The 115343-nt window shown below is 40.2% G+C and carries 121 protein-coding genes, 1 pseudogene and 2 riboswitches (1 of these 124 cut by a window edge); of the genes and pseudogenes, 14 read left to right on the forward strand and 108 right to left on the reverse strand.

All coding sequences use genetic code 11. The features are described from left to right. The 16 genes from BUQ87_RS02260 to BUQ87_RS02335 form a co-directional block, all read right to left on the reverse strand. Nucleotides 1-72, reverse strand: the start of a protein-coding gene (locus tag BUQ87_RS02260) for a flagellar hook-length control protein FliK (protein WP_038265194.1). The gene continues 1278 nt to the left of window position 1, outside the view; only the first 72 of its 1350 coding nucleotides appear in the window; its start codon is at nt 70-72; its stop codon lies beyond the left edge, outside the window. Between the two features lie 2 nt (nt 73-74). Continuing rightward, entirely contained in the window at nt 75-1346 is a 1272-nt protein-coding gene (locus tag BUQ87_RS02265) for a magnesium and cobalt transport protein CorA (RefSeq protein ID WP_038265192.1), read from the reverse strand. A 9-nt stretch (nt 1347-1355) separates the two neighbouring features. Next, nucleotides 1356-1796, reverse strand: coding sequence for a flagellar export protein FliJ (fliJ, locus tag BUQ87_RS02270; RefSeq protein ID WP_038265190.1), 441 nt, complete (start codon nt 1794-1796; stop codon nt 1356-1358). A gap of 16 nt (nt 1797-1812) precedes the next feature. After that, on the reverse strand, nt 1813-3126 hold the full coding sequence (gene fliI, locus BUQ87_RS02275) for a flagellar protein export ATPase FliI (RefSeq protein WP_038265187.1): 1314 nt from the start codon (nt 3124-3126) through the stop codon (nt 1813-1815). 2 nt (nt 3127-3128) lie between these two features. Next, nucleotides 3129-3941, reverse strand: coding sequence for a FliH/SctL family protein (locus BUQ87_RS02280; protein WP_242943766.1), 813 nt, complete (start codon nt 3939-3941; stop codon nt 3129-3131). A 1-nt stretch (nt 3942) separates the two neighbouring features. Further along, entirely contained in the window at nt 3943-4965 is a 1023-nt protein-coding gene (fliG, locus tag BUQ87_RS02285; RefSeq protein ID WP_038265182.1) for a flagellar motor switch protein FliG, read from the reverse strand. A gap of 11 nt (nt 4966-4976) precedes the next feature. Then, nucleotides 4977-6533 carry a flagellar basal-body MS-ring/collar protein FliF gene (gene fliF / locus BUQ87_RS02290; protein ID WP_077216561.1) on the reverse strand — a complete coding sequence of 519 codons (1557 nt, stop codon included), beginning with the start codon at nt 6531-6533 and terminating at the stop codon, nt 4977-4979. A gap of 6 nt (nt 6534-6539) precedes the next feature. After that, entirely contained in the window at nt 6540-6827 is a 288-nt protein-coding gene (gene fliE / locus BUQ87_RS02295) for a flagellar hook-basal body complex protein FliE (protein ID WP_038265172.1), read from the reverse strand. Between the two features lie 14 nt (nt 6828-6841). After that, a complete protein-coding gene (flgC, locus tag BUQ87_RS02300; RefSeq protein WP_038265166.1) occupies nt 6842-7291 on the reverse strand; it encodes a flagellar basal body rod protein FlgC in 450 nt (149 codons plus the stop codon). 2 nt (nt 7292-7293) lie between these two features. Continuing rightward, nucleotides 7294-7689 carry a flagellar basal body rod protein FlgB gene (gene flgB / locus BUQ87_RS02305; RefSeq protein ID WP_038265165.1) on the reverse strand — a complete coding sequence of 132 codons (396 nt, stop codon included), beginning with the start codon at nt 7687-7689 and terminating at the stop codon, nt 7294-7296. Nucleotides 7690-7920: 231 nt separating this feature from the next. After that, nucleotides 7921-8181: a stage V sporulation protein S gene (locus BUQ87_RS02310; RefSeq protein WP_038265164.1), complete on the reverse strand. Its 261-nt coding sequence runs from the start codon at nt 8179-8181 to the stop codon at nt 7921-7923. 112 nt (nt 8182-8293) lie between these two features. Beyond that, a complete protein-coding gene (locus tag BUQ87_RS02315) occupies nt 8294-9067 on the reverse strand; it encodes a CheR family methyltransferase (RefSeq protein WP_038265162.1) in 774 nt (257 codons plus the stop codon). A 17-nt stretch (nt 9068-9084) separates the two neighbouring features. Next, a complete protein-coding gene (gene ispH, locus BUQ87_RS02320; RefSeq protein WP_038265159.1) occupies nt 9085-9924 on the reverse strand; it encodes a 4-hydroxy-3-methylbut-2-enyl diphosphate reductase in 840 nt (279 codons plus the stop codon). Then, nucleotides 9914-10582 (reverse strand): (d)CMP kinase, encoded by a 669-nt coding sequence (cmk, locus tag BUQ87_RS02325; RefSeq protein WP_038265554.1) that lies wholly within the window; start codon nt 10580-10582, stop codon nt 9914-9916. Before cmk ends, ispH begins: the two co-directional genes overlap by 11 nt. A 19-nt stretch (nt 10583-10601) precedes the next feature. After that, on the reverse strand, nt 10602-11813 hold the full coding sequence (locus BUQ87_RS02330; RefSeq protein ID WP_038265156.1) for a BaiN/RdsA family NAD(P)/FAD-dependent oxidoreductase: 1212 nt from the start codon (nt 11811-11813) through the stop codon (nt 10602-10604). Next, on the reverse strand, nt 11814-12425 hold the full coding sequence (locus BUQ87_RS02335; RefSeq protein WP_038265154.1) for a histidine phosphatase family protein: 612 nt from the start codon (nt 12423-12425) through the stop codon (nt 11814-11816). A gap of 255 nt (nt 12426-12680) precedes the next feature. Here BUQ87_RS02335 and BUQ87_RS02340 point away from each other — a divergent pair, with 255 nt between their 5' ends. Next, a complete protein-coding gene (locus tag BUQ87_RS02340; RefSeq protein ID WP_038265152.1) occupies nt 12681-13076 on the forward strand; it encodes a universal stress protein in 396 nt (131 codons plus the stop codon). A gap of 29 nt (nt 13077-13105) precedes the next feature. On the opposite strand, the gene BUQ87_RS02345 is transcribed toward BUQ87_RS02340, so the two are convergent. From BUQ87_RS02345 to BUQ87_RS02380, 8 genes are all read right to left on the reverse strand, one after another. Beyond that, nucleotides 13106-13312 carry a hypothetical protein gene (locus tag BUQ87_RS02345; RefSeq protein ID WP_038265150.1) on the reverse strand — a complete coding sequence of 69 codons (207 nt, stop codon included), beginning with the start codon at nt 13310-13312 and terminating at the stop codon, nt 13106-13108. Between the two features lie 33 nt (nt 13313-13345). Next, nucleotides 13346-14446: a Nif3-like dinuclear metal center hexameric protein gene (locus BUQ87_RS02350; protein ID WP_038265149.1), complete on the reverse strand. Its 1101-nt coding sequence runs from the start codon at nt 14444-14446 to the stop codon at nt 13346-13348. After that, nucleotides 14436-15146, reverse strand: coding sequence for a tRNA (adenine(22)-N(1))-methyltransferase (locus BUQ87_RS02355; RefSeq protein ID WP_038265146.1), 711 nt, complete (start codon nt 15144-15146; stop codon nt 14436-14438). Before BUQ87_RS02355 ends, BUQ87_RS02350 begins: the two co-directional genes overlap by 11 nt. 81 nt (nt 15147-15227) lie before the next feature. Beyond that, nucleotides 15228-16343, reverse strand: coding sequence for an RNA polymerase sigma factor RpoD (gene rpoD / locus BUQ87_RS02360; RefSeq protein ID WP_038265550.1), 1116 nt, complete (start codon nt 16341-16343; stop codon nt 15228-15230). A 26-nt stretch (nt 16344-16369) separates the two neighbouring features. Next, on the reverse strand, nt 16370-18115 hold the full coding sequence (gene dnaG / locus BUQ87_RS02365) for a DNA primase (protein ID WP_038265143.1): 1746 nt from the start codon (nt 18113-18115) through the stop codon (nt 16370-16372). A gap of 114 nt (nt 18116-18229) precedes the next feature. Beyond that, nucleotides 18230-19003, reverse strand: a complete 774-nt coding sequence (gene aroF / locus BUQ87_RS02370; RefSeq protein ID WP_052636133.1) for a 3-deoxy-7-phosphoheptulonate synthase — start codon at nt 19001-19003, stop codon at nt 18230-18232. A gap of 133 nt (nt 19004-19136) precedes the next feature. Next, on the reverse strand, nt 19137-20555 hold the full coding sequence (locus BUQ87_RS02375) for a phospholipase D-like domain-containing protein (protein ID WP_038265139.1): 1419 nt from the start codon (nt 20553-20555) through the stop codon (nt 19137-19139). Nucleotides 20556-20558: 3 nt separating this feature from the next. After that, nucleotides 20559-21500: a DnaJ C-terminal domain-containing protein gene (locus BUQ87_RS02380; RefSeq protein ID WP_242943763.1), complete on the reverse strand. Its 942-nt coding sequence runs from the start codon at nt 21498-21500 to the stop codon at nt 20559-20561. A gap of 572 nt (nt 21501-22072) precedes the next feature. On the opposite strand from BUQ87_RS02380, the gene BUQ87_RS02385 reads away from it, so the two are divergent. Beyond that, nucleotides 22073-23413, forward strand: a complete 1341-nt coding sequence (locus BUQ87_RS02385; protein ID WP_207647163.1) for an ATP-dependent metallopeptidase FtsH/Yme1/Tma family protein — start codon at nt 22073-22075, stop codon at nt 23411-23413. Here BUQ87_RS02385 and BUQ87_RS02390 read toward each other — a convergent pair whose 3' ends face one another. The 7 genes from BUQ87_RS02390 to BUQ87_RS02425 form a co-directional block, all read right to left on the reverse strand. Then, nucleotides 23414-23842: an acyl-CoA thioesterase gene (locus BUQ87_RS02390; RefSeq protein ID WP_038265137.1), complete on the reverse strand. Its 429-nt coding sequence runs from the start codon at nt 23840-23842 to the stop codon at nt 23414-23416. 94 nt (nt 23843-23936) lie between these two features. After that, nucleotides 23937-24764: a response regulator gene (locus BUQ87_RS02395; protein WP_038265135.1), complete on the reverse strand. Its 828-nt coding sequence runs from the start codon at nt 24762-24764 to the stop codon at nt 23937-23939. Between the two features lies 1 nt (nt 24765). Then, nucleotides 24766-26034 (reverse strand): ATP-binding protein, encoded by a 1269-nt coding sequence (locus tag BUQ87_RS02400; protein WP_038265132.1) that lies wholly within the window; start codon nt 26032-26034, stop codon nt 24766-24768. 104 nt (nt 26035-26138) lie between these two features. Beyond that, nucleotides 26139-26360 (reverse strand): hypothetical protein, encoded by a 222-nt coding sequence (locus BUQ87_RS02405; RefSeq protein ID WP_038265130.1) that lies wholly within the window; start codon nt 26358-26360, stop codon nt 26139-26141. A gap of 144 nt (nt 26361-26504) precedes the next feature. Next, nucleotides 26505-26599, reverse strand: a riboswitch (glycine riboswitch). Nucleotides 26600-26754: 155 nt separating this feature from the next. After that, nucleotides 26755-27795 (reverse strand): PTS sugar transporter subunit IIC, encoded by a 1041-nt coding sequence (locus BUQ87_RS02410; protein ID WP_038265127.1) that lies wholly within the window; start codon nt 27793-27795, stop codon nt 26755-26757. 549 nt (nt 27796-28344) lie between these two features. Further along, entirely contained in the window at nt 28345-29370 is a 1026-nt protein-coding gene (locus tag BUQ87_RS14930) for a flavin reductase (protein WP_077216556.1), read from the reverse strand. A 25-nt stretch (nt 29371-29395) separates the two neighbouring features. Continuing rightward, nucleotides 29396-29980 (reverse strand): DUF4230 domain-containing protein, encoded by a 585-nt coding sequence (locus tag BUQ87_RS02425; protein ID WP_052636131.1) that lies wholly within the window; start codon nt 29978-29980, stop codon nt 29396-29398. Between the two features lie 358 nt (nt 29981-30338). On the opposite strand from BUQ87_RS02425, the gene BUQ87_RS02430 reads away from it, so the two are divergent. Genes BUQ87_RS02430 through BUQ87_RS02440 form a run of 3 tightly spaced genes read left to right on the forward strand, consistent with a single transcriptional unit; the run spans nt 30339 to nt 32799 of the window. After that, nucleotides 30339-31199, forward strand: a complete 861-nt coding sequence (locus BUQ87_RS02430) for a transporter substrate-binding domain-containing protein (protein ID WP_038265124.1) — start codon at nt 30339-30341, stop codon at nt 31197-31199. Nucleotides 31200-31211: 12 nt separating this feature from the next. Next, on the forward strand, nt 31212-32075 hold the full coding sequence (locus BUQ87_RS02435; protein ID WP_242943764.1) for an amino acid ABC transporter permease: 864 nt from the start codon (nt 31212-31214) through the stop codon (nt 32073-32075). Next, nucleotides 32065-32799 (forward strand): amino acid ABC transporter ATP-binding protein, encoded by a 735-nt coding sequence (locus tag BUQ87_RS02440; RefSeq protein ID WP_038265121.1) that lies wholly within the window; start codon nt 32065-32067, stop codon nt 32797-32799. Before BUQ87_RS02435 ends, BUQ87_RS02440 begins: the two co-directional genes overlap by 11 nt. Nucleotides 32800-33020: 221 nt before the next feature. On the opposite strand, the gene BUQ87_RS02445 is transcribed toward BUQ87_RS02440, so the two are convergent. From BUQ87_RS02445 to BUQ87_RS02495, 11 genes are all read right to left on the reverse strand, one after another. Beyond that, nucleotides 33021-34370, reverse strand: a complete 1350-nt coding sequence (locus BUQ87_RS02445; protein WP_038265119.1) for an MATE family efflux transporter — start codon at nt 34368-34370, stop codon at nt 33021-33023. A gap of 112 nt (nt 34371-34482) precedes the next feature. Beyond that, nucleotides 34483-35388 (reverse strand): ribose ABC transporter substrate-binding protein RbsB, encoded by a 906-nt coding sequence (gene rbsB, locus BUQ87_RS02450; protein WP_038265115.1) that lies wholly within the window; start codon nt 35386-35388, stop codon nt 34483-34485. A gap of 59 nt (nt 35389-35447) precedes the next feature. Next, nucleotides 35448-36380, reverse strand: a complete 933-nt coding sequence (gene rbsC, locus BUQ87_RS02455; RefSeq protein WP_038265112.1) for a ribose ABC transporter permease — start codon at nt 36378-36380, stop codon at nt 35448-35450. Then, nucleotides 36380-37879, reverse strand: coding sequence for a ribose ABC transporter ATP-binding protein RbsA (gene rbsA, locus BUQ87_RS02460; protein WP_038265110.1), 1500 nt, complete (start codon nt 37877-37879; stop codon nt 36380-36382). The genes rbsC and rbsA overlap by 1 nt, the downstream gene beginning before the upstream one ends. A gap of 13 nt (nt 37880-37892) precedes the next feature. Then, a complete protein-coding gene (rbsD, locus tag BUQ87_RS02465) occupies nt 37893-38300 on the reverse strand; it encodes a D-ribose pyranase (RefSeq protein WP_038265105.1) in 408 nt (135 codons plus the stop codon). A 22-nt stretch (nt 38301-38322) separates the two neighbouring features. After that, nucleotides 38323-39225, reverse strand: coding sequence for a ribokinase (rbsK, locus tag BUQ87_RS02470; protein WP_038265104.1), 903 nt, complete (start codon nt 39223-39225; stop codon nt 38323-38325). 15 nt (nt 39226-39240) lie between these two features. Further along, the gene (locus tag BUQ87_RS02475; RefSeq protein ID WP_038265102.1) at nt 39241-40254 is read right to left on the reverse strand and encodes a LacI family DNA-binding transcriptional regulator; all 1014 of its coding nucleotides are present in this window, start codon (nt 40252-40254) and stop codon (nt 39241-39243) included. Between the two features lie 392 nt (nt 40255-40646). Next, a complete protein-coding gene (locus BUQ87_RS02480) occupies nt 40647-41084 on the reverse strand; it encodes a YaiI/YqxD family protein (protein ID WP_038265100.1) in 438 nt (145 codons plus the stop codon). Nucleotides 41085-41162: 78 nt separating this feature from the next. After that, nucleotides 41163-41900 (reverse strand): class I SAM-dependent methyltransferase, encoded by a 738-nt coding sequence (locus BUQ87_RS02485; RefSeq protein WP_038265097.1) that lies wholly within the window; start codon nt 41898-41900, stop codon nt 41163-41165. A gap of 42 nt (nt 41901-41942) precedes the next feature. Next, nucleotides 41943-42563: a class I SAM-dependent methyltransferase gene (locus BUQ87_RS02490; protein ID WP_052636130.1), complete on the reverse strand. Its 621-nt coding sequence runs from the start codon at nt 42561-42563 to the stop codon at nt 41943-41945. A gap of 315 nt (nt 42564-42878) precedes the next feature. After that, nucleotides 42879-44999, reverse strand: a complete 2121-nt coding sequence (locus tag BUQ87_RS02495) for an Ig-like domain-containing protein (RefSeq protein WP_207647164.1) — start codon at nt 44997-44999, stop codon at nt 42879-42881. 124 nt (nt 45000-45123) lie between these two features. Further along, nucleotides 45124-45211, reverse strand: a riboswitch (cyclic di-GMP riboswitch). A 309-nt stretch (nt 45212-45520) separates the two neighbouring features. On the opposite strand from BUQ87_RS02495, the gene BUQ87_RS02500 reads away from it, so the two are divergent. Both BUQ87_RS02500 and BUQ87_RS02505 read left to right on the forward strand, forming a co-directional pair. After that, on the forward strand, nt 45521-46207 hold the full coding sequence (locus BUQ87_RS02500) for a response regulator transcription factor (protein ID WP_038265091.1): 687 nt from the start codon (nt 45521-45523) through the stop codon (nt 46205-46207). After that, complete coding sequence (locus BUQ87_RS02505) at nt 46182-48212, forward strand: sensor histidine kinase (protein WP_052636129.1); 2031 nt, start codon at nt 46182-46184, stop codon at nt 48210-48212. The genes BUQ87_RS02500 and BUQ87_RS02505 overlap by 26 nt, the downstream gene beginning before the upstream one ends. A gap of 134 nt (nt 48213-48346) precedes the next feature. Here the strand turns inward: BUQ87_RS02505 and BUQ87_RS02510 are convergent, their stop codons facing one another. Next, the gene (locus BUQ87_RS02510) at nt 48347-48877 is read right to left on the reverse strand and encodes a flavodoxin domain-containing protein (protein ID WP_038265088.1); all 531 of its coding nucleotides are present in this window, start codon (nt 48875-48877) and stop codon (nt 48347-48349) included. A gap of 194 nt (nt 48878-49071) precedes the next feature. Further along, nucleotides 49072-49329, reverse strand: coding sequence for a ribosomal maturation YjgA family protein (locus BUQ87_RS02515; protein ID WP_330391210.1), 258 nt, complete (start codon nt 49327-49329; stop codon nt 49072-49074). On the opposite strand from BUQ87_RS02515, the gene BUQ87_RS15710 reads away from it, so the two are divergent. Continuing rightward, nucleotides 49298-49441, forward strand: coding sequence for a hypothetical protein (locus BUQ87_RS15710; RefSeq protein ID WP_330391212.1), 144 nt, complete (start codon nt 49298-49300; stop codon nt 49439-49441). The two genes, BUQ87_RS02515 and BUQ87_RS15710, sit on opposite strands and share 32 nt — an antisense overlap. A 72-nt stretch (nt 49442-49513) precedes the next feature. Here the strand turns inward: BUQ87_RS15710 and BUQ87_RS02520 are convergent, their stop codons facing one another. From BUQ87_RS02520 to BUQ87_RS02615, 21 genes and pseudogenes are all read right to left on the reverse strand, one after another. Continuing rightward, entirely contained in the window at nt 49514-50245 is a 732-nt protein-coding gene (locus tag BUQ87_RS02520) for a DUF4184 family protein (protein WP_038265082.1), read from the reverse strand. Nucleotides 50246-50346: 101 nt separating this feature from the next. Further along, nucleotides 50347-51546, reverse strand: coding sequence for an MATE family efflux transporter (locus tag BUQ87_RS02525; RefSeq protein ID WP_038265072.1), 1200 nt, complete (start codon nt 51544-51546; stop codon nt 50347-50349). A 261-nt stretch (nt 51547-51807) separates the two neighbouring features. Continuing rightward, a complete protein-coding gene (locus BUQ87_RS02530; RefSeq protein ID WP_038265069.1) occupies nt 51808-52374 on the reverse strand; it encodes a GNAT family N-acetyltransferase in 567 nt (188 codons plus the stop codon). Between the two features lie 57 nt (nt 52375-52431). Next, nucleotides 52432-52722, reverse strand: a complete 291-nt coding sequence (locus BUQ87_RS02535; RefSeq protein ID WP_038265066.1) for a YciI family protein — start codon at nt 52720-52722, stop codon at nt 52432-52434. A 42-nt stretch (nt 52723-52764) separates the two neighbouring features. Continuing rightward, on the reverse strand, nt 52765-53259 hold the full coding sequence (locus BUQ87_RS02540) for a DNA-deoxyinosine glycosylase (RefSeq protein WP_038265522.1): 495 nt from the start codon (nt 53257-53259) through the stop codon (nt 52765-52767). Nucleotides 53260-53507: 248 nt separating this feature from the next. Beyond that, nucleotides 53508-53960 (reverse strand): TVP38/TMEM64 family protein, encoded by a 453-nt coding sequence (locus BUQ87_RS02545; RefSeq protein WP_052636128.1) that lies wholly within the window; start codon nt 53958-53960, stop codon nt 53508-53510. A 45-nt stretch (nt 53961-54005) separates the two neighbouring features. Next, entirely contained in the window at nt 54006-54173 is a 168-nt protein-coding gene (locus BUQ87_RS15470) for a hypothetical protein (RefSeq protein ID WP_207647165.1), read from the reverse strand. A gap of 18 nt (nt 54174-54191) precedes the next feature. Further along, a pseudogene (locus tag BUQ87_RS02550) lies at nt 54192-54431 on the reverse strand (GNAT family N-acetyltransferase); the annotation flags it as partial. Between the two features lie 123 nt (nt 54432-54554). Further along, nucleotides 54555-54773, reverse strand: coding sequence for a zinc ribbon domain-containing protein (locus BUQ87_RS02555; RefSeq protein ID WP_038265063.1), 219 nt, complete (start codon nt 54771-54773; stop codon nt 54555-54557). A 298-nt stretch (nt 54774-55071) separates the two neighbouring features. Then, nucleotides 55072-55749: a bifunctional phosphoribosyl-AMP cyclohydrolase/phosphoribosyl-ATP diphosphatase HisIE gene (gene hisIE / locus BUQ87_RS02560; RefSeq protein WP_330391196.1), complete on the reverse strand. Its 678-nt coding sequence runs from the start codon at nt 55747-55749 to the stop codon at nt 55072-55074. A 2-nt stretch (nt 55750-55751) separates the two neighbouring features. Next, nucleotides 55752-56519 carry an imidazole glycerol phosphate synthase subunit HisF gene (gene hisF / locus BUQ87_RS02565; RefSeq protein ID WP_038265060.1) on the reverse strand — a complete coding sequence of 256 codons (768 nt, stop codon included), beginning with the start codon at nt 56517-56519 and terminating at the stop codon, nt 55752-55754. Continuing rightward, the gene (gene hisA, locus BUQ87_RS02570; RefSeq protein ID WP_038265055.1) at nt 56519-57241 is read right to left on the reverse strand and encodes a 1-(5-phosphoribosyl)-5-[(5-phosphoribosylamino)methylideneamino]imidazole-4-carboxamide isomerase; all 723 of its coding nucleotides are present in this window, start codon (nt 57239-57241) and stop codon (nt 56519-56521) included. The genes hisF and hisA overlap by 1 nt, the downstream gene beginning before the upstream one ends. After that, on the reverse strand, nt 57238-57843 hold the full coding sequence (gene hisH / locus BUQ87_RS02575; protein ID WP_038265053.1) for an imidazole glycerol phosphate synthase subunit HisH: 606 nt from the start codon (nt 57841-57843) through the stop codon (nt 57238-57240). Before hisH ends, hisA begins: the two co-directional genes overlap by 4 nt. Then, nucleotides 57844-58431, reverse strand: coding sequence for an imidazoleglycerol-phosphate dehydratase HisB (gene hisB, locus BUQ87_RS02580; RefSeq protein ID WP_038265052.1), 588 nt, complete (start codon nt 58429-58431; stop codon nt 57844-57846). A 2-nt stretch (nt 58432-58433) separates the two neighbouring features. Then, a complete protein-coding gene (hisC, locus tag BUQ87_RS02585) occupies nt 58434-59495 on the reverse strand; it encodes a histidinol-phosphate transaminase (protein WP_038265044.1) in 1062 nt (353 codons plus the stop codon). Between the two features lie 12 nt (nt 59496-59507). Next, nucleotides 59508-60794 (reverse strand): histidinol dehydrogenase, encoded by a 1287-nt coding sequence (hisD, locus tag BUQ87_RS02590; RefSeq protein WP_038265043.1) that lies wholly within the window; start codon nt 60792-60794, stop codon nt 59508-59510. Beyond that, entirely contained in the window at nt 60787-61434 is a 648-nt protein-coding gene (hisG, locus tag BUQ87_RS02595; RefSeq protein WP_038265040.1) for an ATP phosphoribosyltransferase, read from the reverse strand. Before hisG ends, hisD begins: the two co-directional genes overlap by 8 nt. Nucleotides 61435-61461: 27 nt before the next feature. Next, nucleotides 61462-62727, reverse strand: a complete 1266-nt coding sequence (gene hisZ / locus BUQ87_RS02600; RefSeq protein WP_038265039.1) for an ATP phosphoribosyltransferase regulatory subunit — start codon at nt 62725-62727, stop codon at nt 61462-61464. A 223-nt stretch (nt 62728-62950) separates the two neighbouring features. After that, entirely contained in the window at nt 62951-63259 is a 309-nt protein-coding gene (locus tag BUQ87_RS02605) for a YerC/YecD family TrpR-related protein (protein WP_038265036.1), read from the reverse strand. A gap of 156 nt (nt 63260-63415) precedes the next feature. Then, nucleotides 63416-65512 carry an RNA degradosome polyphosphate kinase gene (locus tag BUQ87_RS02610; RefSeq protein ID WP_038265033.1) on the reverse strand — a complete coding sequence of 699 codons (2097 nt, stop codon included), beginning with the start codon at nt 65510-65512 and terminating at the stop codon, nt 63416-63418. Between the two features lie 29 nt (nt 65513-65541). Continuing rightward, a complete protein-coding gene (locus BUQ87_RS02615; protein WP_038265030.1) occupies nt 65542-67080 on the reverse strand; it encodes a Ppx/GppA phosphatase family protein in 1539 nt (512 codons plus the stop codon). Nucleotides 67081-67281: 201 nt separating this feature from the next. Here BUQ87_RS02615 and ppx point away from each other — a divergent pair, with 201 nt between their 5' ends. After that, nucleotides 67282-68781, forward strand: a complete 1500-nt coding sequence (gene ppx / locus BUQ87_RS02620; RefSeq protein ID WP_038265027.1) for an exopolyphosphatase — start codon at nt 67282-67284, stop codon at nt 68779-68781. A gap of 71 nt (nt 68782-68852) precedes the next feature. On the opposite strand, the gene tkt is transcribed toward ppx, so the two are convergent. The 13 genes from tkt to BUQ87_RS02685 all read right to left on the reverse strand — a co-directional run bounded on the left by tkt (nt 68853) and on the right by BUQ87_RS02685 (nt 81785). Further along, on the reverse strand, nt 68853-70853 hold the full coding sequence (gene tkt / locus BUQ87_RS02625) for a transketolase (protein WP_038265025.1): 2001 nt from the start codon (nt 70851-70853) through the stop codon (nt 68853-68855). A gap of 183 nt (nt 70854-71036) precedes the next feature. After that, nucleotides 71037-71861, reverse strand: coding sequence for a pyruvate, water dikinase regulatory protein (locus BUQ87_RS02630; RefSeq protein WP_038265023.1), 825 nt, complete (start codon nt 71859-71861; stop codon nt 71037-71039). Between the two features lie 19 nt (nt 71862-71880). Further along, nucleotides 71881-72522, reverse strand: a complete 642-nt coding sequence (locus BUQ87_RS02635; RefSeq protein ID WP_038265021.1) for a transcriptional regulator CcpN — start codon at nt 72520-72522, stop codon at nt 71881-71883. A 326-nt stretch (nt 72523-72848) separates the two neighbouring features. Continuing rightward, nucleotides 72849-73388: a DUF4342 domain-containing protein gene (locus BUQ87_RS02640; RefSeq protein ID WP_038265018.1), complete on the reverse strand. Its 540-nt coding sequence runs from the start codon at nt 73386-73388 to the stop codon at nt 72849-72851. Between the two features lie 27 nt (nt 73389-73415). Further along, complete coding sequence (recO, locus tag BUQ87_RS02645) at nt 73416-74162, reverse strand: DNA repair protein RecO (RefSeq protein ID WP_077216552.1); 747 nt, start codon at nt 74160-74162, stop codon at nt 73416-73418. A gap of 37 nt (nt 74163-74199) precedes the next feature. Continuing rightward, a complete protein-coding gene (mgtE, locus tag BUQ87_RS02650) occupies nt 74200-75573 on the reverse strand; it encodes a magnesium transporter (protein WP_077216551.1) in 1374 nt (457 codons plus the stop codon). 33 nt (nt 75574-75606) lie between these two features. After that, entirely contained in the window at nt 75607-76500 is an 894-nt protein-coding gene (gene era, locus BUQ87_RS02655) for a GTPase Era (RefSeq protein WP_038265016.1), read from the reverse strand. Further along, nucleotides 76500-76907 carry a cytidine deaminase gene (locus BUQ87_RS02660; protein ID WP_038265014.1) on the reverse strand — a complete coding sequence of 136 codons (408 nt, stop codon included), beginning with the start codon at nt 76905-76907 and terminating at the stop codon, nt 76500-76502. Before BUQ87_RS02660 ends, era begins: the two co-directional genes overlap by 1 nt. A 12-nt stretch (nt 76908-76919) precedes the next feature. After that, the gene (locus tag BUQ87_RS02665) at nt 76920-77537 is read right to left on the reverse strand and encodes a DUF502 domain-containing protein (RefSeq protein WP_038265511.1); all 618 of its coding nucleotides are present in this window, start codon (nt 77535-77537) and stop codon (nt 76920-76922) included. A gap of 27 nt (nt 77538-77564) precedes the next feature. After that, nucleotides 77565-78284 (reverse strand): diacylglycerol kinase, encoded by a 720-nt coding sequence (locus tag BUQ87_RS02670; RefSeq protein ID WP_052636125.1) that lies wholly within the window; start codon nt 78282-78284, stop codon nt 77565-77567. Nucleotide 78285: 1 nt separating this feature from the next. Beyond that, nucleotides 78286-78741 (reverse strand): rRNA maturation RNase YbeY, encoded by a 456-nt coding sequence (ybeY, locus tag BUQ87_RS02675; protein ID WP_038265011.1) that lies wholly within the window; start codon nt 78739-78741, stop codon nt 78286-78288. A gap of 20 nt (nt 78742-78761) precedes the next feature. Then, nucleotides 78762-80735, reverse strand: a complete 1974-nt coding sequence (locus tag BUQ87_RS02680) for an HD family phosphohydrolase (protein ID WP_207647166.1) — start codon at nt 80733-80735, stop codon at nt 78762-78764. A 60-nt stretch (nt 80736-80795) separates the two neighbouring features. Next, nucleotides 80796-81785 carry a PhoH family protein gene (locus BUQ87_RS02685; RefSeq protein WP_038265008.1) on the reverse strand — a complete coding sequence of 330 codons (990 nt, stop codon included), beginning with the start codon at nt 81783-81785 and terminating at the stop codon, nt 80796-80798. A gap of 159 nt (nt 81786-81944) precedes the next feature. On the opposite strand from BUQ87_RS02685, the gene ndk reads away from it, so the two are divergent. Beyond that, nucleotides 81945-82343 (forward strand): nucleoside-diphosphate kinase, encoded by a 399-nt coding sequence (gene ndk / locus BUQ87_RS02690; RefSeq protein WP_038265005.1) that lies wholly within the window; start codon nt 81945-81947, stop codon nt 82341-82343. A gap of 51 nt (nt 82344-82394) precedes the next feature. Here the strand turns inward: ndk and BUQ87_RS02695 are convergent, their stop codons facing one another. The 16 genes from BUQ87_RS02695 to BUQ87_RS15110 all read right to left on the reverse strand — a co-directional run bounded on the left by BUQ87_RS02695 (nt 82395) and on the right by BUQ87_RS15110 (nt 97761). After that, the gene (locus tag BUQ87_RS02695) at nt 82395-82934 is read right to left on the reverse strand and encodes a hypothetical protein (protein WP_038265002.1); all 540 of its coding nucleotides are present in this window, start codon (nt 82932-82934) and stop codon (nt 82395-82397) included. A gap of 84 nt (nt 82935-83018) precedes the next feature. Beyond that, on the reverse strand, nt 83019-84011 hold the full coding sequence (floA, locus tag BUQ87_RS02700; protein WP_038264999.1) for a flotillin-like protein FloA: 993 nt from the start codon (nt 84009-84011) through the stop codon (nt 83019-83021). A gap of 1 nt (nt 84012) precedes the next feature. Beyond that, complete coding sequence (locus BUQ87_RS02705) at nt 84013-85314, reverse strand: NfeD family protein (protein ID WP_038264997.1); 1302 nt, start codon at nt 85312-85314, stop codon at nt 84013-84015. 113 nt (nt 85315-85427) lie between these two features. After that, complete coding sequence (locus BUQ87_RS02710) at nt 85428-85868, reverse strand: GatB/YqeY domain-containing protein (RefSeq protein WP_038264995.1); 441 nt, start codon at nt 85866-85868, stop codon at nt 85428-85430. Between the two features lie 21 nt (nt 85869-85889). Next, the gene (rpsU, locus tag BUQ87_RS02715; protein WP_038264993.1) at nt 85890-86066 is read right to left on the reverse strand and encodes a 30S ribosomal protein S21; all 177 of its coding nucleotides are present in this window, start codon (nt 86064-86066) and stop codon (nt 85890-85892) included. A 134-nt stretch (nt 86067-86200) separates the two neighbouring features. Then, a complete protein-coding gene (locus BUQ87_RS02720) occupies nt 86201-86545 on the reverse strand; it encodes a histidine triad nucleotide-binding protein (protein WP_038264990.1) in 345 nt (114 codons plus the stop codon). A 69-nt stretch (nt 86546-86614) separates the two neighbouring features. Next, on the reverse strand, nt 86615-87892 hold the full coding sequence (mtaB, locus tag BUQ87_RS02725; protein ID WP_038265502.1) for a tRNA (N(6)-L-threonylcarbamoyladenosine(37)-C(2))-methylthiotransferase MtaB: 1278 nt from the start codon (nt 87890-87892) through the stop codon (nt 86615-86617). A gap of 217 nt (nt 87893-88109) precedes the next feature. Next, complete coding sequence (locus BUQ87_RS02730; protein WP_038264988.1) at nt 88110-89348, reverse strand: S8 family peptidase; 1239 nt, start codon at nt 89346-89348, stop codon at nt 88110-88112. 222 nt (nt 89349-89570) lie between these two features. Further along, nucleotides 89571-90371 carry a DUF817 domain-containing protein gene (locus BUQ87_RS02735; RefSeq protein WP_038264985.1) on the reverse strand — a complete coding sequence of 267 codons (801 nt, stop codon included), beginning with the start codon at nt 90369-90371 and terminating at the stop codon, nt 89571-89573. Between the two features lie 63 nt (nt 90372-90434). Next, on the reverse strand, nt 90435-92003 hold the full coding sequence (locus BUQ87_RS02740) for a DUF5050 domain-containing protein (protein ID WP_038264982.1): 1569 nt from the start codon (nt 92001-92003) through the stop codon (nt 90435-90437). Nucleotides 92004-92020: 17 nt separating this feature from the next. After that, nucleotides 92021-93985 carry a DUF2075 domain-containing protein gene (locus BUQ87_RS02745; RefSeq protein WP_038264980.1) on the reverse strand — a complete coding sequence of 655 codons (1965 nt, stop codon included), beginning with the start codon at nt 93983-93985 and terminating at the stop codon, nt 92021-92023. A gap of 242 nt (nt 93986-94227) precedes the next feature. After that, entirely contained in the window at nt 94228-94977 is a 750-nt protein-coding gene (locus BUQ87_RS02750; protein WP_077216548.1) for a peptidylprolyl isomerase, read from the reverse strand. 106 nt (nt 94978-95083) lie between these two features. Continuing rightward, the gene (locus tag BUQ87_RS02760; RefSeq protein WP_038264979.1) at nt 95084-95974 is read right to left on the reverse strand and encodes a 5'-nucleotidase; all 891 of its coding nucleotides are present in this window, start codon (nt 95972-95974) and stop codon (nt 95084-95086) included. Between the two features lie 359 nt (nt 95975-96333). Continuing rightward, nucleotides 96334-96543 (reverse strand): PF20097 family protein, encoded by a 210-nt coding sequence (locus tag BUQ87_RS02765; protein WP_038264977.1) that lies wholly within the window; start codon nt 96541-96543, stop codon nt 96334-96336. A 399-nt stretch (nt 96544-96942) separates the two neighbouring features. Then, entirely contained in the window at nt 96943-97395 is a 453-nt protein-coding gene (locus BUQ87_RS02770) for a flavodoxin family protein (protein WP_038264976.1), read from the reverse strand. Between the two features lie 207 nt (nt 97396-97602). Beyond that, nucleotides 97603-97761 carry a hypothetical protein gene (locus BUQ87_RS15110; RefSeq protein WP_159434255.1) on the reverse strand — a complete coding sequence of 53 codons (159 nt, stop codon included), beginning with the start codon at nt 97759-97761 and terminating at the stop codon, nt 97603-97605. A gap of 340 nt (nt 97762-98101) precedes the next feature. Here BUQ87_RS15110 and BUQ87_RS02780 point away from each other — a divergent pair, with 340 nt between their 5' ends. Both BUQ87_RS02780 and BUQ87_RS02785 read left to right on the forward strand, forming a co-directional pair. Continuing rightward, nucleotides 98102-98377, forward strand: coding sequence for an IS3 family transposase (locus BUQ87_RS02780; RefSeq protein ID WP_038264970.1), 276 nt, complete (start codon nt 98102-98104; stop codon nt 98375-98377). Then, nucleotides 98368-98850, forward strand: coding sequence for an IS3 family transposase (locus tag BUQ87_RS02785; RefSeq protein WP_052636123.1), 483 nt, complete (start codon nt 98368-98370; stop codon nt 98848-98850). The genes BUQ87_RS02780 and BUQ87_RS02785 overlap by 10 nt, the downstream gene beginning before the upstream one ends. Here the strand turns inward: BUQ87_RS02785 and BUQ87_RS02790 are convergent. The 9 genes from BUQ87_RS02790 to lepA all read right to left on the reverse strand — a co-directional run bounded on the left by BUQ87_RS02790 (nt 98823) and on the right by lepA (nt 109797). After that, nucleotides 98823-99332: a YobI family P-loop NTPase gene (locus tag BUQ87_RS02790; protein WP_038264967.1), complete on the reverse strand. Its 510-nt coding sequence runs from the start codon at nt 99330-99332 to the stop codon at nt 98823-98825. The genes BUQ87_RS02785 and BUQ87_RS02790 overlap by 28 nt on opposite strands. A 652-nt stretch (nt 99333-99984) precedes the next feature. Then, complete coding sequence (locus BUQ87_RS02795; RefSeq protein ID WP_038264963.1) at nt 99985-100737, reverse strand: 16S rRNA (uracil(1498)-N(3))-methyltransferase; 753 nt, start codon at nt 100735-100737, stop codon at nt 99985-99987. A gap of 2 nt (nt 100738-100739) precedes the next feature. Then, the gene (gene prmA / locus BUQ87_RS02800) at nt 100740-101681 is read right to left on the reverse strand and encodes a 50S ribosomal protein L11 methyltransferase (protein ID WP_038264960.1); all 942 of its coding nucleotides are present in this window, start codon (nt 101679-101681) and stop codon (nt 100740-100742) included. Between the two features lie 237 nt (nt 101682-101918). Next, nucleotides 101919-103067 (reverse strand): molecular chaperone DnaJ, encoded by a 1149-nt coding sequence (dnaJ, locus tag BUQ87_RS02805; RefSeq protein WP_038264957.1) that lies wholly within the window; start codon nt 103065-103067, stop codon nt 101919-101921. A 66-nt stretch (nt 103068-103133) separates the two neighbouring features. Continuing rightward, nucleotides 103134-104975, reverse strand: a complete 1842-nt coding sequence (gene dnaK / locus BUQ87_RS02810) for a molecular chaperone DnaK (protein ID WP_038264954.1) — start codon at nt 104973-104975, stop codon at nt 103134-103136. Nucleotides 104976-105042: 67 nt separating this feature from the next. Next, nucleotides 105043-105600 (reverse strand): nucleotide exchange factor GrpE, encoded by a 558-nt coding sequence (gene grpE, locus BUQ87_RS15010; RefSeq protein ID WP_038264951.1) that lies wholly within the window; start codon nt 105598-105600, stop codon nt 105043-105045. Between the two features lie 3 nt (nt 105601-105603). Then, entirely contained in the window at nt 105604-106635 is a 1032-nt protein-coding gene (hrcA, locus tag BUQ87_RS15015) for a heat-inducible transcriptional repressor HrcA (RefSeq protein ID WP_038264948.1), read from the reverse strand. 126 nt (nt 106636-106761) lie between these two features. Then, complete coding sequence (gene hemW / locus BUQ87_RS02825) at nt 106762-107916, reverse strand: radical SAM family heme chaperone HemW (RefSeq protein ID WP_038264945.1); 1155 nt, start codon at nt 107914-107916, stop codon at nt 106762-106764. A 78-nt stretch (nt 107917-107994) separates the two neighbouring features. Beyond that, nucleotides 107995-109797, reverse strand: coding sequence for a translation elongation factor 4 (lepA, locus tag BUQ87_RS02830; RefSeq protein ID WP_038264941.1), 1803 nt, complete (start codon nt 109795-109797; stop codon nt 107995-107997). A 184-nt stretch (nt 109798-109981) separates the two neighbouring features. Here lepA and rpsT point away from each other — a divergent pair, with 184 nt between their 5' ends. Further along, nucleotides 109982-110248 (forward strand): 30S ribosomal protein S20, encoded by a 267-nt coding sequence (gene rpsT / locus BUQ87_RS02835; RefSeq protein ID WP_038264938.1) that lies wholly within the window; start codon nt 109982-109984, stop codon nt 110246-110248. 90 nt (nt 110249-110338) lie between these two features. On the opposite strand, the gene holA is transcribed toward rpsT, so the two are convergent. The 3 genes from holA to BUQ87_RS02850 are packed head-to-tail and all read right to left on the reverse strand — an operon-like array spanning nt 110339 to nt 113280. Then, nucleotides 110339-111376 carry a DNA polymerase III subunit delta gene (gene holA / locus BUQ87_RS02840; protein ID WP_038264936.1) on the reverse strand — a complete coding sequence of 346 codons (1038 nt, stop codon included), beginning with the start codon at nt 111374-111376 and terminating at the stop codon, nt 110339-110341. Next, nucleotides 111357-112643 carry a ComEC/Rec2 family competence protein gene (locus tag BUQ87_RS02845; RefSeq protein ID WP_038264933.1) on the reverse strand — a complete coding sequence of 429 codons (1287 nt, stop codon included), beginning with the start codon at nt 112641-112643 and terminating at the stop codon, nt 111357-111359. The genes holA and BUQ87_RS02845 overlap by 20 nt, the downstream gene beginning before the upstream one ends. Nucleotide 112644: 1 nt before the next feature. Further along, nucleotides 112645-113280: a hypothetical protein gene (locus BUQ87_RS02850; protein ID WP_038264930.1), complete on the reverse strand. Its 636-nt coding sequence runs from the start codon at nt 113278-113280 to the stop codon at nt 112645-112647. 153 nt (nt 113281-113433) lie between these two features. On the opposite strand from BUQ87_RS02850, the gene BUQ87_RS02855 reads away from it, so the two are divergent. Further along, complete coding sequence (locus tag BUQ87_RS02855; protein ID WP_038264927.1) at nt 113434-114147, forward strand: tRNA threonylcarbamoyladenosine dehydratase; 714 nt, start codon at nt 113434-113436, stop codon at nt 114145-114147. Here BUQ87_RS02855 and BUQ87_RS02860 read toward each other — a convergent pair whose 3' ends face one another. Both BUQ87_RS02860 and BUQ87_RS02865 read right to left on the reverse strand, forming a co-directional pair. Then, a complete protein-coding gene (locus BUQ87_RS02860) occupies nt 114148-114363 on the reverse strand; it encodes a DUF3006 domain-containing protein (RefSeq protein WP_038264924.1) in 216 nt (71 codons plus the stop codon). Next, nucleotides 114363-115253, reverse strand: a complete 891-nt coding sequence (locus BUQ87_RS02865; protein WP_052636121.1) for a ComEC/Rec2 family competence protein — start codon at nt 115251-115253, stop codon at nt 114363-114365. The genes BUQ87_RS02860 and BUQ87_RS02865 overlap by 1 nt, the downstream gene beginning before the upstream one ends. Nucleotides 115254-115343: the final 90 nt, after the last annotated feature.

The following is a 115343-nucleotide window of genomic DNA, read 5'->3' on the forward strand; positions in this document are numbered from 1 at the left end:
TTCATTTGTCTTTTTGTTTGGACTGTTTTTATTTGAAACCCTTAACAGGTTTTCAACAGGCATCATATTCATATCTATACCTCCTGATTGGGCAAACCCATTTTTCTTGTGAGTTCTGCTGATTTTGAAATTCCAAGTTCCACGAACATTTTTGATAAAAACTTAGGCTCCAGATTGTCAAGTATGTCTATAAGAAGTTCTTCTTCTGTTATTTTCACCTTTTCAGTTCCTACAATGTATTCCTTGTATATTTGGTTTGAACTCGTCATTTGATTTGCTATATCCGCCACCTGTTTCGGCTTCATAGTCTTGTATGTTTTCGTGAGTTCCAAGACTCTGTCCCTATATTCGCTCATTATATTAATCATAACATATATGTCCTGCATATTGTCCTGCTCATTTAGCTTTTTTAATTCCGCAAGTTCTTTAATTACTTCATTTTTATAATCTTCATCTTCAAATTCAGATAGTATTTTCCCTGCCTGCATAGGATCTAAGAAAAGCATTATGTTTGCAACTTCCTCCCTTGAATAAGCTTCTTCATTCGAAAGCTGCTTTTGTGCTTCTTTATAGTCCTTTCCGTCGTATTCACTTGCCTTGCCTTTCATTTTATTTAAAAAGTTTTGATATGAAAGCATTTCCCTTTCAACATCTTTTAAAAAATCCTGATTTAAATGTGACTTTATCGCATCCGCAATTTCAAAATCCATATAGTAAAGCACTCTTGCACAATATGCTGACTTTAAGAGTTCTAGCACTCCAGCAGCATATTCACTGTCAATTTCTAAAGCCATGATCTTGTCTTCCATATTTTTAACCGTTTCATAAATTCCAAGTTTCGAGTAATTTTTTGCGAGTTCACTCTTTTCCTCTATCTTCTCCATGTTCATGTTTTCTATTTCACTTTTGAATGTATCTTTTTTCATCTCTTTCATGCCTATTTCCTGGATTATTCCCTGAGTATAATTGCTGTCTACCTCTCTCATTAGCTGGATCATTTCCCTGTAAAAATTTTTGTCCTGATTTTTCAAAAGCATCAATTTGTCGACAGTCCTGTCCATATCCAAAGAAACATAGTATTTTGCCAAAGTCCTCTTTTGCTCTTCCACTTCCTGCTGGGTCTGACCTTGCGATTCTTTTTTATCTTTGTTTTTTTCCATGAGTCCCGATACCACAGGAACCTTTTTAAAGAGCTCATTTGCATAATTTTTTATCTTTGGATTGAATGTATACAGTATGAAAAACGTAACCAACACAACCATTAAAAGTGCTGCTGGAATCGCTATAAAAATTAATTTTCTTTTTTTATTTTTTTCATCTTTGGAAGTGTCAACTACTTCATTCATTTTAGCCTCCTATGTAATCCTTCTGCTTCTATATGAATTCATTTGGTCTACAAACTTGTCCTCTTGCTGTTTCTGATAATTCTTGAGTTCAATCATGTGCTTTTCCTTTAAAGATTCAAATGACTTTCTTTCCTTCATAATATCCATGTATTCAGTCTTTTTTTGATCGAATTTAATTTCACACTCTATAAAAGCTTTTTTAAGGTATTTTATCTTGTCATCTATGTTATCGATAAAGCCATTCATATTCTTTATATTTAATATCGAAGACCCTTGTGAAAGCATAGTCTCAAGCTCAATCTGCTTTTTCGCCTTGAAGCTTTCCATGCTTGAGAGTTCATTTTCTATGCTTCTCAAGTCTTTCGACGCAATGGCAACTTCATTCTTTTTATTGTCCTCAAGCTTTTCTTTTATATCCAGTATCTTTTGAAATTTAAATTTTTGAATCATCTCAAAACACCCCCTATCAACTAAATATGCCAACCAGTAAGTTCAGGGCTTCTTCATATTCAAAATGTTCTCCCGTTCCCTGACGTAAGAACGAATTTATGTCATCTATCTTGTCTATTGCATAGTCTATTTTGCTGTTTGTTCCCTTTGAATAGACTCCTATATTTATGAGATCTTCAGCTTCTTTGTATGTAGCAAGTACATCTCTAAGTCTTTTTGCCGCAGTCTTGTGATTATCGTCAGTTATCGCCGGCATAACCCTGCTGACACTTGAGAGTATATCGATGGCAGGATAATGGTTCTTATTTGCTATGCTTCTCGAGAGAACTATGTGACCGTCAAGGATACCTCTTACAGCATCTGCTATCGGCTCATTCATATCGTCTCCATCAACCAATACGGTATAAAGGCCCGTTATAGAACCCTTGTCAGAATTGCCTGCTCGTTCCAAAAGCTTTGGAAGAACGGCAAACACAGAAGGCGTATAACCTTTCGTCACGGGTGGCTCTCCCACCGCAAGTCCTACTTCTCTTTGAGCCATCGAAAAACGCGTTAGAGAATCCATCATGAGCATTACATCCATTCCCTTGTCCCTGAAGTATTCAGCTATGGATGTGGCCAAAAGGGCTCCCTTCATACGTATAAGCGGCGGCTGGTCAGAAGTTGCAACTACAAGTATAGATCTTTCAAGACCTTCCTTTTTCAAGTCGTTTTCTATAAATTCCCTGACCTCCCTGCCTCTTTCTCCAATCAGCGCTATGACATTTATATCTGCTTTTGTATTTCTTGCTACCATTCCAAGCATGGTTGACTTTCCCACTCCGGAACCCGCAAATATACCTATACGCTGCCCTTTTCCGCAGCTGAGTATTCCATCTATGGCTTTAACTCCAAGAGGAAGCGCTGTTTCAATTTTTTTCCTCTTAAGAGGGTTTGGGGGGGGGTTCATTACAGGATAATTGCTTAGCTCTTCATCTGATATATATTCTCCATCAATTACGTTTCCCAATCCATCTAAAACCCTTCCCAGCAGCGCTTCTCCCACTTTCACTTCCATGCTTTTCCCGCTGGCGACAACAATGCTTCCCGGTCCTATTCCGTCCATTTCCCCAAGAGGCATAAGTATTACATTTCCATCTTTAAATCCAACAACTTCTGAAAGTATTGGATCTTTAGAATCTATAGGATATATATAGCATATTTCCCCAAGTTTGCCGGCTGGCCCTTTCGACTCTATTGTAAGTCCCACTATCTTGCAGACCCTTCCGGAATATCTTACTGTATCAAGTTTTCTGAGTGCATATGTATATTTTTTAATATCTATAGACAATTTTATCCTCCACTTTCAAGCAAATCCATAAATTTCCTCTTTATTATTCCGATTTGCGTTCCTACACTTGAATCCACCGTCCCAGAAGATGTTTCAACTATAACTTCTCCCTTTCCAAGTGAATCATCCTGCCTCACTTTTATATCTTTTATACCGTTTGAATAGAGCATTATCTTGTCCTTGTTGCTCCTAAAAAGCTCTGCATATTCGCCCTTAGCTCTGACTACTATGTCTTCTGCATATGAAAGCCTCTCCAGGCCCTTTTTCAGAATATTCAATATCATCTCATCATTTTCGCTAAGTTTTTTATCAATTATTTTTTCAATGCTTTCAATTACAATTCCAACTATCTCGACTTCAAGAGATTCTATTTCACTCTTTTTTTGTTGCTCTATGTTTTTCTTTAAACTGATTGCCTCATCTATTAAAGCCTCATATGTTTTTTTGCCTTCGTCATATCCGTTTTGAAACCCTTCGCCATACCCTTTTTGTTTTTCAATTTCATATATTCTATTTGCCTCTGCTTTTTTTGTATCTGCAGCTCTTTTTTCTTCTTCTAATCTTTCTTTTTCAAGCTGCATGATCTCCTTTTCTCTTTGCATTATTTTCAAAAAACTTTCTTTTTCTCGAAGAAGTTCATAGAACTTCTCCGAAACTTCATCTCTTACCGCACTCTCACTTGGCTTTGCCGTAGCTTCTATATTTCCTTGCACAATATCTGCATCGCAATTTGCTGCGGCATCTATCTTTGATGAACCTCTTTGTATGGAAATGACCTTGGGCTTGCTGAGATTGACAAAATCAGACTTTATCACTCTATACAATCAGCTCATCTCCTCCACCTCTAGATATGATTATCTCGCCTTGATCTTCAAGCTTTCTTATTATATTGACAATTTTCTGCTGTGCCTCTTCTACATCCCTAAGCCTAACAGGTCCCATAAAGTCCATGTCCTCTTTTATCATCTCAGACATACGCTTTGACATGTTTGTAAATATGACTTCTCCGACTTCCTGCGTAGCTCCTTTAAGCGCCACTGCAAGCTCGTTATTGTCAACTTCACGTATAAACCTTTGTATCGCTGTACTGTCTAGGTTTATTATATCTTCAAACAGGAACATTCTTCTCTTTATCTCATCTGCCAATTCTGGATCTGACATCTCAAGATTTTCCATAATTCTCTTTTCTGTTCCTCGGTCGACAGAGTTTAGTATGTCGACTACATCTTGAACTCCGCCAGCTTTTGTATAATCCTGAGTCACTATGTTCGACAGCTTGTCCTCAAGCACAGACTCAATTTCTTTTATCATCTCAGGATAAGTCCTATCCATCGTAGCAATTCTCTTTGCGACTTCCGACTGCTTTTCCTGAGAAAGTCCCGATATTATTTGCGCCGCCTTGTCATTGTCAATATGCGACAGTATTAGCGCAATCGTCTGAGGATGCTCATTTTGTATAAAGTTCATAAGCTGTGATGGATCAGCCTTTCTGGCAAAATCAAACGGTCTAACTTGAAGTGATGCCGTAAGTCTTCCTATCACTTCTATAGCCTTGTCATTTCCAAGTGCCTTTTCAAGCACTTCCTGTGCGTAATTTATGCCACCTTCAGATATATATTCTTGGGCCAGACATATTTCATAAAATTCCTCAAGCACCTGGTCCTTGAGCTCTGGCTCCACTTTTTTTATGTTGGCAATTTCAAGAGTGAGTTCCTCTATTTCATCTTCAGATAAGTTTCTGAATATCCTCGCCGAATACTCCGGACCAAGCGTTATCAAAAGTATCGCCGCCTTTTGTTTCCCTGTGATATCCATTTGTTTTTTGTTGGACTTTCCCATTAATACTCCCCCTACTCTTCATTAAGCCAACTTTTCAAAAGTTGTGAAGCGATTTCAGGATTTCTATCTATAAGTGATTCTATGCTCTTTTTGTATCCCGAATCTTTTATATCCACTTCCAGTTCCTTTATTTCTTCTTCTGGAATATCAATCATTGCAAACGGTTCATTTTCTATTTCATTACGCTTTTCATTTCTTCTTCTTATAAATACTGCCAGCATTACAACAAGCGGTATTATAATCAAAGCTCCCACAAGAACAATCATCCATACCGGCATGCCTTCATCAGCATTTTCCGAACGGGCTTCAAACATTTTTTCTATGCTGTTATCGAACGGTCTCGCATATATTTCTACGGCTTTTGCATTAAGCCCTACTGCTGTAGAAACTATCTTTTGTATCTGTTTTCTCTGTTCATCGTCAAGCTCGTTGCCTTCTAGTATGTCACTGTTTATTATTATTCCTACTGTTACTTCCTCTATCTGGCCTTTGGCCTTTTCTATCTTTTGTATAGTCTCATTGAGCTCATAATTTACAATTTTTTCATTTTCAAAGAATGAATTTGACGCCTGCTCTCCTTCCACATACTGCTCTATGTCATCAGTATTAGTCGGAGTACCTGCCGCTCCTCCAGTTCCATCCTGAGAGGAATTTGACGACTTTTCCTGGCTGCTTCTTACAAGTCCGTTCTCTTCTCCTTCTATAGGGGTGTTAAAAGTCTTAGACTCAATTACATTTGAGTCAAAGCCCAGTCTTATGCTTGCCATTATGGATACATTGGAATACCCGTATGCCGGTCCTAAAAATTCCATAAGGCTAGATTGCAGTTTGTTTTTAACCTCCTCTTGAAGCTCTATTTGATTGTTCGAAAGAGAATCCTCCTCTTTCTCGCTCCCATTTAGAACTTTTCCGCTGGAGTCGTGTATTGTTACGTTTTCTTCTTCCAAGCCCTCTACCGAATTAGCTATAAACGTAGCTATACCGTTTATCCTGTCAATTCCAAACTCTTCCTTCGGGTCTGTTTTTATCCAAACTGCAGCTTTGACCTTTTCCTTGTTTTCAGAAAGTATGAAATCACTTTTTTGAGGAATGCTAAGATTTACAATTGCACTTTCAATTCCAGGCATGGATTCTATGTCCTGTACCAGGCTATTTTGAAGAGCCATGTTAAACGCCTGTTCTTTTTCTTCTTTGCTTAGAAAAATATTATTCCTATTCAACATGTCTTCATATGAAAATTTCGGAGAAGGTATTCCTTTCATGGAAAGGTCTATTCTCGCCCTGCTTACATCTTCCTGCGATACAAGTATTGTACTCTCATCCTGTATCTTGTATTTGACACCCAGTTCGTCAAGGTTTTTGGTCATATTCCCTGTTTCTTCGGGTTTTAAATCTTTGTATAAAACAACGTACTCAGGTCTTGTAACGTAAAATATCGAGAGTGTCAGTATCAGCACAATAAAAAAAGATCCTGCTATAAATACTGTTTTTTGTTTTTTGCTGTATTTATTAATAAAATTTGTTGTACTATCCTTTATTTTCGAGAAAAATTCCCCCAATTTATACACCTCATGTTATATTTGCATTCTCATTATTTCTTTATATGCATCAATTACTTTGTTCCTAACTTCCGCTACAGTCTGTATAGCTATATCAGCCTTTTGCGTTGCTATTGTGAGATCATGCATGTTTTCAAGTTCTCCATTTACAAAATCCACTCTTAGACTTTCCTGTTTCTGTTCAAGCTCGCTTGCGGAATACAGAGCATTAATAAATGCCTCTTTAAAATTACCGCCCAAATCATTTTTTTTATTCTGGATTGCCGTCGCATTTGCAAAACTGTCAAACCCTCTTATCTGCAAATTCTACACTCCTTTTATTTTGAAATTTCCAAGGCCTTTAACATCATCGATTTCGTATTGTTAAGTGAAGTGACATTGGCCTCATATGCCCTCATTGCAGTTATCATGTCAACCATCTCTTTCACTACATTTACATTTGATGTGAGTACGTACCCTTCACTGTCCGCATCCGGATGCCCTGGATTATATTTTTTTTCAAAAGGTGACTTGTCTTCTATTATCTTGTCTACTTCAACCCTTGAAGAGTCAGCATCTGTTTTACCATTTCCCGTATGTACATCCATATAGTCACTAAACTTTTTTCCAGTTGCAGATTTAACCACAACGACCTGCCTTCTATATGGCATTCCATTTTCAGTCTTTGTAGTATTTGCATTCGCTATGTTTTTCGATATTACATCCATCCTAAGTCTTTCAGAAGAGAGTGCAGAACCACTCGTATTTATGCCATTGAAAAGACCCATACTTACCTCCTCCCTTCACCTATTACGCTTTTCATCCTTCTAAAGTGATTTGTTATTTGGTCTACAGTAGTGTTGTATCCTATAGTGTTTTTTGCAAGTTCCGCATTTTCTATATCCAAGTCTACATTATTCCCATCCATTCTTGTTTTTACTGAATCCGAGCTGTTATTTTCATAAATTTTGGAAGGCTCTACATCATTAATTCTAATATGTTTTTTATCGGTAACATATCCCTCAATAGTCCCATTATCTGTTTTTTCGAGGACTTTCGCAAATGAAACATCTTTTCTTTTATAGTTTGGGGTGTTTACATTTGCTATGTTTGAATTTATCAATTTATTTCTATTCCAATAATAATCCAGTGCATTAGATAATATGCTTAAACTTTTACCATTCATATACCGATACCACCTATCCATTTAATCTATACCTTAAACGCCTTATTTATATTATATATTTAATAAGACAAATTGAAAACCTAATTTAAGTAAATTAAATTTCGACACCCCAAAAGCATATTTTAAATGTTCTTGTCACAAAAGCGCAAATTGTAGATAATTTCAGCACAATAAAAAAGGAAACATATTTTTGAAATATGTTTCCTTTAAGTGCATAATTGTTTATGAACTTTATCTTGGCTCTATTATGAGCTTTATTGCAGTCCTTTCCTCGCCATCAATTTCTACATCCGTAAAAGCCGGTATACATATAAGATCCATTCCGCTTGGTGCAACGAATCCTCTTGCTATCGCAACAGCTTTTACAGCCTGATTCAAGGCTCCTGCACCTATTGCCTGAATTTCAGCTGAACCCCTTTCCCTTAAAACCCCTGCTAAAGCCCCTGCTACAGAATTTGGATTGGATTTTGATGAAACTTTTAATACTTCCATTTTTCTGATCCCCCTTTTATTTGATTATTATAATTTTTACTGCATATGCGAAAATGACTAATCCCTTCCCTAATTAAAATAGTTCTACATAGAATTCAAAGTTCCTCTATTTTCACTGTGTTTTCCCATAGAAAAAAGTTTTAAGAGATTTCAAGTTGTACTTGTTTGGCATTATTATCTGCTCTGTGCTTCCAACAAACAAATATCCCTCATCATTTAGCGAACTGCTGAAGTTTTTATATATTTCAGCTTTCGCCTCTTCTGTGAAGTATATAAGTACATTTCTGCACACTATGAGATCGCAGCCATCAAAATACTTGTCTTTTAAGAGGTTATGTTTTTTGAATTCAACTCTTTGTTTGATTTCATCCTTCACCTGATATATACCATCTTTTCCTATAAAATAATCGTCAATAAAATTTTTAGGGAGATTTTTTAAACTTTTTTCTTGATATACTCCATTTTTAGCCTTGTTTATTGCCTCTTGATCGATATCAGTAGCTATTATCTTTATCTTGTTTAGCGGCATGAATTTGCTCAATAGCATAACCATAGAATATGGCTCCTCTCCTGTCGAGCAGGCGGCACTCCATATCTTTAGGCTTTTTTTGTTTTTCAGCAGTTGTGGGAGTATTTCACTTTCAACTACTTTCCACTGGTCCGGATTCCTGTAAAATTCAGATACATTTATGGTAAGATAGTTTATAAATTCATTGAATAGTTCCTTGTCAGTATCTATCGCCTTGAAATAGCTTCCGAAATCGTCATATCCGTTTCTATTCGCAAGTGACGAAAGCCTTCTTTTCATCTGTTTTTCTTTGTATAATGACAGGTTTATTCCAGTCTTATGATGCACCTTATCCTTAAAAAGTTCATAGTCCCGCATATTATTACCCCCTAGATTTATTTTGAATTTTCCTGTATATATTCAACTACTTCTGTTATTATCCAATCAGGAGTGGATGCCCCTGCTGTTATTCCCAAATGCGAATAGCTGCTTATCAAGCTCATATCCAGTTCCTCTTTTGTCTCCACATGGAATGTCGGGCAGTTCTGACTGCATATTTCAGTCAGCTTTTGAGTATTAGAGCTATGATATCCTCCTATGACTATCATCGCCTGGGCCTTTTTTGAAAGGATTTTTGATGCATCCTGTCTTTCCTTCGTCGCAAGACATATTGTGTTGTGAAATTCGATATGATCCACCGTTGCAGTAAGCTTTTTCTTTATGTGTTCATATTGGTCTATATTCATTGTAGTTTGAGCCACTACAGAGTATTCACTATCATCCCAGCTGTAACTTTCAATATCATCTATTGTCTTTACTATTTTAGCGCTATTTTTACACCATCCATTTATACCTATGACTTCCGGGTGTTTAGGGTTTCCCACTATGACTATTGCTTTCCCTTCAGAAAAACTTTTGTATACTATATCCTGTATTTTTTTTACAAACGGACAAGTGGCATCTACTATGCTGACGTTCTGTTCTTTTAATGCATTATATACATCCAGCGACACTCCATGCGACCTGATTATTATACTCCCCGATATTTTTCCTTCTACCGCGTCTATCACCTTGAGGCCTTTTTCCTTGTACTTGCCCACCGCCTGGGTATTGTGTATAAGCTGTCCCAATGAATATATATTTTCTTTTGCATTTTCAAGCTCTTTCCAGGCCATGTCCATAGCTCTTTTGACTCCAAAACAAAATCCCGCAAATTCAGCCACTTCAATTTTCATTTTTGTCACCTCGCCTGATATAGTGTAATATGTCCTGAGTAACCTGCTCTATGTTTTTCGTTGTCGTGTCTATAGCTATAGCATCTTCAGCCTTAACCAAAGGTGCAAACTCCCTGGTTCTGTCCTGCCTGTCTCTTTCACTCAAGTCCTCTATGACACTTGAAAGCTTGATTTCATATCCTTTCTCCACCATTTCAAGGTGCCTTCTTTTAGCCCTTTCAACAATGTCCGCCTCCACATAAAACTTGTACTTTGCATCTGGAAATACATGAGTACCTATATCCCTTCCGTCCATAACCACATTGTGTTTTCCAGCTATCTTTCTTTGAAGGTCTACCATCATAAGCCTGACATCCTTTATGCTTGCAATTTTAGAAACCCTTTCATTTACTACGGGCATTCTAATCTGCTCGCTTATGTCTTCGCCATCGAGCAGAATCTTACCGTCTGAAAAATCTATATCAGAAGACCGTACTATATCAACTATTCCATTTTCGTCATCTGGATCCACATCCATTTTTACTGCCTTATATGTGATTGCCCTATACATGGCGCCAGTATCTATATATATATATCCCAGCATGTTTGCTATTATTTTAGCTATGGTGCTCTTTCCTGATCCAGCCGGCCCATCTATTGCTATAACTGTATTTTTCAATTGTAATTCCACTCCTTTGTTAAGCGTTAATTCCTGCAACATATCCTGTTGAAAAAGCTATTTGAAGATTATACCCTCCAGTCAAAGCATCCACATCTATTACCTCTCCTGCAAATAAAACATTTTCCACAAGTTTGGATCTCATTGTATGGGGATCGATTTCAGAAGTCTTTACACCTCCAGAAGTGACTGTGGCTACTTTTATGTCCATAATTCCGCTGCATGAGAGTTTTGATTTCTTTATAGCATTTACTATTCGTTCCTCGTCAACCTTTTTCAAGTTGTTTGGAAGATCATTTATATCCAAATATGACAGCAGTTCCTTCATAAGCGATACCGGAAGCAGCTCTTTCAGATTGTTCCATATGGCCTTGTTTGGATGCTCCCTTATAAGTCCTGATATGTCACTCGCACTGCTATCAGGTGCAAAGTCAATACTAATTTCCACATCTCCATTTGCAAAACATCTGTTAATATAACTAGATGCACAAAGAGCCAATGGTCCGCTGAGTCCAAAATGTGTGAACAAAAGATCTCCTCTATTTGAATATACCATTCTGCCTGCATGTGAAATATCCATATGGGCTTCAAGCGAAATCCCCGAAAGCCCCTTGACCCAGCTTTCCCTTATGAGAAGCGGTGAAAGGGCTGGATATATAAGCTGCACAAAATGCCCCATTCTCTTAATAACATCAAACATGCTGCCGTCTGATCCCGTATGGGGATAGCTTTTTCCTCCTGTTGCAACTATTATGCTGTCCGCAAAGCATTCGGCTCCATTCTCCAGTATTGCTGAGATTGCCTTTCCACTTTTCAGCTTTATATCACTTACCTTTGCAGATTTTAAAACCTGTACGCCACTTCTTTCCAAGACCCTTTGCATTGCCTCTATTACATCTTTTGAGCTGTGGCTTTTAGGATACACTTTCATATCTTCTTCAATTTGAAGGTCAACCCCTTCATTCATAAAAAAATCCATGAGCATTTCATTTGTAAAGCTGTAAAACGGAGTGTATAAAAATTTATGATTTCTAACCACCTTATCAAAAAAATCGGATATGTCCCTTGCATTTGTAACGTTACATCTTCCGCCTCCAGTAATGCTGAGTTTTTTTCCCAGCTGTGAAGTGCCTTCCAAAAGAAGTACCTTTTTCCCATTTTGCGCGGCCGCAATTGCTGCCATCATGCCGGCAGGACCCGCTCCTATAACTATAACCTCACTTTTTTTCAACTATTTTTCCTCCAAATGCGTCGTATCATTAACTCTCATTATAACAGGACCATAATCCCTGTATTCTATAACATTGAGCGAAGTATTGCCCTGTTTTATCTTGTATATATTTGAAAGCTCCGCCCCCAAAAGACTAACAAGAAGTATTTTTATTATCATTCCATGAGATACCAGAAGTATATTGGCGTTGTCATGCTGTTCATTTATATTTGAAATGCAGTCCATTATTCGCTTTCTCGCCTGAAGCAAATTTTCCGCCCCCGGAATTTGGGCTTCTTGAGGCTTTGTCCTCCAAACTTTATATATGTCTGAGTATTTTTCCCTTATAGCATTTATAGTGAGCCCTTCCCAGTCGCCAAAGTTAATCTCTCTAAGCCCTTTGTCGAGCATTATCTCCTTGTCCAAATGAGATGATATTATATTCGATGTCTCAATAGTCCTTCCCAAGTCACTACTGTATATATAGTCAACATCGAAGCTTTGAAGCCTTTTTGCAAGTTTTTGTGTCTGCTCTATTCCTATTTCAGCAAGACTGGAATTTTGTTGTCCCTGAGTCTTTTTTTGAATATTCCATTCAGTCTGTCCGTGTCTCACAATGAAAAATTTATTCAATTTCATCTCCATCCTTTGTGTCTATATATTATATTCATAATGTGAAAAATACCCAACATCCATCTTATATCCCATTTAAATGCTATGAAATCTTTATTTGTAATTATATCAAAAATAGAACTTTCTGTCACAAAAGCGCTTGTTTTAAGTTTATTATGCTCTACATGTTTTAGTCATTCACTTTATTGGTATCTACTAATTAAATCCAGCTATTCAAACACTTCAAATCAAAATAAAACCGAGGAGGACACCCAAATGAAATCAATAAAAAAAATTCTATTGCCTGTGGACAATCTAGAACCCTGCACAAACGCTATATCCGCAGCCAAACTTCTCGCGCAAGGCTTCAAATCTGAAATAGTAATTCTTAACGTGCAAGCAGATTTCACTTCCGCAGAATCCGACATGTCCAAAGGAACCAGGATAGTCGAAGAGGTAAAGTCAAATTTCAAATACGCAGATATACAAGTTACAACTAGAGTTGCATTTGGAAATCCCAGCGAAATAATACTCGATATTTGCGAAGATGAAAATTTTGACATGATAATAATCTGTACACATGGTCTTAGCGCCACAAGAAGGTTCCTGCTCGGAAGCGTGACAAATAAAATTGTCCATCACTCCAAGGTTCCGGTTTTGGTTTTAAGATAAAAAAATAGACGGAAAATCCGTCTATTTTTTTATTCAATTTCCCATTCGTCGTCTATGAGAATTCTTCTGGATATGCTAAAATCGCTGTCATATGGATTAACCCCATCCTCAGTCCACGAAAGTACGCCTTCTATGAACTTAAGCTTAAGCAAGGGCTTGTCCTGTTCCAACCCCTTGTTTATAAATACGGTTTCCGGATACTGTGCAAGATATTTCATCATTTCCCACGTCTTCATGCCATCCCCTCCAAACATGTCTACAAAACAATGCTAAATGCTCCAAAAAACATCAGATGAAGCATTTGAAGTAAGTATTTCAACTCCCTTTGTGCTGCCCTTTAAAAATTCAGACATTATTTCCGCAAAAATCTTTTCACTTCCATAGTGTCCCACATCTACAACTGCAATCCCTTTTTCTAATGCCTCCTGAGCCTGGTGGTACTTAACATCTCCTGTAACTATGACCTGGGCTCCTTTTTTCACGGATTCGCCCATAAATTCGCTTCCCGAACCTGATACAACTGCTACCCTTTTCACATTCATTTTAGGATCCCCTGCTATTTTCAACAGCTCTATGTCAAGACCCCTTTTTAACCCTTCCGCAAACTCTTCCAAACCTACTTCTCTTTCGGTTTCTCCTATTCTGCCTATGCCTATTGAATCTCCTTCGTTCAAAAGTTCATACATATCATAAGCAACCTCCTCATATGGATGCACTGAAAAAACATGCTCTAAAGCGCTGTTAAGCTTTTCCTTCGGCAGCACGCTTTCAATTTTAACCTCTTCAATATCACAGACCATGTCCTTTCGTCCTACATGCGGGTTGCTCCCTTCAAGCGGCCTAAACCTTCCAACTCCATCTGTGCTGAATGAACAGCTGTCATAATTGCCTATATGCCCAGCACCCCCTTCAGCCAAAGCTCTTCTTACAGCATCCTCATGCGTCTTTGGCGCATATATCGCAATTTTGACTAGCTTCTCGGCTTGAATTATGCTTAAATCCTCGATGTTTTTAAGCCCCATCTTCCTGCAAAGGCCGTCGTTAAGCCCATCCCTTGCTATATCAAAGTTCGTATGCATGCTGTAAAGTGATATGTCTTCTTTTATGAGTCTTATTACGGCTCTTCCCCTGTAAGAACTGCTGTTTATTTTTTTCATGCCTTTGAATAAAAAAGGATGGTGGGTTATTATGATATCCACGCCCCTTTCCACGGCTTCTTCAATTACAGATTCATCTGCATCAAGAGCAAGGAGTACCCTCTTTACACCGCTTCCATAATCTCCCACTAAAAGCCCCACATTGTCCCATTCATAAGCGAGGTTTGGACTGTATTTGCTTTCTATTATTTTTACTAACTCCTTAAGCAACATTCTCTCTTATCTCCTTTATCTTTTTGAGTCTATTACTGCAAAATTCAAGCCTCAAAGCAGCCTTTATAGTTTTATTACCCTCAAGATTGGAAATTATGCCTTCATATTTTTTTATCTTTTTATCCAAAAATTCAACAAGCAAATCCTTGTCATCCACCTCTAAAAGTTTCTTGCCGATCTCAAAATATACCCCGTCAATTGTATCCTCTATTTTATCCGAGTCTCCAGCATATGAGGCAATTATTATTTCATACATTTTTTCATCTTCTTTTGCAAGGCATTCTTTTTGTATCTCAAACCCATTTTCAAAGAGGTATTTCCTAAGTTCATGAGAAGCCTGCATAGGTTGAAGCACAAGTTTATTCACACCTGAAGCCTTTTCAAAATCATCTTCAATAATTTGGCTTATAAGAACTCCTCCCATACCCGCAATTATCACTTCATCAACCTCTGCATCATCTAAGACGGAAAGTCCTCCTCCAAGCCTCGTATTTATGCTGTCCCCAAGCCCATTTTGAGCAATATGCTTTTTAGCCTTTTCCAATGGCCCCTTGTTGACATCAGATGCAATTACAAACCGGCTTATACCCGTTTTAACAAGATATACCGGTATATAGGCGTGGTCTGTCCCTATATCGGCTACTCTCGCTTCATTATCTATCTGGTCGGCTATGCATTGTAATCTATTTCCCAAGTTCAAATCATCGTCCTCCTGAATTTTATTTTTCGCGTATATTAAGAAAAATCCGCCAAATGACGAATTTTTCCTTTTAATCTAAATTTAGTCTAGATAATCCTTAAGCTTTTTAGATCTGCTTGGATGTCTAAGCTTTCTAAGCGCTTTTGCCTCTATCTGCCTTATTCTCTCGCGTGTTACATCAAATTCCTTGCCCACTTCCTCGAGAGTTCTCGCTCTTCCATCTTCAAGTCCAAATCTAAGTTTTAATACCTTTTGTTCCCTTTCATTAAGCGATCCAAGCACATCTTCAAGCTGCTCTTTTAAAAGTGAATATGCTGCCGCTTCAGCAGGAGCAGGAGCGTCATCGTCAGGTATGAAATCACCAAGATGGCTATCCTCTTCCTCTCCTATAGGCGTTTCCAAAGATACAGGCTCTTGGGCTATTTTAAGTATCTCTCTTATCTTTTCTTCAGGCATGTCCATTTCCTTTGCAATTTCATCAGGTCTTGGTTCTCTTCCAAGCTTCTGAAGGAGCTGCCTCGACACTCTTATAAGCTTGTTTATGGTTTCCACCATGTGCACAGGTATTCTTATGGTTCTCGCCTGATCCGCTATGGCTCTTGTTATGGCCTGTCTTATCCACCAAGTTGCATACGTACTAAACTTGTATCCTTTAGTATAGTCGAATTTTTCAACAGCCTTTATAAGCCCAAGATTACCCTCTTGTATAAGGTCCAAAAACAGCATTCCTCTTCCCACATATCTTTTTGCTATACTTACAACAAGTCTGAGGTTGGCTTCAACAAGTCTTTTTTTAGCGTATTCTTCCCCTGCTTCCATTCTCTTTGCAAGTGATATCTCCTCTTCCGCGCTAAGCAGCGGAATCTTTCCTATTTCCTTAAGGTACATTCTCACAGGATCGTCAATACTAACTCCTTTTGGAACGCTAAGATCCTTAAGATTTACCTCTTCCTCTTCATCTTCATCGGCATCAGTTTTCGCTTCTGAATCATCAGACTTTTCATTGTCATCAATGACTTCAATGCCCATTTGTCCAAGGCTTTCATATATAGTCTCTATTTTATCTTTATCGATATCAAGTTCAGCCAGCGCATCCATTATTTCCTTATATGTCAGCGACCCCTTTTTCTTTCCTTTTTTTATGAGTTCTTTAATAAGTATTTTTTCTTCTTCAGAGACTCTACCCGCCATTTGCATCCCTCTTTCCATATTTTCTAAGTTCATCAATATTTTCTAAGTTCATTTTCAATATTGAATATTTCTATTCCTATTTCCAAAAGCTTTTTTTCAACATCTGTGTCGTAGTTTTCCTCCAATTGTGCTTGAAGTGACTTTTGAATGTCATTAAGCTTTTCACTTCTTCTCCTGAGCGAATTCTTTTTAATTCTAATTATAAGTTTTTCAAACTCTTCAGCTTCTATATCTTCAAACTTCTCTTCCAGTAAAAACTCAGTTTCATCTTTTTCAATATCCAGGTTGTTTTTGAGCTTCTCAAAAATAACTTTAAGCTCCCCATCAAATTCATCTCCAGAAAGCCTGTGAGTCATTTCTTGTCTAAATGTCTCACTTTTAACAGCAATAAAAATCAGCTTTTTTTGTGCGATTTCAATTCCATTTTTAACTGGATCAATCTTTTCCGGCAGTACAGGCTTAGCCTTTCCAAACTGCTTTCTGCTGAAATATTTTCCATAAGCTTCTTTTCCTATAGCCTCTACCGAAATGCCCGTCTCATCTGATATCTTTTTAATATGATATTCAGCTTCTACCGGGCTTTCTATGTTCTTGAGTATTTTAGCTACCTCTTTGCAAAAAATCGCCTTGCCTTCCGGCGAATCCATATGAGAACCTCTCCTTAGGACATCTATTTTAAATTGTGTAAAAGAAACCGCATTTTCAATTTCGCTCCTGAACTCATTAACCCCGTTCTTTCTTATATAATCGTCAGGGTCCTTTGCATCCTTTAGATTTAATATCCTAACGCTCAGTCCATTTTCATTCAGTATGTCCATTCCTCTGAGAGTGGCCTTTATCCCTGCACTGTCATTGTCATATGATATTATGACTTCATCTGTAAACCTCTTCAACAGAAGAGCCTGCTGCTGTGTAAGTGCAGTTCCCAAAGAAGCAACCGAATTTTTCACACCAAACTGATGCAGCGCTATTACGTCCATATAGCCTTCCACAACTATTATGGGCTCTTTGTGAGATTTCAGTACTTTTTTGGCAAAATTGAGTCCGTAAAGGTTATATCTTTTGTTAAACACAAGGGTTTCAGGCGAATTCAGGTATTTGGGCATCGAATCGTCAATGACCCTTCCTCCAAAGCCTATTACCAGCCCTTTATGATCGAATATGGGAAATATTACTCTATTTATGAATCTGTCCCTATATCCATCACCTTTTTTCCTCTGGGTTACAAGACCTGAGGCTATTATATCTTTTTGGCTGTATCCCCTTGACTTTAGATAATCCATAAGTCCATTCCAGGAATCTCCCGAATATCCCAGGCCAAACCCCTTTATGGTTTTCCTGTCCAGTCCCCTTCTGGCAAAATAATTCAACATGCTTGGGTTTTTGTTCCAAAGCATATTAAAAAAATATTTTGCAGCTTCAGTATTTATCTGTATGAGCCTTTGCTTTTCATTAGCCGCAGCTTTTTGGGTTTCATCAGAATAATCCTCAAGTCTTACCCCCGCCTTGTCAGCAAGAATTTTAAGGGCCTCGCTAAAATCAACATTTTCAATTTTCATTATAAAGTTTATAACGTCTCCACCCTCGCCACAACCAAAGCACTTGTACATCTGCTTGACCTGACTCACTACGAAAGATGGTGTCTTTTCAGAGTGAAAAGGACAGTTTGCCTTAAAGTTAGATCCCATCGATTTAAGAGTGACATATTCAGATATTATCTGGACTATATCGCTTCTTTCCTTGATTTCATCTATAATTTCTTCTTTTAAATACCCCATATCGATCACCCTTTTTTATCCAGGGGGTTATATTTCCTGTAAAATATACATTCTACAAAACATAATGCTTTTCCTCTATTTTTTCACAACAATTAAAAAACGAATGAGCAATTTCTATAACCCCATTCGTCTTATTTTTTTCATGAGTTCATCAAAACCATTAAAATCTATGGATTGATCTCCATCACAAAGCGCCATATCCGGCTGCGGGTGAACCTCTACCATGATTCCATCCGCCCCGCAGGCAAGACCCGCAAGTGACAGGGGTTCTATTAGATCCCTTCGCCCTGCCGCATGGCTGGGATCCACTATGACAGGCATTCCCGTAAGCTTTTTGACAATCGGAACGGCTGAAATATCAAGGGTATTTCTTGTACAGTCGCTGAAAGTCCTTATTCCCCTTTCGCAGAATATGACTTCCATATTTCCTTCGACAGCTATATATTCAGCAGCGCCTATCCATTCTTTTATGGTTGCACTTATGCCTCTTTTCAGGACAATAGGCTTGTCGAGTTTACCCACTTCTTTTAAAAGTGTAAAGTTTTGCATATTTCTTGAACCTATCTGTATTATGTCACAGGAATCATAAATCTTTTCAATATCCCTAACGTCCATGAGTTCTGTGACCACTTTTATTCCAACTTCTTTTCTTACGCTTTTCAGCATTTCAAGCCCCTCATCTTTAAGTCCCTGAAATGAAAAAGGCGATGTCCTGGGCTTAAAAGCCCCTCCTCTTAATATATCCGCCCCGGAGTTTTTAACACTCTGAGCCGTCTGCTTGAGCTGGTCATAACTTTCTATGGTGCATGGTCCAGCTATTATAACTCTTCCATTTAAAATCCCGTCTTTAAACGAAATTTCTTTGCTGCTAAAAACATTTGAATCCATCTACATACTCCCTTTGCAATCAAAACATTTTAGGAATATACCCATATATTCTATCGAAATATCATTTGGAATCAGATAAAATCCCATCATTAGATTATATCATATTTCCATCAATTGTCCATACCCAAGGCCCTTAAAAAGTTGAAATTCCACTCCATTCCTGGAATCTGTAAATAAGCTTTTTAAGCAGGCTATTTTGTGCATATTCTTCGTATTCCAAAAGCTTCTCTTCTTCACCATCATAAAGAATTTTAAAATAATCATCTATTTGCGTGCTTATTCTGCTCCCCTCAGGCGATATTATCTTTATATCAGCTTCAAGGTTATAGCCTCTTATGTTCCTCCTCGTCATATTCGCAGAGCCTCCGAATATAGTATGCATCCCACTGCTTTTTACTGATATTAATTTGCTGTGAAACTGCTCTCCGCTGGTTTTATACCATTTTATACTGGCCTTTTCATTTGTCTTTTCAAATATTTCACTTGCCACAACCCTGTTTGGTATTCCGTTTTTTTCCCTTCCAAATGCATCCTTATTTGCATCCAGTACCAGATTTAAGCTCACGCCTCGGTTTGAAGCCTTTACGAGCTCGTCTATAAGTTTTCTGTCAGAAAGGTAAAACATTGCAATATTTATCTCGTCACCATCTACTGTTTTAGATACAGCATCAGTCACTTCAGAGCCTATCTTCTCCTCTGTTATATACTGTATTCTTATGCTCTCTCCGGCACTTTCACTTATGCTGTTCTCTTTGTCGTATTCAATGCCCCTGTCAATATCCGACCAAGATGCTATAACATTTTCACCTGCAAGTATGTCATTTATCACGGATCCTTTTACTGCAAATGCTATGTTCGAGTGCCTTCCGCTTGCATCATGAGGGTTTGCCGAGCTTATAAGCGCTTCATTTTCCGTCGCCAACACCTTCCTGTGGTTCGCCTTGAAGTTTAAAAGCCTGAGATATGAGCTGAGCGTTACTTTTGGAGAATCCTTGCTAAATGGATTTGCAATCCATCCTCTTCCCCTTTCGATATCCCAGTTTAAAAATAGCCTCCAAAGCCCTGAATAAGCAGGATTTGAATCCTTCATCTTTTCAGTCTTTGTAAATACAACATCTATCCCTTCGGACTTTAGCCTCTCCATCATATCTGACTTATAAGACCCATAAAATGTATTTATTTCATCCGTTATGATGACTATCTCCATTTGCGGACTGCTCTTTTTCTTTTCTATGAGTTTTTGCACAAGCGCATTTGAAACATCGGGGTATGAATCCTTCCTGTCATATTCGTCATTAAACAGGAACATGTCCATTACTATGAAGCTATCCGCACTATCTATGATACTGTGAGCTTTTTCAAATATGTTTTGATCCATCACCTTGCCACCTTCTTTGTCGAATGTCAAATCATATAGAAATTCAACGTCGTCTTCCGTTACATTGTATATTGGACTTGCAATAGATGTCCCCTGCGGCTGAGGAATAAGCACGCTGTATAAAAAGCTTACGCCCAGCAGTATTGAAAATATTTTAGTCTTTATATCTGCCACTTCCTATCTTCTAGGGTTAAATTTAGACTCTTCCATAAGCATTGAATAAAGTTCCCTTTCCCTGTTTGAAAGCTTTGAAGGGTTTACTATTTTAATATTCATATACCAGTCTCCCCTGTTTCCATTCATATCTCTGTATCCCATGGATTTTATCCTTATCTTCTCGTCTGTTTGCACCCCCTGAGGAATGGTGACGTTTATGCTCTTGTCAAAAAGATATAGCTTCACCTTGCATCCAAGTGCTGCCTCCCACGGCGAAAGTCTCATGTCCTTTATCACATCAAGTCCATCCAGTTTCATGCCCTTTTGCTCCTGTATGTGTATTTTAACATACAGGTCTCCATTTTTTTCAGAAGGCCCCCTTTCACCCTTCCCCTTTAGCTTTATCTTTTTACCGCTTAGTATGCCTGATGGGATTTTGAGTGAAATGGTCTTTAGTCCTTCCAAAGTTCTAAGTGATACATTTTTTGTCACCCCGCTGTAGGCCTCCGATATGTCTATCCCAAGCTCGGCCTCGATGTCTTTTCCTCTTCGCTGCCTTCCCATCCCGGAAAATATATCATCCATATTGAAGTATCCAGACGCAAATGCACCTTCATCCCCAAAGAACATATCGAAAAAGTCACTGAAATCTCTGCTCTTTGACCCCGCAGTTTTTTGACTTTCCTTCCAGCTTCCAAATCCATATTTCGAGGGGTCAAACTCATAGCCCTCACTAAATTTATAGCCGCTGCTCATATTGTCATACTTCGCCTTTTTCTTTTCATCTCCAAGCACTTCATATGCCTCATTTATCTCTTTGAACTTTTCTTCTGACTCCTTGTTTCCCGCGTTTTTGTCCGGATGATATTTTTTGGCCAGTTTTCTATATGCCTTTTTTATTTCTTCTTTTTTTGCATTTTTTTCTAGTCCAAGTATTTTATAATAATCTTTATATTTCAACATATCACTTCCTTTAACATATAAAATGACTCTCCCCATGCAAATTTACAATTTGACCTCCCAGATAAGCAATCCGGATATATAAAATATTATACCCCTATATTAGCCTCTCTTTCCACAATATACTTTGTTATTTTGATATCAATTTTTCGCATATAAATTCAATCCGTATTATAATTTATCTTTAATTCAACCCACTCAGAATCAAATCAGATGTACCCGTTATGTGCAAATCAAAGCTGCATATAGCCAATTATGGTTCCAAATTGTGTCCGCCTAAAAACATTGAATTTTCTAAAAAATACAGTGCACACACAGTAAATTGTCTCAATTATTTTACTTTTCAAACTTATAATAAAAATACCCCAAATCGATAAATCTATGTTATATTGTATACATCGATTCATATACAATAATTTCGAATTGTAAGTTTTATTTTTAACAAATTCTAAGGAGGACTAGACATGTTCAGCAAAGGGAAACAACTTTTAAGTCAATATTATTGCGAGCAAAGCCATTTTACTCATAGGGAAAATGTATTTTCCTCAAACAAAAAACAAAATAAGAACAATGGCATGTATATGATGGATTCTGTTCCGAATGTGACTTTTAATGATATTGCAGGGCATGAAGAAGTTAAAAAGGATCTTCAGTTTATAATAGATTTTCTAAAAAACCCTCAAAGATATAAAAAAATGGGTGCTAGAATGCCAAAAGGAATAATACTGTACGGACCTCCGGGAACCGGAAAAACCCTCCACGCAAAGGCAATCGCCGGAACATCGGGAGTTCCATTCCTAACAGTTTCAGGCTCAGACTTTATGGAGAGATATGTAGGTGTTGGTGCCAAAAGAGTCAGAGAGCTTTTCAAGGAAGCAAGGGAAGCTGCACCATGCATAATATTCATAGATGAAATGGATGCTGTGGGTGGAAAACGAAACGAAAATTCAAACACCGAAAAAGACCATACCATAAACGCTCTTTTGACAGAGCTTGACGGCTTCAAATCCTCATGCGACAAAGACATAGTGGTTATAGGAGCCACAAACAGAATAGACATGCTCGATCCTGCGCTTACAAGAGCCGGAAGATTTGACAGGCACATTGCCATACCTCTTCCCGACTGCTGTGACAGGCTCGAAATAATCAAAGTGCATTCTAAAAACAAACCTATATCAAGCACTGTTGATCTGGAAAACCTGGCTAAAATTACAATAGGCTTTTCGGGGGCTGACATCGAAAATCTTCTCAACGAAAGTGCCATAATAGCCGCAAGCAGCGAAAAAAACGAAATTGACAACGATGATATCGAAAACGCCTTCTACAAAATCACCCTAAAGGGAAATAAAAAGAAGGTGGACCATAGGCACAGGTTCGAACTTGAAATAGTTGCATGGCATGAAGCCGGACATGCTCTTGTAAACAAGCTCATTACAAAACAGAGCATCCCAAAAGTTACAATAACTCCCTCTACATCCGGTTTTGGCGGTGTTACATTTATAATCCCCGAAAAGACAGGGCTTTTGACAAAGCGCGACCTAATAAATGAAGTAATGACGAGTTACGGCGGAAGAATAGGAGAATATCTGCTGACCAAAAATGAAGACCTAATCACAACCGGTGCAAGCCGCGATATAAAACAGGCCACTTCCAATATCATTAAAATAATAAAGGAATTTGGAATGACAGAAAAATTCGGAATGCTCTATATGGAGGGCATAAGGGATTTTAATCAAAACGAGATAGTCAAAGAGGCATCTTACATATCCAAATCCATATATAGTGATACTCTCCAGCTTTTAATGGACAATTGTTCTGTGCTTGAAAAGATAGCAAAAGCTCTTATTGAAAAAGAGACTATTTACGAGAGCGAACTTGACTTTATAATAAATTCACACATCAAAAAAACAGCCTGACTACAGGCTGTTTTTTTGATATAGAGCATTGATCTTCTGCCATATATGAGGATGGCTTTTTTTTATATTTAACACCTTGAAATCCTCGTCTATGAATGCATGAACAGTCTGACCCTTGGCGCACACAATCCCGTCGCTCTTTTTACATATCTCATATCCAAATATGACCCTTGCTCCCGTAAGTTTTTCTATATATGTATTCAATATGAATTCTTCTTCATATTTAAGACCCTTTATATATTTGCAGCTACTTTCAGAAAGGGGGAGAAGAACTCCTTCCTCTTCCATCTGTGAATAGCTAACTCCACTCGACTTTATGTGCTCGCTCCTGCCTACTTCAAACCATACATAGTATACTGAATGGTGTGCAACCCCCATATTATCAGTTTCAGCATATCTGACACTGAGATTCACTTGTGTTGAATGCATAAATCATACCTCCGACCAGTTTCATTTTATAATTCGTAGCAATTGAACATGGCCAAAACACTTTGCTATGGACAGTTCACAGGACTATAGCTTTTTACCTTGTGGAATAAAAAATCATGCCGTCTATGAATTTTTTAAGGTTTATCTTTCCACCTCTTTTACTCTTGCCTCTTATACTGTCCATTTCCCTTTTAACCTGCTCGAAATTATAAAGCCCATTTGAATATTCTGTAAAAGTATCATTCATATAGTCTTCTATACCTATGTTTGCAATATTGACCATTCCAACGGTGGCAGTCCTCCTTATCCTTTGCTCCATAGACTTTGGATTGTCTGTAAATTTAGCACAAAGCTCCTTTATGGTGTAGTCGTTCATGCTTTTTCCCGAATCTATAAGAAATTTAACTATGCTTATTATGTCCTTGCTTCCTATTTCGCCCATTATCCCTATGCTTTTCATTACTTCCTTTATACGGTTCTCAATATCTTTTTTAGGTTCATCCTTTGGAGCTCCACTATCAAAGAATCTTTGTATTTGATTAAATGTCCTTTTCATCTCAAACTGGCTTTTAACCTTGTTTATTATGTTCTCCACCTCAACTGCATTGACAGGCTTGTATATATAGTATTCCACACCCTTTTCATACGCTTTTGCTATCATGTCCTTTGATGCGACCTGCGAAATCATTATAAACTGTATATGCGCAAGCTCCCTTTTCAAATGCCCGACAAGAGATATGCCGTCCATTCCAGGCATTAGAAGATCCACAAGAACCATGTCCGGATTGACATCCCTTATTTCCTCTATTGCCTGCTCTCCGTCCTGGCAATAACCCACTACCCTGCCAAGCGCCCTGTCTTCCACTATCCTTTTTAGTATTCTTATTATATTCATATCGTCTTCGACTATGAAAATATTCAATTTAGCACACCTCCAGCTTCTCTTTTTCAATTTCAATTATGAATTCGGTTCCTGTCTTTCTTTCTGGGTTCAGCCTTATGATACCCTCAAACTGCTTTTCTACAATGTCCTTTACAAGACTGAGTCCAAGCCCCCTGTTTATCTGTCCGGTATTATAGTCTATTTTCGTCGAGAATCCCGGTGTAAATATAAGGGGTTTCTCATTTTCATCTATCCCGCAGCCATTATCAGAAACTTTAAATACATGCAAATTCTCTTCGCACAGATGTAAAAATACTATTTTGCCTTTGATGTCACCGTCTATGGCCTCCATGGCATTGACTATTAGGTTTCTAAATATGGACATTAACTGATAGTGCTTTTCGGTATAAAAACTATTGCCGCATTTGAATTCAATCGATATTCCCCGCCCCTTTATTGCCGCCTCCATTATCATGCTGTCGTTGAGTATCTTTATTATGTCCTTAAAGTCCATACCTGAGTCCTTGAGCTTGTTTTCTATTATCCCTTCCACCCCTCTGAATATAAGCCCGTACTCCTTCTTTATCTCGTGGACGTCTTTTGCTATGTCGACAGACATTTGAGCCCATCTGTCTTCATCCTTTCCGCTGTTTATCTTTTCAAAGAGGGAATATGCATTAGACATTACATTTTCGATATTATCCATGTTTTTTTGCATCCAGTACATCTCTGTCTTGAGCTGTGATATTATCCAGAGTAGTTTTCTGTACCTCTCCTCGTGGTCCTGGTTAAGTATAAGCATCCTGTAGTACTTAAGAGCCAGTATGAACACGCAGACCATGAACGTTCTCACCAGGGCTATTAGAAATAATACTCCTACTATTTCAAATTTAGGTTCTAGCATCTCCCAGTTTATTCTGACATACATCTCCATGAGATTAGAAAAAAAGTCACACAGCACAAGATTTATAAAAAAACGCTTCATTTTAAATGGAGAGCTGTTTTCATTGAGTATATGGTAAAACACTCCATATCCCATGTAAAAAAAGAGTTCTGGAAAATATGAATCTATTGCCGGCGCATACTCTCCATGTCTGAGTCCAAACACAAAAATTCTCAGCCCATATACAAATAGCGCCGAGAGTATTCCTGTTTGCGAAGGATTCAAATTCTTAAAAAAAGTCAAAAGTATCGGAAACAATATTATAGCCACAGAGATATTAAAATCTGAAACAAAAATTTTTATATATATCTGTGACGTAAGAGCAACTATGGCGGCTACCGTTAGCATTTTTTTCAGATTATCCATAAACATTTCCCCTTATAAATTCTCTCTATAATGACTGACAGCTTGAGAAGATTAACCTCCTCAAGCTGTCAGTATATCAAAAGTTTTGCACTTTGTACATTTAATTAGGCAACTTTTTTGTAATTTTTATCTGATTTGCAACCTGCAGTGTTTGATGTCTTTCTTCCTCCATAAAAATAGTCAAGCTCATCATAAAGTTCAGCCATGTTCTTTTTAAATTTTGTCCATTTCAAATTACCTTCTCCAGAAGATTTTTTGAAACGTGAAGTGAAATGCTCCTGCTCCTTGTAATACTCGCTCATAATATCCATGAATTTCTTTAACATCTTAACTCCTCCTTATATAATCATTTTTTTATTTATATGCATATTCATATATCCGTCTATAAAAAACTACAAAATACAAAACACGAATGTTATTTAAAACCCAAAAGGACAGGTGTATAAATAAGCATATAAATTTCCTATGCCAATTTATACCCTGTCCTTTTATCTGAAAGTTTCCCCGACTAATCAGGTTTCTTCTTCGATGCCCTTTTATAAAGAGTCTCTCCAGGGGTGTGTCCTGCCATTGTATTTTGACCTGAAAGTTTCGAAATAGATCATTAGCCAATTCTATTCCTTGCTTCGTTGGTTACCCTTTCGGATATCTCCAATGACATTCAACCACAAATATGTTTTTTTATTTCAGTATGCCGACTTTATTGTTTAAGCTTCAATATTATGAAGCAAGTCTCTTTTCTTCAAGTGCATTTTCTGATTCTGAAAGCTTGCTTTTGAATATAAACTTGTATAGCGTAGTTCCGAGAAGCCCTCCTACGATACCTCCAACAACCGCAAATCCTATAGCCTTTAAAACCATCATAGGCTCGTTGAATGCAAATGGAGCAAGTAGTCCTGGTATAGGCGATGCCGTTCCCGGAGCATTGTTTACTATTCCAAAGTATGCCGCTGCTATTCCTGCAAGTCCTCCTCCAATGAAGTTTGAACCGAATATAGGTATTGGGTTTTTAGAAACCACGTCAGCCTGAGTAAGAGGCTCAAGCATTACACCTATTACATTACTTGAATCTCCAAATTTAAGCCTTTGGAATACTATTCCGTTTGTGAAAGATCCACCAACACATGCTATTGCCGCTATTCCCATAGGAAGTCCTGTAAGTCCAAGCATAGCTGTAAGTGCCATAGAGCTTAGTGGAGATGTACAAATCATCTTCATTATTCCTCCAAGAAGGAATCCCATAAGTATAGGCGACTGATTAGATGCAACTATTATCATGTCTCCTATGTTAGCCATTGTTCCGTCAACAACTGGAGCTACCTGAAGCGCTATAAGTCTTGCAAGCGGAGCCAGTACTAGAACACCTACTATTGAGTCAAGACCTTTTGGAAGCTTCTTCTCAAGAACAGGTCCTATGAATCCTATTGCGTATCCAGCTATGAATCCTGGAAGTATTCCAACTCCAAGAAGAGATATTCCGGCTGCAACTGCATATACCGGGTTAAGTCCCATGTTTATAGATACAAGGATTGTAGCTGCAACTCCTCCAAAACTTCCCGCAGAGCTTCCAACCGATCCCAAAAATTCAAATCCCAAGAAATCTCCAAATATGTACCTGTGTATCGCTTCAACAAGGAAACTCGCTACAGCTGCGTTTGCAAGCCCTCCCATTGCCTTGTCTCCCTTTGGCGCCTTCATGCTGAATATCGAAAAAAGCGCAAGCGTCATTATAAGTAAACTCATCCCTTTTAGTATTTCCATATTCCTACCTCCACAATATAAAATTATAATGATTACTTTGTTACTTTCTGTCATTCCCTCTATTGAGTTAGTTCCTCACAGAATCAGAATCATAATCTGATCTACAAGTTTTTGGTGATGCTTTTTTTATGCCGGCATTTTTTGTCTAATTCATCTTATGCTAAAATTCTAACTTGCCAGGTACAAAAAACATCATGAATTTTCAATTTTTATTAAAATTTCATATAAAAAATTTATAAGTATCAAAAAATGAAAGTCTATAAGTTTAAAAAATAACAAAAAAGGCTGTATATGCCATTCCTTTTTCCAAGTTTTCAGAACATTATGCCAAAAACCGAGCCTGCCGGCATCGCTTTATTTGATTTTTTTGTTACAATTTTATTTTTCATTTGCACAGTCTCCGGTTTTAAAATTCTATATATAATCGTATTTTATATTAAGTATACAGAATACTTGTTGCTTTAAATAAAAACACATCTGTATATTTGCACATAAAAAATCCGAATGGACAATTTACACATTCCATCCGGATCAAATAATTTCTAAAACTTATTTATCCTTTATTGCCCTTCCTATAGAAAAAGCTCTTCCCACTTCGTCTCCCACACAATAGTATTTTCTTATCTCAGGGACAAACAGTATGGGATCAACTTTTCTTATGTCCACATCCCCGTTTTCATCAAGGCAATCCATGCTTATTTTGACATCCTGTATCTCACCTATGAACTGAACGTGCGAACCAATTTCTACTGTTTTCAAAAGGCTGCACTCTATGGCAACTGGAAACTCGTCTATATATGGTGCGTTTACAGTATCGCTTTTCACAGGCGTAAGTCCTGACATTTCAAACTTGTCCTCGTCCTTTCCCGAAACCATTCCAAAATAGTCCGCAGACTGAGCATTTCCAGAAGACGGTATGTTTATTGTAAATGCATTGTTTTTTATTATATTTTCATACGTCTTCCTTTCTTTCCTTATAGATACACAAATGCTCGCAGGGTTAGAACTGCAAAGCCCTCCCCAAGCTGCATTCATGGCATTTGCCTTTCCATTTTCATCGTAGCTGCAAACTATATACACCGGTGCAGGATATGATATCGTCTTTTTGCCAAAACTTTTCCTCATTTTGAACCCCTCCCTGTATTTGTCTTTTTCATTTGAATTCAACTGTATTATCTTGTATATCTGGTCGTCTTTCACATATATCCTGTAGCAATCATTTTGAAAAGCATAGTAATCACCCATGTGCTCAATCTTCTGCATATCAAGAGCTACAGACATTACACTTTTTTTAGGCATTCTCGATACTGAAGCCGAAACCTTATCATCGGCCACAGCTCTTAAGAACAGCTTTGTAAGCTTCTTTTTATATCCATTCGGAACCCTGCTGGATTTTAAAGTGTTGCACCTTTTGCAGCTGAGCACAAGGTTGAATATGTCATTGGTCCCTCCCCTGCTTTTGGGAAAATAGTGGTCTATGCTCATCTGCTTGAATTTGAGGCTTTTGCCGCAAAATACGCATTTTTTTCCATCCCTTTCATATATATACGACTTGTCCACATACTTTTTTTTCATTATGCCCTCCGGTTTTTGCTGCAGCTTAATCTATATCAACTTCAACATTCGAAAATCCCATTTGCATCACAAAGCTTTCAATAAGCTTTTCGGCCTTTAGATTCGCCTCTTTTAAAAAACCATCTTCCAGCACCTCTTTTTCAATGCGCTTTTTTTCATCGGCCAGGATATTTGTGACATCATCAGATCTTATAGGGTTGAAAAGTCCTGACTTTTCATCATATATCACAACCTTGTCCTCATAGATTACATTGTCCAAAACTTTGGCGCCATCCAGCTTTATGAGTATGCCTTTTTCGCCAGTTCGGCTTACATTTGCATTTTCAAGATCAACCCCAGCCTTGAGGTAGCCCTCAAACACCACTATGAGTTTTTTTTGGGTCAAGGGAACATTAAAACCGTTGAGCTTTTTGGAGTCCTCATAAAAGGCTATGTCCTTGTATTCATACTTCAACACTGACAGTTCTGATATTTCCAAAAGCCTGTCCTTTACTATGTCCGCTGTATCTACTTTTTTGCTGTTTTTGTATTGAACGTATTTGTCCGCCCCCAAAAGGACTATTATCAATATTAGCATTAATATGAGTATATTCTTTTTATTCTTAATCAATTTAACAATCTCCCTTTACATATATTTCAGAATACTATACACCCTCAGCAAAAGGCATGTAATTTATAGTGTTCATGAAGTCAGCTGTATTCCAACTATTTGAATTATTTTCAGATTAATCGCTTTAGTCAAAAACTATATAATTCATATTATCCCATAAAGGTTACCCTGTCAATTTAGATTAGATCCTTTACATATTCGTCTTTTTCAAAGTTTAGAATTGCCAATGCCTGTCATTTTATTTTTAAAAACAATTCAAAACGGGTATATATTCTACTGTTTATCTAATAAATGTCTGAATATCTTCATTCTAGACACAGTTGCATGTCTTCAATAAATTCATAACAGGAGGTAGTACATGAGAAATTTAAAACCGATTAAACTGCTGGCACTTTCACTGTCTTTAATGATGCTGTGGGGATGCGGCACTAGCTCTATGGAAAAATCAGAAAATGCCAAAGAGGTAAAATCCAAAGAACTGGTGGTTGGAATGGAACTTGCATATCCCCCGTTTGAAATGACCGACGAAAAGGGGAACCCCAGTGGGATAAGCGTTGATATTGCAAAAGCGCTCGGTGAATATCTTGGAAGAGATGTCCGAATAGAAAACATGGCGTATAACGGACTTATACCTTCCCTTCTAACTGGAAAAGTCGACTTGATCCTTTCTTCAATGACAATAACTGAAGAAAGAAAGGAATCCATCTCTTTTTCAAACCCCTATTCTAGGTCTTACCTTTCACTTTTGATTAGTAAACCTTCGCCCGTTCAAAACTTCGAAGACCTTAATGCCAGGGGAAGAAAACTTGCAGTCAAAAAAGGCACTACCGGGCATATTTATGCCGAAAAGAACCTTCAGGATTGCGAAATAATGGTTTTCGACAAAGAAAGTGCATGTGTCCTTGAAGTCATGCAGGGAAAGGCCGATGCATTCATATATGACCAGATGACCATATATAAAAACTGGCAGCAAAATCCAAACACGACAAGAGCCGTACTCAAACCATTCCAGGATGATCCTGAATATTGGGGCATCGGCCTTAGAAAAGAAGACGAGAAGCTTAAATCTCAAATAAATGCATTTCTATCCGAATTCTCCGATGAAGGCGGATTCGACGCGCTGGCAATGGAATATTTTGATGAGCAGAAAAAATCTTTTGACGAACTTGGAATACCTTTTTTCTTCGACATAGATGAATCTCCTAAAACAAAGCCGTAGAAAGGATAATTTATGAATACTTTAGATGAAACAAACGGAAAAGCCATGTCACACAAAAACATAAAGGTAAAACGTAAATATGGAATAACATTTAAGTCTCTCTTTTTCAAAGACAAAAGTGACACCTTTCAAATATCCAGATTCAAAAACAACCTCAGCATATCAATAGTTTTAGCAGCCTTAATACTTCTCCTTATATATTCATTCAGCAAGCTAAACTACAATTTAAGGCTTCAGACCTTATACCAGTACAGGTATAAATTCTATATGGGATTTGCAGTTACAGTTCTGACCAGCATGTGCTCTCTTGTTTTGAGCCTTGTGATAGGAATATTCTTTGCATTTGCAAGAAATTCAAGATTCCTTCCGCTCCACTATTTCAGCAAGTTTTACGTGGAAGCTATACGGGGAACGCCTCTTCTCGTTCAAATATACGTATTTTTCTATATAGTCGCAACCGCATTCAACCTGACCAACAGATATTTTCTGGGTATACTCATACTTTCCATTTTTTCAGGCGCATATGTCAGCGAAATAATAAGGGGCGGAATTGAAAGCATAGGAAAATCTCAAATTGAAACGGCGCGTTCACTGGGCTTTTCCCCATACCAAAAATATAGGTTCATAATAATACCGCAGGTTATAAAACGCATAATGCCTTCGCTTGCCGGCCAGTTCGTATCACTTGTGAAAGATTCCTCGCTGCTTTCAATAATAGCCGTAAATGAGTTCACCAAAAATGTTCAGGAAGTGGACTCCATAAACTTCGCCTCAATAGAAAACTACATGGTTCTCGCGATTGGATATTTGATATTGACACTTCCGATATCAGTGATATCAAAAAAACTCGAAAGGAAATACACTTATGAATCTTAGCATAAAAGACCTTTGCATTGAATACGAAGGAAAACAAGTACTCAGTTCAATAGATATCGAAATAAAAAATGCACATTCTATAGCTATAATAGGACCTTCCGGTGGAGGCAAATCTACTCTCTTGAGGATAATAGCCGGACTTGAAACTCCAAGCAGTGGGAATATTTCAATAAACGGCAAGGATATTGCCTTCAGGGAAAATTTTCTAAATGAATACAGAAAATCAATAGGGGTCGTTTTCCAATCATATAATCTATTCCCCCATATTAGCGCCATTGAAAACATCACCCTTCCTCTTGTGCAAATACACAAATTGGATAAAAAAGATGCTGTCCAACGGGCTGAATCGCTCCTTAAAAGATTCCAGCTTATGGATCATTCCCATAAAAGGCCCTCCCAGCTTTCAGGCGGCCAGCAGCAAAGGGTTGCCATAGCAAGAGCCATAGCCATAAAATCTCAGTTCCTGCTTCTTGACGAGCCTACATCGGCACTGGACCCTGAACTGACATCAGAGGTTCTTGATATGATAGACGAGCTAAAAGGTGAATACAGGGACCTCATACTTGTAACCCATGAAATGGGTTTTGCCAAAAAAGCCTGTGACTATACGCTCTTCATAGCAGACGGCAAGGTAATAGAACACGGTCATAGCAAGGACATATTCGAAAATCCAAAGTCGGAGCAACTCATGGGATTTTTGGATAAGATACTAGAATGGCAATGACGGGGCATTTGTATCATATCCGAATATAACGGAATAGTTCAAACCTTTTCAAAGGAATATAAGTAAAACAAGATCCGAAGCTCTAGGGAATAGAGCTTCGGATCTTGTTTTTTAAGCTTTAATGCTGCCATATGATTTTAAATCAGCCTGTATTACATACGGTTTCGGAATAATATAAAACTTTAGCAAAAAACATTTGCGGGGATGAATCAGTACGCCTTTTATATTATCCCCTTTTTAGAAAATATTTTCATTGTGTATGCTATTGTTATAAATACAGCCGACCAGTTAACCGCGAATATCCCCCACCAGACTCCAATAACGCCAAAACCCATGGCCTCTCCAAAAGCAGGAAATATCAAAACAGGCATTAAAAGCTGTCGGTATAGGCCTATATATACTGCAAATCCAGGCTTTTTCAGCCCCTGGAGAGCCGATATTGATACGTTCAAAAGCACATATGTGTTGAATGTAAACACCTCTATCCTAAGATACTGTGCCCCAGATATTATGACCTGGCTGTCCCTGCTGAAAAACCCTACCAGAGACTTTGCAAATGGAAAAACAACAGCCATGGCCAATGTCATTATTGCAACTCCATAAATCATGGATGTTTTATATGCACTCCAAATTCTTTCATACTTTTGGGCTCCAAAATTTTGCCCAACTATTGAGAGCACAGCCACATTAAGCCCTATTGTAGGAAGAAGCGCAATCTGCTCTATCCTGAGTGATATCCCATAAGCCGCTATCGTCTTTGCCCCGGAGTATTCCATTATGAAATAGTTTATTACAAACATGCCTGCCGCTATGCTTGCCATGTTAAGCGCCGACGGTATCCCCTGCTGAAGTATTTGGAAATAATGAAAAATAGAAGGCTTGATTTCATATATCCCTATTCCATCGAAAATACCCTTTTGAACAATTCTTTTCAAAAGATATGCACTTCCTAAAGCCTGTACTGCAACAGTTGCAAGTGCCACTCCGGCAGTCCCCATTTTAGGCATTCCAAATATGCCAAATATAAAAAGCGGGTCCAGTATTATGTTCACAAAAAAACCTATTATGAGAAAATTCCTGTATGGCTTAGTGTCTCCATATGCTGAAAGTATTGAATTTAACGCCGCATTGAGCGAGAAAAAAACAACGCCGTAAAGCACCACATTCATGTACCCCAGGGCCTCTTTAAGCGACCTTCCCTGTGCTCCCATCAAGTTGAACATGGCCCCAATAGACAATCTCCCCGCAATTGTGAGCAGACCCGATAAGATTATACTCAGACTTATCGAATTTACAATATATTTTCTAACTCTTTCGATGTCCATTTTCCCTATCTCATTTGAAATAATAGCCGTAGCACCTGTTCCCATCCCTGCCGTAAATGCAATTATTATGAAAAATGCCGGAAACGAGAGTGAAAGACCTGCAAGGGCATCAGTAGAAAGCATTCCTGCATAAAGTGTATCAGTTACATTAAACATTGTATTAAATAAAAAACCTGTACTTGCAGGTACTGAAAGCCTCTTTATGAGTTCTTTTATATCGCCTTCTAGAAGCATTGCATCATTCATATTCCCACCACCTTCTCACATATAGATCACAGCTTTATGCATATTCTATTTTTACCCCAAAAAAACAAAAAACCCATGGAAAAAGCATCCACGGGTTTTGGCTTTTATGCTATTATTCAGTTACAAGCTTAAGATCTACTGGTATGAACTGCTCAACAGTTTCCCCTGCTATTATCTTTCCTGCAGTTTCAACGCCAAGCGCTCCTATCATGTCCGGCTGCTGAGCCACAGTTGCCGCCAATTTTCCTTCTTTAACTGAGTTTACGGCATCTTCAGTAGCGTCAAATCCTACAACCATTATTTCTTTTCCGCTAGCCTCTATAGCCTGAAGCGCTCCTAGAGCCATTTCATCGTTGTGAGCGAATACAGCATCTATTTCCGGCTGAGCTTGAAGTATGTTTTCCATTACCTCAAGTCCTTTTGTTCTGTCAAAGTCTGCAACCTGTTTTGCAACAACTTCAAAACCTTCTTTTCCCTCTATCGCCTCATTGAATCCCTTACCTCTGTCTCTTGCCGCTGAAGTTCCAGCTATTCCTTCAAGTTCCACAAGCTTTGCACCTTCTGCGAATTTTTCAACTATGAACTCTCCAGCCATCTTTCCACCTGCAACATTGTCTGAAGCTATGTGGCATACAACATCTCCGCCGTTTGCTCCTCTGTCAAGAGTAACCACTGGAATATTTGCCTCATTTGCAGCCTTAACCGAGTTTACAACCGCATCTGAGTCAGTAGGGTTTATAAGTATTGCTGAAACACCTCTTGTAACAAGGTCCTCAACGTTTGCTATCTCTTTTGAAGGATCGTTTTGCGAGTCAAGAACTATAAGCTCGTATCCAAGTTCTTCAGCCTTGCTCTTTGCCCCCTCTTGAAGCGTAACAAAGAACGGATTGTTAAGAGTCGATACTACAAGACCTATCTTTTGAGTTCCCTCTGTTTGTGCTTCCTCTTTAGCCCCACAGGCTGTAAGAGCTCCAATTACAAGAACAAGTGACATTAAAATCGAAATCAGTTTCTTCATGGTGAATCCTCCTTTAATTTTTATATATTTATATTTTGCCGATTGCTCGGCGCGAAGCCTTATTTGCTCTTCTTGTCGATAAGAACCGCGACAAGTATTACCATACCCTTAATCATCATCTGATAATACGATGAAACGTCCATAAGGTTAAGCGCATTTCCAAGTATGCCTATTATTAGGGCTCCTATGACGGTTCCCATTATGCTTCCCGCTCCACCTGTAAGGCTTGTTCCTCCAAGAACTACTGCCGCTATGGCATCCAGCTCATATCCTGTTCCAGCAGTAGGCTGTGCAGATGAAAGCCTCGCTGTTATTATTATCCCCGCAAGCGCGGCCATTAAACCACTTATTGCATAAACATATATTTTTATCTTATCCGTATTAAGTCCTGAAAGTCTTGAAGCTTCTTCATTTCCTCCAAGCGCATATACGTATCTTCCAAGTCTTGTCTGTGTAAGTAAATAGAAGCCCAGTGCAAATACTATGATCATTATATATATGGGTACAGGAATTTTCATAAAATATCCGGCTCCTATGCTGCTGAATGCCTCATATCCCTTTGCGCCAGTAAATGTTATGGGCTTTCCCTTTGTGAACACAAGTGTTGCACCTCTTAGTATCGTCATGGTGGCAAGCGTTGCAATAAATGGCTGTACTTTGCCCTTGCTTATAACAACCCCACTGCACATTCCCGAAACAGCTCCAACAAATAGAGTTATCGCCACAACAGCTATTATGTTGACATCTGCTGAAAGAAGACTTGCGCATATAGCACCTGTAAACGCAAGTATAGATCCCACAGAAAGATCTATTCCACCTGTGAGTATTACAAATGTCATTCCAGCTGCTATAACCGAATTTATGGAAGTCTGCCTAAATACATTCAGCATGTTCGGCCAGGTTAAAAATCTTGGATTTAAAAACGAAATTATTATTGTAAAAATTAAAAGTCCTATTATCGATTTGAATTTCATTAGCGTCTGCTTGTTCATTAGTGTTCCTCCTCTATTCCAACGGCGCACCTCATTATGCCGTCCTGAGTTGCTTTGTCCCTGCTGAATTCGCCTGTGATTTTTCCATCGTGAAGGACAATTATCCTGTCGCTCATCCCCATTATTTCAGGCATTTCTGAAGATATCATTATTATGCTCATTCCATCCTTTTTGAACAGATTTATGAGTTCATAAATTTCCTTTTTTGCCCCTACGTCGACTCCCCTGGTCGGTTCGTCCAGTATGAGTATACTTGGCTTTGTCATAAGGCATTTTGCTATGGAAACCTTCTGTTGGTTCCCCCCGCTCAAATTCTTTACCTTCTGCTTTATTCCAGGTGTTTTGATGTTGAGCCTTTTTACATAGTCACTTACAATTTCCTCTTCAATTTTCTTGTCTATATTTAGCAATGCACCCTTTAGTCCGTCCAGTGAAGAAAGGCTCATATTGTCTCTTACTGAAAGACCCAGGACAAGCCCTTCATTTTTCCTGTCTTCAGACACATACGCAATCCCATGTCTAAGTGCGTCAGATGGAGATTTTATGGAAACCTTTTCACCATTCACATATATATCCCCATGCTCATGCTTTATGTATCCAAATATGGTCTTTCCAAGTTCAGTTCTTCCAGCACCCATAAGCCCTGATATGCCTACTATTTCACCTTTTCGAACCTCGAGGCTTATATCTTTTACATACTTGTTCTTAAGGCCGTTTATACGTAGCACAGTTTCACCTTTTTCAACTTCCACCCTTGGAAACTGCTCGCTTAGCTTTCTGCCTACCATCATTTCTATTAGACCATCTTCATCCATATGCGAAACGCTTTCTTCGCCGACATATTTTCCGTCCCTTAGAACACTTACTCTGTCGCAGATTTCAAATATTTCCCCCAGCCTGTGCGATATATATATTATTGCCTTGTTTTCAGATTTAAGTTCATTTATCACCCTAAACAGACTTTCAGTCTCCTTGTCTGTAAGTGCATCCGTAGGCTCATCCATTATTATTACACTGGCGTTAAGCGAAAGCGCCTTTGCAATTTCAACCATTTGCCTTTGCCCCATGCTAAGGCTGCCTAAAAGATCTCTTGGATCCTTGTCTATATTGAGCTTTTTTAAAAGCCTGTTTGCATTTTCATTCATCTTCTTCCAATCAATATTCCCAAACCTTGTGACAGGCTCTCTTCCTATGAATATGTTCTCGGCTATGCTAAGGTGAGGTATCAGATTAAGCTCCTGGTGTATTATAGCTATTCCAATTTCCTGTGCATGCTTAGTGTCCTTCATTGACAGGGGATTTCCTCTCCAGCATATCTCTCCTGCATTCTTCGAGTAAACACCGCTCATTATCTTCATGAGTGTGGATTTTCCGGCTCCGTTTTCTCCAAGAAGCGCAAGCACCTCTCCTTCAAAAACTTTAAGGTCTACATTGTCGAGTGCCTTGACTCCCGGAAATTCCTTCGAAATGCCTTTCATCTCCAAAATAGGTTTTTTCATAGTTTGACCACTCCTAAAAAACTACTCCTGATTTTAATATCACATTTGCATATGGCGTGCATTCTCCTGTTCTTACAACCGCCTTGGAATCCCTTGTAACCTCTTTGAACTCCTCATGAGAAACAGACTTTATGATTATTTCGGGATTTGAAGCCTTTAATATATATATAAGCTTGGCGCAGACTTCTGGATTTTTTTCATATATTTCTTCAGCGATTATAGCCTCTTCCACCTTCAGTTCTGAAAGCACCGCATCTACAACTTGAAGGAATGTAGGCACACCTTGTGTAAGGGCCAGGTCTATCCTGCCTGTTCCTTCTGGAACCGGCAGCCCGCAGTCCCCTATTGTCAGCATATCTGTATGTCCCATAAGCGATATGGCATGAGATATTTGAGAATTTAAAAGTCCTGTTTTTTTCAAAGCAATTCACTCCTTGTCAAAATTAAAGCTCTATTTCATTTATATGTGGAAGCGAACTTTGAGCGCCTTCCCTTGTAACTGTAACAGATGCAACCTTTGTCGCAAATTCTATTGCTTCATCCATGGCTTTGCCATTTGCAATATAAGATGCAACACCTGCAATAAAACTGTCCCCTGCCGCTGTAGTGTCAACAGCTTCAACTTTTATAGCATCGTATTTTCTGCAAAAACCCTCGCCTAGGTGCATGCATCCATTTTCTCCAAGAGTTACTATTATCTCCTTTATCCCTTTTTGTATGAGCGAATCCGCAGCCAGCTTCACTTCACTTTCGTCTTTTGCACTCATTTTGCTTATCAGCTCAAGTTCTGTCTCATTTGGAACAAGAAGGTCTACATTCTTTATGATTTCATCTCCTAGCGGCCTTGCCGGAGCTGGATTGAGTATTGTGTATTTTCCAAGTCTCTTTGATATCTCAAGAGCATGTCTTACTGATTCTTCCGGAATTTCAAGCTGAAGCACTACTATGTCAGCTGACTCTATCTTTTCTATGTTCTCATCTATAAATTCCTTTGTAACGCTGAAATTCGCACCTAAATTTACAATTATCGAATTGTTGGCACTTTCATCCACAGTTATAATTGCAATTCCCGTGGAAATTCCATTTTCAATATGTATTCCCGTAGTGTCTATATTGTCATTTTCAAGCCCTTTTTTAAGTTCCCTGCCAAAGGCATCGTCCCCGACCTTGCCAATCATTGTGACATCGGCTCCAAGTCTCGACATTGCAACAGCCTGGTTTGCTCCCTTGCCTCCAGGTATTTGGGCAAATCCCTTCCCAAGCACAGTTTCCCCTACCTGGGGCATGCTTTCAACCTTGGATACAAGATCCATGTTTATACTTCCTATAACTAATATTTTAGACATATGAAACGCTCCCTCTTATTTCTTCTTTACCGACTCTCTTATGACTATATCGGGCTGAAGCACAAGCCTTTTTTGCTCTGCCTTCTTGCCTTCAAGTATATCTATTAGCATCTCAACCGCCCTGTAGCCCATCTCGTATTTCGGCTGCCTTATCGTTGTAAGTTCAGGCTCTATCATGCTTGATACGTATATGTCGTCAAATCCGACTATAGATATGTCCTGCGGTATGCGTATGCCTTTCCCCTTGAAACTCTTTATCGCTCCTATTGCAATAAGGTCGTTACCGCAAAAAACCCCGTCAAAATCAAGATTCTTTTCTATTGCGATTGCCGCGGCTTCATATCCCCAGTTTTCATTGAATTCCCCTTCGAGAAGCAGATCCTGGTCAAAATCTATATTGTGATTTTCAAGTGCACTCTTGTATCCTTCGAGTCTTTCGAATGAAGCCTTGTTTGTAAGCGGACCTGAAATGAATAGTATCTTTTCCATGCCATTTGATATCATGTGCTCGACGCCAATGCATGCACCCTTGAAGTTATCCGTTATAACCCTTCCCTTTATGCATTTCATATCTATGTCGATGTCTCTATCGACAAGTATTATGGGCATTGAAGTTTCCGTTATTTTTTCAAACTGGTCTTCACGTTTTGACGAAACAGCTATTATTATCCCATCTACCATTTTCTCGCTGAGCACTTTAAGGTACTCGTCTTCCTTTGAAAGGTTGTTGTCCGCATTGCAAAATATTATGGTGTAACCGGCCTTGCTGGCCATGTCTTCGGCACCCCTTGCAAGCTCGGGGAAAAATGGATTTCGAATATCCGGTATTATGAGTCCTATTGTATTAGTCCTCTTAGTCACAAGGCTTCTGGCGACAACACTAGGAGTATAGTTGTTCTCCTTCATTATCTTTTTTATCCTGTCCTTTGTAGCATCGCTTATGCTCTCATCCTTGCCGTTCATGACTTTGGATACAGTTGTTGTTGAAACTCCTGCCAGCTTTGCAATATCTTTAATTGTCATTTTCATATATATCACCCTAATTCATTCAAGGTACTATGCAAAATCTAGGTAACCGGTTTACTAAAACGTTTACCTAGATAGCTTAACACCTTTTTTATTTTTTTTCAATAAAATTTCGCGTATTTTTTACATACTATATATCTATAATATGCTTTTTATATTCACTTTAATCCTATTAAAACACAAAAACGCCTCATATTCTACATTAATGACTCATTAAAAAAGCAACTCCAAATAATATTTTCCAACAGAGCTGCTTTTGCTTTTATTCACTAAATTTTATGCTGTTCATATTTTGAAAATACCCATGCCCTGTATCCCACTTTGACACTTCTACCTTTTACAACCTTGCCATATCAAGCTTCCCGACTGCTTTCCATGTTGATCGCCCATATGTTTTAAAGCATGCTTTTAACAAGCTCTTTGAACTTGAGCTCAAAAATCTTGTCGTCGTCCTTGCTCCTCTTGGAAGTCTTCGAATACTTTTTATGCTTTTTTCTCATCTGCTGGTTCATATACCTTTTCATGAGAAGCCCCTCTATGTTGTCATCAGTATAAACTAGACCATTTTGATTTATTGCCGCAGCCTTCTTTGCAAGCGCCAGTGCAGCTACACCGTAGTCCTGAGTAACCACTATGTCCCCATTGACCGTATTGTTTATAAGAGCTATGTCCGCCACGTCACGCCCCTTTTCTACGGTTATTATCTTTGCATAGTCGTCGTATATCTCATGGCAGACATTTTTCACCATTACAAGTTCCACTCCATGCTCCTTTGCCACTTTGAGTATTATGTCCTTTACGGGACATCCGTCCGCATCAACCAGTATTTTCATATTTTCCCCTTTTTATGTTTTGATTTGTATAAGGACAGTATAACTCGTTTTTGTTGTCTGTAAAACAAATTATTTGTCTTATTTTTGCACTATATAAAACACATATCCATACCAATTTGAATATCTTCTGTAGAGTTCAATCTCAATTTCTTCTTGTTCAATCATTTCGATTGCCTGATTGTCGCTTTTGTATTTTTCCCTAAGCATAATAAGCCTTTTTTCCAGCGGATTATAGTAATCTCTCCACCAAGCCTTTTCTGGCAAAATAAAATGTTCAATCACTTTATAGCCGCACTTTTCAATAAGTGCTATGTTCGCATCTATTCCTTTAATCGCAGGATATGCCTCATCCCAAAACTGCTGAAGTTCTTTCGGTCTGTCTTCCCTCAGCCAAGAAACCTCTGTAAAAGCCATATATCCTCCGGGCCTTAAAAACTGCTTCCAGTAATTTAGTCCCTTTTCAACTCCTATTATATAAATAGCCCCTTCAGCCCATATCAAATCAAAACTGTTTCTTTCAAAATCCATTTCAAACATAGAGACATTCATTGTCTTTATATTTTCAGCCAGCCCTTCCTTTTGGGCTGTCTTTTCCAGTACTTCCAGATATGGCTGATGGTTATCTATTGCAGTTATATTGCCACTGCTTATTTTTGCCAGCTCAATTGTCTGCATTCCCGGCCCGCACCCTACGTCTAGAATTTCAGGCTCATCCGGCAAATCCGGTATAGCTTGAAATGCTTTTCTTGTGCACTCGTTAAGCCCTGGACCTTCCCTTGGCAAATTGCTGTGTATCTCGAAAAATAATTTATCCATTTTGTCCTCCCGATATTGAATTTTTTATATTAAAAACATATTCTAGTTTTTCGTTATAATATAGTATTCAAGAAAAATACCTTTTTTTATAAGCTCTGCAGTTTTGAATCCGCACTCCACTATCAAGCTTGGAAGTTTGCCAAGCAGTTGATATCTTGTCGGTGATATCCATATCAGCATCAAGTACATAATGGGGGCTGTGAGTATATGGGGAGATCCAAAATCGCAAAGAAAAAACCTCCCGTCGTCTTTTAAAACCCGGTGTATTTCCTGCAGCCCCTCTCTTTTTATCTCAACCGGCAGGTGGTGAAACACAAGGCTGGCAATGACAACATCAAAATAATCGTCTGGATAGGGCAATTCATCAATAGATGCAACATTAAAATTGATATTTAGATTTGCCTTTTTTGCCTTCTCCTGTGCATTCGATATCATTCTAGGAGCTATGTCTATCCCTTCCACCTCGCCAGATTCTCCAACGGCAGTCTTTGAAAGAATCGACAATACACCCGTTCCACATCCCACGTCTAAAACTTTTTCCCCTTTGTGAATATCCATTAATTCAATCTGTTTTCTCCTGAATCTGCTTTTTTCGGTGAAAGTAAGACAGTCATAATAGTCCGCGAGAATGTCAAGCGAAATCCCCCTTGGCTTCTTTTTCATTCCCCGCATACCTCCTTCCCCCTTGCAAATTTGTTTTTTCTTTAATTTGTACCCACAATTCAATTTTAAAATAATGCATTGCAATTGCAGTCAAAGAAAACCCTGCCAGCCATTCGCTTGCTCAAAGCCCTCCTTATGTTCCGCTTAAAAAACACCATATAAAAGGCCCCGCAGCCCGTATGTAGGGCTTTTCAGCGGCAGGGCCTTTCCACTCATTTTAAATTTTCCAATATAAGGTTTTAGTTTCTACAGCCTGATTTGCCATGACACATTTCCTCTAAAGCACATCGAAAGTGCTGCCATGCTAAAATCATGTTATTTAAAAACCTCTATGGTTCTAATCACTGTGTTATTTCTGGTTATGTGGACCTCTTTTAAAAGCTCCCCATCCTCTGATTCTGGATTAACAGCATCCAAATTGGAAGCATATCCTTTTGGAAGTTCTATCAACAAGATGTATCCGCCGATCTTAAGAACCTCTTTAGGCTCCTCCCAAGTTACCTTTCCATTGGCATTGACATGCCCTATCAGCTTGGCTTCATCTGTATATTTAGGAAGTGTTGGATCTGTTTCATAGCCAGGGTTCAGATAATCTGAATACTGAGTTTCTTCCGCGGTCTTGTCCTTGATCTCACGACCGAGAATTACATCTATTTCGTCTATTTCTTCGACAACCGGATCACCATTTTCATCCATGACTATGTCGCCATTTTCATCTATTTTGAATATTTTATAGGATTCATAAAATTCTTGACTTATTGGGCTATATCCATCTTCATGCACATCAACCACTATGAAACCTGTAGGGACTGGTGATGTTATCTTGAAATTATCCATGAACGTATTTGGTATGCCATCTGCATCATCTCCACTTGGATATTCTGGATTCTTACTCATTGATACAAAGTATGATTTTGAATTCTTTGTACTGTCCTTAAATCCTGTGGCTTCATATAGATTGAATATAACCTCTGCATCTTCAGCTCCAACTACTATTCTGTCATTATTTTCATTTTCGTCAGTCTCGTTTGTTTCTCCCAAAGGGACTTGGCTTCCCTGCTCTTCGACCTTGACATAATATTCTCCGGCGGGAAGGTTATAGCACCTTATATACACGTCCTCTTTACTCTCAAACTGGTCGACCGGCTCTGGCGAATCTGTCGTAGTCGCTGCTATATAAGCAGGGTCAGTGATTGTAGGGTCTAAAGCCACATTCACAAGGCACGAGTCCAAAACTGTGCCGTCTAATTTTTCCACATACAATGTCGCCTTGCCAGGTGCAACTCCCAAAATAGTCACGGCAAAATCCACCTCAGCAGCTGAATCTCCAGCTGTCACACCAGCTACTGTGGCAACGGTTGAGTTGTTCTCGTCAACAGGCTCGTATGACCATTTCCACTCTAGTGGTTCAATATCTGCATTATCTGGCTCTATGTTCATGCCTATAGTTGTAGTTTGGCCGGTGAAAACACTTACTGAACCAATGCTTACCGATCCATCTAAAGCATCGACAAAGTCCACGCTTTCAACCGACAGTACAGGTTCTCCCGTCACATAGATTTCCAAGCTTGCAGTATAATCCGTGCCCTCTATTTCCCCTGTAAGAATGTAAGAGCTTCCGTCTTCATTTGCCTTGTCATATTGAATTACCTGTTCTTCTCCGACTGTGTATGCACCTATCCAGTTAACATCCACATACTCGGTTGTTCCGTCATTTAATTCAACTTCAACAATGTCTGGCAATTTCACTACCTCTCCGACAATGGCATGTATTGGCTCCGGATTCAAAACTTCACCTATCCTCTTCACTGTAACTGTGCACGTCGCAGAAAATTCTTTTCCCTCTGACGTGGTTGTATCTACAACCTTAGCTGTAATTTCAACTTTATCTTCTGATGCTAAAACTGCAGTTACTTCTCCTTTTTCACTGACAACAGCCACATCTGTATTGTTTGAGGTCCATTCCACATTCTGAATGCTTGCATTTTCAGGTATAACCGATGCCGTAATAGTTCCCTTTCGTCCTTCAAGCAGTGTCATATCTGTCTTGTCTATTTCTATTCCTGATACAGGAATTCCTTCTTCCGAGCGTTCATATACAAGATTTACAGTTCTATTGAAATTCCCCTTGAACTTGGTTAACTCAAGTTTTACAAGCTCTGGCGCAACGTATCCAGGTGCAGTTCCACCCGTTATTGTACATGAGCCTCCAACAGGAACTCCTTCAAATGTGGCAAAATGGTCTGTAACTATTGTCTTGTCATAAATAACAATCGTTGTTCCATCCACTTCCTCCACCTTCTTAACCCTTACATCTACAGCTTCCTCCAATCCCGAATCAGATTCTAAAGATTCTGATACTATAACAGTTATGGTGACCATTCCACCGCCGTCAGCCTCAACCTCGAATCCAGTTGAGAAAACCAACAAAAACACCAAAAATACAATACTAATTTTTTTAAATATACTTCGCATGCAACCTCCATTTGCTTTTCTTTCAGACTTTACAGCCATGATACTTTGCACCTCCCGTTAAAAATAAAAAGCTGCCATAAATAAATATGGCAGCCAGACAATCGTAGCATTTTAAATGCTTTAGACTCTAAGCTTTGCGTCCTTGCCTTTTGGCAAGTTTGCCTTTTTCAAAAAACCTTTTAATTTTGTTATATGTATACCCCCTCGCAAATAGCGAATATCAGGAGGTTTTGTCGAATTTTGGGAAATTTATTTATTTTTTAATAAATAGATTTATTTCAATTGCCAATCCATTGCCGCCATTCAAATTCAATGAATATTCAGGCTAAGCGTGCGCTGTAAAGCAAATATTTTTATTTTTAAAAAAATCTTAAGATTTACGCCGGGCTTCTTTTAAGAAATAGATGTTATTATCTATTTAAGGCCTTCGATAAAACAATTGCTAAAGTCGAAACACAAACTGACATGAAAGGTGATAGACAATGAACATACTAGTATGCGACGATGACAAAGAAATAGTAGAGGCAATAGAAATATACCTTAAAAACGACGGTTACTGCGTTTTCAAGGCACACGACGGAGTGCAGGCCCTTAGCGCGCTGAGTCAAAATGACATACACCTGATAATAATGGACATAATGATGCCTAATATGGACGGCATGAAAACCACTAACGAAATCAGAAAGACAAGGAATATTCCAATAATGATGCTTTCTGCCAAATCAGAGGACATGGACAAGATAATGGGACTCAACATGGGAGCCGACGACTATCTTACAAAGCCCTTCAATCCCCTCGAGCTTCTGGCAAGGGTCAAATCGCTTCTTAGAAGATATGTATCCCTTGGGAGCTATACTCCAAAGACAGGAGTTTATAAAAGCGGCGAACTTATTGTGGACGACGAGAGCAAAAAAGTATTTACAGACGGTGAATGCGTAAAGCTCACTCCTCTCGAATACAAAATACTCTGCTTTTTGACTCAAAACGCCGGAAAGGTATATTCAATAGAACAAATTTATGAAAACGTGTGGAACGAGACGGCATACAATCCGGAAAACACCGTTGCCGTTCACATAAGAAGAATACGTGAAAAGATTGAGATAAATCCTAAAGAACCAAAATATTTAAAGGTGGTGTGGGGAATTGGATACAAAGTGGAAAAATATTAGATACAACAAGTTTTTAAAAAGCATGGTATTTGCAATGGCCGTAATATTCCTTACAGGCGGCCTTAGCCTGACAATATATCTGATGGATAATGCCGACGAATACATTGAAGCTGCATTTGAAAAGAGCTATATGGAGAGCAGTTCGCTAAAATACAAGCTAGACACTGTTACAGAAAATGTCATAGCGCTTTTGAAAAACTATAAAAGTGAAGATTTCATAAAAAGCGGCGGCAGCCTAAACAGCGATGCTAAAAACTATTATGACCGCTACAGTTATTCTCACGATCTGAGAAGGCTTTTCGAAACCTTCAAAAGTAGGGAGTCTGAATCTATCGACTACGATGACGAATACTCTGAAATAAGGCTCATGGAGAAGTTTGAATCCGAGCATTCAAAGGAGGTAGAATACTATAAAACCAAAGCCATAGATGATGAGCTGAAAGACTACAACAATCTGATAAACAAGCTCCAAAGAATCGACGGGCTGTACTACTACACTTCGTCATCTGAAAGCTACAGTCACATTAAGTCCCCTGAAAGTTCAAAGGATTTTTTCGAGTCACAGCCGGTTTCCCTGATTTTTGACAGCAACGGAATCAGCGTTTCAAGCAGCATAAAAAACGCAAATGTCGAAAGCTGGGAAAACTATCTTTTGAGCGAACTGAATAGTGCCAGTGACACATTATATATAGCCCTTGGGGATGAGTTCATAGGGCCTGAAAGCGAAAAATGGAGCAAAAGCAAAAAAATATTGATTCCAAACCTGTATATGCTCCTGTCGCTAGCGCTCGGATTCATGGCCTGCCTTTCATATATAGTGTATGCTGCCGGCAGGGTTGAACTGGACGACAAAATACAAATGATTGCAACGGACAGGCTGTATGTAGATGTAAGCATTGCGTTTAGCTTATTTGCCGCAACAGGGCTTTCATTTATAGCTGGCGATACATTTAACACATTCAGGTACTTTTCATTTGTGCCGTGTGCACTTGCAGTCAGTATAATAGCTGTGAGCCTTGTGTCTTCCGTGGCAAGGCATTTTAAGAATAAAACCCTTTTGTCCCACACTGTTTTTCACAAACTTTTTCACAGCATATCCTTGTTTTTCAGAAGGCTTTTAAACAGCCTCCCTCTTTCAGTCAAAATGATGCCTACTCCTGCAAGGGCATCAGACCTCAATGAAATACTTAGCGGTATAGACAGGATAAAAAGCGGAGAACTCGACTACAAGATATGCACTTTGACACACGGGGTATACAGAGACATGGCCGAAGGGATAAACAGCATAGCAGACGGGCTGAGCGCCGCCGTAAGCAATGAACTCAAAAGCGAAAGGATGAAAACGGAGCTTATAAGCAATGTCTCTCACGATATAAGAACGCCCCTGACATCCATAATAACCTATGTGGACCTGTTGAAAAACGAGGGGCTGGATTCAAAGGAGGCTCCAAAATACCTTCAGGTTCTCGATCAAAAATCAACAAGGCTAAAAAATCTTACCGACGATCTGTTCGAGGCTTCAAAGGCATCAAGCGGAAATATGCCCGTAAATCTTGAAAAAGTTGAAATAATTTCCCTCTTAAAACAGGGTATGGGTGAACTTGACGACAAGATAAGTGCGTCGGGCCTGCAATTCAAACTCGGTCACACTCAGGACAAGGTTTATGCAAAAGCTGACGGGAAACTGATTTGGAGGGTCATAGAAAATCTAATGTCAAATATCTTCAAATACGCCCTCAGAAATTCAAGGGTATATATAGACATAGCAGAGAATGAGCATAGCGTACAGATAGTAATGAAAAATATATCTTCTTATGAGCTCAACACAGATGCATCCGAGCTCATGGAAAGGTTCAAAAGAGCCGATGAATCGAGAAGCAGCGAAGGAAGCGGCCTTGGCCTTTCCATATCGCAGGGTCTCATGAGCGTTCAGGGCGGAGATTTCAAGGTTGAAATAGACGGGGACCTTTTCAAGTCCATAATGACAATTCCAAAATACAAATAGCAATAACCAGAAAAAGGGCAAAAACTGCCCTTTTTCTGGTTGCTATATAAAAAATTTAATTAACCGACACTAACCCTGTTTTTTCCATAGGTATGGCTCTGATTGAAACAAAGTTGCTTCCATGCATATTGACCTTAATGGCATTTCTCTTTTACAAACTCTGTGAGCTTATCCACATTGCTCTTTTTTGTAAAATCAACTGGACTTTCATATGCGGCAAGCATACCTTCCTCATCGGAAGTCCGGCTTTTCTTTCTCTTTAAGCTCCACTTCATAAGTGTCATTATAAATTTATCTAAAAAATTTAATTTGTCATAGTCAAATCCACCGCGGAAGTAAAAAAACTCTATATTCTTTTGCTCCTCATGACTGAAATTTTTATTTTTGACGTCTTCCACTACTTCTTCCCTAGGGGGAGAAACCCCAGTTGCAAAGACTACTATATTTTTCCCATTTAGAATGTTCATATTCCTTTTTACTACATCTAATCCGTTTATAGACGCTGCATAAATCCCTCCCCCATATATAAGCGTGTCATACTTTTTCAGCATTTTAGGAGTGACTTTTGACACCTCATATACATCGGCAAACAGCTCCTCAGCAATCCAATTGGCATATTTTTTTGTGAAACCCGATTTAGACTTGTAAACAACTAAAACTTCCATTACATCCACCTCCTGAAAACCTAAAATATTATTGGGCTAGCTATTGAAGCATTTGCCTTTGCTTCCTTTGAAATATCCAAGGCTTAAAAACCTCTTTAAGCAATAAATTCATCCACTTATCACAGGTTTTCAATTATATATACCCCTTTTCCCCCAAAAATTATGCCATTCGCCGGATGCATTCCACGCACTACTTATTTACTCTTGTCAGCCTTAAATATTACTTCTGTCAAAGCTCCAATGCAAACTCCCATGGAATATGCAATTATGTCGCTCCACAAGAACCCATATCCAAGCACAAGCCCTCCAACAGTTGTGCTTCTTATAGCATCTATCCAATTCGAATGATAGAGCTGGCTTGTTTCAATTGCATGACAAAAAATCGCCGCAAATGCCGCTGTTTTCTTTATTGGCATGTTTTTGAATAAAAAACCAATTATAAAATATATCATTAAAGCCCACAGTGCATCCCCAAGGTATGTATCTACAAAGTCCGGAATAAAACCCGAAAATCGTCTTGATGCAAGCCCTAAAAAAATCACAATAAAAATAAATGTGGCATAAACCGCCCTGCTTCGCCTTATATTCATAGTCTCCTCTTTTCCACACCGTAAACATGCATTTTCCATATATTAATTAAGTCCTTTTAATCCTCCATAGAATGGCTGATATTACGATCCCTATAAATACTCCATTTATGGAAAAAGCTCCTATGGACAAGCTGGATATCAATGTGAAATAGACAAAGTCAACAGTCAGCGCCAATATGATTGTAAATCCACAGTAATACAGCTTGTCCTTACTTTTCTCACTTTGATTGAAATTGCATGACTTATCCTGAATTAGAATAATATATGCAGCTATTAGGAAAAATCCCATAAGGGTGCTTCCGTGCTGCATCAGTTTATAAACTGGTATGCTGCGACCCAGCATTGTTTTGCTATTGGACAATAGTTCTATACTTTCTACAAAAAAACCCGTACTATGTGTAAAGCCGTCCCAGAATATATGTGTGAATGCTCCAAATAAGGCCGAATAGCAAAACACAATAGGCGAGCGCAGCGAATCTATTTTCCACCTTCCGTATTTAAGGAATGCATACCTTTCGCAGTATGGACTCGGCAGGTTTGAAATAACGGCTTCCTTTATCAAGTTGTGAAAAATAAATGCCGCCATAAAAATCAGGGGCAGATTGAAATAAAACTGCCCCAGTATAGTGTGCCCTACCGTCTGAAATGGCCTGAAATGTATGAAATACTCAAAATCGGGGGCCATGGTCCCCACCACAGCCGCTGAAAAATCTACATATCTGTTTCTTCTAAGTCCCAACGGCAGCACTGCTGCCGGGTGCTCAAAAGTAAATGGCATGTAAATCAATTCCTTTCCATCAGTACTCTATTTCAGTCTATACTCATCTATATTATACAATCCACTGCCCCATGCGCATACAGGTTCCATATATAGCCTGTTTATGAAATAAACTCTTTCATATTGTCCCCGCTTCCATATTTCATATCATTTTGAAGAGTCTTTCTGCACCTCAGGCAGGCTATTAAAGTCAGAGTGCTTGCCTCGCTGAGTATTATTGAAACCCATATTCCAATGTCTCCAATGAAAAGAGGCATAACTGTCAGGAAAAATAGTGTGAATACAATTCCCCTGCTTGCAGATATTATATTTGCCATTTTTGAATTTTCCGTGGACTGATAGTATGTCACAGTCACTATGTTTATTGAGGCAATTACAAATGAAAATGCATAAATCACAATTGCATCATATGTGAATTTAACAAGTGATTTGTCCCCCCCAAATATGGCTATTATATTATCTCCCCCCAAAAGGATCACCAAATATATTATAAGTGAAGCGGCAAAATTGGATTTCATACCCATTTCAAAAACTTTATCCGCCTTTTCAAAATCTCTCTTTCCATAATTATAACTCAAAAGAGGTTGTATCCCATGAGATATTCCCATGAACAGAGCCAAAAGCACAGTGCTTATATATCCTATTATGCTAAAGCCCGCTATTCCCATTTCCCCTATCCTTTTTATTATTACCTGATTGAATGCAAATATGCTGACAGCAGGTGATATTTGCACTATGAACTCCGGCATTCCTGTTTTAAGTATTCTAATCAACTCATTTATACTGTGTCCCGACTCCCCTTCAAACATTATTTTATTTTCTTCAAGTATCTTGTCCAAACTTCTCAGCTTTATCTCCACATCGCTTTTTTCATCTTTTTTGCCAAGTTCAATATCTATTATATTTCTCTTTTCAATTCCTCTAAAATATATATCGCCTACATTTTCAATTCCAAGGGCATATTCTATCTTCCCCTCTATGCTCTCTACAGCCCTGCTTATCTTTTGGAGTCTTCCAATCTCTTTTTCAACAACTTCGTGCTGCTTTTTTATAAAAGATAGAAGTGTTTCAATGTCATTTTCCTCAAGCACTTTTCCCAGTTCCTTAAGGGGCGCTCCTATTTGCCTTGAATATTTTATCAAGTCAATATACATGAACTGGTCCATAGTGTAATACCTGTAGTTGCTCTTTGGATCAACATCGGCGGGTTTTAAAAGACCCATCCTGTCATAAAGCCTTAACGCCTGAATAGATACATTGTTTATCTTCGCCGTCTCTTCTATAGAAAAATATTTTTCCATTTAAAACTCCAGCCCTCAGATTTTTCAACTGTTTCAAGTGTTTTTTTTATCTCTCTTTCCAATTATTCCAATTTATTTTTTGTCACCCAAACTTTCAATTGCTAAATAAATTTTGCAGACAGCCTCACAAGCTCCGGCCTATCTTCAATCCCGTTTGCCACTTCGCATAAAATCATCTTCTTTTTAAGCTCCACCCTTATGGAGCTTTTTCATATTCGACTAGTAAACTGCTCATGCAAAATATCGCTTACAGATAATTTATTAATCTCTGTTTATAGTATCCCATTCTTCCCTTAATATGCCGTAGCTTACGGAATCATAGTATTTGCCATTTACTATTCGGGCCTTTCTGTACACAGCCTCTTTTTTCATTCCCAGCTTTTCAGAAAGCCTCATCATGCGTTCATTTCCCGACCAGGTAGTAAGTCCTATTCTTACAAACTCGGCTCTTTCACTGAATATTTGATTAATCCACATTCTCAGGACATCAAATCCAATACCCTTTCCCCAGTAGTTTTCATTGAATATTACAATTCCCACTTCCATCCAGTTGGTTTCTTTGGATTTCCAGTACCAGTTCACCTGCCCTATTAGCTCGTTGCTTATGGCATCCACTATCATCTTTTTATTTTTAAGCACGTCCTCTTCGCCTTCAATCATACGTATCCTCCAGCCGCTTACAATCTCTTCAATCTCCTGGACACTTTTCTTTTCATAATAGGGCCCATTATATTTGTGGAATTCCCTTGAAGGATGGTTCCAGTACAAATAGCTGTCCAAATCTCCAGGTTTCAATTTTCTTATGGCTATTTTTATATTATCACTCATATTTTTTTCTCCTTTCCCAGGCCGTAACTACCGCACATAACTATTGACCCGTAAACTCTATTGCCCTATGAAGCGCTCAAATCCTTCTGCGCATTTTGTAGGTAAAAACTCTATGATCTCATATTCCGCAATTTCATTTATGTAAAATGGATCTTCAGCTATTATCGCTTCCACTTCTTCAACACTGTATGCATTACAAAGAATCACTCCGCCAATTCTTGGATTTCTTCTTCCAGAGCATATGAATTTTTGAGCTGAATAGTATTTTTCAAGATATTCTATGTGTGCAGCCAGCTCCTTTTCAACTTCTTCAATTGGCTTTATGTATTTCAGCAGTATAATAAACATTTTAATTCCCCCTCATATTATTTTTATAATTTCTCCTGTTTGTTATTCATTTAAAGCCCGTGCAATTTGAGCCCAGTCATTCATCTTCTTTTCAAATTTAACTGCATGTGCAGGGCTTGTAGAGCCAAGTCTTGTAAATCTGATTCCCTCAAAGTCAAAACCGACTTTTTTACCGAATATGTCATAGGCCTTCTTCCCATTGAAAAATACATGCCTTATCCCCTGATATTTGTTAAAAAATACATTAAAATCATTAGCCTCTTCATCTTTTATATTTGAATCCAAGCTGCCTTCCCTCTGGCAAACCCTTATTACGTCCCAAAGGGCTATGCTGTTTTTCAGCGCCATATTGAGCCTCAACTCATAGTCCTCAGTATATTCTTCTTCAAGAAGTTCAAACATTATCTTCCAGAATGCATTTCTCCTGTGGGCATAATACTGATACTGCCTAAGCGACTCCACGCCTGGCATTGATCCCAAAATAAGAATCTTGGAGTTTTCATCCACAGCCGGTTCAAATGAATTTACATAGCCCATAGAGTTTATAATCATCCTTTCAATACAAGCAGTTTTCTTTAAAACCCACTCTCCTCATTCCTTTTCGTCACCTTCACTTTCCATTATATGCCTTACCTTTAATTGTCTCAACCGGGAATATTGATTCGAATTCGACTGCAGTTATTTTATGAAATCCAAGTTAACTATTTAAATTTAAACTATCGCACAGTAAAAGGAAAAGACCCTATTAGACCTTTTCCTTTTAGGTTCACTGTATTATCATTTTGTTATTTTACAATGATATGCTTTTCTTCTTGTGCAATAGCACGTCCAACTATTTTTGCACTACCTGTAAGCATCCCACCTATATACGAATATATTATTGTTGCAGGCATCTGGCCCAGTCCCGTCGCCCACACGAAAGTCCAAAATGACATTGACATAAGTCCTGCTGCATAGCTTACAATGTCAAAAGACATGAATGGGAGCAATCTTGCAATAAGTACTGCATAGCTTCCGTACCTGTCGAAAAATTCATCTACATTTTCAAGAGCATACATTCCTGTAAACTTTTCAACCACCTCACGCCCGTAAACCTTCGCTATGAAAAAGCATATTACCGCTCCAGCCATAGCAGACGACCAAGAAAGAAGCGCACCCCAGAACCATCCGAATATAGCCGCATTTGCAAATGTGACCAAAAACGCCGGAAGCGGAGCCGCTACGGACTGAAATATCATGAGCAAAAAAGACGTTATAGGGGCCCATACTCCAAATGAGAGTATTTATTCCTTTACATAGTCTACGTCAAGTCTTGAAAAAATTCCAAATGCCTCATGAAGCAGCTGCCTTACAGGCGGTGCCAGATAATAAATTATGATTATTATTAGCGGTACAGACAGTTTCATTAAATATGTTTTAGTCCTTTTAGTCACTGCTCCACCCGCTTTCATACTTGATTGGATTTATTTCTACAGATGGTTGTCCGCTAACCACTCAATTTCTTTTAAATCCTCCCATCCGTAACCCACTTCATTCAAATCTTTGCCCCCTATTTCAATTACTTTCTTTTTCACCTTTTTTCCACCCATATTTTCGTAAAATCCGCATGACTTGTTGTCTTCCAGGGCCCATATAAGCATACTTTTCATGCCCATTTCAACAAGCCCGTTTACAGTTTTTTTGAAAAGTTCTTTTCCCCACCCCTTGTTCTGGTGCTCCTGTGAACTACCCCCACTTTAGAAGTGGGAACTTCTTGGTCAATAGAGCTACCGCTCCAAGTTTACCCAAGCTCTAAGGACAGCTCCTGCCCCGATTGGCTATATATCTTGTATTTACATAGCCAACTTTAGCAAGTTTAGACTTGCATTATAGTCCCTGTCTATTTCCAGACCGCATTCAGGGCAGACATACACCCTGCATGAGAGGTCTTTTGTTTGGCTTGACTTGTTTCCGCAAGCAGAGCATAGTTGGGAACTGGCATAATTCGACGGAGCGATTATAAGCTCTCGGCCATACCAACTTGCCTTGTATTCAAGCATTGCCCTGAACATGCTCAAGGTAGCTTAAAGGATGGGGAATTCCGCCCAATTCGTTAAATTATACACCCGGTCCCTATCATTCTCAAGTTTGAAACATTCATTTAGTTATATATCCATTTTAAAAATTTGTACACATTCATACCGCACATCCTAATATTTACGTTTCAGCCACGTATTCCCATTCCGAAAACAAAAAAGGAAAGACCCTAAAGTCTTTCCCCGTTATAAATTGTACACTCACGAATTTTCTCTCTAATAAACACTAATTTTCACATACTTAGCCTTTTAGTCCAACTGAATTCAAGTTAGTCTATTTCTTATGCCTCTTGGCAAGTTCTGACTTTATGTCCTCTATTGAAACCCCTGTCTCAACAAGAAGAACCAGAATGTGGTACACAAGGTCCGACACCTCGTACGTTATCTCCGCCCTGTCGAGGTTTTTTGCTCCTATTATGACCTCGGCGGCCTCTTCCCCGACCTTCTTGAGTATCTTGTCTATGCCCTTTTCAAACAGGTAGTTTGTATATGAGCCCTCAACAGGATTTTCCTTCCTGTCCTGTATAAGTACATAAAGGTCTTTTAGCACATCTTTTTCATTTTCGAATTTCTCATCGATTTCGCCGCTTTTTACTACCTGGTTGAAAAAGCATGAGTTCTCTCCCGTATGGCAGGCAGGCCCTTTGGGCTCCACCTTCACAAGAATCGAATCCGCATCGCAGTCATAGTACATGTCCTTCACACTTTGCACATTCCCAGAAGTCGCGCCCTTGTTCCAAAGCTCCTGACGGCTTCTGCTGTAAAACCAAGTCTGCCCAGTGTCCACGGTCTTTTTAAAAGACTCCCTGTTCATGTATGCAAGCATTAGCACTTCGCCACTTTTACAGTCCTGTACTATGGCCGGAACCAGACCCTTTTCGTCGAATTTTATTTCATCTATTATTTTATCCATTTCATAAGCTACATCCTTTGCGCTGCCTTTGCTGCTCACTCCTACCACTCCCTTCTAACCGGTATGTCTTTTTCATAAAGGTACTGCTTGAGATTTGGAATCTCTATCTCCTTGAAGTGGAACACAGAAGCCGCAAGAGCCGCATCGGCCATTCCCTCAGTGAGCACCTCATAGAAATCCTCTTTTTTCCCTGCTCCGCCAGAGGCTATGACGGGAACGCTTACAAGACTTGAGACGGTCCTTGTAAGCTCTATATCGTATCCCTGCTTGACTCCGTCGGCGTCTATGCTGTTTAGGACTATCTCCCCGGCCCCAAGCTCCACGCCTCTTTTGGCCCATTCAATGGCATCCATTCCAGTGTCTATCCTTCCGCCGTTTATGAACACATTCCATTTTCCGGTGGAGTCCACTTTCTTTGCGTCTATTGAAAGCACCACGCACTGGGCTCCAAACTTAAGGGCTGCATCGGTTATAAGCCTTGGATTTTTGACAGCAGAAGAGTTTATTGATATCTTGTCGGCTCCCGCCCTTAGTATCTGCTTGAAGTCATCCACGCTATTTACCCCTCCGCCCACGCTAAACGGTATGAATACCTCGTTTGCGGTTCGCCTCACCACGTCAAGCATGAGCTTTCTGCCTTCGTGTGACGCCGTTATATCGTAAAACACAAGCTCATCCGCTCCGTTGTCATTGTAAAACTTCGCAAGCACAACCGGATCGTCGACCTCTTTTATGTCCTTGAACTTTGTTCCCTTTACCACCTTCCCGCCTCTTACATCAAGGCATGGAACTATTCTCTTTGTAAGCATTATCCCATCACCTCGACAATTTTTTTTGCTTCTTTAAAATCTATGGCTCCATTGTACAGAGCCTTTCCTATTATGGCGCCATCGACACCAATGTCATTTAGCTTTTTCAAATCATCTATGCTGCTTACTCCACCAGAGGCTATCACCTGTAGGCTGAGCTCTTTTTTAAGCATCTCATACACTTCAAAATTAGGGCCGCTCATCATGCCGTCTTTTGAAATGTCCGTATAGACTATTGTATTTACTCCCATTTCCTGGAGCTCTTTTGCAAGCTCAAGCGAATCCTTGGAGCTCACGTTTTCCCAGCCATCTATTGCGACCTTTCCATCCTTGGCGTCTATCCCGACTACCACCTTGTCTCCAAACTGCTCCACCATATTCTTTAGAAGCTCCCTGTCCTTTATGGCTATAGTTCCCACTATGAACCTTGAAACTCCGCTCTCCAGAAGGGCCTTTGCAGCCTCTACACTTCTTATTCCTCCGCCTACCTGAACCGGCACGTCAATTTTTGAGGCTATCTTGCCTATCACGTCTATGTTCTTTGATACACCTTCAAGAGCCCCGTCCAGGTCGACTATATGTATGTAGTCGGCTCCGCCTTCTTTCCAAAGAGTCGCCGCCTCGAAAGGATTCTCGTAATATGTCGTTATGTCGTCAAATTTACCCTGCTTCAGTCTTACGCATTTTCCGTCTTTTATGTCTATTGCCGGATATAGAATCATTTTATCATCTCCCCGAAAGCTTTTAGTATGTTAAGGCCCGTCTTCCCGCTCTTTTCAGGGTGGAACTGTATCCCGTAAACGTTGCCTTTTGCAACCATGGCCGGAAATTCAACCCCGTAGTCGCAGTATGCCACAACATGGTCTTCGCCGGGACTTGCATAATATGAGTGAACGAAATATACATATTCACCCTCTCTTATGTATTTCACTATGCCGTCCTGCTTGTTTATTATTAGACTGTTCCAGCCCATGTGTGGTATTTTGAGGGTGTCCGATTCAAACTTTACAACATCCCCCTTCAATATTCCAAGTCCTTCCCACTCTCCATCCTCATAGCTCTTTTCATAAAGGACCTGCATTCCAAGGCATATTCCCAAAATAGGCTTCCCTTTGTCTGCAAGTTCTATGATGAATTTGTCAAGTTCCATCTGGCGGAGGCTCTCCATGGCATCCTTGAAAGCCCCGACTCCTGGAAGTATGACGCCCTGTGCTCTTTCAATCTCATTTGGATCGGCTGTAATTACCGACTCAAAACCCAGCTTTTTAAGGGCATTGTCTATGCTGCTTAAGTTTCCCACTCCGTAATCTACTATGGCTATCAACTATATCACCCCTTTAGTGGACATTACTCCGGTTATTCTCTCGTTAATGCTCGCAGCCTGTGACATGGCCCTTCCAAGCCCTTTGAATATGGACTCTATTATGTGGTGAGTGTTTCTTCCTCTTATTACATCCACGTGTATGTTGGCTCCAAGGCTGTTTGAAAACCCTCTAAGAAACTCTTCCACAAGCTCCGTGTCAAACTCTCCAACCTTGTCCCTTTCAAAATCGTACTCAAATGAAAGGTATGGCCTTCCCCCGATGTCCAATGATACTCTCGTAAGCGCCTCGTCCATTGGCGTGTATGCAAGTCCGTATCTGTTTATTCCCTTCTTTTCCCCGAGTGCCTCTTTGAACGCACTTCCAAGCACTATAGCCACGTCCTCCACAGTATGGTGAAAGTCCACGTGCAAATCCCCTTCTACTTCAAGCTGCATGTCGAATATCCCGTGTTTCGAAAACAGCGTGAGCATGTGCTCGAAAAAGCCTATTCCTGTCACTGCTCTTGATTTTCCACTTCCATCTATGTCTATGCTGAGTTCTATGCTGGTTTCAGCAGTAGTTCTGCTTTTTTTGCAAGTCCTGCCCATTGCTATTCTCCTTTCAAAATCTCCTCGAGAGCCGCGATAATGGCATCGTTTTGCTCCTTATTGCCCACCGTTATCCTAATGCGATTTTCCATTCTTCCTCCCGAAAAACTTCTTACCATTATTCCCTTTTTGAGAAGCTTTTCAAACACATCCTGAGAATTTTCCACACGTATCACTATGAAATTGGTGTGTGACTGATATACCTTTATCCGTTCAATGTCCTTCAGGACTTCATAAATCCTGTTTCTCTCATTTGTTATCCTTGCAACGTTCTGGTTCATAATGCACATATTTTCAACCGCTATTTCAGCTATTGCCTGGCTTGCTATGTTGAGGTTGTACGGCGGCTTTACCTTTTCAAGGTTTTCCATTACAAGCCCCGACGCCGCAAGGTATCCCGCCCTTATCCCTGCAAATCCGAAGGCCTTCGAAAAAGTCCTCAGCACTATGAGGTTTTCATGCCTGCCTACAAGGTCTATCACACTTTCCCCTCCAAACTCTATATATGCCTCGTCCACAACCACTATTGCCTCAAGCCCTTCTATGGCCTTTACCAGGTCTGATCTTTGGATCTTATTGCCCGTAGGGTTGTTGGGGTTGCAAAGGAACACCAGCTTTGCACCGCTGCCTTTGGCCTGGCGTATGAAGCTGTCCATGTCTAGGTTGAAATCCTCGTCGGTTTGGTACTCCAGATATTTTGCCTGGGCTATGGTAGAGTTTATTGAATACATCACAAAAGTCGGGCTGTGCGAAAACACCACGTCATCCTTGTCGACGAATGTGTTGAATATTACCTGTATGAGCTCGTCCGACCCGCTTCCCACCATTATGTTCTCGTATGAAAGACCTACATATGGCGCTATTTTCTTTCTAAGCGCTACAGAGTCGGAATCCGGATATATGTTGTACTCAAGCCCCTTTATCTTCTCCACTATCTTCTGGAGCATTTCATCAGATACGTTGAAAGGACTCTCGTTTGCATCCATTTTATATTTGTACTCGTAGTCGTTTGGAACATAGGGCTTTAAATCCCTTATGGTCTCCTTCACAAGATTTTCAATCAATTCGCTACCCCCTTATTCGAATCTCACCTCTACTGAATTTGCGTGTGCGTCAAGCCCTTCCTTTTGGGCTATCTTTATTATGTCATCCTTTACCTGCTCAAGGTTTTTCCTGTCGTAATACACAAGGCTAGACTTTTTGACGAAATCATCCACCCCAAGAGGCGAGAAAAATCTTGCCGTACCGCTTGTAGGAAGAGTGTGGTTCGGCCCTGCAAAATAGTCTCCCAGCGGCTCCGGCGAGTACTCCCCAAGAAATATGGCGCCCGCATTTTTGATCTTGCCTATTGTTGAAAATGGATCTTTAACGGCCATTTCAAGGTGCTCTGGAGCTATTTCATTTGCAAATTTCATCGCATCGTCAAGGCTTTTAACCACTACTATGGCACCGTAGTCACTTAGTGATTTTTCTATTATTTCCCTTCTGCTTAAGGTCTTAGTCTGAATCTCGACTTCCTTTGCAACCTCTTTTGCTATTTCAGGCGAAGTCGTCACTAATATCGAAGATGCTAGCACGTCGTGTTCAGCCTGAGATAAAAGGTCTGCCGCAACATATCTCGGATTCGCCGTCTCGTCTGCGACTATTAGAACTTCGCTCGGTCCGGCTATCATGTCTATGTCAACCTTTCCAAACACAAGCCTCTTAGCCGCCGCAACGTATATGTTCCCCGGCCCCACTATCTTGTCGACCTTTCCTATAGTCTGGGTTCCGTTTGCAAGCGCCGCAACCGCCTGCGCCCCGCCTACCTTGTAGACCTTGTCGACCCCTGCTATCCTTGCCGCTGCAAGTATGTTCTTGTTTACAGTCCCGTCCTTTAATGGAGGGGTCACCATTATTATCTTTCCTACGCCTGCAACCTTTGCGGGAATGGCATTCATAAGAACCGAAGACGGATATGCCGCCGTTCCGCCCGGAACGTATATGCCCACCTTTTCCATAGGATTGTAGAGCTGCCCGAGTATTATTCCGCTACTTTTGTTTGTTATCCACGACTCTTTAAGCTGCTTTTGGTGGTAGTCCCAAATGTTGTCCTTCGCCCTTTTCATGGCCTTTATAAAATCTTCATCGCACTGAAGGTACGCAGCCTCTATCTCATCCTGTGACACCAAAAAGTCGTCTATTTCAACTCCGTCAAATTTTTTTGTGAACTCTTTAAGCGCTGTGTCCCCATCCTTTTCTACTCCCGCCAATATTTCCATAACGCTCTTTGTTATATCACTGCTCTCCTTGTCTCCCCTATCGAGTATATCCTTTAATATTTCAGTGGAGCCTTCACCAGTGGCATCAAGTATCTTAATCATCTGCATTATCCTCCTTAACGGCTTCTTTTATCTTTTCAACAATTCCCCTTATCTTTCCATTTTTAGTCTTAAAGCTCACCTTGTTGGCCACAAGCCTTGCGCTCACAGGATACATATCCTGTATTACCTCAAGGCCATTTTCCTTCAGCGTGCCTCCAGTTTCAACTATGTCCACTATGACATCAGAAAGTCCCACTATGGGAGCAAGCTCCACAGATCCATTGAGCTTTATTGTATCTATCTGCCTTCCGTTCTCCAGAAAGTATTTTGTGGCTACATTCGGATACTTGCTGGCCACTTTCAGCTGACCCCTCACATTTTCGAGTTTGAAACCCTTCATGGCCGCGACAGCAAACTTGCATCTGCCAAAGCCAAGGTCCGCTATCTCGTAGAGGTCCCTGCCCTCTTCCATTATGGTGTCCTTTCCCACTATCCCAAGGTCTGCAGCCCCTCTTTCAACGTATACCGGCACATCCTGGGCCTTTACAAGTATAAACCTTATTTTCTTTTCGCTGTTTTCAAATATCAGCTTTCTCGACTTTTTCTCAAATTCGCTGCAGTCATACCCTATTTTCTTGAATATCTCATATCCCTTTTCCGCAAGCCTGCCCTTACCAAGAGCCACATTTATATAATCCATTTTCCCATACACTCCTCACTGATACTCTTATTGCGACAAACTACTTCTGAAGCTTTCTATATCCATCTCTTTCTTTTCTAAGCTTTCCATGTCCTCTACAAACACCTTGTCCGCCTCGCATATTACAAATTTTCTTATGCCGTTTTCCCTGGCATATCCAAGGTGGTGCTCGTATCCCTTGAACGAGTCGGTCTCAACCACAAATCCATCATTTCTGAGCCTGTCCGATATTTGTATTACGTCCTTTCTGTTGACATGGGAATATACTATGAGGTAGTCTGTGCTGTGCTCCTTGTATGTCTTTATACCTGTCTTTTTGAGTCCGAGTATGAACTCGTCCACATTTATTCCAAACCCGGTAGCCGGTATATACTCTCCGTATTTTTCAGTGAGCTTGTCATATCTTCCACCGCTTAGCACTATCCTTCCGTGATTTGCCATGTATCCCTTGAATATGACCCCGGTATAGTAGTCCAGATGGTTTATAAGACCAAGGTCGAGCGATATATAATTCTCATATCCGTAGTCAAGGAGTATGTGATATACCTTTTCGAGGTTTTCAATTGCCTCCTCCATGTCCCTGTTGAGGCATATCTGCTTCGCTTCGCTTATGACCTTTTCTGTATTTCCGTAAAGCTCAGGTATCTTTACTATGGCCTCTTTTGCAGCCGCGTCTATATTGTTGAATATAAGGAACTTTTCAAGCTCCACGAAATTCTTGTTTTCTATTATCTCCCTCAGTCTGTCCTTTTCTTCCTCCGAAAGATCAACCTCGTCAATAAGACCCTTGTAAAAGCTTGACTGCCCTATGTCTATTTGTATCTTTTCGGCCCCGCTGCTCAAGAGCGTCTTTATGGCTATGTTTATGACCTCCGCGTCTGCATCCGGACTCTGGTTCCCAAAATACTCAACACCCGCCTGGGTGAACTCCTTCTTCTTTTCCGATTCCCTATTGTCTATTCTAAACACCTTTGAGACATACGAAAGCTTCAGGTAGTCCTTGAATTTTTTCCTGTTTTCCACTGCCATTCTTGCTATTGGTATTGTAAGGTCGGGCCTTAGCACCAGCACATCTCCATTTATATCCACAAGCTTGAACAACTCATCTTTTTTGATGGTTCCCGGGCTTTGAACAAAAAAATCGTAGTATTCAAACACCGGCGTCGATATTTGCTTGTATGCATACGACTTGAATATTTTCTTGAAGTTTTTAACTATGCTCTCTTTGCCTTGGAAGAACTCATAAAACTCATCGCTCGTTCCCGTGGGCACCTTGTAAAAAATTGTATTCAATTCAATCCCCTCGCTCCGCTTTATCGATTTAGCGCTTTACTACGATAAATTATTGTATACTATTTTCTCATTTTACTACCTACGCTCTTCACTGTCAACATTTATACCCTTTTTTACAAAAAAAAATACGCATATGCGCATAGTATATTTTTCCATATTAATTTTATTATATTTCAAACTCACAATAATAAAAAAAGCCCCTATGGGCCTGTTTTAAAGAATATTATTTTTCACTTTCTTCGTATCCGAGTCTTTCAAGTATTAGCTTGTATCCTCCCGCGCCATAGTTTAAAAATCTGCTTATCCTGCTTATTGTAGCCGTGCTCGCGCCAGTCTTTTCCTCTATTTCACTGTATGTCTTGTTGATCTTTAAAAGCTTGGCCACTTGGAGCCTTTGTGCTATTGATTTGATCTCCTTTATTGTGCATATGTCTTCAAAAAACATGTAGCATTCCTCTATATCTTCAAGCTTCAATATAGCTTTAAAAAGTTCATCCGTATGGTCGTCTTGTATTCCTTTATTGTATGACACTCAAATTCCTCCCTGATAGTATATATAGTCAAATTATACCACTTTAATTAATTATAGCATTAAACAGATACACAGACAATACACAGCATATAGTTCAGAAAATTAAAATGGGCCGCTACTGAAGTAGCGGCCTATTTTATAATTTAATCTTATCAGTTAATACTTCAATATCGGAGTAAGGCCGCTTTTCATATCCAGCACCTGTGGAATTTCATTTTCCTCCATCGCTATCTCATACAGCTTTTCCTGGCTGCTGAGTGCTCCTTTGCCCCTTCTGTCAACCTTCTTATATGTCCCATCACTCTTCATTATCCTCGCCTTCAATGTGTCACCCAAAGATATGCTCAGCATCTGCTTAACCTTTTGCCTGTTTTCATGGCTTTCAATAGGAAACAGCAGCTCAACCCTCCTGTTTAGATTCCTGGGCATCCAGTCTGCACTCGAAAGATATATACGCTCATCTCCGTCGTTATAAAAATAGAACGCCCTCGTGTGCTCTAAGAATCTTCCAACTATGCTTATGACTCTTATGTTTTCACTAAGACACTTGACCCCGGGCCTCAGGCAGCATATTCCCCTCACTATGAGATCTATTTTAACACCTGCCTGCGAAGCCTCGTAAAGGCCGTCTATTATCCGCTTGTCTACAAGTGAATTCATCTTCGCTATTATCCTTGCTTCTTTTCCCTCTTTGGCATTTTCACTCTCCTGGTTTATGAGCTTCAAAAACGCCCTGTCCATTCCTGGTGCGACCTCAACCTTGTAAAAATCAGGGTTTTGGGAGCTTCCCGAAAGCATGTTGAAAAGCGTCGACGCATCCTCCCCGAAATATGGATTTGCCGTAAGCATACCCATGTCCGTGTAAAACCTTGCAGTAACGTCATTATAGTTTCCAGTCCCCATGTGGACATACCTTTTTATGCCGTCCTCTTCCCTTCTTACGACTATAAGTAGCTTGCAGTGCGTCTTGAGCCCCACAAGGCCGTATATTACGTGGCATCCCGACTGTTCAAGTTTTTTTGCCCAGTTTATGTTGTTCTCCTCGTCAAACCTAGCCTTTATCTCCAAAAGTACAGTAACCTGCTTTCCATTTTCAGCCGCTCTTGCAAGAGCGTGTATTATAGGCGAGTTTCCGCTAACCCTGTACAGAGTTTGTTTTATTGCAAGGACATTAGGATCGTCCGCCGCCTTTTGCACTAGCTCCACTACCGGCTGAAATGATTCAAACGGATGGTTTAAAAGCACATCCTTTTTAGATATCACCTCGAATATATCGTCGTATTCAGAGAATATTTTGAGGCTTTGAGGCTTGAATGGCGGGAATTCAAGATCCTCCCTGCCCAGCTGGCTTGAAAACTTCATCATGAATGTAAGGTCTATTGGCCCGTTTATTTCAAAAATCCCCTCCTGAGGTATTTCCATTTCTTCCTTGAGCCTGTCCATAAGCACCGGGCTTAGACCCTTTTCATATTCGAGCCTTACAACGTGTCCCCATTTTCTCTGTTTCAGCGACTCCTCTATCGCCTCCAAAAGGTCTTCCGCGCCTTCCTCGTCCACGCTGAGGTCTCCATTTCTGGTTATCCTATAGCATCCCATGTGTATTATGTTGTGCCCTTCAAAAAGATACTGCATGTGATTTTTTATCACTTCTTCAAGCATTATATACCTTTTACACTCCCCATCCGGCAGCTCTATGCACCTTGGCAGAACTGACGGAACCTGGACAGTCCCAAATAAGCTCCCCTTCTTTTCGTCTTCAAGAAGCACCGCCATATTGAGGCTCTTGTTCAGAAGGAGCGGGAACGGCCTGCTCTGGTCTACAACCATTGGAGTAAGCACCGGATATATGGTTTCCCTGTAGTACCTCTCTATGAACATCCTTTCCTGCTGACTTAAATATTCATATTCCAAAAATTCTATGCTGTTTTTTTTGAGAGTCGGCACTACGGACCTTAAAAGACAGTTCTGCTGGGCATGTAAAAGCTTCTTTACCTTTGCGCTTATTTTGTTTATTTGCTCCATAGGTGTAAGACCGGCAATATCAGGCTTTTTAAATCCTACATTTACCTGGTCCCAAATCGATGCGACCCTTACCATGAAAAACTCGTCCAGATTGGAACTTGTTATTGAAAGAAATTTTATCCTTTCAATAAGAGGATTCTTTCTGTCCTGGGCCTCCTGAAGAACTCTCTTGTTGAATTCAAGCCAGCTGAGCTCCCTGCTTATATATCTGCTGTAATTGTCATCTTTCAAAAAATATCACCCTTTTGACTTTATTATTGTTATTTTGCTTTTATTATTATCCTCGTCCCCATTACCTCTTCAAAAAGTCTTGTCTTTTGTATGAATGTCCACTTTTCAAGGAATGTGTCCTTTTTTGATTTTATCTTGAACACTAACTCTTCATCCCTGCCCGAAATCTTAAGCTCTTCCACTTTCTGGGCGTGGCTCTTGTCAAGTGCGTCTGCAAGCTTTAAAATCGCAGAAAGCTTTGCAACAACTATCTGGTCTGCAAAACCAAGCCTTTCAAATGTATCGTGGTATGGCTTTGGCTCCTCTTCTCCGTGATACCTTGCTATGTTAGCTATTATCTCCACTTCTCTGTTTGAAAAACCTATTATGTTTTGAGCCTTTATTATATTGTACGAGTTCATATTGTGATTTTCATATGACATTATCTTACCAACGTCATGAAGTATCGATGCAACCTGGAGGTACTTTCTATGGTTTTTTTTGAGCTTATGGAGCTTTTTTGTCTGGTCGAATATTGAAAGTGCAAGCCTTTCCACATACTCTGAATGCACTTTTTCGTAATTGTATTTCTCTCCTATATACCTGGTTGAGCTTATTATATCCTCATCGAGACTCTTGTTTATGCCGTATTTGTACGACTTGTCCATGGTATCTACCAGAATGCCGTGCCTTAGCGATACCCATGGGGCATACATGAACTTGGCGCTGGTCATGTCCAGTAGCTTTTTGAATATCATCACAGAGGGCAGCAGCACCTGGGCCTCACTGTGGACTATGTCGTGTTTTTTTGAAATTTGAATAGCGGTCTTGGAGAATATCTCTCCATATATACGATCTATCTCTGACTTTTGGATTATCTCGTTTCTCTCTCCGACCTTTTTGGTGTCTGAAAGCCCGAGTATTGTGTTGACTCCGCTTCCAAGTGCTATGAATCCATCTATGTCGAGTGATTCTATGTGATTTTTGACAGGAAGCATCTTTGCCTCTATAAATTCTTCCATTATGCTGGGAAAGTGAAGGGTTATATTTTCAATATCCGACAGTATTTCCTTAAGCCTTAGTGAGCCAAGCTTAAGGTAATACGTGCCTTTGAGCTTTTTGTCTACAAAAGATGAAACCTCGAGCCCTCCCGAACCTATGTTTACAAGTAGAACCTTTTTTCTGGCATCCTGATGGCTTTCAGGCATATAATACTTTATTGCCTTCGCTGTCAAAAATCTCTCCTCGGCGTTATTGATGACTTCAACCTCAAACCCCGTCTTCATCCTTATCTGCTCAAGCACAAACGATTTGTTTTCAGCCTCTCTTATGCCGCTTGTGGCAACTGCTCTGACATTTTCAACCCTGTACTCCTGCATTTTCATTACAAATTTTTTTAGAATGTCACAGGTTTCATGTATAACCTGTGGACTGATTTTACCATATGTAAAAGTGTCCTTTCCTATATTAGTGCTCTGCCTGAGTTCCTCAAGAATACTGATTCTGCCTTCACTGTCAATTTGAGCTATCACCATCCTTATCCTGTTTGAACCTATATCTATTGCCGCAGCTAATTTAGTTTTTTGCATTGTCGGAACTCCCCTTTTCTAAACATGTTGCTTAAGAGTAATTATACTAGCGTATCTATATATCAATACCCCAAACACTCCATCTTTAACGAGCTTTTAGTACAAAAATGCCGTTGTATATGGCTTAATCTGTTTAATCTATTCTTCAAACAGGTAAAATACAATTATACATAATTTTAATCTAAGATTGGAGTAGATCTAATGAATAGACTTGGAATAATAGACATAGGTTCAAACTCTGTAAGACTTGTAATTGTAGATGTGGACAACGAGGGTTATTTCAGCATAATAAACGAGTTCAAAGAGACAGTCAGGCTTGGAGACACCGACAAAAACAGCGTATTAAAACCTGAAAGAGTTCAAAAAGCGCTGTATACACTTCAAACGTTCAAGACAATATGTGAAGCCGTAAGAGCAGACAGGATAATATGCGTTGCCACAGCCGCGGTAAGAAAGGCTCCAAACCAACAAGAATTCGTAGACACAGTACGAAAAAATACAGGCATAGATGTCGATGTGCTTCAAGGCTCGAAGGAGGCCATTTTTGCATATTACGGCGTGATTCACAGTATGAACGAGAAGAAGGGTCTGATAATGGACATAGGCGGCGGAAGCACTGAGCTTGTACATTTCGAAGACCATATGGTAAAAAATAGCATAAGCCTTCCATTCGGTTCAATTGATCTGGCAAAAAAATTTGATGTATCCGGCAGCGTATCCTATGAAAATGCGCAAAAGCTCAAGGAATTCCTATTTGCACAGTTTGACAATGTGCCCTGGCTTAAAAAACTTAAAGACCTGCCTCTAATAGGAGTCGGCGGAACAATAAGGACAATAGGAAAAATAGATAAAAAATTCAGGCAGTATCCCTTAAACCTTGCTCACAACTATAAAATACATTCCCAAAATGTCCATAATATATACAGTATAGTAAAAGAAAAACCTGCTGAAAAAAGAACCAAAATAAAGGGTCTTTCAAAGGACAGAACTGACATATTCTTTGGCGCATGCGCGGCAGTATGGCATCTTCTCGAATACTGCAGCATCAAAAATGTGATAGTCAGCGGCAGCGGTATAAGAGAAGGACTCATATACGATTTCATAGAAAAAAATCATAGGCCTATAGAAAACGTGCTTGATTTTTCAATAGAAAACATAATGGCAAAATTCAAAGTGGACAAACAGCATGCGTATCAGGTTCTAAAACTATCAAGTTCAATGTACTCTCAACTCGGAGACCTCTTGAAAATCCCCAAGAGCGCCGAAAATGTACTCAAAACCGCTGCAATGCTTCATGACAGCGGCATAAACATAAGTTATTACGACCATAACAGCCACTCCTTCTATATGATTTTAAACTCGGGTATAAACGGGCTGACCCACAGGGAAATAGTAATGAGCGCATTTGCAGCATCTCTTCACAGGCATAAAAAACTCAAGCTCGATTGGAAAGAATACAGCCAGATACTTTCAAAGGATGATGCGGATTCAATAATTAAAATAAGCCTTCTTTTAAGGCTTTCAGAAAGCTTTGACACATGCATGGACAATTTCATAGAGGATGTTACATGTGAATTCGACAACGAAAAAGCCGTAATAAATCTGATCGCCCCCAAAAAGCCGAATGTCGAAATAAACAGGGCCCTTTACGCTGCGGATGTGTTTGAAAAGCTTACAAATAGAAAGCTTGTAATACAGTAGGGCCATATCAAAAGGCATATGAGCAGTCATTTGACTGCTCATATGCCTTTTATAAATTATATCTATGGCTGCTATTTATGAATCATCTCCCTTACAGCCTCTATGACAGGTCTTGTGCATATCCCATATTCATTCATAAGCTCTCCTCCCGGAGCTGAAGCTCCGAACCTGTCAACGCCTATGGCCTTTCCGCCCCTGCCGACATATTTTTCCCAGCCCAGCGTAATTCCGGCTTCAAGTGAAACCCTGACCCCTGTTCCATATGCAAGTACTTCTTCCTTGTACTCCTCTAGCTGCTGTTCAAATTTTTCAAAGCTCAAAAAGCTTATAACCCTGCAGTCTATTCCTTCTTTTTCAAGCTCGTTCGCTGCTTCGACAAGCACCGCAACCTCAGAACCGCTTCCCATAAGTACTGCGTCTGGACCTTCCCCCTTTTCTCTTCTTATTACATATGCTCCCTTTAGGGCGTTTTCATGTGACAATCCCATATATTTAAGCTTTTGCCTTGACAGTATGAGTGCGCTCGGCCCATCATTTCTGCAAATTGCATCCGCCCAGGCATACACCGTTTCAACAGAATCCATAGGCCTGTATACATTCAGATTCGGTATTCCCCTCAGTGACATTATGTGCTCCACAGGCTGATGGGTAGGACCGTCCTCTCCAACACCTATGCTGTCATGTGTGAATACAAATACAACAGGTATCCCCATAAGGGCCGCAAGTCTTATGGACGGCCTCATATAATCTGAAAATACTAAAAATGTAGATCCGAAAACCCTGTATCCCCCGTGAAGCGCTATCCCATTAAGAATACCTCCCATGGCATGCTCCCTTATTCCAAAATATACGTTATCCCCTTTCGGATTTTCAGCCGAAAATATCCCAAATCCCTCAAGTGTGGTCTTTGTTGATGCGTTGAGATCCGCAGATCCTCCTATTATGTTTTCAAACTGCTCTTTCAATATGTTGAGCACCTTGCCGCCGGTTTCCCTTGAAGCCTCATCTCGTTTAAGCTCCATAAGCCTTCCACCTGAAATAAGCTTTTCGACTTCGAGTACGTTTTCATGCCAGTCGGCAAGCTCCCTGTGCTTCTCAGGATGCTCCACCTTGTACCTTTCCATAGTGTCATCCCACTTTTCCTTGGCCGATTTTTTCAAATTGACTATGTCCTTTGCATGTGAATATACCTCATCGGGAATGTAAAACTGCCTGTCTTCGTACCATCCAAGGTTTTTCTTCGCCAATGCAGCTTCATCTTCTCCAAGAGGCGAGCCGTGAGCAATCGCCTTTCCAGCCTTGTTGGGGCTTCCATAACCTATTATGTTATTTACAGCTATAAGAGACGGCCTGCTTTTTTCATACTTTGCCTCTTCTATTGCTCCCCTTATCTTTTCGATGTCGTTTCCGTCGTCAACATCCATAACATGCCAGCCATATGCACAAAACCTCATTTTGACATCTTCAGTAAATGAATTTCTAGTGCTTCCATCTATTGTTATGCCGTTGTCGTCATAAAGGCATATTAGCTTTCCAAGACCCAAGTGTCCCGCAATCGATGCTGCTTCTGAGCTTATCCCTTCCATGAGGTCTCCATCGCCTGCAATAACATATGTGTTGTGGTCTATAATGCTAAATCCTTCAGTGTTGAACCTCGCCGCAAGCTTCCTTTCAGCTATGGCCATCCCCACGGCATTTGCAAATCCCTGACCGAGAGGTCCCGTGGTAGTCTCAACGCCTGGTGTATGTCCGTACTCGGGATGGCCGGGAGTTATGCTTTCAAGTTGCCTGAAGTTTTTTATATCATCCATCCCAACATCATACCCGAAAAGATGGAGAAGAGAATAGAGAAGCATTGAGCCGTGCCCTGCCGAAAGCACGAACCTGTCCCTGTCAATCCACTTAGGCTCCTGAGGCGTAAACTTCAAAAAATCCTTCCAAAGCTCATATGCCATTGCAGCCGCTCCCATGGGAAGGCCCGGGTGCCCTGAACTTGCCTTTTCAACAGCGTCAACCGACAAAAATCTTATAGCATTTATGGCTTTTCCATCTATTCCATTTGAACTGTTCAATATACCACCGCCTTAATATTATTTTAGTATTGTATTACCCAAACAACTATTCATGTAATCTATACCCTTTTTGGTGTATTAAAAATACCCTACAGGGCAGACTTTTTCAACATCTGCCCTGTAGGGTATTTTTAAATCATAAAGATTTGACTACGGACTTTTATACTGTACATCACTTTAGTTTTAGTCCTTGTATATCTTTATTCCGTTTTTCTTCATGACGTCCAGGATTATTCCGGCAGTCTCTTCTATTGCCTTGTTAGACACGTTTATTATAGGACAGCCTATCCTTCTCATTATGTCTTCGGCATAGCTTATCTCTTCAAGTATCCTCTGGTAGGAAGCATAGTTTGCGCTGCTCGAAAGACCGAGCGCCTTAAGCCTTTCTGTCCTTATCTGGTTAAGCTTCTGGGGAGAATTTGTAAGTCCCACTATCTTTCTAGGGTTTACCTCAAAGAGTTCTTTTGGAGCCTGGGCCTCTGGAACAAGAGGTATGTTCGCAACCTTTATGTTCTTATTTGCAAGGTACATGCTAAGAGGTGTCTTTGAAGTCCTTGATATTCCTATTAGGACAAGATCCGCCTTTTCAAGGCCCTTAGGGTCTTTTCCATCGTCATATTTGACTGCAAATTCTATTGCCTCAACCCTTTTGAAGTACTGCTCGTCAAGCTTCCTTATAGCTCCCGGCTCTCTTCTTGGAGCAGTATTTGTCCTAAGCGCTATGCAGTTTATAAGGTCACTTAAAAGGTCGACATTTGGAATATTGTTTTCGCTGCAGAACTTCACAAGACATTCCACAAATTTCAAATTCACAAGTGTGTATAGTATTATAGAGTTTTCATCTTTTGCAAGTCTTAATATATCCATTAGATTCTCTTCATCCAAAACATAAGAGTATCTCTTTATTTCATATTCTGTCATATCAAACTGGCTTATTGACGCCTTTGCCACCTGCTCAGCAGTTTCCCCAAGGGAATCGGATATAACATATATTGCTAAATGGCTCATGCACAACCTCCTGATTATATTATTCTCCGGCAAGTTCGACAAAAAATCTTGTTATATTCGTCTTCGAAATCTTTCCAAGTATTCTGTAGCCTTCTTTGCCGTCTTCTCTTTTTATATATTCCACAACCGGTATAGAGTCTACCTCGTGCTCTATTATCTTCCTCGCCACATCTGAAGCGCTGTCATTTTGGCTGGCTATTATTATATTAGGCATTCTAGTCATTATTATTCCAACTGGTATCTTGTTTATGTCCATTCCTCCTATAGCGCTTTTCAAAAGGTCTTTTCTGGATACAACGCCTGAAAGGAATCCATCATTTGTCACAAATACACTTCCAGTGTCTTCTAAAAATATAGTGACTATTGTATCGTATACCGTAGCCTCTTCACTCACGACTATCGGCACACTCATCATCTCTTCAACTTTTTTCGACTTAAGCTTCTTTGAAATAAGATTGTTTTCATCTATCCCAACATAAAAATATCCCACTTTAGGTCTCGCATCCAGTATTCCAGACATAGTCAATATTGCAAGGTCAGGTCTTAGTGTAGCTCTTGTAACACTAAGCATGGATGCTATCTGTTCACTCGTTATAGGCCCTTTTTCCTTGACTATATCTATTATTTTCAACTGTCTGTCTGATAGTTGTATGTTACTCACCTCTTCCGAAATAATGTGATATACTATTTATATAGTATATATTTATTGTATATTTATTACGGTGAATTGTAAATAAGTATATTTAATATTTTGCACTCTTTTTATAAGATATTGTCTAAAAATCCCGGCTCTTAAACACACGGCAGACAGGCCTTTTACTCTGTTAGACAGGCTTTTTTCAAAGCGTACATGCTATTTAGCCAGACTTCAGCTCAAAATGCAAAAGCTGTAAGCCAAGGGCACTAGCCCCTGTCTCACAGCTTTATAAGTAGTCTTTTCTACAATAGGCGGTGCCTATTCAATATTTTTCATACAATCCAGTGCTGTTATTTATCTTCTTCCTCTGCCTCTTCATTGTCTTCTTCTCTTTTTATTTCAATTTCTATTTCCTCTTCTTTTTGTTCTTTCTTTGAAAAAGGCATTTTCCCCTTCATTTCAGAGATCTTTTCCTCGGTAATGTCGTTAAGGTCTACAATTTCACCGTCATCCTTGACTATCTTTATCTTGTATTTACTTATCATAGCCGCAGAAACACCTATTATAGCCGCTATAGGGGCAAGTATTATACCTAGGGCTCCAACAGTAACCGGAAGGTTTAAAAGAACTTCTCCGTCTTTTTCAAGTATAACTTTTGTGACGTTCCCTTTTTTAAGAACTTCCTTGAGCTTTTCTATCAGGTCACTTCCCTTTTCAGTGAACTTCACACTTACCTCTTCAACTTCCTCTTTTTCGCCTCTCTCAATTGCTATTATGGCCTCTATTACATCGCCTTGAGCATTTTCAAGTGCAATCTTTGCCTTTTCATAGCTGGTCCCTGTCCTGTCAACCACCTGGTCGATCTTTTCAAGAGTTATTGTGTTATCCATAAATACCCCTCCCATTTACTTTGTATATTAATATTGTCTATACTCTTCATACCCCTCTATGTTTTCATACATATAAAGCTTTAAAACCCTTTTCAGCTCCTTCAGTATTATAGGGGATACCCTTGCCTTTACGCACCTTTCAAAACTGTCTTCTATTATGTATTTCATAAGCTCTACAGTGGTCCTGTCGACCCTTTCAGCCCTAGGGTCAAAAGGAAGACAATCACTGCATAAAACTCCCCCAAGCCTTATGCTGATCCTATATGTTTTCTCGTCATGGCTTTGGCAGTTGACACAGGCATTCATCTGAGGCCTATATCCAAGATACTCAAGATATTTGAGTTCGAATATCCTGGTGATATATTCCACATCATAGTCCCTGTATCCATAACAGTAAAGAGTTTTTAAAAGAAGCCCAAACAGCCTGTTATTTGTCTGGTTTTCAACTATTGAATTTCTAGTGAGCTTCGCAATATATGCCGCATGGGAAAGCAGGTTCATGTCTCTTGATATCCCAAAAAAATTCTCCTTCAAATCGCATTGATTCACTCTGTACATGGAAGAAGACTTGTACAGCATGTACGTGCCATACGCAAACACCTGGGAACATGGCATAAGCATGCTTTTGCTCCTTCTGGCGCCTTTTGCAACTGCAGTGACCTTTCCTAGCTTTCTTGTAAAAAGCGTGAGTATGCTGTCAGATTCAGAATACTTTACGCTTTTTAGCACTATTGCCTCGGTTTCTATATGCATATCCAATAATTGTCCTTTCATTAATATACCCTTTAAAATGTGATAAAAACAGTTCCTTTTAGCTGAGCAGAAGAATTGTCGTAAGAGTAAAGTATATGGTTATTCCAGTAATGTCGAGGGCTGTGGATATGAATGGAGCAGAAGCCACGGCAGGGTCGACGCCGAACTTCTTAAACACTATCGGCACTATGGTTCCTATTGTAGCCGCAGTGATCATGTTGACAGCCATAGATATTCCAACTACCATTCCCAGTTTTATGTTTCCCATCCAAAAAAATGCCACTATACATACGACTATACTGCATATAATCCCCACACAGGCCCCTATGCTCATCTCCTGAAATATTGTCTTCATGCTCTTCCCGGCCTCTACATGTCCCATAGCCAGACCTCTTACCGTAAGTGTCGAAGACTGGGTTCCAACATTTCCTCCCATTCCAGTAAGAAGCGGCATGAAAAAGGCCACTGCAGCATAGCTGTTTAAGGTGGTTTCGTATCTGCTTAGTATTGTTGCTGACATCACGCCTCCAAAGAGTGTGACTATTAGCCAGGGAAGCCTTGCCTTCACAGACGATAAAACCCTTGGAAAAAACTTGTCCTCTTCGTAAAGCTCTGCCTCGGTCTCCATTGTTCCTGCAAATTTATATATATCCTCTGTTGCCTCTTCCTCTATGACGTCCATTATGTCGTCGAATGTTATTATACCTCTTAGCCTTCCATTCGTATCCGTTACAGGTATTGCCAGAAGGTCGTATTTTGTAACGACCTTTGCAACCTCCTCCTGGTCGTCGTTTATGTTAACTGATATCACATTTTCATTCATTATATCTTCTACAAGAGTTGTAGGTTTTGAAACTATAAGTTCTCTTAGAGATATAACGCCTGCAAGCTTGCCGTTTTTGTCCACAACGTATACGTAGTATATCGTCTCGGCGTCGGGCGCGTTTTCCCTAAGGTATTCTATAGCGTTGTATATGCTTATGTCTTTTCGAAGCGATACAAAATCCGTGGTCATTATACCACCGGCAGTATCCTCTTCATATATTAAAAGTTCCTTTATGTCCTCGGCATCATCAATGTCAAGCAGGTTTATTATCTCATGCCTTTTTTCCTCTGACAATTCTCCAAGAAGGTCAACCATGTCATCCTGAGACATCAGGTCCAAAAGCCTCTTCTTTTGGCCTTGTGAAAGCGATGACAGTATTTCAGAGAAGGTGTCAGAATCCAGCTCATCGAGAACCTTCGCCGCGAGCTCCCAAGGAAGCACCTGGAACAGCTTTTGCTTTTTCCCCTCCGGAAGTTCTGTCAGAATCTCAGCTATGTCAAGAGGATGCACTTCCGTAAGATATTCGTTAAGCTCGACTATCTTTTCGCTGTCTATGAGGGCTTCTATTTCAACAAGTTTTTCCATGAATATTTCCTTGTCCTCCATTTAGAGCCACCCCTTTCATGTGTAGATTATAGATTAGTCCTGTCTGTATCCAAAATTCTTTACATAGTTTTCCCTGTCTCTCCAGTTTTCCTTTACCTTGACCCAAGTCTGGAGGTTTACTTTGGAACCGAAAAGCGCCTCTATTTCCTCTCTTGCAGCTTTTCCTATGCCCTTTAGCTTCCTTCCGTTCTTGCCTATTATTATTCCCTTGTGAGAATCCCTCTCGCAGTATATAACTGCGGATACGTCTATTATGTCTTTTTCTTTTCTCTTTTTTATTCGTTCTATATCAACGGCCACACCGTGAGGAACCTCTTTTTCAGTATAAAGAAGCACCTTTTCCCTTATTATTTCAGATACTATGACCCTTTCAGGCTGGTCTGTCACCATATCGTCCGGGAAATATTTAGGCCCGTCCTCCATGTATCCCTTTATTACATTTATAAGGGTCTCGACATTCCTGTTTTTTGCCGCTGAAATAGGCACTATTTCGTCAAATATACCCTTGCCGTGGTATTTTTCAACTATCTTTATGAGGTCTTCCTTTTCTATAGTATCTATCTTGTTTACAACAAGTATCTTAGGAGTCTTTATACCTTTAAGATTTTCTATTATCTTGCTGTCCCCCGGTCCCATCTGAAGCGAGCTGTCCACCATGAATATAAGAAGGTCCACCTCGTTGAATGTCTGGTTTGCAGCCTTCACCATGAACTCCCCCAGCTTGTTTTTGGGTTTGTGGATTCCTGGTGTGTCTATGAACACTATCTGGCTGTCGTTGTCTGAATACACAGCCTGTATCTTGTTTCTTGTAGTCTGGGGCTTGTCACTTATTATGGCAACCTTCTCTCCCACTATTGCATTTATTGTAGTGGATTTTCCCACGTTAGGCCTTCCTATTACACTTACAAATCCTGATTTAAAACTCACTATATCTCCTCCATATTTTCAATATTTTTTCCTGTGAACACATTTGGTATAAGATCCTTTATGCTGCATACGGTATATTCCCCGCTTGAATTTGATGCAATCACCTCTATATCCAGCCCAAACTCGGCAATCACCTGTCTGCATATTCCACAAGGGAATGTGTAGTCATTTGAATCGGAAGTGATTGCTATTGCTTCAAACTCCCTCTCTCCTTCCGATACGGCCTTGAAAACGGCTGTCCTTTCAGCGCAGTTTGTGGCTCCATAGCTTGCACATTCCACATTGCATCCTGTATATATCTTGCCGCTTTTACCCAGTAGCGCAGCCCCCACCCTGAAATTAGAGTACGGAACATATGCATTTTCCTTTGCCTTGATTGCTATATCCAAAAGTTCTTTTGTATTCATTTGATTCACCTCTTATTCTTGTTGTTTTTCCTTTTTAAACACTATCCCAGCTGAAACTATAAGCTTTATAGCCTCTTCTATAGGTATGTCAAGGTATGTGATATCGTCCCTGTCCATCATCACGAGCATTCCGGAAGTGGGGTTTGGAGTTGTAGGCACAAAGACCGAAAAGCAAGCCTTGCCCGTTGTCTCGTCCACAAATGCAGGGCTTTTAGAAGTCAAAAATCCCAGAGTGTATATTCCCTTTGAAGGATATTCCACAAGGACAGTCGATTTGAATCCATCCTTTTTCTTGTGTGCAAAACCGTCAAAAACCTGCTTTATGGAAGCGTATATCATCCCTACAAGGGGCACTTTGAACATTATCCCTTCGAAGAATTTGAATATCTTTTTTCCAAGCACATTAGTAGCAAATATGCCCGTAATGAGTATTAGTATTACAGTAATTATAAAGCCTATGCCATAGATTTGAAAACCTATAAGCTTTTCTATGGGCTCTCTGAATATTGAATCAACCCTGTTGAAAAGCCAAAATATCAGTGATATTGTTATGGCACTCGGCAGGAGGGTTAAAAGCCCTGTTATGAATATTGTCTTGAAAGATTTTATTTGGATGTCTTCATGGTTCATATTTTTCAAGTCTAAATCCCTCCCTTTTTACATCTTCATCATATTAAATATAAGCATTGTAACCGCCATTCCCAAAGCTGCACCGGCAATGGTCTCAATCCTTGTATGTATATTGGATGCCACCCTGCTTTCAGATACTATTACCGCAAGTGCATATGCAAGGAATGAAACAAGCAGCTTCTCGTTTGAAAATGTTATGACTGTCGCAATTGAAAACGAAATAGCCGAGTGGCCACTTGGGAATCCACCTCTTGTATAACTTCCCTTGCCAATCACTATCTTGATTCCAAACACAAACAATACAACGGCGATTATTGCTATCAAAAATATTTTCTGATCTGAATCAGAGAATTTATTTACTATGCTGTAAGGAATCCCCACTATGTGTTCGAAAAATACAAGATACCCTACCCCGGCTGCATTAATCGAGGTGACAAGTACGGCTCCTGCTGACACATCCTTTACGAATTTTGCAAGTTCGCTATATTCTTTAGTAAAGAGATCTATCGATTTTTCAATGGCTGTATTGATCATCTCAAATGCAATTACAAGCGATATCGAAAATATCACAGCTATCATCTCAAGCCTCGATATGTCAAATATGAAACTTGTAATGAGCACAAGTATGCCTATTATAACATGTATCCTGAGATTTCTTTCAGATAGAAAAGCTCTTACTATTCCGTTTATGGCATCATTCACACAGCTGATGAAATTCCTGTTTCCCCTACAGTTGTTTTTGCCCATTTTAGTCCCTCTTTATACCAAGTTTTCCAAGCACATCTTCTTCTTTGCTCCTCATGATCTTTGTGTTTTCTTCGTTGTCATGGTCGTATCCCATAAGGTGGAACATGCTGTGGCACACCAGAAAGGCCATCTCCCTTTCAAAGCTGTGGCCATATTCAAGGCTTTGCTCAAGTGCCTTTTCTAGGGATATTACTATGTCTCCAAGAAGCTTTTCCTCAAGCTGAAATTCACCATCTTCTACAAGAGGAAATGAAAGCACATCGGTCTCCCTGTCTATATTTCTAAAATCACTGTTAAGCTCTCTGATCTGAGCATTGTCTACAAATACCATGCTAACTTCATAGTCTCTGTCCCAGCCTTCGTACTCAAGGCATTTTTCCATTACAGATTCAAGCTTTTGAAGAAGCTCCCCGTCTATATCGATTTTATCCTGTCTGTTGTCCAGTTCTATATTCACTGTATACTCCTCCATGCGTCTTATTTTATGTCTTTTTCCTCCGGGTATTCTATCCTCTCATGGAACATTCCCATTATGACTTCCAAAAATGAATCTTTTACAATTTGAATTTCCTTGAGAGTCAGGTCGCTGTTTTCAAGCTGTCCGTCTTCAATTTTCCCATTTACCACCTTGTCTATCATATGACTTATATTTTCCCTCGTGGGCTCCTTTATGCTTCTTATGGCAGCTTCCGAAGAATCTGCAAGCATTACCACGGCGGCTTCCCTTGTCTGCGGCTTAGGCCCGGCATATCTAAACTGCATTTCATCCGGATTTTGCCCTTCGTTTTTAAGCTTATAATAAAAATATGCGACAAGCGTGGTTCCATGGTGCTCTTTTATTACATTTACTATTTCATTTGGAAGCTTGTGTTTTTTAGCTATTTCAACTCCTCTGGTTATATGCTCTTTTATTATCTGGGCGCTAAGCGACGGCACTATTTTGTCATGAGGATTGTCGTTTGTAAACTGATTTTCCTTGAAAAAGTAAGGTCTGGTAAGCTTTCCAGTGTCATGATAGTATGAAGCAACCCTTGCAAGCAGAGAATTGGCCCCTATCCTCTCGCAGGCTCTTTCAGCAAGGTTTCCGACTATCATGCTGTGGTGATAAGTTCCCGGGGTTTCTATAAGCATCCTCTTTAGTATTTCATTGTTGGGGTTTGAAAGCTCCAGAAGCTTCATGCTCGTAAGCACGTCAAAATAATGCTCCCATATGGGAAGGCTTCCCACCACTAGTATTGATGAAAGTATGCCCGAAAGAAACACCACTATGCAGCTCACTATGAGGCGCTTAATATCCATGGAACTCAACATTCCAAATGCGGCCAGAGTCATAACGTTTATAAGTCCTATTTTGAGCCCCGATATTATGACGCTTCTTCTTTGACCCATGTTAAAACGCGTAAACGCAGCAAAACTTCCCGACACCAAAAATACCATGAACAGGTTGACATCCCCTATGACAACATATGCCATTATCGAAAGAACCATATTTGAAACAAGGGCTATGTTCGAACCAAGCAGTATGCTTATAAGCATACTAGCACCTGCCATGGGCATAATATACGGTGACACGGCATTGACTATAAGAGATATTATAAATATGCTCATCATTATCATTAGCAACATCAAAAGCTGTCTTTCCTTTACAAATACGGATTTCTTGAAAAGGTATATATACATGCCCAAAAGTGTTTCCATAACTATAAGTATGAGTGTTATGCCTGCAAGCTTAAATATGTCGTCCTTTAGGCTGTCCCCTGAAATACCAGCCTTTTTTAGCATATCCATTTTTTCAGCGCTTATGACTTCGCCTTTTGTTATTATGTTTTCTCCCTTTTTGATTATAACCTTTTCAACCGAATCCTGCGCCTCTTCAATATTTTGCTGAGTCTTTTCCATGTCCAAAAACTTATTTGCTTTTATATTGGCGTTTATAAGCTCTATCCCCAGAAGCTTTTCGTCCTGAGAAAGCTTATCTATTTCCTCAAAAAATCCAGATATGTTCTCCTTCTCCAGCTCTATGTCTTCTTTTTTGACGCCGCTGCTCATTATCTGATTTATTATTTCGAATATATAGTTTTTAAGGCTGTCCAGCTTTTCCGATTTCATCCCAAGTGCCGTATTCATTGACTTTTCAGATATTATAAAGTGGTCTTTCCTAAGCTGCTCAAGCTTTTGTTCCAGCTCCAAATCCTCTTGCACCTTAAGCCTCTTTACATCATAAAAGAATCCATCTATATCGGCCTTTATCTCGGCCTGTATCGTCGGATTTATTCGATACACAGGTTCGGCCTGTTCAACTGCCCTTTTTATAAGTGCTTCAGTTTGAACCTTGTTTTCTACGTCCCTTGAGGCTGTTATGCTTTCCTGAGCCACTTCGCCAATTTTGAAACTATACTTGTCATTTGATATGAAAGTATAGAGTAGTATAAAATTGATAATAAAAAACAAAATGGCGAGGGAAAATTTCTTGAATTTCATTTCCCTTCTCCTTTCAAGGTCACTTCAATATCATTTTTTGATCTGCTTTTTTGCCTCATCCGCTTTTTCAAACTTCTCGTAGGCCTTTATTATCCGTTGAACCAGTGAATGCCTTACAACATCCCTTTCTGAAAGTATTGAAAACCCTATCCCTTCAACATCTCCAAGCACCTGCCTTGCATGCACAAGCCCTGTCTTCTTGCCCGTAGGAAGGTCCGTCTGGGTCACATCCCCAGTTACAACCGCCTTGGAGCCAAGCCCAAGCCTGGTAAGAAACATTTTCATCTGCTCTCTTGTGGTATTTTGGGCCTCATCAAGTATTATAAATGAGTTGTCAAGCGTTCTACCTCTCATGAAGGCGAGCGGGGCAACTTCTATCATGCCCTTTTCCATATAGTTGTTGAACTTCTCACCCCCGAGTATTTCAAACAGCGCATCGTAAAGAGGCTTCAAATAAGGGTCTATCTTCTCCTTCAAATCCCCCGGCAAAAATCCAAGGCTCTCACCGGCCTCTACGGCAGGCCTTGTAAGTATTATCCTGTTAACTTCATCCCTTTTAAAAGCCCTTACCGCCATGGCAACAGCTAAATAAGTCTTTCCTGTCCCGGCCGGGCCTATTCCAAACGTTATGTCATTATTCTCTATCTTTTTTATATATTCCATTTGCCCAAAAGTCTTAGGCTTTATTGGATTCCCCTTTGCTCCTATAGCTATTATGTCTTCCGAAAGCTTTGATACCTGCTTTTCCTTAGCCGGGCTTTCACGCATGACTTCAAGCGAATACGCCACCTTTTGTTTGCTTAAGGTTTCTCCCTTTTTAACTATCTTAAAAAGCTCCCCTATAAGCTTTTCCGTTTTTTCTATGTTGGCATTTTCGCCTATAAGGACTATATTCCCATCCCTCAAAACCGTATGGACATTAAGCTCATCTTCTATTATTTTTATATTCTGATCAAAATATCCAAACAGCTCCCTTTGAAAATCTTGATCCTGAATCTCAAGTTTTTTTTGTTCTATCAAAAATTTTATCCCCCTTAAAATTTTTTAATTTCATTAATTATTATATCATATAAGCTCTTTTTTTGGCATTCATACGCAAATATGCAAATACATATGTTCACTTTTATTTTTTGGGGTAATTATATATCCAAGAACCAATTTATTAAGGGGGAAAATACTTTGGAAAAGAGTCTAGTTCTTATTAAGCCTGACGGCATAAAGAGAAAGCTTGTGGGTGAGATAATAAAAAGATATGAATACAGGGGGCTTATGATAGAAAATATAAAAATGATAAAACCCACGACCAATATGCTCAAGCAGCACTACATAGAGCACATTGACAAGCCCTTTTTCGCAGAACTCGTGGACTACATGTCTTCAGACTTCGTAGTAGCCATAGTTCTTTCAGGAGAACACGCCATAGAGCTTGTGAGGAAAATAAACGGGAGCACCAATTACATGCAGGCCGAACTTGGAAGCATTCGCGGGGACTTTGCAAATTCAATTACGAGAAATCTTGTTCACGGATGCGACTCACCAGAAAGCTTTAAAAGAGAATATGACATATGGTTTGGATAGATATAAAAGTCCCATGTTGAAAAATCAACCTGGGACTTTTATATCTCTAGATTAGTTTTTTCTAAGGCTTTTGGGCTTTGATAGAACCTCCGAGTAGATTATCCCCTTGACTATTTCATTCGGGCTTTCAAAAAGACTCTCAAAAGGACCTTTCACAGCAGCCTCTTCAGCTGCATGCACAATTTCATAAGTCTTTTTCTTTTCATGCTCTTTTTCCTCAAAATAATAGGCGCTTTCTCTTTGAGCCCCACTTGCTTTTTTATCAACTTTCACTACAGGCTCCTCAATGCTTTCAAACGGCTGGACATCGGCCTTTGCATCCTTCCTTTCACGTTGGGCCTGCTTTGTCTTTTGGGCAAGCACGTCCTGCTGTTTTTTAATCTCCTGAGCCATATCCTTGAAATAGCTTTCTATGCTCGTCTTTTTGGGCTTTGCTCTCTTTTGCTCTTTTATTGTAGCCTTTGCAGGAACACCGATTTGCCCGCTTGTTCTTTGTTTTCTTGCTGTTGCCCGCTTTTCTCCCTCTTTTTTATTCCTTCCAAATAAAGCTCTTATCGCAATCAAAGCTATTATCCATAAAATTTCTTCCAAAAGATCACGTCCTTTTAGGCATTTGAAAATAAAGAACAAGTCAAATATGCTGGCATTCTGACTGCTCATTTATTCGAACATGCCTTATTTCTTTTCTCCAGGACTTCCTTTCTTAACCCCTGTTGCACCAGATATGGATTCTCTCATATCTGTGTCAGCCATTACATTTTTCATTTTGTAGTAATCCATTATACCAAGATTCCCCTGCCTGAAAGCTTCCGCTATGGCAATCGGCACCTGAGCCTCCGCCTCTACGACCTTCGCCCTCATTTCCTCTACCTTCGCCTTCATCTCCTGCTCTCTTGCTATGGCCATGGCTCTTCTCTCTTCCGCTTTCGCCTGGGCTATTTTCTTGTCTGCCTCTGCCTGGTCGGCCTGAAGCTGTGCTCCTATGTTTCTTCCGACATCGACATCCGCTATGTCTATTGAAAGAATCTCAAATGCGGTACCTGCGTCAAGCCCTTTTTCAAGGACAGTCTTTGATATCATATCGGGATTTTCAAGCACCTGCTTGTGACTTTCCGCAGAACCCACTGTGGTTACTATGCCCTCGCCGACTCTTGCTATTATGGTCTCTTCGCCAGCGCCGCCGACAAGCCTTCCTATGTTGGCCCTTACAGTTACCCTTGCCCTTGCTATTACCTCTATTCCACTTTTTGAAACAGCAGCTATTTTAGGTGTTTCAATGACCTTTGGATTTACACTAACTTGAACGGCTTCAAGAACATCCCTTCCAGCCAGGTCTATCGCAGCAGCCTGCTCGAATTCAAGCTTTATGTTCGCTCTTTGAGCCGCTATAAGCGCATTTACAACTGAGTCAACATCCCCTCCGGCAAGGTGGTGTGCTTCAAGCTTGTCTATTCCAAGGCTTAGCCCCGCCTTTGTGGCCTTTATCATAGGGTTTACTATCTTTATAGGGGCAACCCGTCTCAATCTCATTCCCACAAGAGTAAGTATTGAAACTTTAACGCCCGAGAAAATCGCCGTTATCCAAAGCCCCACAGGTATGAAGCTGAAGAAAAGTGATACGAATACTAGTATTATACCTAGCAGTAATACTGGTCCCAAAAATTGCATTTTATTCTTCCCCCTTTTTCCTTACTATTATTTTACTTCCTTCCACTCTTATTACCTTTACCTTTTCACCCTTTTCTATAAGACCGCTTTCCGCTATAGCATCAAGCATTTCCCCTTCTATCTCAATCTTGCCTGAGGGTCTTAAAAACGAAAGACATACTCCCTCCTTTCCAAGATATTGGCTTTTCCCCTCAGACGATATGTACCCTTCATCCGTATTGAGATTGGTGTCCAGAAGAAGCGTCTTTGAAAGCTTCCTTTTGGGAAGTTTTTTGAATATTACAGTGATAACCGCAGCGGTAAGCGCTATGGCTATTACAATATACATAACGGCCTGTGCAATAGACCTCGAAGCCATGACGACGCTCATTATTACGGATGATATGCCAAGCACTCCAAACACTCCAAACCCTGGGGCTGCCGCCTCAATCACAAGGAGCACCATGCCAATCATGAATACTACGACAGACAGAATCTGCGCACTGCCTCCAAGTATCGAGCCCATGAAAAACAGTGAAAAGCCAATTATACTTATTATACCACCTACTCCAAATCCTGGCGTTATTATTTCTATGACCATGCCTATGAATCCCAGTGCCAGAAGTATCGGCGCCACGTATGACGAGCTTATTATGTTTATGAAGTCCTCCACTACAGTGGACTCGATCTCAGTCTCCGAAAAGTTTTCTATTCCAAGGCTCTCATATATCTGCCTCCTGTTTAACGCCTTGCCGTCTATAAAGCCTATCTCAACAGCCTCATTGGTAGTAAGGTTGAGAAGTTTCCCCTTTTCAATGAGCCCTTCTATTTCCATGTCCTTGTCAGCCATTGCCATTACAACCTCAGGGTCCCGTCCTTTTTCTTCGGCAACTGTCTTAAGCTGCTTTTTCCAGAATGATATGTTCTTTTCGGTTGCCGGTATTGTCTCCGCAGAGCCTATAGTGGCGCCCGGAGCCATATATATGTCGTCGCATGATATGCTTATTAAAACTCCTGCCGATATGGCCTTTTTGTTTATATAGGCAGCCGTAGGCACTGTAGACGATATTATTACATCGCTTATGTTAATCGCAGAGTCGACCCTTCCTCCGAATGTGTCAATTTCAAACAGTATAAGATCTGCACCTTCATCTTCCGCCTTTTGTATCGAATTGTTTATGTAGTTGTAAAGCCCAGGCGTAACCTCGGTTTTTACTTCTATGACATATATGCTCTTCTTGTCGTCTATTGCCCCTGTAATTCCCCCAATTGAAAGAATCATGACAAGAATGGGCACAATGTATTTGAAAACTGTCCTTTTCATTTAATCCACCTCTATCCCATATTGTTTTTATACAATTACCCCTGCATAGATGCCTCTAAACCCTTCAAAAACAAAACAAAGAGGCAAAACCGGAGTCTGCCTCTTTTTATCTATTATAATAGTTTTCTAGCGATTTCATTTACAAGCTTTCCATCTGCTCTGCCTTTAATCTTTGGCATTAACGCAGACATAAGCTTACCCATATCCTTAAGCGATGAAGCCTGGATCTCTTGTATAGTCTCTGCGACTATTTTTTCCACTTCTTCTCTTTCAAGCTGTTTCGGAAGGTATTCTGTTATGATTTCAATTTCCTTGCCAGTTTGTTCAACCAGATCATCTCTTTGAGCCTTTTCAAACTCTTCAAGAGAGTCTTTTCTCTGCTTAAGTTGTTTCGATATGAGCTCTATCACTTTTTCATCATCTGCTTCCACTCTATTGTCCACTTCGTATTGTTTCACGGCAGACCTTATGAGTGTTATTACAGATTTTTTGACAGTATTTTTTTCTTTCATAGCTGTCTTTAAATCGTCCATGAGTTTTTCCTTTAAGGTCATTCGACCTCACACTCCTTCGATTTATTTACCTTTTCTCTTTCTTCCTGCCTTTATTCTCTTTTTCTTTTCACTAGGCTTTTCATAATGTTCTCTTTTTCTTACTTCAGACAGTATACCAGACGTAGCACACTCACGCTTGAATCTTCTAAGAGCGCTATCTAGAGTCTCGTTATCTCTTATCTTTATTTCTGCTGGCATTTTCTTCCCTCCCTCCGTTACTAACAATCCTTCTGCATATGTAGCTGTATCTAGAGCCGCATAAGTTGATGTATTCCATACTCAGATATTATAAAACATATTTGAATATTCTTCAAGTCTTTTTTAACCTGTTTTTAACCTGGAGGCCAAGTTAGGTTTCTTCCCCCAAGAACATGATAGTGAATATGCTTCACTTCCTGTCCTCCCTGTTCTCCGCAGTTATTCACAACTCTGAATCCACCTTCTGATATTCCCGTGTCTTTGGCAATTTGTTGTATAACCTTGTGTACATGCGAAACTATTTCAAGCTCGCTTTCAGGAACATCCATAAAAGTTGGATAATGCTTCTTAGTTACAACTAGCACATGAACTGGCGCCGCCGGATTTATATCCTTGAATGCAAGCACCTTGTCATCCTCATACACCTTTGTAGAAGGGATGTCCCCCTTCACTATCTTGCAGAAAATGCAATCTTCCATATTTATCCCCCTTACTTACATAATATAAACATTTTATATTTTAAAATGCACTACACTAATATTATACACCTATATCAATATTCCTTCTATTTTTCCTTCTTTGATTTCATTAAGTTTCACTTTTTTTATAATCCCCTCTATGTTTTCGCTGCTTCTCGAAACTACCTTCACGTAGTTTGAAGTATGGCCCTCGTATATTCCCGGCATTATTTCCTTTTCAAACAGAACGTCCGCCTCTCTTCCCATCAGATTTTCCATGAATCTGTCTGTATTCACCTGTGAAAGCGCTATAAGCTTTTCGCTTCTTGAGGACTTTATCTGAGGGTTAATCTGCTCCTTCATCTTTGCTGCCGGAGTTCCCTTTCTCGGAGAAAACTTGAATATGTGCATCTGGAAAAGCTCTATCTCCCTTAGGAACTCATGCGTCTTTTCAAACTCCTCGTCCGTCTCACCCGGGAAGCCGACTATTATGTCCGTTGTAAGAGCAACATCTTTAAAATGTTCCCTAAGTGCGTTTGCAGCTTCCATTACCTCGGACGCCGTGTACCTTCTGTTCATCCTCTTTAGGGTATCGTCGCATCCACTTTGTATAGAAAGGTGGAAATGCGGGCAGACCTTGTGAAGGCTCGCCATTTGCGACACAAACTCCCTGCTCATCATATCAGGCTCTACAGAGCTCATTCTTATTCTCTCTATGCCATCTATCTCATGAACCGCCCTTATTACATCTATAATCCTGTCCCCATCAAGGTCATCTCCATAGCAGGCCATATTTATTCCAGTAAGAACTATCTCCTTGAATCCAGTCCTTGCAAGTTCCCTGACCTCGCTGACTATATTGTCTATGCTCCTGCTTCTTACTCCGCCCCTTGCATACGGAATTATGCAGTACGAGCAAAACCTGTTGCATCCGTCCTGTATCTTTATGAAAGCCCTTGTCTTTCCCCTCATGTGCTCTATGTGCATCTCCTCGAACGTCTTAAGCTTCATTACGTTCTCGACCTTTACTGTCTTTTCTCCAGGAGTACAGCCTTCTATTATCTGTACTATTTTCGACTTGTCCTTAGTTCCTACTATTACATCAACTTCTTCTATCTTTGCAACCTCGTCCGGGGCTACCTGCGAATAACATCCCGTCACGGCTATTATCGAATCTGGGTTTGTCCTTTTTGCCCTTCTTAGAAACTGCCTTGATTTCCTGTCGCTTATATGAGTAACCGTACACGAATTTATAACATATATGTCGGCAAACTCCTCGGGGTCGACTATCTCATACCCGTTTTTTTCAAATATGTCCTCCATGGCATTAGTTTCATACTGGTTGACCTTGCAACCCAGCGTGAACATCCCCACGGTTTTTTTCCTGCCAAAACGACTCTCAAACTCTTCAGATGAAAGCGCTATATCTATATTTACACTCATTAACGTTCCTCCAATACATATGCACTACTGCTTCATTGACTCTTCCTATGCAATTATACCAAAAACGTATATATACGTATATGAATATGTAAAAAAGTTTTGTAATGCATATGTTGATTAAAGATGGCTCAATTTAGCCAGGTCAATCTATAACAGGCATCTCAGTCATATAATCATCATATTCAACATTCGACTTAAACAGACTCTTTTCTACAGGCATGTCCTCATTCAACCTGAACTTCATCCTTACGCCCTCATCCAACGTCTCGTGGTCACTCGAAACAGTATCTTCAACAGTCAATGAATATATAGTATCCGCTTCATATACATACTTTGGCTGTACGACAATTGTTTTGTCATTTATTTTTATATCTAACAGCAACTCATTGTAGAATTCATCTGTAATATGTATACTTCCAGCACTTTTAACCCCTTTGCTGAGTTCTATGCTGAAATTCTTGTCCGAATCATCTATACTCATAGGCTCCCAGTTGCTGTACTGTATAAGCGCCTTGTCGCAGTTTTGCATAGCATTCATGTAGTCGATAACCCCATATCCATAGTAGTTATCTCGTCCAATGTCTCCGCAGTCTATTGAAGTCTCCCTTATAACCTGCATTATTTCGTCTGCAGATAAATATGGGCGAAGCTTTTTCAAAATGCCAGCCTGGAATGAAACAAAAGGAGCTGCATATGATGTGCCGCCGTGAATCCCATAACTGCCGTCAAGCTCCATTGTAGTTATGTTGTCCGCAGGAGCCATCACATCAATTTGGTCATTGTAATTTGAAAACCACGATTTCTTGCCGCCCGGCTCTATCCCTCCCACAGAAATTACACAGTCATATGACGCAGGATAGCAGTAGATTGCACTATCGTCATTTCCAGCAGCAGCAACCACTACTATGTCATTATCCGCCGCCTTTTGAACCGCCGCCTCCAAGCTGGCATAGTCAGTATGGCTTTTTATGCTTATGTTTATGACGTCCACATCTTGAGCTATTGCATGTTCTACTGCTTTCACTATAAATTCCTTTGTACTTTCCCCCTGATCATTCACCGCTTTAAGAGCTAGTATGTCAATATTCACCCCTGTCATTTTAGAAAGTTCCATGAGTATGCTTGATACCTTTGTTCCATGCCCCAATATATCCGTATAGTCATCGTTGCCATCAACAAAATTATATCCACCTGCAATATACTCGCTTGTAATATCATTTTTTACAATCCCCGAATCGATTACAGCAATCTTGATATGAGTGTCAGTTTCATACTCCAAGCCATTGCATTCCACCTTCTCATATTCCCACTGCGCATATGTAATGCTGCTGGGAAAAATCATAACCACCGCAACAACGCAGCAAATAATCATTTTTCTCATGCTTATTCCTCCTAAAATTTGGTTTTATATGTATCTTTTATAGTATATACCAATTTCAGGATTGCATTTTATTAAATCATCCATAAATTCAATTTTTTCCAAATCCTCAACCAATATATTAATAGCGCAATCTCTAAATATGTATAAACTACACCAAAGCAAAAAAGAAAAGACCCAAAGGCCTTTTCAATATCTAAAAATTATATAATTTAATTTTGTCATCTAACTGATATTGATCTGCCTGTAGTCGAGGCTCTTTTTTCTCTGTTTGTATTTGAAGTGTTTTAAGTTGACAACTATTACTATGCTTATTATCACTAGTAGGAACCATGAGCTTATCTTTCCAATATGTACCATGTGCCACATTTCATCCTGATTGGGATATTTCCACGCTCCAAGAAAAGTCGATATGTTCTCCGCAATCCATATGAAAAAACCTATCAGAAAAAATGAAAGTATAACCGGCATATTGTACCTTTGCCGGCCCACCCTGAATTCAACACAGGCTCCCCTGAAAGCCACAAAAAGACTGAGTATTATTATCCACCTGAGATCCATCATAAAATGATGTGAAAAAAAATTAATATATATTGCCGCTGCGATCGAGTATGTAATATGGTTTTCGGGCCAATTCACAAATTTCAAGTCAAAGCGCTTCCAAGCCTGACATACGTAGCTTGCAACGCTGGCATACATGAACCCACTGTACAGGGGGACTCCCCCTATTTTAGTCAATGCATACTCCGGATAAGCCCAAGAGCCCATGTGAACCTTGAAAATCTCCAGCACAAGCCCAATTAGGTGGAACAGCGATATTACCTTAAGTTCGTCAACAGTCTCCAGCTTAAAATACACCATTAGAAACTGAACTATGAGACAGGCTATTAGTATGAAGTCATGCCTGTACAAAAATGGGATATCTATGATTTTCGAAGCCGCAAGTATTATGAATATAGCCGCCGGGAATATGCAAGAGAGAGCCTCTTGAACCCCGAAGCGGATCAGCTGCCTTAAAAAATGCATAACTACCTCCTTTAAACCACATCAACAGATTCCATGTGAAACCTTGAATGTTTTCTATCAATATCAATCGACCATGCCAAGATCAACTCCGCCGCTTCCATCTTTTCTAATCCTCCTGAGTCTGGGGGCTTCCCTGTCATTTGAGGCATTATAAAAAACCCAGTCCTTCGTGACTCCAATTTCCGAAAAATCCAGATAGCTTTCAAAGTCCAAAGCCATAACATTACTGCCATCAATGTCCATCTTGTAAAGCCCCTTCGAATCCCATGTCGAATCTTCAGGAGCTTTCAGTGTATAAAATATCCATTCGCCATCCTTCGAAAATCCGACTATATCTTCACCAGAAAGCTTTTCCATAGTGCCGCTTTCAATCTCCATCCTGTAGAGATTGCTCTTTTCATAATCGATATAATATATATATCCGTCCTCCACAACCATGTCTCTCGTATTAACATGTGCAATATACCTTTTTTCACTCCCGTCGATATTCATCACTTCGAGATGACCTTGCTCTTCCTCTTCGCCCTTGTAGCTGTAGTATACGCACCCTTCATATACTGTCATGTCGCTAACCTCTTTGTCGCAAATCACCTCTTTGTTTTGTCCGTTCACGTCCATTCTATATACTTTACCGCCATCGCTATAATTTATGAAATAAATCCAGTTTCCAATGACGTGCATGTCCACAGCATAACCCTTGAACAGCCTGTCTTTGTCACTGCCGTCAATCTTCATTCTCGTTATCTCTTTCTCTTGCTGAAAAAATACCCAGTCCTCCACAATATTAAGTGAATCTTTCCAAGGTCCAGAAGATTCGTTTATCAAAGTCCTGCTTCGGCTAAAATCCTTGTCTGTTCTATAAACATATGTCTCATTGGCATAAAATATGTAGTCGTCTGTTTCAGCTACCACTCCGTAGTTGTTAGCGTTGCTCTGAGTATTCCCTATCTCGCACTCGTCTTTTATGACTATATTCTCAATACTGCTAAGGCGGTACGATTCATATCTGTCTCCAATTTCTTTAATTATATTCACATCTGAAACTATCGTCTGCAAAAACACCATTGCAACAAGCGCCCCCGCCAAATTCCACACTCCCCTTAGCATATACCTGCATTTCGCCTCATTTGCCATTGTGTGCTCAAAATCCGCCTCCATTTCATCATATGAAGGTATTTTCCTGTAGTCCATTATGTCGAGTGTGAATATGTCTTTGCCAAATGAGCTTTTATTTATTTTGATCCATGCCTTAGAGCCCGCAATGTCAAAATTTACAATGTCGCCTTCCATTTTACTTTCAAAAGCTATATTATATTTTAACAATATGTCAGAAACAGCCATTTCGATCATTTCCCTGGAAGTGCCGTATGCCGTGATCTCTTTTCTTCTCCATGTCGAATAAAATCCCCAAGCACCCATCATTCCAATAATAACAGTAAAAACCGCATATGTGGCGCCAAAGCCCGATTCCCTCCATTCAATCATCTGACTTATCACGGGTATTACTCCAACAAGATACAGATATATCCCGGACTTTTTATATACCCCGTTTGAATTGAGCTTTTCAATCCCGCCAATCAGCATGTCCACAGCAAAAATGAATACCGTCAGTGCCAAAAGATCTTTTTTCATGGTCTCTTTCCTTTCCCTTATATTTCGCTTATTCCTATTCCCTTTAAATATTCATATGTTTCGTCATAAAATCCAGGCTGTCTTGTGTAGTCATCCGCACATCCATTCGGGATAAAAATCACCATACCCTGCCTTGCCCTGGTCAGCAATACCCTATATGCGTTTTTCAGGTACATTTTCGATTCGTCCTTATTTATACTTTGCCAATTGGTCCCTCTGAATTTTTTGAACTGCCATACTCCATCAGCTCTTCTCAAGTCAGCATCCCACGCAACACATACCCAGTCTAATTCCAGGCCCTGTATATCAAACTCAGTCGCTACATCCTCCAGGTAAAATGACGACCTTACATCTTCCTTGCAGCTCAAAAACCAGTTCTTAGAGTCAATTTTCGACTTTATGTTCACTCCGTATGGTTTCAGCCTATATGCTCCTGAGCTTGCAACTATTCCTGTTCTCTCTCCATTCCCCCTTTGATGTAAATTCAGCCAACCCCTTGCCTTGTCAAGACTTCTGGTTACATATATGGGGTATTTTTCATTCACATTGCGGTATATTTCCCCGGCCTTAACTTGGTTTCCATCTAGTATGTTTTTTACCAGGCTCGATACATCCTCGCTCCTAAATGACCTGACTGATGTGCTCAGGTGAAGAGATTCTTTTGAAACATAATTTATTCCAGATATGAATTCATTAAACTCCAACCCCTGGGTGTATTCAGAGTCTTTCAGTTCCGAGGATATATAGACGTCCCAGTGGGGATAATTCTTTCTAAGAGCATTGAACCACTCGCTAAGACCGGCCTCACCCGTGTTGATCTCCTGGCCTCCGCCAATAAGGCATATTATAACAGACCAGTCTTCGTGCCTGTCCAAAATGCTTATGAGAAAGTCAGGTTCGGACTTATTAAAATCCGGTATCCCTTTTTTCCTGCTCATAAACTGCGAAGTCTGCTCTTTTGTCCATGCCCTTTGGGCTTCATCAAAAATTACAACCTTTTCCGCTTGGGGCCTAGAGTCCTTAAGCGCCGCATCCCTAAAATGGTGTATATTTTGAATGAACGACTTTGCCCTTCTTAATGCGTCTGTTTTTTTAACTTTTTTGCAAGAATGCTCGACCTCGTTTCTAGCTAGCGCCTCTTGCAAAACTTCTACAAGCGGCCCATTTCCAGATAAAAAGACCGCATGCTCCTCTTGCTCAAAGTCATGCCTTTCATTTGCAATGTTAAGCCCAGCCAGTGTCTTTCCCGCACCGGGCACCCCGGTCACAAAGCAGATTGATTTTTTGCTGTGCTTCTTTGAGTGTTCAATTATTCCATTGATCTCCCGTGCGGTCTTTCCAAGATTCAGCGCGCCAGAGTCGGACCTTGAAATCTCTTTAACGCTATGCCCCCTGTAAAGAGCCTGCGCCGCCTCTATGATTGTGGGAGTTGGCTTGTATACCGAATTTTCCCATTTGTCAGCCTTTAAATCCCCTCTCTTTTCTTTTTCCGCTATACTCTCCATCTCAGATGCAATATTGTGCCTGTTGCAAAGTAGCGGTTTATACACATCGTCGCTATACTTTTCATGCCCGTTAGAGTGAGTTTGAGCCTCTGTGGATACCACAACAGGCACTATGCATAAATCATGGCTTTCTTCATGGAAATTTTTAAGGTCAACCGCATAGTCAAGAACCTGGTCAATGGCATATCTGGTATAACGCGACTCATTGACCTTGAACTCCAGCAAAAATACAATCCCCTTGTAAATGGCAACTGTATCAACCCTTTTTCCCATTCTAGGTATTGAGTATTCGAATAGGACATGTGCATTTTCAAGCTTTCCAAACTGTGATTTTAAAATCCTGATTTCACTTATCCATGCGTTTCTCTGCAGGTCTTCAAGTGCAAATTCATGATTCCTCGTCAGTTCTCCCAGTATATAGCTTTCTTCATCATGTATGAAATTTTCTACATCTTTTGAATAGTAAGATCTTTGCATAATTCTATTTCCCTTCGTGAAATTTATTATTGCATGAGCAGCTTAAACCGCCCGCTTATATCCATTATATTCCTTTACCGCCATTCCCTCAACCGTCATATCCCACTTCACCCATAAATAGCCATTTTTTACTGTGCATAATACTCAATGCATAGACGTTTGCACCCCATAAAAAAAGAAAGACCCTGTAAAAAGGATCTTTCCATCTAAATATGCATTCGTCACTTTTATTGAATTTTCACTTACTGGATAGCAATGCTTTTCATGATCTGCTTTTCAGCTGGCTTGCCCATTTGGTCGACCTCCAACGAAGCCATTTTGTCCACAACTTCCATGCCCTCTACGACCTTTCCAAATGCTGCGTATTCACCATTCAGATGATGCGCATCCTCTATTACTATGAAAAACTGTGATCCCCCAGAGTCAGGGCTAGCACTTCTCGCCATTGAAACTACGCCCCTTGTGTGCATTATAGTGTTTTGAACTCCGTTTTGGGTGAACTCCCCCTTTATTGTATATCCAGGGCCTCCCGTTCCGTTTCCATTAGGATCCCCTCCCTGAACCACAAATCCAGGAACTATCCTATGGAATGTAAGGCCGTCATAAAACCCTTTTTTAGCAAGGGCTATGAAGTTTTCGACAGTTATCGGCGCTTCTTTTGGATAAAGTTCAAGCTTTATTGTCTCTCCGCTTTCCATAGTTATAACCGCCACAGGATTTTCCGCCTTTTCCTGCTCCCCCATGTCGTCTATGCTGGCAGTGTTTGTATTCCCATCCCAGCCGACTTTCTTTCCAAGGATTTCAGCCACCGATCTGAGGGGAACATAGGTAGTTCCATTGTAGAGTATATTGGAGGATTCGACATCCTGTCCGTTAACCTTCAAATTCACAGAATCAAATACAACCTCTATGTTTTGAACATTTGAAGCCGCAAAAATAGCGGATGCCATAAGCATAAAAGTCAAAACAACCGAAACAAAAATTTTCTTCATAAAATGCCTCCCTAAAATGAATGTATCTGGCTGCAGGCAGCGCCTATCAGCTATATATACTTTACCACATCCAGGCGATATTTGCCTGATGTTTTCTATGTAAAGCCTATTCTCCGCTCTGCTTGTAAGGGACCCTGCTCGACGGAACCACCTCGCTTGCCGACCTTACATTTCCGTCCTGGTCGTCAAAAAATATATGTGCGTTGAAAGCCCTCAGCACTTCCCTCTTCTCCACTCCTCCCAGGAAAAATGCCTCATCCACCTTGACGCCCCAGTCCCTAAGCGTGTATATTACCCTCTTGTGAGCGGGGCTGTTTCTCGCCGTCACAATTGCAATGCGTATTAGAGAAGGGTCCTTTTCCTTTATCTTCGAAAGGGTCTTTATGAGCTTTCCAAAAGGCCCTTCTGGAAGTGCATTTTCCGCATTTTCCCTCTCGTGCCTCAAAAAAGCCTCAAGACCTTCTTTTTGGAATATCTCTTCCGATTCGTCAGAAAAGACTACCGCGTCCGCGTCAAATGCAATTCTTATCTGGGTCTCGTCCGGCTTGTAGCCTTCGGGCACATCGTAAATCAGCGCCGCTGCAAACCCACCGTTTACAGCGCTTTGGACGTCTTCCTCGTTCTTCGAAAGGAAAAGGTCAACCTCAAATGCAGACAGATAACTCGATATGTCTGACCCTCCTATGAAAGCCGCCCTGAAAATCTGAAGACCGTACTCGTCTATGCAGTTGAAAATCCTAAGCCCAGTCTCAGGGCTATTTCTCGACATTACTATCACCTCTACAATGGGCTCGTCGAACTTCTCATTAAGCTCCAAAAAGGCCTTTATCAGCGGAAAAGCCGTGCCCTTTTCAAGCATTTCGTTTTCATGCTCAACCTGATATTTGGTGTACTGCACAAGCCCTGACTTTTCGAATATTTCATTTTCCTTTTCCAGGCAAAACAGCGCCCTTGAAGATATCCCAATAACAAGTTTGTTTTTAAGGTCATAAGACATAGCCTTCCCCCTTTCCAATTGCAGTCATTCTATTTTCATTATGCAAATCTAGCCTCGCATTTACAGCATCAGTCAACATTCACATTAGATCCTAAAAAACCCCTCATATCGGGCCTTTATTCATGACTTTTGTTTCTGATTTAATTTACAAATTCGCCTTGTCCACATCGTAAAACAGGTCTTTATCTATTATAGCCCATAAGGGAATCCAGAGGAATAAACAGCCGATAGTCTTACAAATTTCAATAAAATCGGCTCACCTATTCCATCTGGATTTTAGCCTGCAGTGTAATATGCATTTGTATTATATTGCCTGCCACCTGATTTTTATGACTTTTCTTCCGTTTCATAGACAGTCTTTACAATTCTTTTAAGTTAATTATTATCTTATCGCAGTTTTTGCACCTATAGCAACTAACTTGCGGATTCACATGTAGTGTCTCTCCTCCAAATACAGTCACTTTTTCAAGAAGCCCTGCATTCTCTTCATGCCATTTAAATACATATCTTCCCCCATGGATAAAACCTTTTACCATTTCACTTTTACAGTAAGGACATTCTGTTTTCATTTCCTAAACACTCCCTTTCATTTCAAGTTAAACCTGTTAATACGTCCACGCCCTTTTTCAAAACAAGAATTATATTCTCCTTACCATTTTCCAATTTTCGAAAAAACAAGTATTCCTTTTCAATAATTTTACATCATGTGTTAGTCTTTATGTTGATTTTACCCTCAATACTCTTTTTCAAAAACAAAAAAATCCATAAAAATATAGATTTTTCTCCTTAAATCTTTTTAAGATTTTATTAGTAATTAACTCTTCCATAGCTACACAAGTGAAGTCCAGAGGAATAAACGGTCGATAATCTTACAAAATTCAATAGAATCGGCCTAACTATTCCATCTGGATTCCAGACCTCAGTCTATACTGATATTAGCCGCTTGATTATTATATATCTTTCACACCCTACAGATCGCTTTCAATAAAAGTTTTTGCAAAACTCTTTGCTTTCTCCATATCCATATCATCTGGATGTCCCTTTGCTATCCCGCCTATGAGTTTAAATATGCTGTATGTGTCATATCCCTTGCACGCAAAGCTGCCTTTAACATTAGCTCCTTTCGACTCTACATAGTCTATAAGAGCTTTATTATATGTCTCTTTCCCCATACCGCTCGTCGAAAAAACAAATACGTTTTTCCCCTTAATATCTGCATCTTCAATAAGCCTATACAATTTTTCATGGTGCTTCCCATAATATATTCCCGACCCGAAACCAATCAGATCGTATGTCTCAATCACACCAGCCTCAACTTCATCTGGTCTGCATAATTTTGCCCCTATAGCTTCCGCAATGACCTTCGCAATCTTATAGGTGTTGTCATGATGAACTGATTCGCAGATAATTAATGCATTCATACTTATCCCTCCAGTAATTCTTCTGAATAACATCTCTTAATAACGCTTTTACTATGACTGCATATTCTGTAGGCAGCTTCGTGTAATACTCAAAACTTTATGCATTGCCCGCCTGCTTAACTACTGCATCAAGCTTGTCTACCAAGTCGTTTATGATCGAATAGCAACTTTCAAAACTATCGTATTCTATCCTGAAATTGCCGATGGTCAAATTCGCATTTCCCTTATGGGCTTTTTCTCAAGGCCGTTTATTTCTCCCATTTCGCCTACACTCTTCCTGAGCGTTTCCCTATGGCTGTCCATGACCGCCTTTGTTTTTTCATCCAGCCTGCCATATGGGATGTACGGTGATGTCTCAAAATGCACATAGATTTTATCCGCATATCCCTCAATATGCACATTGATTTTTTTTCATCTATCGTCTTGTTCCACCCCTGTTTCCAGACCTGATAAAACACATCCCCTCCTCTTGCCGAGTTTCCAATATCGCAATACAGGTCCGGTGACTTCTCCACAAGCTTTTCAGTAAGATAAAAACACAAATTGTTTTCCAGATTTCCGTCTTGAAACTTGTGTTTGTATAACTTGAAGTCAAGCGTCTCGAGCTGAGCCAGCTTTCTTCTGTCTTGCAATATGTATGATTCATAAAATATAATGTACTCAGGTAGTTGGACACAAAATCGAAAAAATAAGATAAACTAAAAGTATGACTAAAAAACGAAAAAACTGGACCCCAGAAGAAAAATCTAGAATTGTACTTGAAGTGCTTCGTGAAGAAAGCACTCTAATTGAAATCGCCAATAAATATGGTTCAAGCCAACAGCTAATAAGTAGATGGAAGTCCGAGTTTCTAACAAACATGGCCACTGTCTTTGACAAAAAAACCAACACAGTTAAGAAGCTGAAACAAGAACACGAGGCAGAAAAGGAGGTTCTCGTAAACAAGATTGGACAACTTACTTTGGATGTTGATTGGCTTTAAAAAAAACAAACTCAAATCTCGCAAATGAGGAGAAAAAAACGCTAATCGAGCGTAACAACTCAAATTTAACCATAAAGCGCCAATGTGAGCTTTTAGACCTTTCGAGATCTACTGCATACTATCAAAACATTGAAATCAAGCCTTCTTGTGATGAAATAGCAATTAAAAATGCCATCGATATAATCCATTACAAAGAACCCTCTTACGGTGTCAGGCGGATTATTAATGAACTTCGCAAGGTAGGATTTGCAAATGTGGGCAAACGACTTGTAAGGCGCTACATGCAGGAAATGTGCATAGTTGCCTTCTACCCTGGCCCTAACCTGAGCAAGTGTGATAAGAAGGCTAAAACCTATCCATATCTACTCAGAAATCTCAATATAAACCGACCTAATCAAGTATGGGCAATTGACATCACTTACATCGGAACACCTACAGGGTTTGTCTATGGGGACATTATAAAAACTACCTGACTTGAATTAAATGAATCTACACATGGAATCACAGGAATAATAAAATCAAAAAATTTTGTTCTTTCTCTATCCTCAAAAATATTCTCTTTTATTGCATATATGAATATTATTCTTCTTTCAATATTTTCATAATTATTTAAGAAAGTATTAATTTCTCTCAAATTTGTAAAAATAGATGGTTTTCCAAATCGGTCTATATCTTCAAAGATTATTATTTCATATTGTGTTTCCTCGAAAAAGTATAACAATTCATCAAGATACTTGTTATAAATTGAGTCTTTATCATCCCCGGTAATTTCTATTTCTGTACTAGGAAATTTCACTTTAGCAACCTTAAGACTTTCCAAAATTGTATTCGGCATTTTATACATGACTAGAACTAACATAATAACAAAAATCATGCCTACTATATACACCAGCCAACTATCCCCAAATGATTGAACTATACTTTGTGGATTAACAAATATTTCTTGCAACTTCAAAGTAACCTTTCTATTAACTAATAATATACTCTTTACCTTTATCCTTAACTTTTGAATATAAGTTTTCCTTTAATTTCTTAATATTATGTTCAATATTTTCTATTATCGAGATTAACTTTATTCTCCATTCCATTTATTCATATCCTTTCTTCTTACAACTCATTTTTTAATACCTACACCCATTATATTATTTACCAAAGATTCTCTCAACTGGAAATATAGTAATATGTAACTATAACTTTCCATTTTTCTGATAACAGCCTTTTACTTTCCAAAAATAAAAAAGACCTGCATAATACAGATCTTTATCTTTAATCTTTTAAAACATCATTCATATTCAACTTTTCCGCTGCTATGCAAGAGGAATCCAGACGAAATGGCTAGGCCGATTTTATGGAGTTTTGCAAGCTTTCTTATCGAAATGCGCAGTTGAATTCGTTGGAATTTTGGACTGTTTGAGCAAAGCGAGTTTTCAAAATTCCCGAATTCAGCACGCATGAGATATTAGAAAGCTCAAAACGTAAAATTATCGGCTGTTTATTCCTCTGGATTCCCTATTCAAGTTCTATTCAAGCTATGATTGTTTAAGCCTTTATGCTTTAAGTCTTCAAATCTTTTTTCTTAAATCTTTTAAGATTTTTCTTAATGCCTTCTACCCCAAATCAGAAAGCTCGTAAAGAACTATCGCCGCACTCACTATCGAAGCGGTTTCAGTCCTTAATATTCTCTTTCCAAGGGTTACAGGAACTACCCCGTTTTCAGAAAGCACATGTATTTCTTCCTCTTCAAATCCGCCTTCAGGCCCTATGAATATGCCTACGCTCTTAGCCTCACTGCCCTTTTCCCTCAAAGTCTGCTTTATCCCAACCGCAGACTCGTTCTCGTAAGGGACAATGTTAAGCTCGTTGCCTTTTATGTCTTCCATTGCATCCTTAAGGTTCATAGCTCCCTCAAGCACTGGAAGCACACCTCTTTTGCTCTGCTTCGCCGCCGAATGGATTATTTTTTCCCATCTTCCGGACTTCTTCTCTTCTTTTTGAGAACTCAGCTTCACAACGGTCCTTTCAGTTATCACAGGAACTATCCTGCTCACTCCGACCTCAGTCAGCTTTTGAACTATGAGCTCAAACTTTTGGGCCTTTGGAAGGCCCTGATATATTGTAACGCTTACAGGGGATTCCCTGTTCACATCTATTTCACGCTTTATCGCAAGGTCTACGCTGCTTTTGGAAACGCTCTCTATCTCGCACAAAAACTCCCTGTTCTTGCCGTTGCAGACCTCTACTTCGTCTCCCTCTTTAAGCCTTAGAACCTTTGCTATATGCTTTACATCCTCACTGTTGGTTATTGAGCACTTTCCCTCAGCCTCGTCTATGTCGTTTTCAAACACAAAAAATCTGTCCACTGTTATTCACCCTTTTTAGAAGTTATAGCGGCCCACTCGCCCATTTTTTGCACCTTTATGACTTCAAATCCGTTCTCCTCAAGAGCCGCCTTCACATCGTCAATTTTGGCATGTATTATGCCAGAAGATATGAATGTTCCGCCTTCCTTTAGGAAGTCTCCTACAGTTTTTGAAAGAAGTATTATTATGTCCGCCATTATGTTTGCGACTATGACATCGGCCTTTTCAGACACAACGTCCATAAGGTTTCCTTCCCTGAATTCCAAGCTTTCTGTGACATTGTTAAGCTCGGCGTTTTCCTTTGAAACCTTTACTGCAACAGGGTCAAGGTCTACACCTATCACGCTCTTGGCTCCAAGCTTTGCAGCGGCTATTGAAAGTATTCCGCTTCCGCAGCCTATGTCAAATACTGTGCTTTCAGGGCTTAGAGTCTCTTCAAGCTCCATTATGCACATCTTTGTGGTCTCGTGTGTTCCTGTTCCAAAAGCCATTCCCGGGTCAAGCTCTATTACCATCTCGCCCTCTGCCTTCTCGTATTCTTCCCATGTAGGTTTTATAACTATGTTTTTGCTGACCTTTGTAGGCTTGTAGTATTTCTTCCACTCTGTCGCCCACTCGCTGTCGTCAACCTGACTTACGTCTACAGTTCCCTCTCCTATGTCAAGCCCATAGCTTGGAAGAAGCTTTATCTTTTCCCTTATCATTTCCAGTTCCGAAACCAAGTTCTTTTCTTCTGAAAGGTAGGCTTTTATGATTACCCCCTCATAACCCGTATCAAACATGTTTTCATCTACATAGTCCCAGCTGCTATTCTCTTTTTCCAAAAACACAAAATCATTGGGATCTTCTATAACTATCCCGCCGACCTCGGCTTCGTACAATATGCTTGTTACAGCCTCCACAGCTTCTGTAGTGGTTTTGATTGTTATTTCAGTCCATTTCATAAAAGTTTATTCCTCCCAAAAGTTTTTTTGGTTCAAACCGTTGCGGCATCTTAATTATAAACAGCCAGTCTTTTGCATGGGTATTGCCGCAAATTTGACTCGCCGTCTATTTTCACATGACCTAACTATTATATATCATTAGAAACCTTTTTTCCAGCTTCTTGTCTTAACAAAATAAGCTTTCAGCCTGCGCCCGCAAAATCATGCAAGAAAATAGAACTTCCTTTATAGAAAGTTCTATTTAAGCATGTCCTTTACCTTTTTGAAAAAGCTGCTCTTTTGCTCATGCACTTCTTCGCCGCTTTCCTTTGCAAAGTTTCTGAGTATGTCCTTTTGCTTGTCCGAAAGGTTCTTAGGAACCTCGACAACGACCTTTACATACTGGTCGCCCCTTGCTCCACTTCTAAGGTGGGCTATGCCCTTGCCTCTTAGTCTGAATACAGTTCCCGACTGCGTTCCTTCCGCAATCTTGTACTTGACCTTTCCGTCAAGGGTAGGAACTTCTATCTCGTCCCCAAGAGCCGCCTGTGCAAATGTTATAGGTATGTCGTAGTATATGTCGTATCCGTCTCTTTTGAAAAGTGTGTGCGGCTCCACAGAAATAACCACGTAAAGGTCTCCCCTTGGGCCTCCGCGAACTCCAGGCTCTCCTTCTCCTGAAAGCTTTATGACAGAGCCCTCGTCAACCCCCGCCGGTATCTTTATGGAGATTTTCTTTGTCTTTTTGACTTTTCCGCTTCCATGGCACGTCTGGCAAGGCTCTTCAACTATGGTTCCCTCGCCGCCGCAAGCATGACACGCAGAAACATTGACCATGCTTCCAAACATAGTCTGTCTGGCCTGTCTTATCTCGCCCGTTCCTCCGCATGTAGGGCATGTCTTTCTCGATGTCCCTGGCTTTGCTCCTGTTCCAGAGCAAGTCTCACAGTCTTCATGCCTGTCAACTGACAATTCTCTTTCGACCCCGAATGCGGCCTCCTCGAATTTTATGTTGACTCCGTATTTGATGTCTCTTCCCTTTTGAGGCGCGTTGTGGCTTCTTCTCGAGCCGCCGCCGAACATGTCGCCAAAACCGCCGCCGAATATATCTCCGAATATGTCTTCAAATCCTCCGCCTCCGAAGCCAGAGAATCCTCCCCCAAAGCCGCCCTGAGCGCTTCCGTCCACTCCAGCATGCCCGAACTGGTCATATGCCCTCTTCTTTTGAGGGTCTGAAAGTATCTGGTAAGCTTCATTAATCTCCTTGAACTTTTCCTCTGATTCCTTGTTTCCTGAGTTCTTGTCCGGATGGTATTTCATTGCGAGTTTTCTGTATGCTTTTTTTATTTCCCTTTCATCTGAATCCCTTGAAACTCCAAGCGTTTCATAATAGTCCCTCTTACTCAAGTTCTCACCGCCCTGCCAAAATAATGGCTTGCGGAATATCCACAAGCCATTTTTATATTAATATTATTACTTGTCTTCGTCAACCACTTCGTAGTCAGCATCCACAACATCGTCCTGAGGGGCTTCTTGTGAAGCTTCTCCCTGCTGTGCCTGCTGAGCCTTAGCAGCTTCCTCGTACATCTTTTGTGATATAGGATGCATCTTCTCCATAAGCTCGTCTATGGCTTTTCTTATGTCCTCTGCCGAAGAGTCCGAATTGTCCTTAACCGCTTTAACGTGGGCTATTGCATCTTCAACAGCTTTTTTGTCTTCTGCTGAAACCTTGTCTCCAAGTTCTTTCAGAGTCTTTTCAGTCTGGTATGCAGTAGTCTCTGCATGGTTTACAGCCTCTATTCTCTCTTTTATCTCCTTGTCCTTGGCAGCATTCATCTCAGCCTCTTTTACCTTTTTGTCTATCTCTTCCTCAGAAAGGTTAGTAGAAGAAGTTATTGTTATGGCCTGCTGCTTTCCGGTTCCAAGGTCTTTTGCAGTAACGTGAGCTATTCCATTTGCATCTATGTCGAATGTAACCTCTATTTGAGGAATTCCCCTTGGAGCAGGTGGAATGTCTCCAAGCTGGAATCTTCCAAGAGTTATATTGTCGCTCGCCATAGATCTTTCACCTTGAAGCACGTGTATGTCAACTGCAGTCTGGTTGTCGGCAGCAGTAGAGAATACCTGAGACTTCTTCGTAGGTATTGTAGTGTTTCTCTCTATAAGCTTTGTCATTACGCTTCCAAGAGTTTCTATACCAAGTGAAAGCGGAGTTACGTCAAGAAGAAGAAGGTCCTGCTTGACTTCGCCTCCAAGTATGCCTCCTTGTATTGCAGCTCCCACTGCAACGCACTCGTCAGGGTTTATTCCCTTATCTGGCTCTATCCCTATTATTTTCTTTATAGCCTCTTGAACTGCTGGAGTACGCGTAGATCCTCCTACAAGAAGAATCTTGTCAAGCTCTGAAGGGTTAAGCCCTGCATCCTTAAGAGCGTTTCTTGTAGGCTCCATAGTTTTTTCCACAAGATCCGCAGTGAGCTCATTGAATTTCGCTCTTGTTATGTCCGCGTTAAGGTGCTTTGGTCCTGTGTTTGTAGCTGTTATGAACGGAAGGTTCACGTTGGTAGTCATTACGCTTGAAAGCTCTTTTTTAGCTTTTTCAGCAGCCTCTCTAAGTCTTTGAAGGCTCATCTTGTCCTGTCTAAGGTCAACGCCTTCAGCTCTTTGGAATTCATCCGCCATGTAGTCCATAAGTCTTTGGTCGAAATCGTCTCCTCCAAGGTGGTTGTTTCCGCTTGTAGCAAGAACCTCTATGGCTCCGTCCCCTATTTCAAGTATTGAAACGTCGAAAGTACCTCCGCCAAGGTCGAACACTAGTATCTTTTGCTCCTTGTCTGCCTTGTCAAGCCCGTATGCAAGAGCTGCCGCAGTTGGCTCGTTTATTATTCTCTTTACGTTAAGCCCCGCTATTCTTCCTGCATCCTTTGTAGCCTGTCTTTGAGCATCTGTAAAGTATGCAGGAACAGTTATGACAGCGTCAGTAACTGCCTCTCCAAGGTAGCTTTCAGCATCCGCCTTAAGCTTTTGAAGCACCATTGCAGATATCTCCTGTGGAGTGTAGCCTTTTGCATCTATATTGACCTTGTAGTCTCTTCCCATTTCCCTTTTTATAGACATTATTGTTCTTTCAGGGTTTGTAACCGCCTGTCTCTTGGCAGGCTCTCCAACTATCTTTTCTCCGTCCTTGCTGAAAGCTACTATAGAAGGCGTGGTTCTCATCCCTTCAGCGTTAGTTATTACTACCGGGTCTCCCCCTTCAATCACGGCAACGCATGAGTTTGTTGTTCCCAAGTCAATTCCTATTATCTTTCCCATTTGTATATACCTCCTGTTTAATTGTAATAATTATAATTGTATTAATCATAGCAAGATATATTGCTTTTTATTTTGAAACCTTTACCATCGAAGGTCTTATGACTTTTTCTGAAAGCTTGTATCCCTTTTGGAACACCGCCACTATCTTTTCAGAGTCCACTCCCTCGACCTCTTCCTGCATTACAGCATGGTGGAAGTTAGGGTCGAAATCGCAGCCCTCGTCGCATATCCTCTCAAGTCCAAACTTTCCAAGAGAGTCTATAAGCTGCTTTTGCACAAGCTCTACGCCGCTGAATATTGAGCTTTCCTTTTCTTCCTCTTTGCATGAGTCCATAGCTCTTTCAAGGTTGTCTATAACTGGAAGCAGCTCTGTCATTATCTTTTCATTTGCAAATATTGATATTTGCTCCTTTTCCTTCTCAACCCTTCTCTTGTAGTTTATAAAGTCGGCCTGAAGCCTTTGAAGGGAAGACTTAAGCTCCTCTATCTCCTTTGTAAGATCCTCAGATTGATTAGATGCATCTTCTGACCCCTCTTTTTCCTCATATGATTTGATTATATCGTCCTCGGTCTCAATTGATGAGCCGTCGTTTTCCATTTCCATTTTTTCGTCCAAGCTCTTCACCCCTTAAAAATTATTTTCTATAAAATCATTCAAGCCATTTGATATATAGCTCATTATCGAAAACACCTTTGAATAATTCATCCTTGTAGGCCCTATTATGCCTATCTTTCCTATTGTTTTGCCGTTTAAAGTGTATGTCGCAGTCAAAAGACTGCACTCTTTAGCTATTTCGCATGTGTTTTTATTTCCTATTACTATGTTTATATTGCCCTTTACTATCCCCTCGGAGTTGAGCATGTCCATAACCGGCCTTTTTTCACTCATCATATCCAAAAACGCCTTGGCTTTTGATATGTCGCTGAATTCCGGGAACTGGAATATGTTTGTAATGCCGTCAGACAGTATCTGGCTGTCTTCAAGCGTAAGCATGTTCGAGTGCATAAGCTCGAATACTTCATCTATGAGAGCGCTGTACTCGTGTATCTGGTTTTTCAGATAGCTCGCAAAGCTGCTGTCCATATCTCTTATGCTCTTGCCCGAAAGCTTTTCGTTTAGTATTTTGGATATTATGCTCAGCTTGTCCTGGCAGACCATTGTCCTTGTGTTTATTGTAAGGTTCCTTATTAGTCCGTTATCCATTACAAGTATTACAAGCACTGTGTTTTGATTCACCTGCACGAGCTGTATGTTTTTAAGTATGCTCTCCTTCATCTTTGGAGTGACCGCAATTGAGGTGTATCTTGTAAAGCTGGACATCAGCCTTAGCGCCTCGTCCAGTATGTTTTGAAGCTCTCCATAGCCCCTAAGAGAATCGTCTATCATCTTCATTTGCTCTTTGTCTATTCGGTTCTTTTGCATCATATTTTCGACGTAGAGCCTGTATCCCTCCTGTGTGGGAATCCTGCCTGAAGAAGTATGAGGCTGCATTAGATATCCCATATCCTCAAGGTCGGACATTTCATTTCTTATGGTGGCTGCGCTTATTCCAAGATCGTGCCTTTTTGAAAGAGTCCTTGAACCAAGGGGCTCCGCCACAAATATATATTCTCTTATGATGGCTTCAAGTATTTTCATTTTTCTGTCTGTCAAGTCCATATCATAACACCCCTAATTAGATAACAAACATTAAGGATACTCTCTGTTAGCACTCTTTGCCTTCGAGTGCTAACCACTTCTTTTTTAAAATATCACTATTATTTTTTTTTGTCAAGTCGCTTAGGGCTAATCTATCAAAAATTCTATAAAAACAGTATTGCTTATGTCAATGCCATGCAGCGTAAGGCAAACCCTCTTGTCGCCTCTATATTCTTTAATCTCCAGAAGCCCTTTTTCCTCAAGCACATCCACCTTGTCGCCGTAAACCTCGTCAAATTCCACATTGAATTTTTTGTAAAACTCTCCCTTGCTCACACCCTCGTTCATCCTAAGACCCATGAACATGGTCTCTTCCATCTGCTGTTTTTGGGATATGGCTTCGCTCCAATTTACAGGAGGCCTTTTTTCATCTATGCTTGCATAATACTCCTCAAGTGAGCTGCAGTTCGAATGCCTTACGCCATTCATATATGAATGAGCCCCCGGGCCAAGCCCTACATAGTCGCTGCATCTCCAGTATTTTATGTTGTGTGCCGATTCATGTCCAGGCTTTGAAAAGTTGGATATCTCGTACTGGACATAGCCCCTGTCTTTGAGGAATTTTATGCCCTCATGGTACATCTTCCTGTCAGTATCCTCGTCAAGCTCTACAAGTCCTCCCCTTTCTATACTCTCGCATATGGGAGTGCCTTCCTCAACTATAAGCGAATATGCTGATATGTGCTCGGGGGAAAGGCTGGTGACCTTCTCAAGAGTATCCATCCAGTCCTCAAAAGTCTGACCCGGTATCGAAAACATAAGGTCTACATTAATGTTTTCAAATCCCGCCATTCTGGCCTGATCGTAGTTTTCGACAAAATCCTCGTATGAATGTATCCTTCCAAGTATCTGGAGTATGTTTTCCTGCGCGGCCTGAAGCCCCATGCTCAGGCGGTTTACACCGCACTTTTTTATCACTTTCAGCTTTCCTTCGCTGAGAGTCTTTGGGTTTGCCTCCATTGTTATTTCGGCGCCTTTTGCTATGTTGAAGTTTTTGTATATCCCCTCAAACAAAAGCTCAATGCCCTCTTCGCAAAGTATCGTGGGGGTCCCGCCCCCTACAAACACGCTTGAAAACTCGTACTGCGAGGCAGCCTTTGACTGAATCTCCATTTCCCTTACAAGATAGTCCACATACTGACCTGTCTTTTCACAGTGCTTTCCTATCGGAAATGAGTTGAAGTCGCAGTAGCTGCATTTTTTCACACAAAACGGTATGTGAACGTATAGTCCTGCGTCCATATTGACCCTCCTTGATAAAAACAAAATCAAGGCTGCATTTTGCCAGTTGTCAAAATGCAGCCTCTTTAGCATCATTATTTACTTTTCAACTTTAAGCACCGACATGAATGCCTTCTGAGGAACTTCGACAGAACCTATCTGTCTCATTCTCTTTTTTCCTTCCTTCTGCTTTTCCAGAAGCTTCTTCTTACGTGATATGTCTCCTCCATAGCATTTTGCAAGCACGTCTTTTCTAAGTGCGCTTATTGTCTCTCTCGCCACTATCTTGTTTCCTATTGAAGCCTGTATAGGCACTGCGAATTGGTGTTTCGGTATCTCTTCCTTGAGCTTTTCGCACATAGCCTTTCCTCTCTTTTGCGCCCTGCTCTCGTGAACTATGAATGAAAGCGCATCGACCTTCTCCTTGTTTACAAGTACGTCAAGCTTTACAAGTTCTGACTGCCTGTACTCCTTGAACTCGTAGTCCAGCGATGCGTATCCCCTGGTCCTTGACTTTAATGCATCGAAAAAGTCGTATATCACCTCGTTTAGAGGAAGCTCGTAGTGGAGTATGACCCTTTTTTCATCAAGGTACTCCATGTTGTCCATGTTGCCTCTTCTCTCCTGTGCAAGTTCCATAACAGTTCCCACATAATCCGAAGGAACTATTATGTCAGTCTTTACAAGAGGCTCGTCTATGTGGCTTATCTCCGTAGCTGGAGGAAGGTCTGAAGGGTTTTGTATAGTGAGCATTTCTCCGTCCGTCTTGTATACATTGTAAAGCACAGAAGGCGCCGTAGTTATTATGTCCAGATTGAACTCCCTTTCAAGCCTTTCCTGCATTATCTCCATGTGGAGAAGTCCCAAAAATCCGCATCTGAATCCGAATCCAAGCGCCGCTGAGGTTTCAGCCTCGAATTCAAGAGCCGCGTCGTTTACCTGAAGTTTTTCAAGAGCGTCCCTTAGGTTTTCATATTTTTCACCTTCTCCAGGGTATATTCCGCAGTAAACCATAGGAACCGCCTTTTTATATCCTGGAAGAGGTATTTCTGTAGGCTTTTCGGCATCAGTCACAGTATCTCCGACCCTGCAGCTTCTTATGTCCTTTATGCTCGCCGCGATGTATCCAACCTCGCCGGCCTTAAGTTCGTCTACAGGCGTCTGGCCTGGAGCCATTATTCCAACCTCTGTAACCTCGAACATCTTGCCTGTAGCCATCATCTTTATTTTTGTACCTTTTTTCACAGTTCCCTCGAACACTCTTACATAAGCTACAACGCCTTTGTACGCGTCGTAGTAGGAGTCGAATACAAGGGCCTTTAGAGGTGCCTCGTATGAACCTTTTGGTGCCGGCACCTTTTCCACTATCGCCTCAAGCACATCTCCTATGTTGATTCCTTCCTTTGCAGATATCAACGGTGCATCCTGCGCATCAAGACCTATTATGTCCTCTATCTCTGTCTTTATTTCGTCAGGCCTTGCGCTTGGAAGATCTATCTTGTTTATAACGGGGACTATTTCAAGGTCCTGGTCAAGAGCAAGATATACGTTTGCAAGAGTCTGCGCCTCAACTCCCTGCGCCGCATCCACTATAAGGAGTGCCCCCTCGCACGCCGCAAGACTCCTTGAAACCTCGTAGTTGAAGTCCACGTGTCCCGGGGTATCTATAAGGTTTAATATATATTCATTTCCATCTTTAGCCTTGTAGTTAAGCCTTACGTTCTGAAGCTTTATTGTTATTCCTCTTTCCCTTTCGAGATCCATGTTGTCCAACAGCTGCGCCTTCATCTCTCTTTGAGTCAAAAGACCAGTGTGCTCTATCAGTCTGTCCGCCAAAGTGGACTTTCCGTGATCTATATGGGCAATTATACTGAAATTACGAATTCTGCTTTGCTTGTCCATTAAAAAGCATTCTCCCTTCATATCTATGTTACATTATACTGACTATTTCTAATTATACATTTTGAGTAAACCATTATCAAGACAAAGCGTTTTATTATTAATATTTCGCTTGCATTTTTAAGTCTTTTTTGATAGAATTGTCTTTGTTGAAATTGAAAAAGAAAATTAACAGGGGGTGAATATATTGGCTAACATCAAATCAGCTAAGAAAAGAATAAAGGTTATAGCTAAGAAAACTCTAGCTAACAAGTCTAGAAAATCTGAAGTTAAAACTGCTATAAGAAGATTTGAAGATGCTCTTGCTGCTGGAAACATGGAAGAAGCAACTGCAAGATTCAGACATGCTGAGAAAAAGATTGACAAGATGGCTTCTAAAGGAACTATCCATAAGAACGCTGCAGCAAGAAAAGTGTCTCAACTTGCTAAGAAGCTTAACGAAGCTAACGCCTAAAAACAATATGGCAGGAATTTCTGGATAGTGTCAACATCCCCACTCAGTATTCCATAAAAAAAATCCCCAGTAGATTCTCTGGGGTTTTTATTATTTTTTGGAGCAAAGCTGAGATATCAAAACCTCTATCCCTATCTTCTCCTGTATCAGCCCTGTCTTTATAAGCTGGTCTATGTTTGAGCATTCGTTGAGTATATCCTTTATCTGGCCCGGTGTGAATTTAAGCCCTTCCGCAAGAGCCTTTTTCACCACAAACTGGTGCGCGTCGACCTTTTGGGCTATTGCACTTTGAGAATATCCAAGATCTTTTAGCTCCTTTGCCTGAAACATTATCCTAAACTGCTTTCCTATCATCGAAAGAACCATTATGCCCGACGTGCCCTGAAGGAGCATGTCATCCAGTATTTTAACCGCCTGAGCGCCCTTTCTCGTGCCTATGCAGTCTACGAGCCTGAATATGTCGTTTTCGAGGCTTGCGGCCGAAAGCTTGTCCATGGCAGCCCTTGTAACCTCTTTGCCTCCCGAAAGATAAGAGCTTATCTTCATTATGTCGTTTTCAACGTCCCTCAGTGTCTTTGGAGAATTCTTGCTTTCATAGTCGCATATCTTGAGGAAATATATTATGTCGGAGTTGCTTATCGAAAGGCCGCTTGACTCAAATCTGCCCTTAACCCATCCTATCAGTTCGCTACCCCTCAGTTTGTCGCAGCACACTTCGCTTCCAAATTTAATTATGTGCTTTACAGGCTTTTTCCTCTTGTCTATGCCCTCCTGCGATACGAATGCCAGAACAGAGGTTGTAGGTATATTTTCAATGTATTTCAAAAGACGGGCTTCGTCATCCTCACTCCATGAATTCTTGCCGCTTTTCAAAAGGGGAAGCTCCCTTACAATGGTTATTCTCTTTTCGTCCATAAACGGCAGTGTTTCAACACTTTCAACGATATCCGAAAAGCCTGCGCTTTCGCCTTCTATCACTTTGAGGTTAAAGTCCAACATGCCGGGATTCAGGCTTTCCTTTAGCATTTTGACTATCTCGTCTATCATGTATGATTCTCTTCCATGAACCAGGTATACCCTGTCCATTTTGTTTTCAACTATGTCCCTTTTAATATCCTTTAGCTGCATTTTCCTGCTCCTTTACGCTTTTTACTTCAATGTACATGATATAGTATGCCATAAGCGCATAGTATATTACAACCAGTTTGACGCTTGCGCTTTCAAAATATATGCTTGAATATTCAAATCCATCCAAGCATTTTGATATCCACACATAATAACGTAAAACGGCCGACGCCATAAATGCCGGTATACTAGCTACTGCAAGGCTTATGTATGCAAGTGATGCCGCAATCATCGAAAACCCCATTGCAAACGGCAATAGCGGGACAGTAAGAAGATTTGTCACTGGAGATACTATGGATACAATACCAAAGTTCCAGTATATTATGGGCCAGGTCAAAATGCTCACAGCAAGACTAATCGAAACAGGCCTTATCCTCACAACACTCTGAACGGGCCTGTAAAAGCTCGAAATGGACATTACCGCGGCAAACGAAAGCTGAAATGAAATATCGTATATTACATACATATTCTCCAACACAAGAAGTATCCCAACGGCACAAAGCGAGCACATGACATCGTATTCCCTCCTCAGCAGATACGCCACTCCCATCAGTATGAAAAATATGGACGCCCTTGTGACAGAGGGGGTGAAGTCGCATATGCAGGAATAGAGAAGCAAAAAAACAGCCGCTGCGACTGTCCTTGCAAAATCCCCAGTATTTTTGAGAAATATCATTATTATAAAGTATACTATTCCAACGTGCATTCCCGAGACTGCAAACATGTGCATTATGCCCATTCTTGAAAAAACGTCCCTTATGTCTTCCCCTATGTCCCCCTTGTCTCCAAAGATCATCCCCTTTACGAGGCCTCCTTCTGGCCTTGAAAACGCCATCCCGATGTTCCTGTACAGACTTTTCTTTACAAGGCTGCAGTAATGCACAAGGCCCTTATCCACACCAACCACATCAATGCTGGCAGGATATATCACCCCGACATATCCCTTGGACCTCAGATACCTGCCGTAGTCAAACTCAGCAGCATCTGAAAAGGCATTCGGACTCCTAACCTCCCCCCTTAGAATGACTATGTCACCTGCGTCAAGTGAGAAGTCCCTCGAAAAGTCCATTATTATATATCTGCCCACAGCGTACTGGTCGTACTTTTCGCCACGCACCACCTTCGAAACCGTCCCCTGCACCTGAACCCGTCCGGATTCAAACGCTTCATTCAAATCTACAAATACATTCGTATATACAGCCGAAAATATGACGCAAAGCATGAATATTGCGGCTATGGGCCTTCTCATGAATTTAACCCATTTACTCATATCATACCATCCTGTCTATTATCTCTCCCTCTTTTTTGGTCATATTGCTCTGTATAAGCCTCTCCTTTACCCTTTCAAGTACTAGGAAAGTCTTTTTGAGCATTCCCGACTCCGGGTCAAATATTATGTCCACACAGCTCTTTTCCCTTTGTATCTCATTTTTAAGCTTCGCCGAATCGATTTCAAAAAACCCGTTTTTGACCCTTATTCCTATTTTCTCCATGTATTTTGCTTCCTGCGAATGGATTATGCCCTTGTAGCCCTCTCCCCCTATAAGGGAATCTATTATCTTTATGGATTTCATGCATTCATTAATGCTTTTCACAGCCTTTTGTACATTAATATAAATTTCATCTGAATCCCTGTTCAAAGGCCTGTTCTCCTCATTCATGATCTGCTCTTTGAGCTCGTGCTCATTCATGACAAAATCCTTTATCCTTTTTTGAGATTTGCGAAGGTGCTCATAAAACGAATCATTGCTTATAGCATAATTTTCGTTTTGAAGGTCATTCCTTGCCCCATCAATCCTGCCCACTCCGCTGACCTTGTCCACAGAACCCGTAAAGGTTTTCCTCTCGACGACATGCGCCTTAAGCCTCTGCCCGCCTATGCTGGAAATCGAAGAAATTCTTTTCATACAATGCACCTCCCGCAAAAATTTCACCATTACCCTCTAATTTATTATTACCGCAAAACAGACCATGCAATCCATTTTCACTATTTAAATTGTATTATATAAGTGATAAAATAAAATTTGAATAAATCATGTTATTTTGTTTGGAGGAATGTAATGTATAGTGAAATACTTCAAAGGACTCGAATGCTCGTAGGCGAGCATGGAATCGAAAAGCTTAAAAACTCTAATGTCCTTATACTTGGAATCGGAGGAGTCGGCGGATTTGCAGCCGAAGCCATAGCCCGCGCCGGAGTTGGAAATATAACAATAGTCGACAAGGACACCGTTGACATTACAAATATAAACAGACAGATAGTGGCGCTTCAAAGCACCATAGGAAAATCGAAAGTTGACGTTATGAAAGGCAGAATAGCCGACATAAACCCGGCAACCAACGTAAATGCCATAAATGCCCTTTATAACAGCGAGACTGCCGACAGCATACTTTCTAGTGATTACGACTATGTTGTGGATGCCATAGACATGGTTTCTTCAAAGATAGACCTTATAAAAAGGTGCCACGACAGCGGAATAAGCATAATAAGCTCCATGGGAATGGGCAACAAGCTCGATCCCACAAAGATAAGCGTAAGCGACATATACAAAACATCTATGTGCCCGCTCGCAAGGGTAATGAGAAAAGAACTGAAATCCAGAATGGTCAAAAAACTAAATGTCGTGTATTCTACCGAAAAGCCCGTGGATGTGCCAAAGTCTGTTGACCCTGAAAGCAAAAAAGTTTCCCCTGGAAGCATATCATTCGTTCCATCTGCTGCAGGCCTTATAATGGCTTCAGTTGTTATAAACGGCCTGCTTCAAAGGGACTAGCTATTTGAAAAGCTCGTCCATGAGGCTTTCAATCTCATCACGCAGCCTTTTGGTCTCTTTCTTATCCAGTTTTATACTGTCCTTTTCAATAATGAGTACATCTCCCTCCTGTACGCCGGGAGGGAGTTTTTCATTTGGTATGTCCTCATGTGTTTTGTCTTCAAACTCAACTACTGCAATATCTCCTTCAAACCTGTCTATTATGCCTTTTTTCATCACTTCATCTCCCCGTAGTATTCATAGCTTCCAGGATTCATATCGCTCCATATTCTATTCTTGTCGCAGTAAAACACTACGCTTCCCTGTTCATCCGTTCTGTAAAGCTCAATCCCCTCTTTTTCAAGAAGTTCGAGAGTCTCCCTGTGCGGATGGCCATAACTGTTTTCCATCTTGCATGACACTACCGCGGCATCCGGTGACACCGCCTTTATAAAGCTCTCAGAGCTTGAAGTCGAGCTTCCGTGGTGGCCGAGTTTTATTACATCGCTGTCCACATACGCACCGTATTCAAGCATGTCAGATTCATTTTCAATCTCGGCATCCCCCATGAATAGGAGACTCCTTTTTCCGTATTCAATCCTTACAACTACAGACCAGAGATTGTTGTCATCTCCATATTCCTTGACAGGATTCAATATCTCGCATTTTACATCTTCTCCAAGAATGAACTTCTCACCTATTTTGGCCTCCTTTATATTGAGCCCCTTTTCCTTAGCCGCCAGCAAAACGTCCTTAAACGTCTTGGTTGTATGAGCCTTTCTTGGCATGTAGAAGCTTTCAATGTCGTATTCGTAGATCACAGTGTCAAGCCCGCCTATGTGGTCTGCATCCGGATGCGTACCCACAAGAACATCCAGCTTTTCAACCCCCTGATTTTTCATGTATGCTATAACGTCGTCCCCTACGCCGTTGTTTCCGGCGTCAATGAGCATGGCCTCACCCTGAGGAGCTAAAATCAGGGTCGAATCTCCTTGCCCGACATCTATGAAGTGTACAGACAGGTTTGCAGGTGAATTAGCCTCATTTGAAGGGGCACATGATGCAAGTGTCATAAGTATTGATATCGTAATAAAAATCAGCTTGATCTTATAAGTGAACTTTTTCATAGCCAAAACCTCTTTTCCATTATTATCAGTATAATTTTTAATATAGCAGTAGTTTTATTATATATATTTTACAGCTTTACACGTTCTTTA

Source organism: Peptoclostridium litorale DSM 5388 (genome assembly GCF_900141635.1).
Lineage (GTDB): Bacteria > Bacillota > Clostridia > Peptostreptococcales > Peptostreptococcaceae > Peptoclostridium > Peptoclostridium litorale.

What these genes read in the sequence shown, in the direction of transcription:
- BUQ87_RS02265 (WP_038265192.1), bottom strand. Translation starts at nt 1,346, where the DNA reads ATGAATGAAGTAGTTGACACTTCCAAAGATGAAAAAAATAAAAAAAGA.
- fliJ (WP_038265190.1), bottom strand. Translation starts at nt 1,796, where the DNA reads ATGATTCAAAAATTTAAATTTCAAAAGATACTGGATATAAAAGAAAAG.
- fliG (WP_038265182.1), bottom strand. Translation starts at nt 4,965, where the DNA reads ATGGGAAAGTCCAACAAAAAACAAATGGATATCACAGGGAAACAAAAG.
- flgC (WP_038265166.1), bottom strand. Translation starts at nt 7,291, where the DNA reads ATGGGTCTTTTCAATGGCATAAATACGAGTGGTTCTGCACTCTCTTCT.
- flgB (WP_038265165.1), bottom strand. Translation starts at nt 7,689, where the DNA reads ATGAATGGTAAAAGTTTAAGCATATTATCTAATGCACTGGATTATTAT.
- BUQ87_RS02310 (WP_038265164.1), bottom strand. Translation starts at nt 8,181, where the DNA reads ATGGAAGTATTAAAAGTTTCATCAAAATCCAATCCAAATTCTGTAGCA.
- BUQ87_RS02315 (WP_038265162.1), bottom strand. Translation starts at nt 9,067, where the DNA reads ATGCGGGACTATGAACTTTTTAAGGATAAGGTGCATCATAAGACTGGA.
- ispH (WP_038265159.1), bottom strand. Translation starts at nt 9,924, where the DNA reads ATGAAAATTGAAGTGGCTGAATTTGCGGGATTTTGTTTTGGAGTCAAA.
- BUQ87_RS02340 (WP_038265152.1), top strand. Translation starts at nt 12,681, where the DNA reads ATGAAATCAATAAAAAAAATTCTATTGCCTGTGGACAATCTAGAACCC.
- BUQ87_RS02345 (WP_038265150.1), bottom strand. Translation starts at nt 13,312, where the DNA reads ATGAAGACGTGGGAAATGATGAAATATCTTGCACAGTATCCGGAAACC.
- BUQ87_RS02350 (WP_038265149.1), bottom strand. Translation starts at nt 14,446, where the DNA reads ATGTTGCTTAAGGAGTTAGTAAAAATAATAGAAAGCAAATACAGTCCA.
- rpoD (WP_038265550.1), bottom strand. Translation starts at nt 16,343, where the DNA reads ATGCAAATGGCGGGTAGAGTCTCTGAAGAAGAAAAAATACTTATTAAA.
- dnaG (WP_038265143.1), bottom strand. Translation starts at nt 18,115, where the DNA reads ATGGGGTATTTAAAAGAAGAAATTATAGATGAAATCAAGGAAAGAAGC.
- aroF (WP_052636133.1), bottom strand. Translation starts at nt 19,003, where the DNA reads ATGGATTCAAATGTTTTTAGCAGCAAAGAAATTTCGTTTAAAGACGGG.
- BUQ87_RS02380 (WP_242943763.1), bottom strand. Translation starts at nt 21,500, where the DNA reads ATGTTGAAATATAAAGATTATTATAAAATACTTGGACTAGAAAAAAAT.
- BUQ87_RS02385 (WP_207647163.1), top strand. Translation starts at nt 22,073, where the DNA reads ATGTATATGATGGATTCTGTTCCGAATGTGACTTTTAATGATATTGCA.
- BUQ87_RS02390 (WP_038265137.1), bottom strand. Translation starts at nt 23,842, where the DNA reads ATGCATTCAACACAAGTGAATCTCAGTGTCAGATATGCTGAAACTGAT.
- BUQ87_RS02400 (WP_038265132.1), bottom strand. Translation starts at nt 26,034, where the DNA reads ATGGATAATCTGAAAAAAATGCTAACGGTAGCCGCCATAGTTGCTCTT.
- BUQ87_RS02405 (WP_038265130.1), bottom strand. Translation starts at nt 26,360, where the DNA reads ATGTTAAAGAAATTCATGGATATTATGAGCGAGTATTACAAGGAGCAG.
- BUQ87_RS02410 (WP_038265127.1), bottom strand. Translation starts at nt 27,795, where the DNA reads ATGGAAATACTAAAAGGGATGAGTTTACTTATAATGACGCTTGCGCTT.
- BUQ87_RS14930 (WP_077216556.1), bottom strand. Translation starts at nt 29,370, where the DNA reads ATGAAAAAAAAGTATGTGGACAAGTCGTATATATATGAAAGGGATGGA.
- BUQ87_RS02430 (WP_038265124.1), top strand. Translation starts at nt 30,339, where the DNA reads ATGAGAAATTTAAAACCGATTAAACTGCTGGCACTTTCACTGTCTTTA.
- BUQ87_RS02435 (WP_242943764.1), top strand. Translation starts at nt 31,212, where the DNA reads ATGAATACTTTAGATGAAACAAACGGAAAAGCCATGTCACACAAAAAC.
- BUQ87_RS02440 (WP_038265121.1), top strand. Translation starts at nt 32,065, where the DNA reads ATGAATCTTAGCATAAAAGACCTTTGCATTGAATACGAAGGAAAACAA.
- BUQ87_RS02445 (WP_038265119.1), bottom strand. Translation starts at nt 34,370, where the DNA reads ATGAATGATGCAATGCTTCTAGAAGGCGATATAAAAGAACTCATAAAG.
- rbsB (WP_038265115.1), bottom strand. Translation starts at nt 35,388, where the DNA reads ATGAAGAAACTGATTTCGATTTTAATGTCACTTGTTCTTGTAATTGGA.
- rbsC (WP_038265112.1), bottom strand. Translation starts at nt 36,380, where the DNA reads ATGAACAAGCAGACGCTAATGAAATTCAAATCGATAATAGGACTTTTA.
- rbsA (WP_038265110.1), bottom strand. Translation starts at nt 37,879, where the DNA reads ATGAAAAAACCTATTTTGGAGATGAAAGGCATTTCGAAGGAATTTCCG.
- rbsK (WP_038265104.1), bottom strand. Translation starts at nt 39,225, where the DNA reads ATGTCTAAAATATTAGTTATAGGAAGTATAAACATGGATCTTGTATCC.
- BUQ87_RS02475 (WP_038265102.1), bottom strand. Translation starts at nt 40,254, where the DNA reads ATGAAAATGACAATTAAAGATATTGCAAAGCTGGCAGGAGTTTCAACA.
- BUQ87_RS02480 (WP_038265100.1), bottom strand. Translation starts at nt 41,084, where the DNA reads ATGAAAATACTGGTTGATGCGGACGGATGTCCCGTAAAGGACATAATA.
- BUQ87_RS02485 (WP_038265097.1), bottom strand. Translation starts at nt 41,900, where the DNA reads ATGGATAAATTATTTTTCGAGATACACAGCAATTTGCCAAGGGAAGGT.
- BUQ87_RS02490 (WP_052636130.1), bottom strand. Translation starts at nt 42,563, where the DNA reads ATGAAAAAGAAGCCAAGGGGGATTTCGCTTGACATTCTCGCGGACTAT.
- BUQ87_RS02500 (WP_038265091.1), top strand. Translation starts at nt 45,521, where the DNA reads ATGAACATACTAGTATGCGACGATGACAAAGAAATAGTAGAGGCAATA.
- BUQ87_RS02510 (WP_038265088.1), bottom strand. Translation starts at nt 48,877, where the DNA reads ATGGAAGTTTTAGTTGTTTACAAGTCTAAATCGGGTTTCACAAAAAAA.
- BUQ87_RS02515 (WP_330391210.1), bottom strand. Translation starts at nt 49,329, where the DNA reads ATGATATATTTTATAATTGGTTTTTTATTCAAAAACATGCCAATAAAG.
- BUQ87_RS02520 (WP_038265082.1), bottom strand. Translation starts at nt 50,245, where the DNA reads ATGCCATTTACTTTTGAGCACCCGGCAGCAGTGCTGCCGTTGGGACTT.
- BUQ87_RS02525 (WP_038265072.1), bottom strand. Translation starts at nt 51,546, where the DNA reads ATGGAAAAATATTTTTCTATAGAAGAGACGGCGAAGATAAACAATGTA.
- BUQ87_RS02530 (WP_038265069.1), bottom strand. Translation starts at nt 52,374, where the DNA reads ATGAGTGATAATATAAAAATAGCCATAAGAAAATTGAAACCTGGAGAT.
- BUQ87_RS02535 (WP_038265066.1), bottom strand. Translation starts at nt 52,722, where the DNA reads ATGTTTATTATACTGCTGAAATACATAAAGCCAATTGAAGAAGTTGAA.
- BUQ87_RS02540 (WP_038265522.1), bottom strand. Translation starts at nt 53,259, where the DNA reads ATGGGCTATGTAAATTCATTTGAACCGGCTGTGGATGAAAACTCCAAG.
- BUQ87_RS02545 (WP_052636128.1), bottom strand. Translation starts at nt 53,960, where the DNA reads ATGATATTTCAGTCCGTAGCGGCTCCGCTTCCGGCGTTTTTGGTCACA.
- BUQ87_RS15470 (WP_207647165.1), bottom strand. Translation starts at nt 54,173, where the DNA reads ATGAAAGCGGGTGGAGCAGTGACTAAAAGGACTAAAACATATTTAATG.
- BUQ87_RS02555 (WP_038265063.1), bottom strand. Translation starts at nt 54,773, where the DNA reads ATGTTCAGGGCAATGCTTGAATACAAGGCAAGTTGGTATGGCCGAGAG.
- hisF (WP_038265060.1), bottom strand. Translation starts at nt 56,519, where the DNA reads ATGCTTACAAAGAGAATAGTTCCATGCCTTGATGTAAGAGGCGGGAAG.
- hisA (WP_038265055.1), bottom strand. Translation starts at nt 57,241, where the DNA reads ATGATTCTATATCCGGCAATAGACATAAAAGACGGAAAATGCGTAAGA.
- hisB (WP_038265052.1), bottom strand. Translation starts at nt 58,431, where the DNA reads ATGGGCAGGACTTGCAAAAAAAGCAGAACTACTGCTGAAACCAGCATA.
- hisD (WP_038265043.1), bottom strand. Translation starts at nt 60,794, where the DNA reads ATGATTAAGATACTTGATGCCACTGGTGAAGGCTCCACTGAAATATTA.
- hisG (WP_038265040.1), bottom strand. Translation starts at nt 61,434, where the DNA reads ATGGATTATATAAATGTGGCTCTTGGTAAGGGCAGGCTTGCGGAAAAG.
- BUQ87_RS02615 (WP_038265030.1), bottom strand. Translation starts at nt 67,080, where the DNA reads ATGCAAAAAACTAAATTAGCTGCGGCAATAGATATAGGTTCAAACAGG.
- ppx (WP_038265027.1), top strand. Translation starts at nt 67,282, where the DNA reads ATGAATAGACTTGGAATAATAGACATAGGTTCAAACTCTGTAAGACTT.
- BUQ87_RS02630 (WP_038265023.1), bottom strand. Translation starts at nt 71,861, where the DNA reads ATGAGCCATTTAGCAATATATGTTATATCCGATTCCCTTGGGGAAACT.
- BUQ87_RS02640 (WP_038265018.1), bottom strand. Translation starts at nt 73,388, where the DNA reads ATGGATAACACAATAACTCTTGAAAAGATCGACCAGGTGGTTGACAGG.
- recO (WP_077216552.1), bottom strand. Translation starts at nt 74,162, where the DNA reads ATGAAAGGACAATTATTGGATATGCATATAGAAACCGAGGCAATAGTG.
- mgtE (WP_077216551.1), bottom strand. Translation starts at nt 75,573, where the DNA reads ATGGAGGACAAGGAAATATTCATGGAAAAACTTGTTGAAATAGAAGCC.
- BUQ87_RS02660 (WP_038265014.1), bottom strand. Translation starts at nt 76,907, where the DNA reads ATGAATACAAAAGAACTTTTGGATATAGCAATCAAGGCAAAGGAAAAT.
- BUQ87_RS02665 (WP_038265511.1), bottom strand. Translation starts at nt 77,537, where the DNA reads ATGAACCATGAAGACATCCAAATAAAATCTTTCAAGACAATATTCATA.
- BUQ87_RS02670 (WP_052636125.1), bottom strand. Translation starts at nt 78,284, where the DNA reads ATGGGCAAAAACAACTGTAGGGGAAACAGGAATTTCATCAGCTGTGTG.
- floA (WP_038264999.1), bottom strand. Translation starts at nt 84,011, where the DNA reads ATGCAATTTTTGGGACCAGTATTACTGCTAGGTATAATACTAGTATTC.
- BUQ87_RS02705 (WP_038264997.1), bottom strand. Translation starts at nt 85,314, where the DNA reads ATGAAAAGGACAGTTTTCAAATACATTGTGCCCATTCTTGTCATGATT.
- BUQ87_RS02710 (WP_038264995.1), bottom strand. Translation starts at nt 85,868, where the DNA reads ATGACCTTAAAGGAAAAACTCATGGACGATTTAAAGACAGCTATGAAA.
- rpsU (WP_038264993.1), bottom strand. Translation starts at nt 86,066, where the DNA reads ATGCCAGCAGAAATAAAGATAAGAGATAACGAGACTCTAGATAGCGCT.
- BUQ87_RS02720 (WP_038264990.1), bottom strand. Translation starts at nt 86,545, where the DNA reads ATGGAAGATTGCATTTTCTGCAAGATAGTGAAGGGGGACATCCCTTCT.
- mtaB (WP_038265502.1), bottom strand. Translation starts at nt 87,892, where the DNA reads ATGTTCACGCTGGGTTGCAAGGTCAACCAGTATGAAACTAATGCCATG.
- BUQ87_RS02730 (WP_038264988.1), bottom strand. Translation starts at nt 89,348, where the DNA reads ATGAGAAAAATGATTATTTGCTGCGTTGTTGCGGTGGTTATGATTTTT.
- BUQ87_RS02735 (WP_038264985.1), bottom strand. Translation starts at nt 90,371, where the DNA reads ATGCATTTTTTAAGGCAGCTGATCCGCTTCGGGGTTCAAGAGGCTCTC.
- BUQ87_RS02740 (WP_038264982.1), bottom strand. Translation starts at nt 92,003, where the DNA reads ATGAAAAAAGATCTTTTGGCACTGACGGTATTCATTTTTGCTGTGGAC.
- BUQ87_RS02745 (WP_038264980.1), bottom strand. Translation starts at nt 93,985, where the DNA reads ATGCAAAGATCTTACTATTCAAAAGATGTAGAAAATTTCATACATGAT.
- BUQ87_RS02750 (WP_077216548.1), bottom strand. Translation starts at nt 94,977, where the DNA reads ATGAAGAAAATTTTTGTTTCGGTTGTTTTGACTTTTATGCTTATGGCA.
- BUQ87_RS02760 (WP_038264979.1), bottom strand. Translation starts at nt 95,974, where the DNA reads ATGTCTTATGACCTTAAAAACAAACTTGTTATTGGGATATCTTCAAGG.
- BUQ87_RS02765 (WP_038264977.1), bottom strand. Translation starts at nt 96,543, where the DNA reads ATGAAAACAGAATGTCCTTACTGTAAAAGTGAAATGGTAAAAGGTTTT.
- BUQ87_RS02770 (WP_038264976.1), bottom strand. Translation starts at nt 97,395, where the DNA reads ATGAATGCATTAATTATCTGCGAATCAGTTCATCATGACAACACCTAT.
- BUQ87_RS02780 (WP_038264970.1), top strand. Translation starts at nt 98,102, where the DNA reads ATGACTAAAAAACGAAAAAACTGGACCCCAGAAGAAAAATCTAGAATT.
- prmA (WP_038264960.1), bottom strand. Translation starts at nt 101,681, where the DNA reads ATGAAATGGACTGAAATAACAATCAAAACCACTACAGAAGCTGTGGAG.
- dnaK (WP_038264954.1), bottom strand. Translation starts at nt 104,975, where the DNA reads ATGGGAAAGATAATAGGAATTGACTTGGGAACAACAAACTCATGCGTT.
- hrcA (WP_038264948.1), bottom strand. Translation starts at nt 106,635, where the DNA reads ATGGACTTGACAGACAGAAAAATGAAAATACTTGAAGCCATCATAAGA.
- hemW (WP_038264945.1), bottom strand. Translation starts at nt 107,916, where the DNA reads ATGGACGCAGGACTATACGTTCACATACCGTTTTGTGTGAAAAAATGC.
- lepA (WP_038264941.1), bottom strand. Translation starts at nt 109,797, where the DNA reads ATGGACAAGCAAAGCAGAATTCGTAATTTCAGTATAATTGCCCATATA.
- holA (WP_038264936.1), bottom strand. Translation starts at nt 111,376, where the DNA reads ATGCAGCTAAAGGATATTAAAAGGGACATAGTTGAAAACAAAATGGAC.
- BUQ87_RS02845 (WP_038264933.1), bottom strand. Translation starts at nt 112,643, where the DNA reads ATGAGTAAATGGGTTAAATTCATGAGAAGGCCCATAGCCGCAATATTC.
- BUQ87_RS02850 (WP_038264930.1), bottom strand. Translation starts at nt 113,280, where the DNA reads ATGAAAAGAATTTCTTCGATTTCCAGCATAGGCGGGCAGAGGCTTAAG.
- BUQ87_RS02855 (WP_038264927.1), top strand. Translation starts at nt 113,434, where the DNA reads ATGTATAGTGAAATACTTCAAAGGACTCGAATGCTCGTAGGCGAGCAT.
- BUQ87_RS02860 (WP_038264924.1), bottom strand. Translation starts at nt 114,363, where the DNA reads ATGAAAAAAGGCATAATAGACAGGTTTGAAGGAGATATTGCAGTAGTT.
- BUQ87_RS02865 (WP_052636121.1), bottom strand. Translation starts at nt 115,253, where the DNA reads ATGAAAAAGTTCACTTATAAGATCAAGCTGATTTTTATTACGATATCA.